The sequence below is a fragment of the Bacteroidetes bacterium endosymbiont of Geopemphigus sp. genome (genome assembly GCF_002904345.1).
Taxonomy (GTDB): Bacteria; Bacteroidota; Bacteroidia; order Flavobacteriales; family Blattabacteriaceae; genus GSPS2-BC2016.
In genome coordinates, this window is sequence record NZ_PEIH01000005.1 from 708,894 (window position 1) to 824,236 (window position 115,343).

General features: G+C 37.1%; 104 protein-coding genes, 3 tRNA genes and 6 pseudogenes (2 of these 113 cut by a window edge). 54 read left to right on the top strand and 59 right to left on the bottom strand.

What is annotated here, in order from left to right:
• From CS842_RS04730 to dnaG, 8 genes are all read left to right on the top strand, one after another.
• Positions 1-555: the final stretch of a formimidoylglutamase gene (locus CS842_RS04730; protein ID WP_103327708.1), read on the top strand. It extends 603 nt beyond the left edge of the window; 555 of the gene's 1,158 nt are visible here — the last part of the coding sequence; its start codon lies off the left edge, out of view; its stop codon occupies positions 553-555.
• 117 nt (positions 556-672) lie between these two features.
• Positions 673-906: a hypothetical protein gene (locus tag CS842_RS04735; RefSeq protein WP_146037456.1), complete on the top strand. Its 234-nt coding sequence runs from the start codon at positions 673-675 to the stop codon at positions 904-906.
• Positions 899-1,177 (top strand): hypothetical protein, encoded by a 279-nt coding sequence (locus CS842_RS04740; RefSeq protein WP_103327710.1) that lies wholly within the window; start codon positions 899-901, stop codon positions 1,175-1,177. The genes CS842_RS04735 and CS842_RS04740 overlap by 8 nt, the downstream gene beginning before the upstream one ends.
• Positions 1,178-1,191: 14 nt before the next feature.
• Positions 1,192-1,359 (top strand): hypothetical protein, encoded by a 168-nt coding sequence (locus CS842_RS06910; protein ID WP_195909882.1) that lies wholly within the window; start codon positions 1,192-1,194, stop codon positions 1,357-1,359.
• A gap of 1,537 nt (positions 1,360-2,896) precedes the next feature.
• A complete protein-coding gene (locus CS842_RS04745) occupies positions 2,897-3,232 on the top strand; it encodes a hypothetical protein (protein ID WP_103327711.1) in 336 nt (111 codons plus the stop codon).
• A 24-nt stretch (positions 3,233-3,256) separates the two neighbouring features.
• Positions 3,257-3,421 carry a hypothetical protein gene (locus tag CS842_RS06915; protein WP_195909883.1) on the top strand — a complete coding sequence of 55 codons (165 nt, stop codon included), beginning with the start codon at positions 3,257-3,259 and terminating at the stop codon, positions 3,419-3,421.
• Between the two features lie 806 nt (positions 3,422-4,227).
• Positions 4,228-4,320, top strand: a complete 93-nt coding sequence (locus tag CS842_RS07980; RefSeq protein ID WP_410468500.1) for a hypothetical protein — start codon at positions 4,228-4,230, stop codon at positions 4,318-4,320.
• 133 nt (positions 4,321-4,453) lie between these two features.
• A complete protein-coding gene (gene dnaG / locus CS842_RS04750) occupies positions 4,454-6,361 on the top strand; it encodes a DNA primase (RefSeq protein ID WP_103327712.1) in 1,908 nt (635 codons plus the stop codon).
• Positions 6,362-7,336: 975 nt separating this feature from the next.
• Here the strand turns inward: dnaG and CS842_RS04755 are convergent.
• Complete coding sequence (locus tag CS842_RS04755; RefSeq protein ID WP_241518454.1) at positions 7,337-10,396, bottom strand: cytochrome c biogenesis protein CcsA; 3,060 nt, start codon at positions 10,394-10,396, stop codon at positions 7,337-7,339.
• A 212-nt stretch (positions 10,397-10,608) separates the two neighbouring features.
• Here CS842_RS04755 and CS842_RS04760 point away from each other — a divergent pair, with 212 nt between their 5' ends.
• The gene (locus tag CS842_RS04760; RefSeq protein ID WP_103327714.1) at positions 10,609-11,580 is read left to right on the top strand and encodes a polyprenyl synthetase family protein; all 972 of its coding nucleotides are present in this window, start codon (positions 10,609-10,611) and stop codon (positions 11,578-11,580) included.
• A 17-nt stretch (positions 11,581-11,597) separates the two neighbouring features.
• Here CS842_RS04760 and CS842_RS04765 read toward each other — a convergent pair whose 3' ends face one another.
• From CS842_RS04765 to bcp, 3 genes are read right to left on the bottom strand one after another with little or no spacing between them, the layout of a single operon-like run.
• A complete protein-coding gene (locus tag CS842_RS04765) occupies positions 11,598-12,371 on the bottom strand; it encodes an MBL fold metallo-hydrolase (protein WP_103327715.1) in 774 nt (257 codons plus the stop codon).
• Between the two features lie 11 nt (positions 12,372-12,382).
• A complete protein-coding gene (gene recA, locus CS842_RS04770; protein WP_103327716.1) occupies positions 12,383-13,384 on the bottom strand; it encodes a recombinase RecA in 1,002 nt (333 codons plus the stop codon).
• Positions 13,385-13,400: 16 nt separating this feature from the next.
• Positions 13,401-13,853: a thioredoxin-dependent thiol peroxidase gene (bcp, locus tag CS842_RS04775; RefSeq protein WP_103327717.1), complete on the bottom strand. Its 453-nt coding sequence runs from the start codon at positions 13,851-13,853 to the stop codon at positions 13,401-13,403.
• 292 nt (positions 13,854-14,145) lie between these two features.
• Between bcp and nth the strand changes: the two genes are divergently transcribed.
• Positions 14,146-14,862: an endonuclease III gene (gene nth / locus CS842_RS04780; protein WP_103327718.1), complete on the top strand. Its 717-nt coding sequence runs from the start codon at positions 14,146-14,148 to the stop codon at positions 14,860-14,862.
• On the opposite strand, the gene CS842_RS04785 is transcribed toward nth, so the two are convergent.
• From CS842_RS04785 to CS842_RS04805, 5 genes are all read right to left on the bottom strand, one after another.
• Positions 14,772-15,146 (bottom strand): DUF3127 domain-containing protein, encoded by a 375-nt coding sequence (locus CS842_RS04785; protein WP_103327719.1) that lies wholly within the window; start codon positions 15,144-15,146, stop codon positions 14,772-14,774. The genes nth and CS842_RS04785 overlap by 91 nt on opposite strands.
• A 21-nt stretch (positions 15,147-15,167) precedes the next feature.
• Positions 15,168-16,091: an SPFH domain-containing protein gene (locus tag CS842_RS04790; RefSeq protein WP_103327720.1), complete on the bottom strand. Its 924-nt coding sequence runs from the start codon at positions 16,089-16,091 to the stop codon at positions 15,168-15,170.
• A 30-nt stretch (positions 16,092-16,121) separates the two neighbouring features.
• Positions 16,122-16,448, bottom strand: a complete 327-nt coding sequence (locus CS842_RS04795) for an iron-sulfur cluster assembly protein (RefSeq protein WP_103327721.1) — start codon at positions 16,446-16,448, stop codon at positions 16,122-16,124.
• A gap of 64 nt (positions 16,449-16,512) precedes the next feature.
• Entirely contained in the window at positions 16,513-17,916 is a 1,404-nt protein-coding gene (locus tag CS842_RS04800; protein ID WP_103327722.1) for a M16 family metallopeptidase, read from the bottom strand.
• 12 nt (positions 17,917-17,928) lie between these two features.
• Positions 17,929-19,242 (bottom strand): M16 family metallopeptidase, encoded by a 1,314-nt coding sequence (locus tag CS842_RS04805; protein ID WP_103327723.1) that lies wholly within the window; start codon positions 19,240-19,242, stop codon positions 17,929-17,931.
• A gap of 852 nt (positions 19,243-20,094) precedes the next feature.
• On the opposite strand from CS842_RS04805, the gene CS842_RS04810 reads away from it, so the two are divergent.
• From CS842_RS04810 to uvrA, 7 genes and pseudogenes are all read left to right on the top strand, one after another.
• The gene (locus CS842_RS04810) at positions 20,095-21,435 is read left to right on the top strand and encodes a c-type cytochrome (protein ID WP_103327724.1); all 1,341 of its coding nucleotides are present in this window, start codon (positions 20,095-20,097) and stop codon (positions 21,433-21,435) included.
• A gap of 23 nt (positions 21,436-21,458) precedes the next feature.
• On the top strand, positions 21,459-24,572 hold the full coding sequence (locus tag CS842_RS04815) for a TAT-variant-translocated molybdopterin oxidoreductase (protein WP_103327725.1): 3,114 nt from the start codon (positions 21,459-21,461) through the stop codon (positions 24,570-24,572).
• A gap of 24 nt (positions 24,573-24,596) precedes the next feature.
• Positions 24,597-25,997 (top strand): NrfD/PsrC family molybdoenzyme membrane anchor subunit, encoded by a 1,401-nt coding sequence (nrfD, locus tag CS842_RS04820; protein ID WP_103327726.1) that lies wholly within the window; start codon positions 24,597-24,599, stop codon positions 25,995-25,997.
• A complete protein-coding gene (locus CS842_RS04825; protein ID WP_103327727.1) occupies positions 25,978-26,517 on the top strand; it encodes a DUF3341 domain-containing protein in 540 nt (179 codons plus the stop codon). Before nrfD ends, CS842_RS04825 begins: the two co-directional genes overlap by 20 nt.
• Positions 26,514-27,116, top strand: a complete 603-nt coding sequence (locus CS842_RS04830; RefSeq protein WP_103327728.1) for a c-type cytochrome — start codon at positions 26,514-26,516, stop codon at positions 27,114-27,116. Before CS842_RS04825 ends, CS842_RS04830 begins: the two co-directional genes overlap by 4 nt.
• 64 nt (positions 27,117-27,180) lie before the next feature.
• Positions 27,181-28,461, top strand: coding sequence for a hypothetical protein (locus tag CS842_RS04835; protein WP_241518456.1), 1,281 nt, complete (start codon positions 27,181-27,183; stop codon positions 28,459-28,461).
• A gap of 51 nt (positions 28,462-28,512) precedes the next feature.
• Positions 28,513-31,319, top strand: a pseudogene (uvrA, locus tag CS842_RS04840) (excinuclease ABC subunit UvrA).
• Between the two features lie 559 nt (positions 31,320-31,878).
• Here the strand turns inward: uvrA and CS842_RS07985 are convergent.
• Positions 31,879-32,175, bottom strand: coding sequence for a transposase (locus tag CS842_RS07985; RefSeq protein ID WP_103327731.1), 297 nt, complete (start codon positions 32,173-32,175; stop codon positions 31,879-31,881).
• A gap of 3,072 nt (positions 32,176-35,247) precedes the next feature.
• Positions 35,248-35,582: pseudogene (locus CS842_RS07990) on the bottom strand (porphobilinogen synthase); the annotation flags it as partial.
• A 312-nt stretch (positions 35,583-35,894) separates the two neighbouring features.
• Here CS842_RS07990 and CS842_RS04860 point away from each other — a divergent pair.
• Entirely contained in the window at positions 35,895-36,269 is a 375-nt protein-coding gene (locus CS842_RS04860) for a T9SS type A sorting domain-containing protein (protein WP_103327733.1), read from the top strand.
• A gap of 12 nt (positions 36,270-36,281) precedes the next feature.
• Here the strand turns inward: CS842_RS04860 and hemE are convergent, their stop codons facing one another.
• From hemE to CS842_RS04890, 8 genes are all read right to left on the bottom strand, one after another.
• Positions 36,282-37,301 (bottom strand): uroporphyrinogen decarboxylase, encoded by a 1,020-nt coding sequence (gene hemE, locus CS842_RS04865; protein ID WP_103327734.1) that lies wholly within the window; start codon positions 37,299-37,301, stop codon positions 36,282-36,284.
• The gene (locus tag CS842_RS04870) at positions 37,288-37,959 is read right to left on the bottom strand and encodes a uroporphyrinogen-III synthase (protein WP_103327735.1); all 672 of its coding nucleotides are present in this window, start codon (positions 37,957-37,959) and stop codon (positions 37,288-37,290) included. Before CS842_RS04870 ends, hemE begins: the two co-directional genes overlap by 14 nt.
• A 21-nt stretch (positions 37,960-37,980) precedes the next feature.
• Positions 37,981-38,370 (bottom strand): potassium channel family protein, encoded by a 390-nt coding sequence (locus CS842_RS07225; RefSeq protein ID WP_241518458.1) that lies wholly within the window; start codon positions 38,368-38,370, stop codon positions 37,981-37,983.
• A 44-nt stretch (positions 38,371-38,414) separates the two neighbouring features.
• Entirely contained in the window at positions 38,415-38,654 is a 240-nt protein-coding gene (locus CS842_RS07230) for an NAD-binding protein (protein WP_346962752.1), read from the bottom strand.
• Between the two features lie 218 nt (positions 38,655-38,872).
• Positions 38,873-39,085, bottom strand: a complete 213-nt coding sequence (locus CS842_RS07235; RefSeq protein ID WP_241518460.1) for a hypothetical protein — start codon at positions 39,083-39,085, stop codon at positions 38,873-38,875.
• A gap of 338 nt (positions 39,086-39,423) precedes the next feature.
• Positions 39,424-39,780, bottom strand: a complete 357-nt coding sequence (locus CS842_RS07240; protein ID WP_241518463.1) for a TrkH family potassium uptake protein — start codon at positions 39,778-39,780, stop codon at positions 39,424-39,426.
• 374 nt (positions 39,781-40,154) lie between these two features.
• Complete coding sequence (gene hemC, locus CS842_RS04885; RefSeq protein WP_103327736.1) at positions 40,155-41,105, bottom strand: hydroxymethylbilane synthase; 951 nt, start codon at positions 41,103-41,105, stop codon at positions 40,155-40,157.
• Between the two features lie 248 nt (positions 41,106-41,353).
• On the bottom strand, positions 41,354-41,926 hold the full coding sequence (locus CS842_RS04890; RefSeq protein WP_195909886.1) for a glutamyl-tRNA reductase: 573 nt from the start codon (positions 41,924-41,926) through the stop codon (positions 41,354-41,356).
• 355 nt (positions 41,927-42,281) lie between these two features.
• Here CS842_RS04890 and CS842_RS04895 point away from each other — a divergent pair, with 355 nt between their 5' ends.
• Positions 42,282-43,178, top strand: coding sequence for a helix-turn-helix transcriptional regulator (locus tag CS842_RS04895; protein WP_103327738.1), 897 nt, complete (start codon positions 42,282-42,284; stop codon positions 43,176-43,178).
• Positions 43,179-43,192: 14 nt separating this feature from the next.
• On the opposite strand, the gene CS842_RS06925 is transcribed toward CS842_RS04895, so the two are convergent.
• Together CS842_RS06925 and CS842_RS04900 are read right to left on the bottom strand one after the other, a co-directional pair.
• Positions 43,193-43,336, bottom strand: a complete 144-nt coding sequence (locus CS842_RS06925) for a hypothetical protein (protein WP_195909887.1) — start codon at positions 43,334-43,336, stop codon at positions 43,193-43,195.
• Positions 43,337-43,465: 129 nt separating this feature from the next.
• Positions 43,466-43,909, bottom strand: coding sequence for a SufE family protein (locus CS842_RS04900; protein WP_241518465.1), 444 nt, complete (start codon positions 43,907-43,909; stop codon positions 43,466-43,468).
• An 86-nt stretch (positions 43,910-43,995) separates the two neighbouring features.
• On the opposite strand from CS842_RS04900, the gene CS842_RS04905 reads away from it, so the two are divergent.
• The 5 genes from CS842_RS04905 to CS842_RS04920 all read left to right on the top strand — a co-directional run bounded on the left by CS842_RS04905 (position 43,996) and on the right by CS842_RS04920 (position 49,317).
• Positions 43,996-44,952 (top strand): NAD(P)-dependent oxidoreductase, encoded by a 957-nt coding sequence (locus tag CS842_RS04905; RefSeq protein WP_103327739.1) that lies wholly within the window; start codon positions 43,996-43,998, stop codon positions 44,950-44,952.
• 19 nt (positions 44,953-44,971) lie between these two features.
• Positions 44,972-45,045 (top strand) — tRNA-Ala (locus tag CS842_RS04910).
• A gap of 872 nt (positions 45,046-45,917) precedes the next feature.
• Complete coding sequence (locus CS842_RS04915) at positions 45,918-46,265, top strand: hypothetical protein (protein ID WP_103327740.1); 348 nt, start codon at positions 45,918-45,920, stop codon at positions 46,263-46,265.
• Positions 46,266-47,374: 1,109 nt separating this feature from the next.
• Positions 47,375-47,497: a rhodanese-like domain-containing protein gene (locus tag CS842_RS07635; protein WP_346962753.1), complete on the top strand. Its 123-nt coding sequence runs from the start codon at positions 47,375-47,377 to the stop codon at positions 47,495-47,497.
• A gap of 131 nt (positions 47,498-47,628) precedes the next feature.
• Positions 47,629-49,317, top strand: a complete 1,689-nt coding sequence (locus CS842_RS04920) for a glutamine--tRNA ligase/YqeY domain fusion protein (protein ID WP_103327741.1) — start codon at positions 47,629-47,631, stop codon at positions 49,315-49,317.
• Positions 49,318-49,734: 417 nt separating this feature from the next.
• Here CS842_RS04920 and CS842_RS04925 read toward each other — a convergent pair whose 3' ends face one another.
• The 3 genes and pseudogenes from CS842_RS04925 to CS842_RS04935 form a co-directional block, all read right to left on the bottom strand.
• Positions 49,735-50,052 carry a hypothetical protein gene (locus CS842_RS04925; protein WP_103327742.1) on the bottom strand — a complete coding sequence of 106 codons (318 nt, stop codon included), beginning with the start codon at positions 50,050-50,052 and terminating at the stop codon, positions 49,735-49,737.
• A gap of 189 nt (positions 50,053-50,241) precedes the next feature.
• Positions 50,242-50,510 (bottom strand): annotated as a pseudogene (locus CS842_RS04930) (IS481 family transposase); the annotation flags it as partial.
• 735 nt (positions 50,511-51,245) lie between these two features.
• On the bottom strand, positions 51,246-51,872 hold the full coding sequence (locus CS842_RS04935) for a riboflavin synthase (protein ID WP_103327743.1): 627 nt from the start codon (positions 51,870-51,872) through the stop codon (positions 51,246-51,248).
• Positions 51,873-51,931: 59 nt separating this feature from the next.
• Here CS842_RS04935 and pdxA point away from each other — a divergent pair, with 59 nt between their 5' ends.
• Positions 51,932-53,011: a 4-hydroxythreonine-4-phosphate dehydrogenase PdxA gene (gene pdxA, locus CS842_RS04940; RefSeq protein WP_195909888.1), complete on the top strand. Its 1,080-nt coding sequence runs from the start codon at positions 51,932-51,934 to the stop codon at positions 53,009-53,011.
• A 12-nt stretch (positions 53,012-53,023) separates the two neighbouring features.
• Here the strand turns inward: pdxA and CS842_RS04945 are convergent, their stop codons facing one another.
• Both CS842_RS04945 and atpD read right to left on the bottom strand, forming a co-directional pair.
• Positions 53,024-53,269 carry a F0F1 ATP synthase subunit delta/epsilon gene (locus CS842_RS04945; RefSeq protein WP_103327744.1) on the bottom strand — a complete coding sequence of 82 codons (246 nt, stop codon included), beginning with the start codon at positions 53,267-53,269 and terminating at the stop codon, positions 53,024-53,026.
• Between the two features lie 4 nt (positions 53,270-53,273).
• Entirely contained in the window at positions 53,274-54,791 is a 1,518-nt protein-coding gene (gene atpD / locus CS842_RS04950; protein ID WP_103327745.1) for a F0F1 ATP synthase subunit beta, read from the bottom strand.
• Positions 54,792-54,910: 119 nt separating this feature from the next.
• Between atpD and CS842_RS04955 the strand changes: the two genes are divergently transcribed.
• Complete coding sequence (locus tag CS842_RS04955) at positions 54,911-55,861, top strand: bifunctional riboflavin kinase/FAD synthetase (RefSeq protein WP_103327746.1); 951 nt, start codon at positions 54,911-54,913, stop codon at positions 55,859-55,861.
• Complete coding sequence (locus CS842_RS04960; RefSeq protein ID WP_103327747.1) at positions 55,858-58,572, top strand: PD-(D/E)XK nuclease family protein; 2,715 nt, start codon at positions 55,858-55,860, stop codon at positions 58,570-58,572. Before CS842_RS04955 ends, CS842_RS04960 begins: the two co-directional genes overlap by 4 nt.
• Positions 58,573-59,429: 857 nt before the next feature.
• Here CS842_RS04960 and CS842_RS06930 read toward each other — a convergent pair.
• From CS842_RS06930 to CS842_RS04995, 9 genes are all read right to left on the bottom strand, one after another.
• Positions 59,430-59,579, bottom strand: coding sequence for a hypothetical protein (locus CS842_RS06930; protein ID WP_195909889.1), 150 nt, complete (start codon positions 59,577-59,579; stop codon positions 59,430-59,432).
• Positions 59,580-59,693: 114 nt separating this feature from the next.
• Positions 59,694-59,849, bottom strand: coding sequence for a hypothetical protein (locus CS842_RS06935; RefSeq protein ID WP_195909890.1), 156 nt, complete (start codon positions 59,847-59,849; stop codon positions 59,694-59,696).
• Positions 59,850-60,719: 870 nt separating this feature from the next.
• Positions 60,720-60,869 carry a hypothetical protein gene (locus tag CS842_RS06940; RefSeq protein WP_195909891.1) on the bottom strand — a complete coding sequence of 50 codons (150 nt, stop codon included), beginning with the start codon at positions 60,867-60,869 and terminating at the stop codon, positions 60,720-60,722.
• A gap of 61 nt (positions 60,870-60,930) precedes the next feature.
• On the bottom strand, positions 60,931-61,152 hold the full coding sequence (locus CS842_RS04975) for a hypothetical protein (RefSeq protein ID WP_103327750.1): 222 nt from the start codon (positions 61,150-61,152) through the stop codon (positions 60,931-60,933).
• Positions 61,130-61,276 (bottom strand): hypothetical protein, encoded by a 147-nt coding sequence (locus CS842_RS06945; protein WP_195909892.1) that lies wholly within the window; start codon positions 61,274-61,276, stop codon positions 61,130-61,132. Before CS842_RS06945 ends, CS842_RS04975 begins: the two co-directional genes overlap by 23 nt.
• Before the next feature lie 505 nt (positions 61,277-61,781).
• Positions 61,782-62,837 carry a 3-isopropylmalate dehydrogenase gene (gene leuB / locus CS842_RS04980; RefSeq protein WP_103327751.1) on the bottom strand — a complete coding sequence of 352 codons (1,056 nt, stop codon included), beginning with the start codon at positions 62,835-62,837 and terminating at the stop codon, positions 61,782-61,784.
• Positions 62,838-62,852: 15 nt separating this feature from the next.
• Complete coding sequence (gene leuD, locus CS842_RS04985; protein WP_103327752.1) at positions 62,853-63,455, bottom strand: 3-isopropylmalate dehydratase small subunit; 603 nt, start codon at positions 63,453-63,455, stop codon at positions 62,853-62,855.
• A gap of 7 nt (positions 63,456-63,462) precedes the next feature.
• The gene (leuC, locus tag CS842_RS04990; protein WP_103327753.1) at positions 63,463-64,866 is read right to left on the bottom strand and encodes a 3-isopropylmalate dehydratase large subunit; all 1,404 of its coding nucleotides are present in this window, start codon (positions 64,864-64,866) and stop codon (positions 63,463-63,465) included.
• Positions 64,847-66,040 carry a 2-isopropylmalate synthase gene (locus CS842_RS04995; protein ID WP_103327754.1) on the bottom strand — a complete coding sequence of 398 codons (1,194 nt, stop codon included), beginning with the start codon at positions 66,038-66,040 and terminating at the stop codon, positions 64,847-64,849. Before CS842_RS04995 ends, leuC begins: the two co-directional genes overlap by 20 nt.
• A gap of 274 nt (positions 66,041-66,314) precedes the next feature.
• Between CS842_RS04995 and CS842_RS05000 the strand changes: the two genes are divergently transcribed.
• A complete protein-coding gene (locus tag CS842_RS05000) occupies positions 66,315-67,760 on the top strand; it encodes a hypothetical protein (protein ID WP_241518467.1) in 1,446 nt (481 codons plus the stop codon).
• On the opposite strand, the gene CS842_RS05005 is transcribed toward CS842_RS05000, so the two are convergent.
• The 6 genes from CS842_RS05005 to CS842_RS05030 all read right to left on the bottom strand — a co-directional run bounded on the left by CS842_RS05005 (position 67,705) and on the right by CS842_RS05030 (position 70,274).
• Positions 67,705-68,109, bottom strand: a complete 405-nt coding sequence (locus CS842_RS05005; RefSeq protein WP_103327756.1) for a hypothetical protein — start codon at positions 68,107-68,109, stop codon at positions 67,705-67,707. The two genes, CS842_RS05000 and CS842_RS05005, sit on opposite strands and share 56 nt — an antisense overlap.
• Positions 68,110-68,420: 311 nt before the next feature.
• Entirely contained in the window at positions 68,421-68,756 is a 336-nt protein-coding gene (locus CS842_RS06595; RefSeq protein ID WP_146037460.1) for a hypothetical protein, read from the bottom strand.
• Between the two features lie 132 nt (positions 68,757-68,888).
• Entirely contained in the window at positions 68,889-69,053 is a 165-nt protein-coding gene (locus CS842_RS06950) for a hypothetical protein (RefSeq protein WP_195909893.1), read from the bottom strand.
• A 349-nt stretch (positions 69,054-69,402) separates the two neighbouring features.
• A complete protein-coding gene (locus CS842_RS06955; protein WP_195909894.1) occupies positions 69,403-69,573 on the bottom strand; it encodes a hypothetical protein in 171 nt (56 codons plus the stop codon).
• A 149-nt stretch (positions 69,574-69,722) separates the two neighbouring features.
• A complete protein-coding gene (locus CS842_RS05025) occupies positions 69,723-69,950 on the bottom strand; it encodes a hypothetical protein (RefSeq protein ID WP_146037461.1) in 228 nt (75 codons plus the stop codon).
• Positions 69,951-70,073: 123 nt separating this feature from the next.
• Positions 70,074-70,274, bottom strand: coding sequence for a hypothetical protein (locus tag CS842_RS05030; RefSeq protein ID WP_103327761.1), 201 nt, complete (start codon positions 70,272-70,274; stop codon positions 70,074-70,076).
• Between the two features lie 467 nt (positions 70,275-70,741).
• On the opposite strand from CS842_RS05030, the gene tyrS reads away from it, so the two are divergent.
• On the top strand, positions 70,742-72,034 hold the full coding sequence (gene tyrS, locus CS842_RS05035) for a tyrosine--tRNA ligase (RefSeq protein WP_103327762.1): 1,293 nt from the start codon (positions 70,742-70,744) through the stop codon (positions 72,032-72,034).
• Here the strand turns inward: tyrS and era are convergent.
• Positions 72,031-72,912 carry a GTPase Era gene (gene era, locus CS842_RS05040; protein WP_103327763.1) on the bottom strand — a complete coding sequence of 294 codons (882 nt, stop codon included), beginning with the start codon at positions 72,910-72,912 and terminating at the stop codon, positions 72,031-72,033. The two genes, tyrS and era, sit on opposite strands and share 4 nt — an antisense overlap.
• A gap of 820 nt (positions 72,913-73,732) precedes the next feature.
• Between era and CS842_RS07995 the strand changes: the two genes are divergently transcribed.
• The 3 genes from CS842_RS07995 (at position 73,733) to yihA (ending at position 76,875) form a co-directional block, all read left to right on the top strand.
• Positions 73,733-73,933 (top strand): transposase, encoded by a 201-nt coding sequence (locus tag CS842_RS07995; protein ID WP_103327764.1) that lies wholly within the window; start codon positions 73,733-73,735, stop codon positions 73,931-73,933.
• A 1,561-nt stretch (positions 73,934-75,494) separates the two neighbouring features.
• The gene (locus CS842_RS05050) at positions 75,495-76,280 is read left to right on the top strand and encodes an alpha/beta fold hydrolase (RefSeq protein ID WP_195909895.1); all 786 of its coding nucleotides are present in this window, start codon (positions 75,495-75,497) and stop codon (positions 76,278-76,280) included.
• Positions 76,261-76,875 carry a ribosome biogenesis GTP-binding protein YihA/YsxC gene (gene yihA / locus CS842_RS05055; protein ID WP_103327765.1) on the top strand — a complete coding sequence of 205 codons (615 nt, stop codon included), beginning with the start codon at positions 76,261-76,263 and terminating at the stop codon, positions 76,873-76,875. The genes CS842_RS05050 and yihA overlap by 20 nt, the downstream gene beginning before the upstream one ends.
• Here the strand turns inward: yihA and aroQ are convergent.
• Complete coding sequence (gene aroQ, locus CS842_RS05060) at positions 76,841-77,287, bottom strand: type II 3-dehydroquinate dehydratase (protein ID WP_103327766.1); 447 nt, start codon at positions 77,285-77,287, stop codon at positions 76,841-76,843. The two genes, yihA and aroQ, sit on opposite strands and share 35 nt — an antisense overlap.
• Before the next feature lie 959 nt (positions 77,288-78,246).
• Between aroQ and CS842_RS06960 the strand changes: the two genes are divergently transcribed.
• Entirely contained in the window at positions 78,247-78,396 is a 150-nt protein-coding gene (locus CS842_RS06960) for a hypothetical protein (RefSeq protein ID WP_195909896.1), read from the top strand.
• Between the two features lie 317 nt (positions 78,397-78,713).
• On the opposite strand, the gene CS842_RS05065 is transcribed toward CS842_RS06960, so the two are convergent.
• Genes CS842_RS05065 through CS842_RS05075 form a run of 3 tightly spaced genes read right to left on the bottom strand, consistent with a single transcriptional unit; the run spans position 78,714 to position 81,372 of the window.
• A complete protein-coding gene (locus CS842_RS05065; protein WP_103327767.1) occupies positions 78,714-79,520 on the bottom strand; it encodes a pseudouridine synthase in 807 nt (268 codons plus the stop codon).
• Positions 79,517-80,377, bottom strand: a complete 861-nt coding sequence (locus CS842_RS05070) for a UbiA family prenyltransferase (RefSeq protein ID WP_195909897.1) — start codon at positions 80,375-80,377, stop codon at positions 79,517-79,519. The genes CS842_RS05065 and CS842_RS05070 overlap by 4 nt, the downstream gene beginning before the upstream one ends.
• Before the next feature lie 59 nt (positions 80,378-80,436).
• A complete protein-coding gene (locus CS842_RS05075; RefSeq protein WP_103328038.1) occupies positions 80,437-81,372 on the bottom strand; it encodes a mevalonate kinase family protein in 936 nt (311 codons plus the stop codon).
• A gap of 694 nt (positions 81,373-82,066) precedes the next feature.
• Here CS842_RS05075 and CS842_RS05080 point away from each other — a divergent pair.
• The 10 genes from CS842_RS05080 (at position 82,067) to CS842_RS08005 (ending at position 91,757) form a co-directional block, all read left to right on the top strand.
• Positions 82,067-82,957, top strand: a complete 891-nt coding sequence (locus CS842_RS05080) for an NAD kinase (protein WP_103327769.1) — start codon at positions 82,067-82,069, stop codon at positions 82,955-82,957.
• A gap of 163 nt (positions 82,958-83,120) precedes the next feature.
• Positions 83,121-83,900: a type IX secretion system protein PorG gene (gene porG / locus CS842_RS05085; protein WP_146037462.1), complete on the top strand. Its 780-nt coding sequence runs from the start codon at positions 83,121-83,123 to the stop codon at positions 83,898-83,900.
• Positions 83,901-83,906: 6 nt separating this feature from the next.
• Complete coding sequence (uppS, locus tag CS842_RS05090) at positions 83,907-84,671, top strand: undecaprenyl pyrophosphate synthase (protein ID WP_103327771.1); 765 nt, start codon at positions 83,907-83,909, stop codon at positions 84,669-84,671.
• Positions 84,668-87,133: an outer membrane protein assembly factor BamA gene (gene bamA / locus CS842_RS05095; RefSeq protein WP_103327772.1), complete on the top strand. Its 2,466-nt coding sequence runs from the start codon at positions 84,668-84,670 to the stop codon at positions 87,131-87,133. Before uppS ends, bamA begins: the two co-directional genes overlap by 4 nt.
• A 519-nt stretch (positions 87,134-87,652) precedes the next feature.
• Positions 87,653-88,144 (top strand): OmpH/Skp family outer membrane protein, encoded by a 492-nt coding sequence (locus tag CS842_RS05100; RefSeq protein ID WP_103327773.1) that lies wholly within the window; start codon positions 87,653-87,655, stop codon positions 88,142-88,144.
• 96 nt (positions 88,145-88,240) lie between these two features.
• On the top strand, positions 88,241-89,467 hold the full coding sequence (locus tag CS842_RS05105) for an O-antigen ligase family protein (protein ID WP_195909898.1): 1,227 nt from the start codon (positions 88,241-88,243) through the stop codon (positions 89,465-89,467).
• Positions 89,468-89,656: 189 nt separating this feature from the next.
• Positions 89,657-89,767 carry a type IX secretion system membrane protein PorP/SprF gene (locus CS842_RS08000; RefSeq protein ID WP_195909899.1) on the top strand — a complete coding sequence of 37 codons (111 nt, stop codon included), beginning with the start codon at positions 89,657-89,659 and terminating at the stop codon, positions 89,765-89,767.
• Between the two features lie 228 nt (positions 89,768-89,995).
• The gene (locus CS842_RS07485) at positions 89,996-90,130 is read left to right on the top strand and encodes a hypothetical protein (RefSeq protein ID WP_265614138.1); all 135 of its coding nucleotides are present in this window, start codon (positions 89,996-89,998) and stop codon (positions 90,128-90,130) included.
• A gap of 891 nt (positions 90,131-91,021) precedes the next feature.
• Positions 91,022-91,333, top strand: a complete 312-nt coding sequence (locus CS842_RS05115; RefSeq protein WP_103327776.1) for a hypothetical protein — start codon at positions 91,022-91,024, stop codon at positions 91,331-91,333.
• A gap of 232 nt (positions 91,334-91,565) precedes the next feature.
• The gene (locus tag CS842_RS08005; RefSeq protein WP_103327777.1) at positions 91,566-91,757 is read left to right on the top strand and encodes a T9SS type B sorting domain-containing protein; all 192 of its coding nucleotides are present in this window, start codon (positions 91,566-91,568) and stop codon (positions 91,755-91,757) included.
• Between the two features lie 242 nt (positions 91,758-91,999).
• Here CS842_RS08005 and CS842_RS05125 read toward each other — a convergent pair.
• Positions 92,000-92,072: transfer RNA gene (locus CS842_RS05125), tRNA-Phe, on the bottom strand.
• A 92-nt stretch (positions 92,073-92,164) separates the two neighbouring features.
• Between CS842_RS05125 and bamG the strand changes: the two genes are divergently transcribed.
• From bamG to CS842_RS05145, 4 genes are all read left to right on the top strand, one after another.
• The gene (gene bamG, locus CS842_RS05130; protein ID WP_103327778.1) at positions 92,165-93,565 is read left to right on the top strand and encodes a BamG family beta-barrel-assembly machinery protein; all 1,401 of its coding nucleotides are present in this window, start codon (positions 92,165-92,167) and stop codon (positions 93,563-93,565) included.
• A 32-nt stretch (positions 93,566-93,597) separates the two neighbouring features.
• Positions 93,598-94,161, top strand: coding sequence for an LPS export ABC transporter periplasmic protein LptC (gene lptC / locus CS842_RS05135; RefSeq protein ID WP_146037463.1), 564 nt, complete (start codon positions 93,598-93,600; stop codon positions 94,159-94,161).
• On the top strand, positions 94,158-95,426 hold the full coding sequence (locus CS842_RS05140) for a hemolysin family protein (RefSeq protein ID WP_103327780.1): 1,269 nt from the start codon (positions 94,158-94,160) through the stop codon (positions 95,424-95,426). Before lptC ends, CS842_RS05140 begins: the two co-directional genes overlap by 4 nt.
• A gap of 64 nt (positions 95,427-95,490) precedes the next feature.
• Entirely contained in the window at positions 95,491-97,587 is a 2,097-nt protein-coding gene (locus CS842_RS05145; protein WP_103327781.1) for a peptidylprolyl isomerase, read from the top strand.
• 20 nt (positions 97,588-97,607) lie between these two features.
• Here the strand turns inward: CS842_RS05145 and CS842_RS05150 are convergent, their stop codons facing one another.
• The 6 genes and pseudogenes from CS842_RS05150 to CS842_RS05175 all read right to left on the bottom strand — a co-directional run bounded on the left by CS842_RS05150 (position 97,608) and on the right by CS842_RS05175 (position 102,626).
• The gene (locus CS842_RS05150; protein WP_103327782.1) at positions 97,608-98,237 is read right to left on the bottom strand and encodes a deoxynucleoside kinase; all 630 of its coding nucleotides are present in this window, start codon (positions 98,235-98,237) and stop codon (positions 97,608-97,610) included.
• Positions 98,238-99,103: 866 nt separating this feature from the next.
• Positions 99,104-99,179, bottom strand: a tRNA-Arg gene (locus CS842_RS05155).
• A gap of 45 nt (positions 99,180-99,224) precedes the next feature.
• On the bottom strand, positions 99,225-99,809 hold the full coding sequence (pth, locus tag CS842_RS05160; RefSeq protein WP_103327783.1) for an aminoacyl-tRNA hydrolase: 585 nt from the start codon (positions 99,807-99,809) through the stop codon (positions 99,225-99,227).
• A 272-nt stretch (positions 99,810-100,081) separates the two neighbouring features.
• Positions 100,082-100,417, bottom strand: a pseudogene (locus CS842_RS08010) (glutamine amidotransferase-related protein).
• Between the two features lie 272 nt (positions 100,418-100,689).
• Positions 100,690-101,730, bottom strand: coding sequence for an RluA family pseudouridine synthase (locus CS842_RS05170; protein WP_103327785.1), 1,041 nt, complete (start codon positions 101,728-101,730; stop codon positions 100,690-100,692).
• A gap of 11 nt (positions 101,731-101,741) precedes the next feature.
• Entirely contained in the window at positions 101,742-102,626 is an 885-nt protein-coding gene (locus tag CS842_RS05175) for a PASTA domain-containing protein (protein WP_195909900.1), read from the bottom strand.
• Between the two features lie 72 nt (positions 102,627-102,698).
• Between CS842_RS05175 and CS842_RS05180 the strand changes: the two genes are divergently transcribed.
• A complete protein-coding gene (locus CS842_RS05180; RefSeq protein ID WP_410468498.1) occupies positions 102,699-103,751 on the top strand; it encodes a D-alanine--D-alanine ligase in 1,053 nt (350 codons plus the stop codon).
• The gene (locus CS842_RS05185; protein WP_103327787.1) at positions 103,748-105,244 is read left to right on the top strand and encodes a GH3 family acyl-acid amido synthetase; all 1,497 of its coding nucleotides are present in this window, start codon (positions 103,748-103,750) and stop codon (positions 105,242-105,244) included. Before CS842_RS05180 ends, CS842_RS05185 begins: the two co-directional genes overlap by 4 nt.
• Positions 105,245-105,410: 166 nt before the next feature.
• Here the strand turns inward: CS842_RS05185 and feoB are convergent, their stop codons facing one another.
• Both feoB and CS842_RS05200 read right to left on the bottom strand, forming a co-directional pair.
• On the bottom strand, positions 105,411-107,462 hold the full coding sequence (feoB, locus tag CS842_RS05195) for a ferrous iron transport protein B (protein WP_103327789.1): 2,052 nt from the start codon (positions 107,460-107,462) through the stop codon (positions 105,411-105,413).
• A complete protein-coding gene (locus CS842_RS05200) occupies positions 107,425-107,715 on the bottom strand; it encodes a FeoA family protein (RefSeq protein ID WP_103327790.1) in 291 nt (96 codons plus the stop codon). Before CS842_RS05200 ends, feoB begins: the two co-directional genes overlap by 38 nt.
• 145 nt (positions 107,716-107,860) lie before the next feature.
• Here CS842_RS05200 and rseP point away from each other — a divergent pair, with 145 nt between their 5' ends.
• Positions 107,861-109,192 (top strand): RIP metalloprotease RseP, encoded by a 1,332-nt coding sequence (rseP, locus tag CS842_RS05205; RefSeq protein WP_103327791.1) that lies wholly within the window; start codon positions 107,861-107,863, stop codon positions 109,190-109,192.
• Positions 109,193-109,295: 103 nt separating this feature from the next.
• Here rseP and CS842_RS05210 read toward each other — a convergent pair whose 3' ends face one another.
• The 3 genes and pseudogenes from CS842_RS05210 to CS842_RS05220 all read right to left on the bottom strand — a co-directional run bounded on the left by CS842_RS05210 (position 109,296) and on the right by CS842_RS05220 (position 111,196).
• Entirely contained in the window at positions 109,296-109,511 is a 216-nt protein-coding gene (locus CS842_RS05210) for a 5-formyltetrahydrofolate cyclo-ligase (protein ID WP_103327792.1), read from the bottom strand.
• Between the two features lie 259 nt (positions 109,512-109,770).
• Positions 109,771-109,967 (bottom strand): annotated as a pseudogene (locus CS842_RS05215) (4Fe-4S ferredoxin).
• Positions 109,968-109,994: 27 nt separating this feature from the next.
• A pseudogene (locus CS842_RS05220) lies at positions 109,995-111,196 on the bottom strand (peptidase U32 family protein).
• A gap of 185 nt (positions 111,197-111,381) precedes the next feature.
• Between CS842_RS05220 and CS842_RS05225 the strand changes: the two are divergent.
• Positions 111,382-112,524 (top strand): DNA polymerase III subunit, encoded by a 1,143-nt coding sequence (locus CS842_RS05225; protein WP_103327793.1) that lies wholly within the window; start codon positions 111,382-111,384, stop codon positions 112,522-112,524.
• Here the strand turns inward: CS842_RS05225 and CS842_RS05230 are convergent.
• On the bottom strand, positions 112,481-113,284 hold the full coding sequence (locus CS842_RS05230) for an alpha/beta fold hydrolase (RefSeq protein ID WP_103327794.1): 804 nt from the start codon (positions 113,282-113,284) through the stop codon (positions 112,481-112,483). The two genes, CS842_RS05225 and CS842_RS05230, sit on opposite strands and share 44 nt — an antisense overlap.
• Before the next feature lie 114 nt (positions 113,285-113,398).
• Here CS842_RS05230 and rfbC point away from each other — a divergent pair, with 114 nt between their 5' ends.
• The 3 genes from rfbC to CS842_RS05245 all read left to right on the top strand — a co-directional run.
• Positions 113,399-113,953, top strand: a complete 555-nt coding sequence (gene rfbC / locus CS842_RS05235; RefSeq protein ID WP_103327795.1) for a dTDP-4-dehydrorhamnose 3,5-epimerase — start codon at positions 113,399-113,401, stop codon at positions 113,951-113,953.
• Positions 113,950-114,828: a dTDP-4-dehydrorhamnose reductase gene (rfbD, locus tag CS842_RS05240; RefSeq protein ID WP_103327796.1), complete on the top strand. Its 879-nt coding sequence runs from the start codon at positions 113,950-113,952 to the stop codon at positions 114,826-114,828. The genes rfbC and rfbD overlap by 4 nt, the downstream gene beginning before the upstream one ends.
• A 372-nt stretch (positions 114,829-115,200) precedes the next feature.
• Positions 115,201-115,343, top strand: the beginning of a protein-coding gene (locus tag CS842_RS05245; protein ID WP_103327797.1) for a hypothetical protein. Its footprint extends 340 nt past the window's final position; 143 of the gene's 483 nt are visible here — the first part of the coding sequence; the start codon lies at positions 115,201-115,203; its stop codon lies beyond the right edge, outside the window.

The following is a 115,343-nucleotide window of genomic DNA, read 5'->3' on the forward strand; positions in this document are numbered from 1 at the left end:
TATTTTGAATGTCACCGACTGGGTTCATTGATTGAAGATATTAGCGAGGCTGAGCCGGTGTTTCGTTCCTCCGATATGGCAAGCTTTGACATAAGCTCCATCCGCCTTGCAGACGCTCCTGGACAATTTTTCGGATCCCCTAATGGTCTCAACGCAAGAGAAGCATGTATCTTGGCAAGATATGCCGGGCTAAGCAATCGCATAAAATCTATTGGAATTTTTGGCTATCAATCGTCACGAGATATCTACGGCCAAAGCGCAAAACTTATCGCGCAGATGATATGGCACTTTATAGAAGGTTATTTCGCAAGGTGCCCAGATAAAGCTTTTGATAATGAAAAAGATTATAAACGCTATCTAATAGCTCACGAAGATGAGCCACTAGTTTTCCTCGAAAGCATAAGTACCGATCGCTGGTGGATGGAATTGCCCTGTCTGGATAAACGGTCAAAAAAGCACTATGTAGCCTGCTCGAAAAATGATTACCTCAAGGCGCTCAATGGTGAAATTTTAGATCGCTGGTGGAATAGTTATAAAAGATATAATTTAAAATAGAATAGAATAAAAAAATAAAATATAAATGTTTTCTGGAGAATAAAAAATGTCTAGTGTCTAGTTTTAATTAGGTGCTTTCTGTAAACAAGTGAAATGAAAAAAATATTCTCCTAGATCGTGCTTTTCACTTTAATGCTTTCTTGCAATTTTCTGAAACGAAAGAATAAAAACCGTGGCCAACTTATCGTTACGGAACGAATCAAACCCTGGAATATCGAGCGCCTCTATGGAATAGTTAAAATTCCTGGAGGCACATTTATTATAGGACAATCCGACTTACGATATGAGTGGAAACAATCGCCTGGCAGCTCCTTCAAGAACCGTGACCTTGTCAAGTTTTTTCATGGATGATAAGGAAATTACAAATGCCGAATACAGAAAATTTGTCTATGAGGTTCGAGATTCTTTAACCAGAGAACTCCTTGCTAAAATGGCTGAAGAATTAGCTGGATATGAACAAGATGAAGGCATAGGACAATACATCTATCTCAAAAAGAAGAGGAATAAGATCTTAGTCTTTATGAAGAGTATATTCGTTAAAACAGTACCGAGAGAGAGGGTGATTTCACAGAGAAGAAAGACCCTAAAATCAACTGGGACGTACCGCTGGAATGGGATCTGAAAAAATATCCTAATGTGAGTTATACCGAAGTGATAGAATCTTTTTACTATCCACCTGATCAGAGAATAGACGGAGAAAAATCCATCGATCCGAAAAAAAAACTTAAATACGCCTACAAATGGATAGACACCGAATCCGCACTTAAGAGCGGAAAACCACTTGAAAGAGCATATCATTCGTGAGGAAATTGAAGTACATCCCGATACTACACACCTTGGGCCTAGGAATACACCGCCTGGATGGGGCCTTAGCAATGGCACTTATCCATAGGGAGAAACCTATTTAACAGATGATAGGGGATGTTTTCTGGCTAACTTCAAGCCTCGCGACGAGGGAATTAATCTGGAAGGAAAAAAAGACCATATGTATACCAACCAAAGTGAGATCTTTCTCGCCTAACGGTTACGGTTTGTATGATATGGACGCTTTCCTATTTTAATAATGATGCTTATAAGAGCACCGCTACTTTAAACCCTTACATTTATATAGAGATAAAAATCAAAAAAAAAGTTATAAAAGGAGGCTCCTGGAAGGATATCAGATATTATCTACAAGTAGGCGTACGTGATTTGTAATACGCTGATTCATAGCGTATTTACATAGGATTTTAAACCATACAGCCCATACCTGAAAACGCTATTACAGAGTAAAGCAGGAAAAAAATAAAATAAACAATCATGGCATTAAAAGCTAACAAATAGGACAAGATATTCAATGTCGTTTATAGAATTGGAGTTTTTATCGTCATTTTAGGAGTAGTAGGAAAGCTATCACATGCTTCCTGGGGTGATTATGCTATTCTAAGATGATCGTTGAGGTGATTTTCGACCCCCTTTGCCGGAAAGTACGCCTGGGAGCGTGTCTACCCTGAACTCTCATATGAAAACGTTCTCTCAAGTGAATCTTTCAAGCAATTACATGAAAGTATAGAATTGCTCAGAATAGCACCGATCTAACTGCTCTGGATAAATGAAAAAGACACGCCTTCCTCCGAAGGCTGTACAGGACATGCTTAAAGCATGGAAACAAAGCCTTAGAGAGACCAGATTTTTAATACACTGAAAGCTCTTAGCAATAAATTATCGACCATGAATAAGATCTATGAAAGCATGCTCGCCACTATAAGTCGAACTCAAAATCTATCTTAAGCGCTAAAAATGTCTCAACATAAAATCTCACCTCGTCAAAAATGATCAACTTGATGTATCTGATATTCATCGCTATGATGATGATGAATATAGACCGTGAGGTGTTGAGATCTTTTGATTACACCAATCAAAGCTTGAAGAGGATAGCTGAAAAATGGGCGAGGACAACGAGTTGTTTTATGAAAATATTAAGAAAAAGTCTGCAAAAAATCTTAAAAAATACATTAAGATATACAAAAAAGCATTCGATATAAAAAAACTATCTGAAGGTTTTTACCAGTAGATTGAATCCTTAAAAGATACTTTAAAAGAAAGCGCCAGCCTTGATGAAAAAGTGCAGAGTTTTGATTATCGGCGAATGGAATCCAGTCATTATGTGGATAATTTTTTTGATGCAGGTAAGCCCAATGCACGAGTACAAAGATTTAAAAACGAAATAGAGAATTTTCGCGCGCATGTCTCCTCATTTTACTCTAACTCAAATGAGACTGATAAAAAAGACTCCTAGCTGGAAAACAGATTTTTCAGATAACCTTTCATTGCCTCGCTTACCAATTTTTCAAAAATCCAAATGGATATCCGAAATGAAGAATTTCGGACTTTCCTTTCAATGCTCAGGGGAAAATTAGAGGAGGATATAGCTGTGAATCAATTCGAAGCAATGGTGTTTGGGCCGAAAATGCTTATGCGTGGAGAAAAAGCGCAAGAAAAAATAGCTCTGGCCATTCGTGACACTTCCTTAGGGATACAAGTTTTGGAAAATGAACAAACGATACCTATTTCCTATAATTATCAGGTTATAGCAGATAAAGATAAACGATACGTAGAAAATAAGATTTATGAAAAAACCTCAGAGAGCGTCATATCAGCGGATAAAATGAATGTGGTTTACCCGTGGAGTAGATAACCTATTCTAGCTCTATTCCAGGGTTTGCCCTCGGCAAACCTCTCGATGAGCGCCTCTACAGGAAAACTATCTAAAATAGGAATTGTCCGCTTGGTATATAGCCCCGGAAAAGACAATACTGTGGATTTCACATTAAGCGCAAAAACCACTACGGGAAAGATTATTTCGCAAAAAGAATTTCCGAATTAAGAATTACCTTCCAATCAAGGAAGGATAGACGGAGAAGCCGAACAGTAAATTCCGGAAATCTCACTGGAAAAAGTGAGCATAGGTGCGCAGATTCCCGGCTTTGAGTTTTCGGTAAAACTTATCGTAAGCGATTTTACCGTAAATCCTGGACATACGTATCATGAATACAAAAAAGCTTTTTCTGATTTCCGTTATACTCATAAATATAAAAATATGATCTCAAAGCCTTTTAAAGGCTAACTCACCGGAAGAATTTAGAAAAACACTTCAAGAGAAAGAAGAAGAAGATGAATCTACGCCTTATCCTGAGGTAGAGGAAAAAGACATAGCTTGGTCCAAAGTGGTATAGGAAATCGTTGACCTGAATGAAAAAGTCAATCAAATCTATTACTATGATAATGATAAGCTGATCAATCCCCGAAAATCTCTTTTTACAGGGATTAATTGAAGATATAAAAAAAAGGAAAAATAAAGTAAATATATGAAAATGAGACGTTTAAAAACAGGGTCAACGAAGCTGATTTACTTAAAAAAACCAACGTATTGACACCACAGACGCAGGCTGGGAAATTCTCAATCGGGGAGGAATACTCACTGATGAGTATACAGACCGTCACGATGTTAAGAGCAGTGACATAAACATGTTCAAGATCAAGGGAATACGGTATATGGATCGTCGCATGGGCGAATTATGCTATTGCCTTCTGGCGACTCGTTTCCATGGCTCCTGATCTTTATCAACTCATAAAAGATATAAGAGGAAGAATATAATATATTAAGCTCTTAATGACGATGGACCTACACAGGTGTCTTTTGATGATTTGCTAAATGCCCGAAAATTCTCTTCAGTAATTTATAAGGAGAGCAATCTCTACGGCAATCATCCTATCAAGGATTAACCTCCCCACAGGACGCTCATGAGCAAATTCAGGAGAGCCAACGAATCAAAGGGAATATACGGAAAAAAGAAGAAGAGATGTAGAATCCATAAAAAGATTGTAATTTTCAACTCTCTCAATATAAGATCGGCATATGATTTCTCAAGATACCATAGATCAAATCTTTTCCAGAGCTCTGGTAGAAGAAGTCATTGGAGATTTTGTACAGCTGAAAAAAAGTGGCAGCGCTTATAAGGGCCTAAGCCCTTTCGCGAATGAGCGCACCCCATCTTTTGTAGTCTCCCCGGCCAAACAAATCTGGAAAGATTTTAGCTCGGGAAAAGGAGGTAATGTAGTGAGCTTTCTCATGGAACATGAGCATTTTACCTATCTTGAGGCGCTCGGCTACCTGGCCAGGAAGTACAATATTGAATTCAAGGAAGAAAAAATGCGCTCAGCCGGAGAAGAACAAACGGCCAATGAAAAAGAAAGCCTTTACATCATTCAGGAATATGCACAACGCTTTTTCAGAGAGCAATTAAAAGAAAGCCAGGAAGAATGCAATATAGGGTTGAGCTATTTAAAAGAGCGAGGTTTTAGCGAGGAGACGATCGAAAAATTTCAACTCGGTTACGCCACGGAAGATCGCAAACGTTTTACCGAAAGAGCCCTTAAAGAAGGTTTTCAAATGGAATATCTGGAAAAGTCTGGGCTCAGTATCATAAAGAGTGAAGAGGTATTTGATCGGTTTCGCGGACGCATTATCTTCCCTATTCATAGTTTTTCAGGCAGAGTCCTGGGCTTTGGCGGCAGAATTCTCAGGTCAAACGCCCACGCGGCGAAATACCTCAACTCACCTGAAAGTAATATCTATCATAAAAGCCAGATTCTCTATGGCATTCATCAGGCCAAGCAAGCCATTTTAAAGGAAGGTAACTGCCATCTAGTAGAAGGTTATACTGATATGATTTCTCTCTATCAAGCCGGCGTGCAAAATGTGGTGGCTTCTTCCGGAACGGCTCTTACGGTGGATCAAATCTGTCTGATCAAAAGACTCACAACCAATATAGTTTTACTCTATGATGGAGACTCAGCAGGTATTAAGGCAGCCCTTCGGGGAATAGATCTGATTTTAGAGCAGGAAATGAACGTACGCGTACTTTTATTTCCTGACGGAGAAGATCCCGATTCTTTCGCGCGCAGCCATACCTCCTCGGATCTTATCGCTTTTCTTAAGGAAGAAAGTCAAGACTTTATACATTTCAAAACCCAGCTTCTCCTTAAAAAAGGTAAAAATGACCCCATAAAGCATGCTACGCTGATTCGAGATGTAGTGGAGAGCATTTCGAAGACGTCTAATTTGATTCGCCGTGAAGTATACATAAAAGAAACAGCGAAAATGTTGGAAATAAGCGAGCGAGTGCTTTTTCAGGAGCTCGCCCAGATCGATCGAAAAAGCCTGAGGGAAGAAGAAAAAAAGTTTCGACAGGAAAGTATCCGTGCAAAAATTCAAATCAACCTAGAAAGTACCGATGAGATAGATCCGCTTGAAATTCTTGAGGAAGAACTTATCAGTTTGATGCTGCTGCACGGCGAGCATCCGCTTCCGGCTGTTGAAGGCCTCTCAAAAGAGCGGAATATTATTCAGGAAGTAATTGAGCATTTCGATGCAGATCACATGGGATTTTCTAATCCCTTTTATCAAAAAATTTTTAGGGAAATTCAGGAAGGCCTTGCAAAAAATGAATATAGAACAGTCAATTATTTCCTTGAGCTAAACGATGAGACATTAGCGCGTTTTATCTCTTCAAAATTAGTGGAGCCTGACCAGCTGGCGCGTTTTGATAAGAAAGGAATTCATATAATACCCAGGGAGAAAAAATTAACCCATTATTTTCAACAGGCGCTCTTACGCTATAAAGCCCACTATATCTCAAAACTTATCGAAAAGCGGAAAGATGCCTTAAAACAAGCAAACGATGCAGATCTATCTCTGAAAGAGATTTGCAGATTAATCGATTTGAAAAATAAGATCAACAAAGAATTAGGACGTGAAGTATAGAAAATATTTTTTCAAGTTAAACGCTTTTCTGTAGAGAAGATCATAAGTGCTATAGTTTTTAAGATAAATTTTTAAGCTGCTTCGCAGGCTATATCTTCATTATGCAAGAGATGACGCTCAAAAAAAAAACAGAGGACCAGCTATCAAGAACCACTCTTTTCCAACTATCAGAAAAGAGCAGCCAAACTTGTCCCCTTCTTGTCAAATTTAGAAATCTTAAAAATGATACTGCAAAGCTAAGGAATAGTTTCTCGGATCGATAGGGTTGATATAGAAGCTTCTGTAAGTATATTGGTCCAATAGAGATCATGACTGTAAAAGCTCAATCGTTTTCTTATACTGATACCCCAGAGAAACTTTTATGATAGTATAATTTGGCAGTTTTATGGATACCTCATCCGAGGATCCAATACCTCTTTACTTTATCTTAAAGGTATCATTAATAATCGCTTTTAGTAAAGATAGATTTCCCCAACTCAGGAAACGTCAGATTATTATTTATAAAACCTGAAACAACATCGATTTGATCTATGTATTCAGGATTATGTTGATTTTTTTGTCATTCTGCCACGGTTCACGATTTTGCTGATTGATGTATAACCCATATGCTCAATTTTAGCATGTAACAGCCACTTTCGATCTTCTCATAGCGATAAGTTCCGATGGAACTTATAAAAAAGTTTTCTCGGCTGCTATGTGTTTTCCTGTCCTTGTTTTAACAAGAACAAACAGATTCTGGACAAAACTTGTCCCTTGGGATCATACACCTTTCAATAATAGAATGTTTTGAGTCCCTGTGCACTCGAGATAAAACAGCCCGAAAGGAATAAAAATTGATATACTGTCTTTCATCGATTTATGATATTAATAAGAATTTAACGAGGACAAATGTGATTTTTTATTATTAAATCTAAATTAAAATTAGAAACTCAAAACATAGAAAAGTGATGAATTTCAAGATGTGATTCTCAAAAATTATTTATAGCTCCTTAAAGACTTGCGAATCTGGTATTGCGCCATAACTGCGATAAGAAAAATGGAAAAAATTACATAATAAATCCAGAAGGGAATAGGGATGGGGTCTCCTTTGGCATAGGAGTGCAAACCTGATAAGTAATAGTTGACCCCAAAATAAGTCATGACAATAGAAGCAAGCGAGAGAATACTTGCAAAATTAAAAGCAAAAATCCCCCTCAAACCGGGAACCAGTCGCATGTGTAAGACAAAGGTGTAGACCATTACACTTATAAAAGCCCAGGTTTCTTTGGGATCCCAGCTCCAATAGCGCCCCCAACTTTCATTGGCCCAAACTCCTCCCAAAAAAGTTCCGATAGTTAATAGAAATAAGCCCACCATAAGGGTCATTTCATTGATCAGGGTCAATTCTTTAATAATATTTTCAGAAATAGAACGTTTTGTAAAAGGTTGCAAAACATATAATATTAATACGGTTAAGCCTAAAAATCCGCCTACGGCAAAAAAACCGTAGCTTGAGGTAATGATCGCCACATGAACCATCAACCAGTAAGATTTAAGCACTGGTACCAAATGGGTCACTTCCGGACTCATAAGATTGCCATGGGCTACACCCAATAAAGCAGTAGCAGAAAGGGCTGCGATAGATGGGATAAAAAGATTGCCTTTACGATAAAAAATCCAGCTTGATAGAATCATACACCAGCTGATAAAAACCGCTGATTCATAGCCATTGCTCCAAGGAGCATGTCCGGAAATATACCAACGTAGCCCTAAGCCAAAAGCATGGATTAAAAAAGTCAGGCATATAAGAACAATAAGGACGCGAGCTGATAATCGCATCATAGATGAAAAGAAAAAAAGTCTAGCAAAGGCCAGTAGTAGTAAAAGCGCCCCTAGTAGAGCGTAGGCTAGCATAGATCTATAAAAAATATTTGCGTTATTGTAAAATACCTCAGCCTCAACCCTGGAGGATGAAGGCAAGATTTCACGGCCATAGCGCTGCTGATAATCGCTGATTTTTTTAAGCAAATGATCCGCTTCTTGCCAGAGACCCGACTTTTGTGCCTCGGTGAGCGCGACGAAATACTCATTTAACATCTCTAAGGCGATAGTGTCGATTTTCATATCTGCTCGCATCCAGCCGGTCCAGGTATGGTCAGGGTCTTTCGGAATAGGGAAAACACGCAAATATTGCCCCTGCAAAATTCCCGATATAATACCTATGCGCTCGTTCAAATCTATAAGCGCTTTATCATACTCATTACGCTGGGCAGGACTTTTTGAAAAAGCCTGCTTATAATCTCTTTGCAATATAAAATCTACCTGCCCGGTGCGCGGCTCAAAATAATAAAGATTTATCAGTGAGGTACAATCATGCTTATCAGCCTTAGTAATCTTTAATAATTTATTTCCACCTTTATTGCCTACTTTAATAAAGGGAGCCTGTGTCCAAAGGGTAGGGTCCTGATGAATTGCGAGCATCCACTGCACAGCGCTCCAGCCCCTTATTTGATCTCGCTTGTAGATTTTTCGGAGCAATTCCAGGGCCATAGTATGTACGGGCTTAATACGCCCTCCCTGGTCCTGAACAAGCCAACGACTGAATTTGTCCAAATGCGCTTTTGGCACTTCCGGATAAGAGCCAATAAGTTTTTCCAGCTCTATCATTTTAACAGAAGAAGGACGATGCTGAGCCTGGATACTTGTAAAAAATGGAAGTAAAAGAATGAGAAACAGTATTTTTTCACCGGAGGTTTTAAGTAAAGTGCGCCTTAATTTCCAGAAACGCGTGCCTCGCCAAAAAAGACTTAAAAACATACCTAAGGCCAATAGCGCATAACCCATGTAAGAAATGAGGGTCCCCCAATAGTCATGATTAACAGAAAGATGTGTGCCCTTGGCGTCTGGATCATAGCCCGATTGAAAAAAACGATAACCTTTATAATCTATCACATTATTCATGAAAATCCGCATGTTTTGTTCGCGATCCCCGTCAATAAGGGTCAACTCGCTTGCAAAAGAAGAAGGACTGGAAGAACCGGGGTAGCGCTCGAGCTCAAAGCGGTTTAAACGAATTGCAAAAGGGGTATGCATCAAAATAGATCCATAGCCGATAGAGATTTGTTTATCGCCTAAAAGAATCTGCCCATTCATATCAAGTTGGCCTTTTTTCCCGAAAAATGTAAGGGTCTTTGACAGATCACCGCTTGAAATTTCTGCAGTAATAGCATCAGGAAAATTTTCCTGCTGGGATTTGGGCGCCGAAGTATACTTTAAAATACCATAACGCACCGGATCTGGAATCACCCATTGCACAGAGCCCACCTGATAAAGCGCTCTGAGATGCAGCTCAGAAGGTACTCCCTTTTGTATATGCCCTCTGGCACCTGTGGCCATAATAGTATAACTACCCTCAAAGGGGGAAAGAAGATATAACTTTCCGTTTTTCTCATAGACTTGTAAGGTATTGGGTCCCAAGTATCCTGAAAAACTGATAGAAAGCATGCCAAAGTTCTTTGAATGACCTTTGCCAAGATAAGTTTCTACACGACCCTGGTTAGCTGTAGTCACAACTTTAAGTAAGGGTTTACCACTGGAACTTTCGATAAACATCTCACGGGCGGCTGGAACATAATCTATAACTCTTAATCTAAGAATATCTTCTTCAAACTGAAATTTCCCCTGAAATCCGCTGTGCAAGGGCACTAATAAATAAAGCATTTCATAACCCCGAATGCGATTATCTTTAGATACCTGGAGTTTAATAAAAGTTTTATCAGAAATGATTTGCTCAGAAGTAGCTCCTTCGCGAATAGACATCATTCCCTCAAAACCGATATACCGAGAAATGGCCCCCCCTATAAAAATCCATACAAAAGCCAAGTGAAAAATAAGCAACGGCCATTTTTCTTTCTTCCAGAGACGATATTTTCCAATATTTCCGATAAAGCATACTATGAGAAGTATCATAAGAGTTTCAAACCAACTGGCTTCATAGATCAAAGCTTTGGCGGTAGCTGTAGTATAAATCTGCTCGAAAAAGGTACCCACTGCCATTGAAATTGCAAAAACAAGAAGAAGAACAGCCATTATACGGGTAGAAAACAGTAGATTAAAAGCTTGGCGCATGGAGTTAACTTTATCAGAGTAAAGGTAGAAAAATTAACTACGCTAAAGGAAGATTGATAAGGGTTTAGACCCTATAAACCTTATTTGATTTGTATATCACAGAATACAGATATAAACTTATATTTAAAAAAATTATCTCTATGAAGTCACTGTCAAAATATCAACTGCTCATCGAAGAATATATTAAAAAAAATTTCTTTGATAAAATGTCTGAAAATATCTATGAACCTATTAATTACGTTTTATCAATGACTGCAAAACGTGTTCGTCCCTCGCTTTGCTTGTTGGCTACGGAGATATTCGAAGGAGATATATATAAAGCTTTAAAACCCGCTGTGGCTCTTGAATTTTTCCACAATTTCACGCTCATTCACGATGATATTATGGATAAAGCTCCGCTGCGTAGAGGAAACCTCAGCGTGCATAAAAAATGGAACGAAACTACAGCCATTCTCTCTGGTGATCTTTTGCTGATCAAAGCTTATCAGCTACTAGAAGGACTTGAACCAGAACTATTTTACAAAATAGTCCGAGAGCTTTCGAATACGGGCGTAAAAGTTTGTGAAGGGCAGCAAATGGATATGAGTCTAGAAGAAAATTCTGAAGCTATATTTCAGCAATATATTGAAATGATCCAGCATAAAACGGCAGCACTTATCGGATCAGCACTAAAAACAGGTGCCCTTTTGGCTGAAGCTTGTGAAGAAGATGCAAACCATTTATATGAAACAGGGAAAAACATCGGTATAGCCTTTCAAATACAAGATGATCTGCTGGATGTATTTGGACAGACCGAACGTATAGGTAAAAAACATGCAGGCGATATTTATGGAAATAAAAAAACCATTCTTTATTTTAAAACCCTTGCGAAGGCCAAAGAAAGAGAAAGAGAAGAATTGTTCTACTGGTATAGTATCAGAACTGACAATATAGATAAGATATATGCCGTAGAGCAAATCTTTAAAAAATTGCACATTGGAGAAGAGGTAAAAAAAGAACTAATTCGATATCGACAAAAAAGTCTGGATTGTCTTTCAAAAGTTACGGGAAATAAAGAAAAAAAACAGGCACTTATCGAGTTTCTTGATGAATCGCTTATACGTCTTTACTGACAGCATAGCTCTTAAGTTCAATACAAACATTCTATTGATAAGCCATCATAAGCGGGCAAAACACCAGAAGGTAAATCTTTGATCAAATCTTTATGAAATCCGATTTCATAACTCATATGGGTAAGATAGGTCTTTTCAGGAGAAAGTTTTTTAATGATATTTAAGGCCTGAGGTAATGAAAAATGAGAAGGATGCTCTGGCTTAATTCTTAAAGTATTCAACACCAAAAACTCAATATTTTTTAAGGACTCTATAGTGGTCTCTGGAAGAAAGCTAGCATCGGTAATATAAGCAAACCGGCCTATACGGTACCCCAAGATAAATAAATCATTGTGCTGTACCTCTAATGACAGAATCCTGAACCCTTCTACATCAAAAATTTCCTGACTCTTTATAGAAAGAAGCGAAAGTTCAGGTTTTCCTGCAAATTTTTTCTCTGAAAAAATATAAGAAAAACGATACTTAACCTCCTCAAGAACCCGTTCCAGGGCATATACAGGAATAGGTTTCTTAGCTTTAAAATAAATTGGGCGCAAATCATCAAGACCTGCTAGATGATCATTATGTTCGTGAGTAAGCAAGAGAGCATCTATACAATCTTTACGATTTTTCAGCATCTGCATACGAAAATCGGGACCGCAGTCTATAAGCAGATTTTTATTGCCTTTTTCTATAAGAATGGAGCTTCGCGTGCGTCTATCTCTGGGATCTTGTGAAAGACATACAGGGTGGGTACATCCAATAACAGGGACGCCTTGTGAGGTGCCCGTGCCCAGGAAAGTGATTCTCATATATAAATTTTCTATACCTTAATCGTTAAGTTTTCCTGAATGACTTGTTCTATTTCTTCACGCAACTCATCTTTATCCTTAAGTAGTTCTTTGACCGTATCACGCCCCTGACCCAAACGCACCTCTCCATAACTAAACCAGGAACCGCTCTTTTTGATAATACCCATTTCAACACCCAAGTCAAGCACCTCTCCGGTACGTGAGATACCCTCACCATACATGATATCAAACTCAGCAGTTCTAAAAGGTGGAGCCACCTTATTTTTTACTACTCTTACGCGGGTACGATTTCCTATGGTTTCTTCACCATTTTTAATCTGTACCCCTCGACGGACATCCAGACGGATTGATGAGTAAAATTTCAGAGCGTTTCCTCCGGTAGTGGTTTCCGGATTTCCAAACATAACGCCAATTTTTTCTCTTAATTGATTGATAAAAAAAGCTGTACATTTTGTTTTACTGATGCTACCCGTTAATTTTCTAAGTGCCTGAGACATTAAACGCGCTTGCAGGCCCACTTTAGAATCACCCATTTCTCCTTCAATTTCGCTACGTGGGGTAAGAGCAGCTACTGAATCGATAACAATGATATCAATAGCGCCTGAACGAATAAGATTATCTGCTATTTCAAGGGCTTGTTCACCATGGTCAGGTTGAGAGATGATGAGATCATCAACATTCACGCCTAATTTCTGCGCGTACACACGATCAAAGGCATGCTCGGCATCTATAAAAGCAGCCAGTCCACCATTTTTCTGAGCTTGCGCGATGGCATGCAGTGCAAGGGTGGTTTTTCCCGAAGATTCCGGACCATAAATTTCTACAACACGACCCCGGGGATAACCTGCCACGCCCAGCGCTCTGTCGAGATTTAAAGAACCGGATGGAATAACTTCCACTTCTTCTATAGCGGAATCTCCCATACGCATGACAGTTCCTTTGCCATAGGTTTTATCCATTTTATCGAGAACAAGCTGAAGCGCTTTTTTCTTCTGCTCTAAATCTTCACCCATATTTTTTTGTGTATTATTATTGTTGTTTCATAATTTGTAAAGCATGATCTTTGGTCTTTACATTATCGATAATACGCGAGATATATCCCTTCTCATCGATGATAAAAGTTTTTCTAAGAATGCCCTCGTAAGATTTACCTAAAAATTTCTTGGACCCCCAGGCTTCAAAAGCCCTAATGACCTCTTTACCTTCATCAGCGAGCAAGAGAAAAGGCAAGCGATAATTTTCACGAAATTTTTTCTGTCGCTCAGGCGAATCTGCGCTTACTCCGAGTAATTCGTAGTTTTGATCCTGTAAGCTTTGGTAATAATCTCTCAAACTGCAGGCTTCCGCGGTACAGCCAGGTGTGCTGGCTCTTGGATAAAAAAATATTATCAATTTTTTTCCTCTGTAATCCGTTACATTTATCTTTTTACCGTCTTGATCTACCCCATCGAAATGAGGAATTTTATCGCCTGCTTTTAACATGTATGTATCTTTATTTTAATGCATAAAAATACAGATTTTCAGGCTATTTTTAAACTGTTTTAAACCCTAAAATCTCCCTCTAAGCAAGCTTATTTAATCGACGATATTTTAAAGATTTCAAATTAAGTGTGCCCTTTTATAAGCTATATCTAAAACAATTAAAAACCAACAAAATAATAGTTTTGTAAACTTCTACCCTGATCAATATAAAGATATCTTTAAAAAATTCCGGAGCATGGAAAACAGCAAAAAACACTATTATAATGTTTATATAACTCTCGAGATATTTTAAATCCAGATGAAAGATAGAATTAACCTAATTATCAACATTTTAGAATCACTTTATCCAAATCCTTCGATTCCATTGCAGCATAAAGATCCCTTTACTCTGCTTATTTCAGTACTCCTCTCAGCGCAAAGCACAGATAAAAAAGTAAATGAGATCAGTTCTGATCTTTTCACCAAGGCCGATACGCCTGAAAAAATGGCCGCGCTAGAGGTTAAAAAAATCAGCGAGTTAATCAAAAAAATAGGATTATATAATAGTAAAGCAAAAAATATCCAAGCGCTTTCCAAAATATTGATAGAAAAACACCATGGACAAGTGCCGGACAGTTTTGAAGAGCTGGAAAAACTACCCGGTGTAGGACATAAGACCGCATCAGTGGTGATGTCCCAAGCCTTTAGTAAGACAGCCTTTCCTGTAGACACACATATACACCGACTTATGTATCGCTGGGGTCTGAGCAGTGGAAAGAGCGTTGAACAGACAGAAAAGGACGCTAAAAATTTATTTCCCAGAGAATTATGGAATAAACTTCATCTGCAAATCATTTACTATGGAAGGGAATATTCGCCTGCACGCGGATGGTACCTAGAGAAAGATCTTATTGCGCAATCACTTCTAAAAGAAGATTCTCAAAAAGGCAAATCATCAAATTCGTTTTCCGAAGAGGCAACGGCACTATCTGATACAGGAGGTACAGAAGGCGCGCTTACTGAAGAATGAAGTGTTTGATTATGAACTTTTTCTATGCGCCAACCCTGTATGGAATTAAAATATTTTGTCACCCCTTCAGGATTGACCCACTCTCTGCCACGCAAATTGATTGAGATTTTCACCTGATCATCGGGCATCAATGCATCGAGCAGTTCGGTCTTGTCCTGAACAAATTCTACGAGTATATGTTGAGGATACTGCTCTTCGGTAATAAGCACCAATTCACGCTTTCTAAAGCCGCTAGCAAAAGTTTGAGTGTCTGAAATTTTTTTTACTCTTCCTGATATTTCCATAATTAATCGCTATGTTTTAAATCACACCTTATCTGTAGGCTTTTTCCCGGAGTTTTTCATGGCATCGCCAATCTGACTAGAAGCGCTGAAAGAAGCCACCATGGTATTGAGCATTTCACTGGCGGCTCCAGGTGAATTGGGCAGCAAAATCAAATTGGTATTAGTACCCTCACCCATTGACTGCAAGGTATCATAATGTTGAGTTACAACGATCAGAGCCGACGCTTCTTGCGAATTGATACCTACATTGTTAAGCACTTCTACCGATTCAAGCAGCCCTTTGGCAATTTCTCGTCTTTGATCGGCGATACCTTTTCCTTGCAGTTGTTTGCTCTGAGCCTCGGCCTTGGCTTTGGCGACGATTTTGATGCGCTCGGCTTCCGCTTCATACTCTGCGGCTACTTTTTCACGCTCAGCTGTATTAATACGATTCATCGCTTGCTTGACTTGTTCATCGGGATTGATATCAGTTACCAGTGCTTTAATGATCGAATAACCATAATTATGCATAGCCTCATCAAGCTCCCTCTTAACGGCCAGGGCAATATCATCTTTTCGTTCAAAAACATCGTCAAGACGCATTTTAGGCACCTCAGCACGAACCACGTCAAATACATAAGCGGTAATCTGTTCATGAGGATTTTCAAGTTTATAAAAAGCCTCATAAGCTTTATCTTTGATAACCTTAAATTGCACCGACACCTTAAGGTGAACAAATACATTATCTTTAGTCTTGGTCTCTATAGTCACATCGAGTTGTTGTATTCTCAAAGAAATAAGACCTACTACCTGATCAAATAAAGGAAGTTTCAATTGCAAGCCCGCCTGACGAATGCCTACGAAACGCCCAAAACGCTCTACAATAGCGGCGCTCTGTTGTTTAACGACAAAAATCATACCTAGGCTTCCAATCAGAAACAGTGAAAACAATATAATAAAAGTCATAAAATATTTTATTAAAAATGAGAAAAGTTCTTATAACATGCCCAGCTCCAAGCGTGCTTCCTCGCTAAGCATTTCAGAGCTCCAGGGAGGATCGAAGGTTAAAGTCAGATCTACCTCCCGCACTTCATCAATAGCTTGAACTTTTTGCTTTACCTCCTCAGGAAGAGTTTCAGCCACAGGACAATTGGGAGTGGTTAGTGTCATAATAATCTTTATATCTGCCTCATCACTTATCTGAACATCATAAATTAGCCCTAATTCATAGACATCTACAGGAATTTCGGGATCATAAATGGATCTCAAGACCGAAATGATTCGCTCTCCAAGAATATGGGTTTTCTCTTCTGTAAGGGACATAGCTTTTTAAGCTTACTCGGAAAGTAAATTCCGAAAAGAAATAATATTATATAAAGAAAGAGCATTAAAGAGGCTGGCCAAACTTATCAAATAGGTGAACAGGATAACCCATTTTTTTTATCGATGGCATGATCTTTTGCAGATCTCCTACCACAAGCACGCGAAGATGATCAGAGATATATTTTTTCGCCGCCTGAGTAACCTCAGATGCAGTTACCGATTGTAAACTTTTGAGATAATTCTGATAAAAATTTTCAGAAAGCGACTCGGTAAATTCTTCCACGATAAAGCGAGCTGCGCTCTGTGGATCCTCCAAAGCAAGAACAAAATTTCCTGACATTTCGTTCTTGAAGGATGTAAGCTCTTTTTCTTCTATAGGTTCTTTTATTCTTCTTATTTCCTTTAAAAACTCCTCAACGGCAAGAGCTACCACTTCAGTGCGCACTTGCGCGCCCGCTCGGAACGATCCGATATCTTTATTGGGTATCAAACTTGAATAGGCGCCGTAAGTATAGCCTTTATCCTCTCGTAAGTTTAAAAATAGACGGCCTTGCGATCCTCCGCCTAAGATTCTGTTAGCAAGGCTGGCGGAAAAATAATCGGGAGAAGATTTTTTAAAATTAACGGGAGCACCTACATTTATTACAGCTTGTGTTGAAGAAGGTAAATCCACCATATCGATCTCTATCGCAGAAAGCGGCAAGGGTAATTGATATTTTTTCGAGGATATTGGGTGGGTTTTCCAGTTAGAAAAATATTCTTCAGCTAATTTATAAGCCTCTTCTTTGGTAATATCTCCTACAAAAGTCAGATAGGCTTCTTCAGGCCCGAAGAATTTCTCATAAAACACGCGAAAATCTTTCAACTGGATATTCTTAAGGCTCTCATCGCTAGCATATTCTGCATAAGGATGATTCCCGTAATAAAGTTTATTTCGAACGCGCGCTGAAACAGCCTCAGGGTCTTTTTCGCTCATCTCGAGTTTAGTAAGGCTCCGTTTGATAAGCTTTTTAAACTCTTGAGTGTTATCAAATCGAGGTTCAAGAACCATTTCGTTCATCAAAGCCAAGGAAGGCACAAAATAACGCTTAAGTGATGAGAGGTAAATTCGAGAAAATGAAGAATATAACGAAGTGCCCATCTGATCTATTTCTTCATCAAATTGCTCCTTAGTATGTTTTTTCGTTCCTGACCTGAGCATTTCGCCGAATATATCTTTTATACCAGCTTTATCCCCCTGAGATAAGGGATCGCGGTCAAAAGCAAGGGAGAGACGTACAACAGGGTATTTATGGTCTTCCACGCATAGGACGGTTAGCCCATTTTTCAAACGAAAGACCTGAGGTTTAGAAATTCTGATCACAGAAGGAGGATCCCCTTTGGGCGGATTTTTACGATCGATTTGAGCAAAACTTCCTATGAAGGAACTAAACATAAGTACAAAAATTATTGAATAATGAAATTTCATCGTATAGAAATTTTATTGAGACTTCGGAAGATTATACAAACGAACCCGCTGGAAATTATTTAAGTATCGATTAGTCACGCGTTTTATATCCTCAACAGAGATCGACTGATATTTATTTATCACCGTATTGATCATATTGGTATTCTTAAAATACACATGATAATTAGAGAGATTATGCGCCACGTCTTCCATAAAGTTATTTCCATCAATAAAAGATTTTTCTAAAGCATTAATCTGCTTTTCCAGTTCTTTTTGTCCTATGCCGTCTTTTTTCAATCGATCGATTTCTTCATCGAGCGCATTCACTACCTCATCTAAGGGTACACCGGAGTTAGTGATGGCATATATGAGAAAGATACCATAATCTTCCATATCAGATAAAAAAGCGCCTGCCTCGGAAGCCAACTGTCTTTTATTTACTACATTCTTCGCAATCCGTGAGCTCTCTCCACTCGAGAGAATCCTATCTATAATCTTTAATACGTAAGCGTCTTTATCTGTTTTTTTAGGAGCTCTGTAAGCTAAGATCACCGCAGGTACCTGAGCGTTTTTATCTTGATAGATCGAAACAACTTCGGAAGTAAGAGGCGCTTCCAGTACATGAGGCCTTGGAATAACAATCTTACCCTTCGGTATGGTGCCGAAGTAGGCCTCTATCCATTTTTTGGCTTCCTCTAGATTTATATTTCCGGCAATGGTTAGCGTAGCATTATTGGGCACATAAAAAATTTCGTAAAATTTTTTATAATCCTCTTCCTTGGCCGCATTCAGGTCTTCCATAGAACCGATAACAGAAAATCGGTAAGGATGTTTTTTAAAAAGCAAAGCTGGAATTTCTTCCCAGAAGGCGATATTGTAAGGTTGGTTATCATAACGCATGCGCTTTTCTTCTTTTACTACTTCTCTTTGAGTGTCTATTCCTTTTTGATCCACACGAGCATGGAGCATACGTTCGGATTCGAGCCAGAGCGCCAGCTTCAATTGGTTGGAAGGAAGTGTTTCGTAATAATAGGTATGATCTTGTTGAGTATAGGCATTTCCGGTGCCTCCATTTGATTGAATGTGTTTAAAAAACTCGCCGCGACCAATATTCTCGGAGCCTTCGAACATCAAATGTTCAAAAAAATGAGCGAATCCCGTACGTTTTGGCGATTCATTTTTAGAGCCCACGTGATAAAGTACAGAAACAGTTACTATAGGATTTGTACGGTTCTGATGCAGAATTACATGTAATCCATTATCTAAAGTATATTCCGTAAAACTAATCTGTACGTTTGAGGTAGAAAGTGCCAGCATTGCAAATAGAAATGTAGAAAGAATTTTCATGCAAAACTAATTTCCTTTAAAGTCAAAAAATATGTTGGGCGAATATAAGAAATTTTAATTGTAAGCTGATATAAAATAAGCTTAATCTATCCTCACTAAGTAAATTTAAGTACTCCTTTTAATAAATAGTGTTATCAAATATATATCCTGGATAAAAAGCATAAGTAGCACGACTTCTTATCATTAGCAGATCTTTGCCTGCAATTTGCTTATGTTTATAACTACTTAGTCATATTTTATAATCAGGTCGTTGAAAAACAATTTGAGAGTGTAAATCCTGGTACGATTGACTCCATTCCCTTAGTAAGGGATAAGCCTGATCGCGATCTTTAGTGCAAAACACCCGAAGTTTGTAATCTTTTTGCCTAGAATAAAAGTCCGGGCACTCATATCTTTTTTAACAGGTAAATTTTTATCCGCATGCTTTCTTTTTTCCTGAAAATCTCTTTTTTCAAAAGGGATTTTTTCTGTAAAATGGGCTATTCTTAGGAAACGATTTTCTTTTATGGTTAATATTCATCTTGTAATGAAAAGCCAAAACATTCGTATCGGTGTCAAGCCCCCATTGACCTATTGGTGCTTAGTCGGGAGCATCTTGTGATTTTAGCGAAAAAGTCAAAATAAAAAATATTAAATACACTATATTAATTATTAATTATTAATATTTTTGAATATATCACATGTATATCGTATATATATATTTATTATATAAATATTATTTAGAACGATTATAAATTTAACTCAGAAACTGAGAACACCTCAAAAAGCACTCGTATACTTTTTTGCTTTATTCTACTTTTGCTCCGTTAAAGCAAGGTAGGTTATTAACCACTACAATCATTTTCCCTTTAAATGAAAGATTCACGAAAGGAAATACATTTATTAATCGCTCTAGGTGTCTTTTTTTCTATTGCTTTTCAAACGCTCAGGGCACAGAATAAAATTAAAGGGAATGCCGAGAACGGCGCTTCTCTTTATAAGACCAATTGTACAGCATGCCATGCCACTGACCTTACAAAAAAACTTATAGGCCCCGCTCTTTCTCGCGTCACCGAAAAAAGAAGCCGCGATTGGCTTCACAAATGGATTAAGAACAATAAAGCTTTAAGAGAAAGCGGAGATAAAGACGCCCTTGCCATTTATGAAGAGTATGGTAAGGTAGAAATGAATCTGTTTCCTCAGCTCTCCGAAACTGATATTGACGACATTCTTTCTTTTATTAAGAATCCTCCAGGACCTAAAGAGGAAAAAACTCCTTCTGAAACAAACGGTAAAAATTTACAAGATCCTTCAAGCGGAACTTATACAAAACTAATCCTAATAGGATTTGCAGTACTATCGGTTATATTGCTGTTAATTCTGATTAGAATTTACACGCTAATCCGCGTTCTCAACGCCAAAACTTTTGATGAATACAAAGCAAGTAAGAAGAAAATATCAATAAATATCCCCGAGATTCTTGAAAAATACCGCACTCTTGGCTATTCCTTGATAGGGGCGCTATTTCTTTTATCACTTTTCGGGCTATGGGATTTTCTGATGAATATCGATGTCAATAAAGGTTACCAGCCTAATCAGCCTATTTATTTTTCTCACAAAATCCATGCGGGAATTAACAAAATTGATTGTCAATATTGTCATTCGAGCGCCAAATACGGAAAGGTCTCTGGAATTCCCTCAGCTAATGTTTGTATGAACTGTCACTTGATTATCAACGAGTATAAAGGGGATTATATAGAAGAGGGGAAAGACAAAGCTTTCTATACCTCTGAAATTCAGAAGATCTACAAATCTATTGGATGGGATCCAAATACGCGTACCTACTCAGGTAAAAATGAGCCCATACGATGGACGCGTATTCATAATATGCCGGATTTCGTCTACTTTAACCATTCGCAGCATGTAATATTAGGAGAGGACGCCATTAAAAAGTCGAAAAATGTAGATGTAGTCTGCAAAGCTTGCCATGGCGAGGTACAGGAGATGGACAAAATAAAAATAGCGAATGATTTTACTATGGGCTGGTGCGTCAGTTGTCATCGTACCATAGAGGTAGATATGAATAATAAATATTACACGGAATATTTCAACGAATTACATGAAAAACTGAAAAAACAGCATGGCAGTAAAGCTAATCCAAAGATTACCGTAGATGCTGTGGGCGGTATAGAATGTGCTAAATGTCATTATTAATTTAAAAAATTACAGCTGAAAGCATGGATTCAAAGAGAAAATACTGGAGAGGATTGCCTGAGCTGCAGAACGAGAATCTCAGAGAAGAGCTAGCGGGAAAAGAATTCCCTCAGGAGATTCCCGTGGAAGTTTTTCTCTCTAATCAGAAAAAACTTGAAGCAGAAAAAACCACACGTCGCGACTTTCTCAAATGGATGGGATTCGGGACAGCCGCGGTAGCTTTGGCTGCCTGTAAAGGACCTGTTATTCGTTCGATTCCGTATGTGGTAAAACCCGATTCAATTACACCGGGCATACCAAATTACTACGCCTCCACGATGTTCGACGGCTTCGACCTAGCGAGTGTTTTGGTTAAGACTCGCGAGGGAAGACCTATCAAAATTGAGTCTAACACCATCGCTCCATATTTTCAGAGCATCTCAGCGCGTATACAAGCTTCACTGCTTTCTCTATATGACGATGAACGCTTAAAAGGGCCTGCGATCAAGGGAAAATCGGTATCATGGGATACATTGGATGAATATGTTACAGAACGGCTGAAAAAAGTACACGAAAGCGGTAGACAAATCGTTTTGCTTTGCTCTTCTTTTCCAAGTCCCTCAACTAAAAAATTGTTCTGGAATTTCTCACAGATCTACCCTACGGCACGCCTGGTTACTTATGATGCCTATTCTTATTCCTATGCTCTGGAAGCTACCGAGGAAATATTAGGCACAAGGGCCTTGCCTTATTATGAGCTTTCAAAAACTGAACTGATCGTCTCTTTCGATGCGGATTTCCTGGGACACTGGAGTCCTGAGAGTCTCGAGAAAGTTTACGCTAAGCGTAAGAAACCGGCTTCCGATATGCTCACACACATTCAGATAGAAAGCAATATGAGCCTTACGGGTGCCAATGCCGATACGCGTATTCCGCTGAAACCATCACAAGTGCGTAAAATGCTAGCCGAAGTATACAAGGCACTTAACGGAGGTTCGACAAACACGAGAGCGCAAAAAATAGCCCAGGCTATTAAAGACAAGGGCTCTAAAGCGGTAGTTTTCGCCGATGGAAGTAAAGAAGCGTATGCATTGGCCTTATTGATCAATAAGCAGATCCAAAGTGGGTCACTTAAAAAAGATCGTTTTTTGCTTGCCAAAGAAAGCGATGACAAGGCTTTTGAGAGATTCATTAAAGATCTTAAGGAAGATCATATAGGAGCGGTTTTAGTGAATGATACCAATCCTTTATATAGCTTTTCCGCGGCGGAGGAACTAAGAGAAGCATTAAAAAAAATTAAACTCACCGTCTCATTTGCCATCAAAGAGGATGAGACCTCAGAAGTGATGAAAGTATGGGCGCCTAAACACCATTGGCTAGAGAGCTGGGGAGATGCTTATCCTATTACGGGTATGTACACGCTGACGCAACCGGTCATCCAACCTATATTTAATACCCGTCAACTGCAGGATTCTCTACTTACATGGAGCAAACCTGGAGAAGGAAATTTAAGTTTTGACAGGGAAAGCTTACTGAGTTGTTATGATAATTGTAACGGAAAAATCCCTACCTATTATGATTTTCTAAGAAGCTTCTGGGAGAGAAATATATTACCTAAAGCTAACGTTTCTTCTTTTAACAAATCTCTTTTTGATGGGTTCGTAGAAATACCGGAAAATCCGGAACTTAATACTCTCGCCATCGATGAGTCCCCCTATCTCAGGGGACTCATAAATACATCTGAAAAAAAAGATCTTGAATTAAGGCTTTATACAAAAACAGCTATAGGAGACGGGGTACAAGCCAACAATCCCTGGTTGCAGGAATTACCGGATCCTATCACAAGAACTACCTGGGAAAACTATGTTACTCTCTCATCAGCTGATGCTAAAAATTTGGGCATTCGAAACTGGCATATCGGAGATGGAGCAATGAACGGAAATTGTGTCAACCTTAAGATGGGTAACATAAATCTTGAAAAGATTCCTGTATATATTCAACCAGGACAAGCGTTAGGCTCAATAGGTTTGGCCTTAGGATACGGCCGCGAAAAAGGAAAAGCGGCACTTCAAGCAAGTGGCGTCAACGCTTATAAGCTTTATAAAAATTTCAATATATTCCAGGAGGGAATTCAACTTGAAAAATCTGAAGAAATTCATAAATTTTCCTGCATTCAGCTGCAACACACCTTAGTAGGAAGAACTTCCATTGCACGAGAAACCGATCTGGAAACTTTTCTGACTCAACCCAAGAAAGTTTGGAATGAAGAAGAAAAAATAGGAACTTATAAGGGGAAAATTCCCTCTAATAAGGTCACTCTTTGGAAAGAGAAAGACCGCACTCAGGGTCATCACTTCAATCTTTCGGTGGATTTGAACGCTTGCACCGGATGCGGTTCTTGCATTATTGCCTGTCACGCGGAAAATAACGTTCCGGTAGTGGGCAAGGATGAAATTCGCAAATCAAGAGATATGCACTGGCTGCGTATCGATCGTTATTATTCTACCGAAGAGAGTTTTGAGAGTCTGGAAGAAAAAGGTCTTTCGCAAAAGAATATGTTTTCCGAGCCGGAGATGTACACGCATTTACTCGAACCTGAAACCAATCCACAAGTGATTTTTCAGCCGGTGATGTGTCAGCATTGCAATAATGCACCCTGTGAAACGGTTTGTCCAGTAGCGGCTACATCACATGGCGGACAAGGTCAGAATATGATGGCTTATAATCGCTGCGTGGGAACACGTTACTGCGCCAATAACTGTCCTTATAAGGTACGTCGCTTCAATTGGTTCAATTATGCAGAAAACGACAAATTTGATTTCTACATGAATAATGATCTGGGGCGAATGGTATTAAATCCTGATGTAGTGATCCGAAGTCGTGGCGTAATGGAAAAATGCTCTCTATGTATTCAGATGACGCAAGCCACCGTATTAAAAGCAAAAAAAGAAAGACGAAAAGTAAAAGATGAGGAATTTCAAACCGCTTGTACCAAAGCTTGTCCTACGGAAGCTTTGAGCTTTGGAGATATTAACGATCAAGAAAGTCAGATAACTCAAAAACTCAAAGAAGACAGAAGTTACAAACTACTAGATTTTATCGGAACTCGACCCAATGTGTTTTATCAGGTGAAAGTAAGACATTCGAAAAAGATTTAATTCAAGCCACTATAACTAAGAACTATGTCAGGTCATTACGAATCCCCCATAAGAGAGCCTCTGATTTTAGGAAACAAAACCTATCATGACATCACACAAGACGTTGCGCGTCCTATAGAGAGCAAGGCCGGAAAACTCTGGTGGATCACTTTTGGGACGGCGCTTATGGCGCTCGTCTGGGGTATGGGTTGCATTCTTTATACCATAGGAACAGGTATCGGCGTGTGGGGATTGAATCGCACCGTCAACTGGGCATGGGATATTACCAATTTTGTCTGGTGGGTAGGTATCGGGCACGCCGGAACTTTGATCTCGGCTGTACTTTTGCTATTTCGTCAAAAATGGCGCCTTTCCATCAACCGCTCAGCAGAGGCTATGACGATCTTTGCCGTGGTGCAAGCCGGTCTGTTTCCAATCATTCATATGGGACGTCCCTGGGATGCTTATTGGGTATTACCTATTCCTAACCAATTTGGAACGCTCTGGCCTAACTTTAATTCCCCTTTGCTTTGGGATGTTTTCGCTATCAGCACTTATTTTTCGGTGTCAACTGTATTTTGGTTTATGGGACTGATTCCGGACTTCGCGATGATTCGCGACCGCGTCACCAAGCCCATTCAAAAAAAGATTTACAGTATACTGAGTTTTGGTTGGGGTGGTAAGGCCAAACACTGGCAGCGCTTTGAAGAATTGTCCCTAGTACTTGCAGGCCTGTGTACTCCTCTGGTATTTTCAGTACATACCATCGTTTCTTTTGACTTCGCCACCTCTGTTATCAAAGGTTGGCACAGCACGGTTTTTCCTCCTTATTTCGTAGCGGGAGCGATTTTCTCAGGCTTCGCGATGGTGCAAACCCTTTTAGGTGTAGCGCGTAAAGTATTGCACTTAGAAGATTATATCACCCAAAAGCATATAGAGTACATGAACATCGTGATCGTTGTTACCGGTGGAATGGTAGCGGTAGCCTATATCACAGAGTTTATTCTGGCCTGGTATTCGGGAAGTCCTTTTGAGGATTTTACCTATTTTTCTCCCGGCGCGGCCACAGGACCATTCTGGTGGGCTTTCTGGGCATTGATCATCTGCAATGTTTTGCTGCCCCAAGCATTATGGTTCAAATGCGTGCGCCGGAGTTTTTTTTGGTCATATGTAATTTCGATTTTCATCAATATAGGCATGTGGTTTGAGCGTTTTGACATCATTGTTTTGAATCTTAGTCATGATTATCTTCCATCTACTTGGACGGGATTTTTACCGTCTTTTGTGGATATCGGAATTTTTATCGGTACCAACGGTTTTTTCTTTGTGTTGTATCTTCTTTATGCAAGGACTTTCCCAGTGATCGCACAAGCAGAATTAAAAACCATCATGAAATCATCGAGCGAGAAATATAAAAAAATGAGAGATGAGCAAGGGAACCACTAAAATTGTCTACGGACTCTACGATGATGATGATCTTACGATACAGAGCATCAAGTCTTTGCGAAAAAAAGGTGTACAAATTCATGAGGTATATACTCCCTTTCCCGTACATGGAATAGATAAGGAACTTGGCCTGAAAAAAACTCGAATATCTGATTTATCTTTTGTGTATGGACTTTTTGGAACTACTCTTGCCTGCGTGCTTACTTGGTATACCATGATTCATGACTGGCCTCAAGATATTGGGGGAAAACCCGCATATGCCTGGTATATGAATTTGCCAGCTTTCATTCCCATTATATTTGAGCTGACGGTATTCTGCGCAGCGCATTTCATGTGCATCACATATTTAATACGCTGCAGACTTTTCCCCGGCGCTCCACCACAGAATCCAGATCCAAGAACTACTGATGATAAATTTTTAATAGAACTTCACACTTCCGTAACAGAGGTAGATGAATTGGTAAGTGAGTTTAAAGAAAGCGGAGCGATAGAGATCACCGTAAAAGAGTTAGCCTCATGAAAAAAACACCAAGTCTATACAAAGGTTTTTTAATTCTTCTCTCGTCGGGATATATCCTACAGAATTGCTCAAGCAAATCCGATCCTAAGAGAGTCTATATGCCTGATATATATTACTCAAAGGCTTATGAACCTTATGCCGATCCTGTAAGTCCTTACAGAGAAGAAGACAATAGAGTGCTTTTATTTAAAAATGGCACTACATCTTTACTTCCGGTAATCGGAACGGTAGCTCGAACCGAAGATGACAGTCTTCCCTATACCCTTCCCGACTCTAATGAAGGTTATGAAGCTTCGTTAAAAATTTTGACTTCACCTCTGGATTTAAATCAAAAAACGGAAAATCTTGAAAGAGGTAAGGCTATATATCAGATGAATTGCGCTATATGTCATGGTGATATAGGCGATGGACAAGGAGAATTGGTAAAAAATGAAAAGATTTTAGGAGTGCCTAATTATAAGGATCGCGACATCACTATAGGAAGTATTTATTATGTAATTATGTACGGAAGAAATAATATGGGCTCTTACGCCTCGCAGCTTACGCCGGCAGATCGCTGGAAAATAGCTGAATATGTCATGCAATTAAAAAAACAATAATTTCAGAAAGATCGCTACCATGTACCAACACAGCCACCCATTAAAAAAAAATTCCTTTACTCTAATGATTATTGGCATTATCATTATGGCTTTCGGATTTTACCAAGGTTTTTCAATGAATAAAGAAAAAATTCTTGACTTTGTGCAAACGCATCCCGAGAGATTTGATAATGAATCGATTGAAAATTTCAATAAGAAAGAATTAAAAACACTTGAAGCTGAACATATACACCATCTGCTAGAGCAGACACATAATCGTCCCTGGTCGGCGCTTTACATGGCAGCCTTTTATTTTACGGGTATCTCCTTGGGCGCGCTATTTTTTTTAGGTATTCAACATGCGGCGCAATCAGGTTGGTCCATAGTAGTAAGTCGTATCATGGAGGGTATAGCTTCCTTTATCCCCTATGGAGGAGCGCTTATACTATTAATATTAATATTCAACGGTATGGGCGTAGTACATATGTTTCATTGGATGGATCCTTCTCTGTCTGATCCAGAGTCATCAAATTATGATGAATTAATCGCTAACAAACGACCTTTCTTAAATATTCCCTTCTATATTCTGCGAAGTATTATTTATATAGCAGGCTGGACTTTTTTTATGTGCTGGCTGAAACGACTTTCAAAGAAGTTAGATAAGACGCTTAGTTTGAAAGATCATAATAAATTACACGATGTAAGCGTTGTCTTCATATCTTTTTTCGGTGTGAGCTCCATGATAATGGGTTGGGACTGGATCATGTCTTTGGATCCTCATTGGCTTAGTACTTTATTTGGCTGGTATGTTTTGGGGTCTTATTGGGTATCAGGAATCACTGTAATTACCTTAGTAGCTCTCTATCTTAAAAGTCGCGGATACCTCCCCTTCTTTAATGACAATCATCTACACGATCTCGCCAAATATATGTTTGCTACCAGTCTTTTATGGACTTATTTATGGTTTGCGCAATTTTTGCTTTACTGGTATGGAAATATTCCTGAGGAAGTGGCTTATTTCATGCACCGTGCAGGTCAATACAATTATATTCACTTTTTAATGCTCATTCCTAATTTTCTGCTTCCGCTATTGGGACTTATTAGTAGCAGTGCAAAAAGAAAACCTAAGATCATCATTACCTTCGGTTGCATCATTCTTATTGGGCATATTATCGATATGTATAATATGATTATGCCAGGTAGTGTAGGAGGTTTTTACGGTTTTGGCGCGGCGGAGATCGGTAGTCTATTTTTTGTGAGCGGAGGTTTTTTATTCATCGTATTCCGAGCGCTTAGCCAAATGGAGTTGGCTCCAAGAGGAAATCAACTTTTCCACGAGAGCGAAGTCTATGAATACCCCTTCTGATCTGAAAATTTTTAACAGACAATCTTTACATTTACTACACAGGTTTATTGTATGGAACACAGCCAAAAAGCCATAAAAAGTCATTTCCTTAAAATAAGGGGCGCGCAGCTACATAATCTGAAAAATATCGATATCGATATCTCGAGCGGTAGCTTTGTGGTAATTACCAGATTAAACGGAAGTGGAAAATCTACTTTAGCTTTTGATACTTTGTATGCTGAAGGCCAGCGAAGATATGTTGAGAATCTTTCCTCCTATGCACGTCAATTTCTCAGAAAGCTTGACAAACCAAAAGTAGATTCAATAAAAGGAATTAGCCCGAGTATAGCTATTGAGCAAAAGGCTACACTTACCAATCCGTGATCTACGGTGGAGGCACCAGTACTGAAATTTATGATTACCTCAAACTTCTTTATGCACGTATCGGAAGAACCTATTCGCCTATTTCCGGAGAGGAAGTAAAAAAAAGATAACGTAGGGACATTATAAATTATCTCCGCTTATTACTTGAAAATAAACCATTTTTATTGATAAGTCCCGTAAAGATACCGGGCAACAGGACTTTTCTTGAACAAATAGCTGTTTTTCGGCAACAGGGATATATGCGTATTCAGGTAGATGGTCATTTACTGAGCATTGAAGAGGCGATCGATTACGACTACGAGCCTAAAGATCCTGAGCGTTCTTTTCTAGTTATCGAACGTATTCTAACACAAGATGATGAGGAATCTTATCAAAAACTAGCAGACTCCATAGAGATCGCCTTTCAAGAAGGCCAGGGAAGGTGTCTGTTGGAAAATATCCAGACAAAAGAGCAAATACACTTTTCAGAACGTTTTGAAAAAGACGGTATAGTTTTTCATCTACCCGATCTTTATTTTTTTACTTTTAACAATCCTTACGGAGCATGTCCTCTTTGCGAGGGTTACGGGAAAATCATGGAAATAGATGAAAACTTAGTAATCCCTGACAAAAACCTATCAGTTTATGAAGACGCCGTGGCTTGCTGAAATGGAGTTTCCTCACAAGTCTGGAAAGAAAAGCTGACTTCAAATGCTCAAAAGAGCAACTTCCCTATACACAAGCCCTACATAGAGTTTTCGGAAGTACAAAAAAAACGCTTTGGGAAGGCACCGATCCATTTTAAAGGCATCCATGCTTTTTTTCAAAGTTTAGAAGATAAAAATTATAAAGTACAAAATCAAGTTCTGCTCGCGCACTATCGCAAGGAAGACCCTCTGTAGAAAATGTAATGGCAGTCGACTTCGAAAAGAGGCTCAATGGGTAAAAATCAATGGACGATCTATTACTGAGCTTATAGAATAATTTTTAGATGAATTGCTGGATTTTTTTCAAAAAAAAGAACTTTCCGATAACGAACGACATATCACTCATCGCATACTTATCTAGCTTATCAATCGTCTGCGTTTTTTAAAAAAAAAGGTTAAGGTAACCTAAACCTCAACAGATCTTCTAACACCCTTTCTGGAGGAGAATCTCAACGTATTCATCTGGCTACCTCACTTGGCAGCAGTCTGGTAGGCGCTACTTATGTTCTTGATGAGCCCACAGCGTGGGATTGCATCCAAAAGATGCACTTAAACTCATTGAACTTCTCAAGCAATTAGCTTCTCTGGGAAATACGGTCGTCGTCGTGGAACATGACGAGGAAATCATACGCGCCAGCTGACTATCTTTGTAGATATAAGACCGAAAGCCGGTTCTAAAGGAGGTGAGGTAGTTTTTTCAGGTTTTCCCGACGAGTTTAGAAAAGCAAAAAATTCACTCACAGTTGATTACTTATTGGGGAGAAAACAGATAAATATCCCCAAACAAAGGCGCGCGTTTATCGATTGCATCACGTTTAAAAATGTATGTGAAAACAATTTGAAAAACCTTACCGTAATGTTCCCTTTACATACGCTTACCTTCATTACGGGAGTAAGCGGCTCCAGGCAAAAGCACCCTTGTCAAAGGAGTTCTATATCCCTCACTGACTAAAAAGCTAAACCACCTCGGTGATAAATCTAGTCAAGAGACAAAGCTCGAAGTAGACATTCACCGTATCGCACAAATAGAGCTGGTGGATCAAAATCCGGTAGGCAAATCTTCCCGATCCAATCCAGCTAGCTATACAAAAGCTTTTGATGAAATACGCAATGTTTTTATGATGCAAAGGAAAAGCAAGCGGATGGGATACAAAAAACGCCAGTTCTCTTTCAACACCGAAGGCGGACGTTGCGAAAATTGCAAGGGTGAAGAGGTACGGTTACCGTAGAAATGCAATTTCTAGCCGAAATAACCCTGTTGTGCGAAGAATGCAATAGCAAACGCTTTAAAAAAGAAACCCTCGAAGTACAGGTGCACGGCAAGAACATCGCTGATGTACTTGAAATGACCATCGATGAGGCTATCGATTTTTTTAGTGAGAACTCTGAAGATAAGAAAAAAATTACAAACCCTCCATCAAGTCGGGTTAGGATATCTTAAGTTAGGACAATCCTCAAGCACGCTTTCCGGAGGCGAAGCGCAACGCATGAAACTCGCCTCATTTCTTTCAAAAAGTCATTCGGAGAAATCAACGCTTTTTATTCTGGATGAACCCATCCAGGGGACTTCATTTTCACGACGTAAAAACGCTTTTAAAGATTCTTAACGCATTGGCAGATAAAGGGAACAGCCTATTGATTATCGAGCTCACTATCGATATGATCGCCAATGCGGACTGGATTATAGATCTGGGACTGGGAGGTGGAAAAAAAGGAGGATATATCATTGCGGAAGGACCCCCTGAAACACTCGCTCACACAGAAGGTTCTGAAATCGGCAAATTTTTAAAAGAAAAATTAGACTCCTGAAAAAAAATAGCTGATTTCTCTTTTTCACTTTGAAATGAACTCATTTTACTGACAGAGGGTTTAAGTAAGCTTCTTTTAGACAAATACAAGCGCCCAATCTGTGAGGGTATGCTATAAAAAGCTAAGAAATATACATATTTCTGTATATTTTTAGTCTCTGAAGAATCCAAAAACATCCATTTTAACTCTTCTTTACCCAAAGAAGAGCGTATTTCATAGAATGTGCAGTATTTTCTCTTATATCTCTTCCTCCAAAAAGGCTTAAATAACGTAAGTTTTGGGTCTTAATCAAAAGGAGACAGAAGGTAATCTGCCAAATGTTCAAGAAAGTATTCAGAGGGCTATTATTTTGAGAATGTTCTATATCATATACACCTTTAAGCATTGCGATAATAGATTATATCTAACCACGTTTGGAAATAAGAAGCTTCTGTTTCCTAGTCAGAAAAGACCCATCTTTTCAATCGATCTAATAGATTTGATATCAAACCAGCGCTGTTGTCAGCCTTTTTTTTCCCGGCAAGTCTTACATAGATAAACTATACGATAGGGTTTACTACTATAAAAAGCTTCCATTCATAGAACCACAACCCACAGAAGTTTTTCCTCTAATGGCTATTCCTGAAAATACCTTATTACTATGGATGCACTTATTATAACATACAGCTATTTTTGTTGAGTTAAGAATAGTATATAACATTGCGCTCTCTCCAGTCTGCAGTATAATAGAAATATAGGCATGATTAAAGCGATTCTTGGCTTGAGTTGTTATAAAACAGCTATAAGAATATGCACTTTGCAGTATCCTTTTAATGAACCGGTTTCTATCACATTCTGACAGTAATATTGAAAACATTTATAGTCGCTTAGTTGATAGACAATCTCTATGCACATCAATTTCTTAGTAGCTAATGCGGGGTTTGTGAACAGACTTGGCAGGGCCAGATTGGATAAGTTTTTCTCCTGCCATATGTTTTTCAAATACTTTCATAAAAGTGTACGATTTACAAAATATTTCAATAGCTTTAAGCTTATTTATTATTACAAGAATAGTTAATAGGTTAAATGGCGATATTTTTCCTAATTTAACTGTGCTTATTCTTTTTTTTTACTTTTGAGTCTCCTTTATAAGTTTGAATTACTCCTCTTATAATCTTATTTATCCTTATAAAGACCTAAAAATCAGGTTAAAATATCTCAACGCATCTTCATTTAGAATGATCTTGAAGTATTCTTAAAAAGTATTTTCATGCTTTATTTCTTGTAACTGGTTAAAATTAAAATTATTTAGCTAAAAGTGTTAAACGAATAAAATTATCCTCTTATCGCCTCTTTATAAATATTTAAAAAACCTCTCCCCCTTTAGCGAAACATAGCCGATACCTATCCATAAAAAGGACAGACATTGAAAGTGTCCCTTATCATCTTTATTCTATCTTATAAAGAATTTTCCCCCGGTATAGAGCGGATTCAACTCACTTATTGAAATGATAAACATATATTATTTTTTATATACATTTATGTAAATGCAATAACATAAAAAGATATTTATTATAAATAAATCTATTTTGTTGCTTAAAAAGTATATAATTATCAGTTTAATTCAATCTATGAAAAATAGATGTCTCTTATTCTTCACGTTGTGCTTGTTCTTTAACACTTGTAGTAACGAAGATGATCTTATGAGTTCTGATTTAAAAAGAGTCAAAAGAGAAGTTAGATAAGGAATATCATTAAGAAAGGTTGATGATTATCTTTTATCTCTGGGGAATATCTTTTATAAGAGTAGTATTCTCTTTGATAAGCGTGAAGATGCAAAAAAATGGAAAAATCTTATGGAATTCAAAACCGGATATACAGTAACTGATAAAATACAAAGAATCAACCTTCCGGAGTCTTCCGAATGGGATATATATCTTATGAAGCATACCTATATGGAAGGATTGTAAATATGGACTATTTTCCCATAACCATAGAGCGCATGCCCACCGTAAACGGCAAAGAGCTAAGTTCTTTGGAGTTTCTTGACGTGTGATAAAGAATAAATTAATGATTTTATAGACCGAAGGAATACGGGAGTTGGATTCAATCCTATTGACGAGGTATGTGATCTCGAGCTTAAGGCTATTCTTGAAGGAGAAACCAAGATTTGGAAATTGGAATAATCCTTTTTTTCACTTTTAAGTATTACAATACCTTGGTAATGAAGGTTCGGTGATTTGTTCGGATTATAATAACCTTAAGGTCGTTACAGAATCAAACAGGAAGTTCAGCACTAATAAAAAGCCCTCTAGATGATGATCATTCGGTAAGCGGCAACAGAGAATTCGGCTATGTTAAAAACAACAACGGATCTTATACTTTTTATACAAGAAGAGTAGATAGAATACAATTCAGTGACATTTTCAAAACAATAACTGTTGATGTTTTTACTCACGGTCCTTTTGGATATATATGGCATATAAGAAGGAATAGCTCAAATGCAAGCTTCCAAAAACATACAATATGATTGGGATAAAGTAAAAGCCATGTTTGACAGAACAAAAGGCATTTAAGCAAATGCTATCATAAGTAAGTAGTTACTAAATATAAAAAGCTTATGTACACGCTAAAAACTATGACCAAGATCTTGTTTCTTTACTGTTGATTATAGGAGCTTTTAAAGGTGATTGGGGTTACGCATATGTCGTTTTTCTTATGCTTTCGAGCTGTATTTCTTCTTAGTCTGATGATTCTTATTTTTTATCTTTTCTATGCCGGGCTTCGTTATAAACGATGGGAAGCATTTCTGATCCCAGTTTTATCAAGCTTTATTATCATTTTGACTTTAAAAAAAACACTTTTTATCTGATAAATATAATTTTAGTTTTTTAACATATGTATTAGAATATATATATTCTAATGATGGAGTCGGTTTTCGAATGATCACTGGACTTATCACTGCCATCACTATTTACTTTTTAAACGGTTTCCTTCTAAAAGAGCGACCCTTTCAAAAAGAGACTTCTCGCTTTATAAAGATCTTTTTTTTCTACCCTGCTCTGGATGGTCGTATTTGACATTTATACTTTGCTGGTAGTTTATGATTTTCCATTTAAAGAAGGTGAAGGTGTTAAAACCCGGGGAGACGCGATAAAACTCTTTATGTTTGATGGGATCCGTCGGAATTTATTTTCCTGTGATTATTTTTTTATATAGAAGTTTTGACTATTGGTATGGGGGTATTATTATCTGATTTTAAAAAAGATCAAAAATCTCCAAGATTATTAATTTAACAATTATACTTTATATCCTATCAACAGGGGATTTATAAATGATAATCATACTTTATATTTTCGATAAAAACAATTTAGAGTTTTGGAAAAAATATACCCTACAACCTCACCTCTTAATTTATGTATTGACAGCTTTTCTTTTGGCTTTTCTTCAGAGACGGAAGTTTAAAAATTCATATAAAAATTCATAAAAGTAAAGAGTTGTTCTCTATGAGATGGTTGGGGGTATCTTTTCCTCGCCAAAGGAGGAAAAACAATCCCAGGTTAAATAATAAAAGGGTTTATTTTGTGATGCGGATCAACTAAGGAATCTTCTTAAAGATAAGTACAATCACCCAGCCCCGCTTACGAATTAAGCTTACCATAAGAATCTTTTTTACAGGCAAAAGAAGCTAAAAAAAGAAATTTTATTTGTTTTCAAACTCTTATTATGAGAGTTCATATTCAATCTTTTGGTACAATTCTCAGGTAAGAATAATCCCAAGAAATGATAAAGAAACTTAACATTTTAAAGTAAAAATATTAAGATTATCACAGACTTGGTGAACATACCGGCGCCCGGAACAAAATTCTAATTATTTATTTAAACATAAAGCAGCTTCCTCGGAAAAATAAGTAGTGATAAAATAAGCCCCCGCGCGCTTAAAGCAAAGGAGACTCAAGCATCGCTTCTTTACCTTCAATCCAGACTTGTCGATTAGCTGCCTTAATTTCATCGCATACTCTCCACTTCCTTGATAGGGAAGCTACGGGAACATCGAAATGATCCATGACGCTACGGACGATGTCCAAATAAGGAAAAACCGGTTTAATCATATACATCAGCTCCTTCTTCAACATCGGAAGATACTTCTCGAAGCGCTTCCCGCAAGTTATGATAGTCTATCTGATAAGTCTTTTTATCTCCAAAACCCGGTACGGAATCAAAAACCTCGCGAAAAGGACCATAAAAATGACTGGCGTATTTGCCGCTATCGCTATAAATCATAATACCTTTATGAACAAATCATTCCCATCTAAACAACTACAAATAGCTCCTATACGCCCATCCATCATATCAGACGCTAAACATCGGACATGCTTGAAATTTCTTCTTTTTTATTTTTTCCTTCGAAAATAAATAGCGACGCCTTCAGATCATCAACGCTCAATTTGGTTCTTGTATCATCTTACGAAGATCCTCTTGCATACACAATCTTATATATCTATTAAGAAGTAATAAAGGAAATTTTTTCATAATTTATTTGTAATAAAATACAATTCTATTATATAAATTTGTGTCTGATAAAAAAATAAGACTATGATCAAATGGAAAATTCAACTACTTCTCGGAATGACATTAATAGGCCAGTTATCAGCCCAAGAAAGTTCAAAAAAAAAAGAAATAAAAATTTCGAAAAATTCTCCGTCGAATCATTTGAAAGAAAATTCGAGCATTTCCCACTACGTAGTTGAATGCCATCTCGTATATCAGCCTGAGGATAAAACAAAAAAGGTTTCAAAAATGTGTCTTTATGACATGTTGGGAAATTCATTAATTGAGCAGAAATTTTCTGTTGAGAAATCTATGAATAACTATACCATAAATTTGCAAGAAATTCCGGCAGGAACATATCACCTTAAGATTTCATTTTCTGATCATACGCATATTCTAAAAGAGGTTAAAAAAAAATGATTTTACTCTTCTTTACCGGTATTCTTTAATCACTTCCACAAAGGCCTGAGCATTCTCCACCGGAGTTTCAGGTAGTATTCCGTGGCCGAGATTCGCTATATAAGATTGAGAGTCAAACTCACGAAGCATCCTCAGTGTTTTCTCTTTAACCTGAGAAATAGGCGCTAACAATTGTACAGGATCAAGATTGCCCTGAAGCGTAAGCGCTCCAACAAAATTCCTTGCCTTATCGGCAGGGACTGTCCAATCCAGACCCAAAGCCGATACTCCTGATTCACTCATACGCGAGAGCGCATGCCAGCAACCTTTAGCAAAAACAATAACCGGCGCATAGGGACATAGGCTTTCAACGATTTTTTGTGTGTACCTCCACGAAAAGAGTTCGTAATCTTGCGGAGATAGTACACCCCCCCAGCTATCAAAAATCTGTATGACATCAGCGCCGCTTTCGACTTTCTTAAGCAGATAGGCAATGGTAGTTTGCGTGATCTTTTCTAAAAGTCTATGTGCAGCTGCAGGCTGGGAGAATCCAAAAGCCTTTACACTATTAAAAGTCTTAGAACCTCTACCCTCTACAGCGTAGCAAAAAATTGTCCAGGGTGCTCCAGCAAATCCTATTAAAGGAACGCGATTTTTCAGAGCTTGTTTGCTTAGGCGAATGCCCTCAAACACATAAGAAAGCTCTTCTTGTACTTGCGGACATTTCACCCGATCTGCCTGCTCTATTGAACGAATAGGATACTCCAAAAAAGGACCTTCATTTTCTTTCATTTGAAAGTCTAATCCCATGGCTTGCGGAACCACGAGTATATCTGAAAACAAAATCGCCGCATCTACGCCAATCTGATGTACAGGCATGCAAGTTATCTCAGCTACGAGTTCAGGAGTACGACAGCGCGTAAAAAAGTCATATTTTTCCTTCAGCTTTCTAAAACTCGGAAGGTAACGCCCGGCCTGACGCATCATCCATACAGGAGGACGAGAGAGTTTTTCGCCCTTAAGCGCACGTAATAACAAATCATTTTGTAGCATGAAAATATTTTTTTATGAGCTGAATTAAAGAAATAGCCGATGGTTTTTCCGGAGAGAAAACCTCATAAACCCCTGCAGATGAAAGGGCCTCCGAAGTGGTTTTACCGATGGCAAAATAACACGTGTTTTGCGAAATACTATTTTTCCTGAAAAAAGAAATCACGGCCGAAGGGCTGAAAAAAATTATTGCCTGATAAGACCCGGGAAGCGCGTAAGGACATAATGATGTATGATATACTTCATAACGATTTAAAGAACATCCTTTTAAAGAATCAGCGATATGATCCAAGCTGCGCGTCCCGCAAAACCAATCGTAAGGCCCTTTCGGAAGCTCATCCTTGTTCAATAGCGAAAAATCCCGAGCATAATCTTTTTGAATCGTAACTTTCACACCCAATTTTTCAAGTAAAAAAGCAGTCTGATCACCCACCACGAAGATCTTTTTCCCTCGAAGGATTTCTGCGGAAAAATTTTGGCAAAATCCCTTAACGGCATTTCTACTGGTAAAAATCAGCACATTATTTAAAGCAGGTTTTTTCGGAAGAGAAATATACTTTATAGCAATAAAATCACGCATATTTATCGAAAAAAGTTCGCAGGAAAAAGAGCCGAGAAGTTCTCCAGGAAGCATTTTCGTAAAGAAGATCTCAATTATCATCTGAAGTATTCTTTACAAACTTCATGATAGCTTTATTAGCTCCAAAAAGCACACCAGTATATCGCTGTTTTGTAAAATGGTCTCTCCGGTGACCAAACCCTTTACTTCTTTCTTTTCGTCCTTTGTAATAGAGATTTTTTCCAGCTCACAAATAATAGTAACGAGCGAAACTGCGTATTTTTTAGTCAAATCGAGCTCTTTTATAGGTCTTCCATTAAATATCATCAGCGAAACTACTTCAGCGATAGAATGTTTATTATCCATGTGACAGTAATCTAAGGCATAATTAAAAGAAATTATTTTGGTCAGTCGAAAAGCCGCGTCTTGTTCAGGGTGTACCACATCAGGGATCCCAATAGTCTCGAGAATGGCTTCGTGAATATTAGAATGAGAGCGACTGATAATTCGCAATTATTCGTATTTTTAAAATAGCCGTAGAAACTATAGAAGCGCCTTCATCCTCGCCTGTGGATAACAATGGCTAAATGAGCTTGCTGCATAGGCAACGGCTTATAAACCGCCTCGTTTGTAGCGTCCATGCATACCATATACTGGATATGATCTTTCAGAAGATCAACTTTTTCCATATTATTATCTACGACGAATACTCCATGGCTATTCTTCGTAAGGTTTAATGCAAGAGATCTTCTAAAATTCCCAAGACCTATTAAATAATGACTCTCATCGCTCTTAATTGATTAAAATATTCTCTTTAAAATAGAGGTAATACTGTTCGTACGTCGGAGCAATCCTATCAAAAGTTTAAAAGTTCCTATTCTTCCTACAAACATAAATACGATCAAAACACATTTGCTTCCCGTTGATAAATAAGGAGTAATTCACAGTGAAAGCCTCGTAGTGGAAAAATCGAAAAGAACTCGAAATATAGCCAGAATATTTAACTAGGATTAAATCAAGTATGAAAAATTCCTATGCCTATGATCAATGAAAAAAGCATAATAATGGCAAAAACACGTTTGACCGAATCGTAGGGAATTTCCTTTCCGAATATTTCGAGTCGACCTCTTAACCTTGTATCAAAGAGAAAATATTCATTATAAGTTAATGTAAAAGTACTTGTTTTTATACCATCTCCCGTGGAGGCTGGCGAGGCGCCGATCCACATTAAAAACATATGATTTAAAGCCCTATATAATTATAAAATTAAATACAATATTAAATCCTATTCCTCCAAGAATTAACAAAACAGCCATAGTAATCTATAAGAAATAGTTAAAGCGGAACATATAGGAATATAAACCCTAGGAAAGGGTAGAAAAACCTGTATTACAAAAGCCAGAAACAGCATGAAAAATCGAAAAAAATAAAGGACGGTCAATCTCTAAAATCTCTCTATTTGCTATAGAAAAATAAATTAACACGGCGCAGATTCCCTCTAGGCGAAGATTCCCTCTATAATTAAGAGTAAAGCCTACAATTTTTACGGCCAACCCAAGAACATTGTTACAGAGCATCGGAATTCAAAAAATTACTTACGTGCAAGCATTCCTTAAAAGAAGCGCCTCGTCGAAAAAAATAACCGAAAAACGAAATAATGATCAAAATACCCAACCCTCTTAATTGTATAAGTATCAAAATAATTAGCTTTCCAAAAAATGTAAAGTCTTTAGCCGTATCAATCGCTGTTAATCCTGTAACACAAACAGCGCTTATAGAAGTTAAAAATGCATCCGCAAAAGATATATCATGCACCGTAGTTCCAGGAAACAGCAAGAGACCTGCTCCGCTAAACGTCAGCAATAAGAAGCTCGTTGCGATATTAAAAGAGGGGTTATTTATCCGTGTATACAATTTTTGCATAGCGCGAGCCATTCTGATAAGAAGATAAAACAGAAGTCCGATAGTTAAAATCGTTTCGGTATATCGGTATATTTTAAATTTTCATAAGCAGACTCATTTTTATCCCAATACATACATATGAGTTCAGATAGTAAAGAAATAAACAACACCGTGAGAGAAAAAACGATCATCGATCGATAGTTTTTCTATGAAAACCCCTCTCAAAGAGAATAAAAATGTGAACAAACACAGGAAAAGCGGTCATTCCTAAAAAATCCTCGCATATAGCGACGGTTCTACTCCATCAGGATGCGAGCCTATGCTGATGATTATATGAAGGAGAATTACCGGGGTGGTAAAAGGCAATATTTTACTTAAACGTATAGACATATTTATTATACATTACCAGATGCCTGAGTAATGGACTTCATAAGCGCCCTTCCACCTTTATTAAAAACTTCATAAGCACATTCCTCGCCTAAGATCTCTGACATAGGGCCCCATCGATCTACTTGTATAAGCTCTTTTCCGTCTGTGCTTATAAGCGCGCCTTGAAAATGTATTTTTTGATTGATTAATAAAGCGCGGGCGCCTATGGGCATTGAGCAGCCACCCTCAAGCGTGCGCAAAAAACGACGCTCTGCCTCCGAGGTTAGTTTTGTCTCAAAATGACTTAATCGATCACAAAGCGTAAGAAGTTCTGAATTCTCTTTCATAAGTGTTGCGGCAATTGTTCCTTGTGCTGGAGCAGACAGCATCCAATTTAATTCTTTATAGTGAAAGCCTCGAGCAGATAATTCCTCTAAAAGGCCTATACGCTTTAGACCTGCAACTGCAAAAATTGCCCCATCCCAACGACTTTGAACAAGCTTCCGCAAACGTGTATCGATATTACCCCTTAAATCCACAATCTCATGCTGTGGATAGCGATAATGCCAAAAAGCGCTTCTGCGCAAACTTCCGGTGGCTATAGTAGCCTTGCTCGAAAAATCATCCAAAAAATGATGGGATCCTCTGTATATCAATAGATCTCTGAAATCAGAACGTGGTAAATAGGCTGAAAGTACAACGTTATTAGGAAGTTGTGTAGGTAAGTCTTTTAAAGAATGTACCGCTGTATCAATCTTTCCAGAGCGCATGGCGTCGATAAGAGTATGCGTAAATAAACCCACATTTAAACTCGAAAGCTCTCTAAAAGACACCTCAGAAAGGACATCACCTTGAGATTTGATAAGCACCAACTCAGAAGACTGCCCTAGTTCTTGCAATTGCCTTTGAAAACATTTTGCCTGCCACAAAGCCAGACGACTCTCTCGAGTTCCGATGCGTATCTTTTTATTTTTCAATAGCTTCGGACTTCAGATCAAATATTCCTCCGATAAGCGCAATACTCTTGTCAGCTTTCTTTTTATGTATAAAGATGTGGTGCGCAAAATGATAGGTAATTTTTTGTATGAATCGATGATTCACAGGTTCCTGTTGAGTTTTCCAGCCGGAATTCTTTTTTTATGACGACTTATTTTCTCATTGTATATCTCTGTAAGATAATTTTTAAATTACTGGATTACAGGCGCATTCCTTTGCATATGTTCAGTCATTGGAAAAATTCCTTTTTAACCTCATCCAAAATGATTTCAACATTAGGAATTTCTTTCTTCCGCTGATCCATGATTTCATCGGAATGTTGACTTAATGCATCGACATTTAGTAAATGTATACCAGGTATTTCGCTTACCAGAGGATCTACATTTTCAGGAATAGATAGATCCAAAATCAAAAGCGAACGCCTGCGATTAGAGAACATATCAGAGAGTATTACCGCTGAAGGCGCTGAGGTAGCCACGATAAGAATATCAATCTCGCGAATATCAATCTCGCAGAAAACTACCTGAAGTTGCTCGTAAGGTTTAATAAGCAGACGCCCCGAAGTCCATGAACGTGCCGTTTGATGAGTGCGATTGATCAGAGTGATATGTTTATGATCGGTATACTTGAGAAGATTTTCACAAACGTTGTGGCCAATTTTTCCCAAATCATATAAAAATATATTCTTTCTGGAAACCTCGGGAATCTCTTTTAAAATGTAGTGAACAACGATATACGCTACCGAGGAAACACCTGTACTTAAATGAGTTTCCGATTTGATGCGTTTGCTTGCCTGAATCACCGCATTAAGTAAGCGCTCTAAAAAACAATCGATAAAACCGAATTTTATTAAAAAATGAAACCACTTTTTTATTTGAAAGCTGTATCATCTTTATTATAATTAATACTTAATAAGGTAAAAATGTCTAAGCTCCTTTGCAGAACCTCTAGCATACGCCATAGGGTATTTTCATAAAATATCACAACAAATTTAAATCTTGTAAAAAGGAAAAAATGCGCCCACGCAAAAAAAAATAACTCTAAAAGTTAATAATCTCTTTTTAGAATTTATCTAAATTAGCTTTTATAAAAAAGTTTTCTTCTTAAGAAGAAATATAAAATCAAGCAACCTGGCTACTTTAAGATAACTTTATCTGATGGAACTATTTGTGAAATATACCCATAAAAGTAAAATAAGAGAAGTCAAGATCTCTTCGGATATTTACCTTTCATTTATAGAGAATACGCTCAATCAGACAGATACAATAAAAAAGCGGATTGATAAACGATTTATTCAGCTTTACTTTTGCACTCGTGGCAATGCTGCGCTTATTCTTAAGCCAGATAATCAAGGAATGCCTTTGAAGGCAGGCAAATCCTTTTTGATCTATACTCCAAATAATGATTTATCACTGAATCTTAATATCGGACAAGAATCCGAAGTCGCCGTAGCTGCCATTTCAATAAAAAAGCTTCACAAACTTTTTTTAGAAAATGTTGAACAAATTCCCTTTCTTAACAGTAGGTGTATAACCAAAAAATTTTATATCGAAAAAGAAATCTTACCAGCTATTCTTATGGTATTAAGTCAAATGAAACATTATTCTTCGAATACTGTGCTAGAAAAATTATATTTCAACGCAAAGATTTGTGAACTCTTCGCTCTCTATTTTCATACCGAGCAAAGTAAGATGGATAAATGTCCCTTCTTTGCCAACGAAAATGATCTCCAGAGGATCAAATATGCCAGAGACTTGCTTATCAAAAACGTATCTCATCCTCCTTCTTTAAATAATTTGAGTATTCAATCTGGTCTAAGCAGATATAAACTTAAAGAAGGATTTAAAAACATTTTTGGCCATACTATTTATGGATATCTTCTGGATCATAAACTAAATATAGCTCGTGAAAGAATTGAAGAAAGGAAAATGCAAGTCCAGGAAGTGGCCTATTTGTTGGGCTATGAAAATCCAAGTCATTTTATCAAAGCTTTTAAGAAAAAATACGGGGTTACACCAAAGAAATATCTTGCTTCATTGCAAAAAAAATTTTGACCATATGCCTAAAGCTAAAAATGGAAGTTTTCTATAAACTGAGTTTTCACTTTCTCAAAAGGCAAACGCACATCTGAGTGCGCCATTTCATTGATAAAAACCATTCTGATATCTACATGTGCAGCGAGATTTTCTTCTTGCAGTAGATCACAGCTCATATTTATAAGGGGTATTGTTTATCAACAAAAGCATTTGCTCTTGATTAGAAAAAGTACTGATCAAAACAATTGGTTAAAAAAATTATTTATACAAACCAGTATTTTCAAAAATGCAGGTGAAAAAAGTTCTCATTTTTTGATCGATTCGTGAAAAAATTTTAAAGCTAGGGCATACTGTTTGATCTTCCTGAACATAGCTTCTATACCATTAGCGCGAGCGGAAGAAAGAAAAGAGTTAAATCCTATTTCAGATAAGAATACCGGATCTGAATGAATGATCTGATCAGGAAAACGACCAGAATAAATACGCAACATTAAAGCTACAATCCCCCGAGGGATAATTGCATCGCTATCGGCCTGAAAGAAAATTTTACCTTCCTTTTTGTAAGCATATAGCCACACTTGCGACTGGCATCCTCGAATAAGTTTATCTTCAGTACGCAATTCATCAGGAATTTTAGGGAGTTTCTTGCCGAATTCTATAAGATACTCATAACGTCCTTCCCAATCTTCAAAGAGCGCGAACTCCTTAATAATCTCCTGAGTAGCTTCTTGCATGCCTTCCTTCCTCATCGGTTTTTTAACAAATTTAAAAAAGTTTATTCGGATTATATTTGTTGGATAGAAGTTGCCCTTCTAAAAATAATAGTATAAATCTTATGAAGCCAAGGCTATTACATCTCGATGAAAACCATCCATTACTCATAGAAAATCTTCGGCAAGAGGGTTTTGAATGTGAAGAGGATTATTATAGCTCTAAGACGGAAATAGAAAAGCGAATAGCTAACTATGAAGGGATTATCTTAAGAAGTCATTTTCGTATAGATAAAGAGTTCCTTCAGGCTGGAAAAAAACTCAAGTTTATAGCCCGTGTAGGATCAGGTCTGGAAAATATTGATACAGCATTTGCCTATAAAAAAGGAATTGTTCTTTTGCATGCTCCTGAAGGGAATTGTGATGCAGTAGGAGAACACGCTCTGGGAATGTTGCTCTGCTTAATGCATCGCATAATTCAGTCCGACCGACAAATACATCAAGGAAAATGGATGCGTGAAGCAAACAGAGGAGTAGAACTTTCGAGAAAAACTATCGCGATTATCGGATATGGACATACAGGAAAAGCCTTTGCACGTCGCTTATCGTCCCTTAAAACAAAAACGCTATGTTATGATATTTTAGAAGGTATAGGAGATACTTATGCAAGACAAACTTCATGGGAAGAAATTTTTCAATTGGCAGATGTGCTTAGTTTACATGTTCCATTAACTGAGCTGACGAAAAATATTATAAATCACGAAACAATTCAGAAGTTCAAGAAGTCTTTCTATTTGATCAATACAGCGCGTGGGGATTGTCTTAGTATAGAGGCACTTACAGATTCCCTAAAATCAGGAAAAATACTTGGAGCTGGCCTAGATGTGCTCCCTTATGAGAAATCATCATTTGAGTCCTTGTTCGAAGAACAGTTATCAGATGATTTTCATTATTTATGCCACTCGGAGAAGGTTGTGCTTACTCCTCATATTGCGGGCTGGAGCCAGGAATCAAAATATAAACTAGCCCGATGTATTTTTGATAAAATAATTTGCCTTTATAAGGCAGGTAAAAAAATATAGTACATTTGCCTCCCGAAAGGGGGACGTAGCTCAGTTGGTTAGAGCGCTACAATGGCATTGTAGAGGTCGTGGGTTCGACTCCCATCGTCTCCACTTATATTCTCAAGATATAACCCAAAAACAAATCTTTAAAATAATATCAAAAAAAGATATACTTTTTTGATATTATAACGAAAAAGAATTCCTTTTGGGAATCATATGTTAATTTTAACAAACTCGAGAGAGTTACTTACTACAAATTTCTATGCTGAGATACTTAATTTCTTCCTCGCAGCTGCGCGAGTACATAAACTAAGGGACGATTCTTTTATATATTTAATAAACTTATAATCCGATTGTATATAAAAATATGTAACAATATCAAATAAACTAATAAATGTATTTTTTTATCAAATATTTGATTTATTTAGTTAAATAAAAAGTGTGTTTATTAGTTTTTCTTCCTTTTAGTAGATTGCTGATAGTATAAAAAATTGATAGATATTTTTTAATAAAAAACTCATTTTTCAAATTATTAATGAATATAATTTTTTATTAATATAAAAAAATACATGTACCATACAAGTATTTTTTTATAAACTAATATATTCATGAAAAACATTATTTATAATATCATCAGTTTCATCGCGTTATATTTTGTAAATTAAATTGTAGAAGATTGTACCTCTTTTATAACATCCATAATATCTTAAACATTAAAACAAACCCAATTCCTTATGCTAAATGTGTGGCTGTATTATTAAATGTCTCTTATAGAGATAAAGCGATTCAAACAAAAATTATTAAAACAGTACCTATCTGTCAATGACAAGATTTTAGTATATCGTATGTTTATTTAAAAAATCATTATAAAACATCATTTAACTTTTTCATACGTCCTTACAATAAGATAAATTCGCAAAAATCTCCTATGGAGGAATCTGCAATAAAAGTGTTGATTTTTATCTGATTAACTTAAGATCAATATGTTAGAAAACATAAAAATATGCTCTCATTATATAAATAAGAGACATAAAGCTCCTCTTGTTTTAGATGAAGAACCTCAGATTACCTTTTTAGAGACACCTACTAAAGAAAAGGCAGGAAATTTAGTTTTTCAGATATTAAAACCAAAAATTCTTTCGAAGAATCAATCAAATCTGGGTGAGAGGCTTATTGATCAAATAAAAGCTGAGTTAGGATGCCTGGAATATGTCAACAATGTTATAAAGAAAAATATAACGTTTTTTTTGTTAAAAGAATTTGAAGCGAACTCATTGCCAGGAATAAAAGAATGTCCTAGTATAATAATATTTGAATCGATTTGGCAGTGAAAATAAAGCTATAATTCTATCTGTATTCGAAGTTATTAAAGAAATAAATTATCATTTACCACAGAAATGAAAAAATATACTGAAAAGGTATTTTATGAATTCGAAGAACTTTACAACAGCTGCTTAAGCGAACGCACCTGTGCTTTTAACTGCCAACCTTATAATCTTAGCCATGGAAGTTGAAAAGAAAATAAATGAGACCTGCATTTTGAGCTTCGTTCAGCTAAAAAGCTATTGCAAGAATTTCAAAGATGGGAAAATAATATTAAGTTAATTACTAAAAATATAGATACTTTGGAAGCCTGCATACAAAAGAAAAAAACCAAATAAAGAAAATGATTTCCATTTAAAGAAATATATCGAATAGAATAAAGAAAGTTATAATGAAGTAAAAATTCTTAAATGCTAAACAAGAAGTCCTGAAAAATCAATCAAAAAGTATTCATGGTCATTAAAAACTACTTTTGAATTTATCGATAAAAAAAAGAGAAGATATAAATACTACAAGATCTCATGGAGAAAATAAGTTAAATCATTAATTCTCTTTCCGGTATTAAAAAACAAATTTTAAACCTTAGCGATAAATTTACTGCAATCATTCATAATTTTTAATTATGCTAACTATAAGGATGATGAAAAGATCAAATTATTTGAAAAAGTATACTGAGTAGATCTTCATAAAAAATCTAAATAAATACATGAATACATTTGTTTCTTTATTTTTACTGTGGATATCCACCGTAAATTATTATTTAGTGACCAGTCTGATTTTTTTAAAGAGTTAAATCCAGCTTTTAGCCCTTTTCCCATCCTAAGGACAAAATATAATCAGGATAAAACTTATTAAAACCTGCTTTTAGTATCAAACTACCCTAAAAATAAATTGTCCAAATCAAAGAAGAATCTCTGATAATTAATCCATTAAAAGTCCGCTACTTTGCAAAAATTTCTATCTTTCCTACATAAACGGTTGCTTATGCACCATTCCATTGAAAATCTCAATATCGAAGAACTACAGTTTGGAGCCCCCTGCTCAACTCATCGATGTGCGTGAAATTGATAAGCATCTGCCTTTTAATATTAGAGGAGAAAACATTTCATTGTCATGAATCGAGAAAAATTTTCATAAACTTAAACGCAAATTTCCAATTATCGTTTATTGTCAAAAAGGGATGAGAAGCAGTAAAGTGGCAGAGGTCTTATTGAAAAATGGTTATGAAAAAATAATGTAGCTTAAAGGAGGCTTGAGTGCCTAGAGAAAATCTAGGTAAAAAATTTACTATTTTCTCTAAAATCTATTGCTTGAAAACCTTAAAGATAAGATAGATTATTTTTCGATAGATTTGCAAAAATCTTGTAAAATATGAGTGATCATACTTTTTCAAATTTTATTGAAGAAATCATTGAAAATGATCTGAAAGGGGATTTTATAAGAGAACATCTTCGCTTTCGCTTTCCTCCAGAACCTAACGGACATTTACACATTGGACATGCTAAAGCTATTTGTTTAAATTTTGGTCTTAGTGAATACTATAGAACTCCTGTGAATCTTAGATTTGACGATACAAACCCAGCCAAAGAAGAACAAACTTATGTTGAATCTATAAAAAAAGATATTCAGTGGTTGGGCTTTCGCTGGAACAAAGAATGTTATACCTCGGATTATTTTGAACAGCTTTATCATTGGGCTCAGGAACTTATTCAAGAGGGAAAAGCTTATATAGACGAACAAACCCAGGAAGAGATCATCGCGCAGCGAAAAACTCCTTTCGAATCAGGAATAGAAAGCCTTTATAGAGAGCGCCCTACTCAAGAGAGCCTAGAGCTATTTGAAAATATGAGATCGGGGAAATTTGAAGAAGGATATTGTGTACTTCGGGCAAAAATCGATATGAAAGCGCCCAACATGAATCTGCGTGATCCTGTGATGTATCGAATACTCAAAAAAGCTCATCAACGCACTGGAAAACAGTGGTGTATATATCCTACTTACGATTGGGCGCATGGTCAGTCGGACTATATAGAGCAAATTTCACATTCATTATGCTCGCTTGAATTTGACAATCACCGGCCTTTATATGATTGGTATCTGGATCAGATCTGCAAGCAAGGAAGAATAAGACCTAAACAACGTGAATTCGCACGTCTTAACCTCAGTCATACCATTATGAGCAAGCGAAAACTCCAGCGTCTCATACAAGAAAAAACGGTTACGGCCTGGGATGATCCCCGCATGCCTACCCTTAGTGGCTTGCGCCGTCGCGGATATACAGCTGAGGCTATACGCAATTTTTGCCAACGAATAGGGATTGCCAAGCGTGAGAATGTAATTGAAGTTTCACTACTTGAGTTTAGCATTCGTGAGCAACTTAATAAAATAACCCCACGGGTTATGGCCGTTCTGGATCCGGTAAAGCTTATCATAGAAAATTATCCCGAAAGTCAAACCGAATGGCTAGAGGCAGAAAATAATCCTGAAGATCCGAAAGCGGGAGCACGTAAAATTCCTTTTTCAAAAATCCTTTATATCGAACGAGAAGATTTTATGGAGATAGCGCCTAAAAAGTTCTTTCGCTTAAGCATCGGTAGCGAGATACGTTTAAAAAACGCTTATATTATCAAAGGAAGTGGTGTGCTAAAAGACGATGATGGAAAAATCATAGAAATATATGCCCAATATGATCCTGAAAGCCGATCGGGCAGCGGTACAGAAGAGAGCTTACGCAAAGTAAAAGGCACCTTGCACTGGGTATCAGCTGCTCATTCCATTGACATTGAGGCAAGATTGTACGATCAATTGTTTTTAGTTCCGGCTCCGGAGGCATGTAAAGAAGAGGATTTTATGAATTTTATGAATCCTGATTCTCTGAAAATTGTTAAAGGATATGGAGAACTCTCTCTTAAAAAAGCTCGGGAAGGCGAACGTTTTCAATTCCAGCGTACGGGCTACTTTTGCGTAGACAGGGAAAGTTCCGGCGAAAGGATCGTCTTCAACAGGACTGTAACGCTTAAGGACAGCTGGGCGAAGGAAAATAAAAATGGCCCTAAATAAAGGGGGCGCTTTCTATTAATCTTAATTATTACTTATATGGTTCTGTGGATTTGTTCTAGAAGATTTTCTCTTCTATAAGATAAATTTTCGAAGCACCAGAATTAATTCACTCAAGAATAGTAGACTGACGCTTCCCCAAACCACTATTTCCCAAATCCCTTGAAAAACTACGACTAAAGTTTGAATTTCTTTTCTGAGTAGGTATAGATAGGCCATTGAGTTGATTGTCTAGTTGATCTTGGTATTGTTCCCTTTCAATTCCATATTCTTGGTCAATTTTTTTTAGATTTACTATCTAAAACGTCCCAATTTTCAAACTCCACCATATCAGTAGAATTGCCACTATTGGAAAGTAAATTATATTTATCGGCAAGAATCTGCAGGGGACTGGAAGAATATACTGCACTAGGGTATTGATCAATTTGATTGAACGATGTATTTCTCGGATCTGGAGAACATTTTTAAACCTAAAAATTTCATCGATGAGCTGCTTTGACGACCATTTTTAAAATGTCGCGCCACACTTAAATTAAATCTGGAAACACCCAAACCAAGATCTAATATTGCACTAGCAACAAAAGGATTGATGAAAAAAAGAGCAATACCAGCTACTATACTCCCTACCAAAATTGCTGTGGCAAGTAATAACTGCTTTGTTTTTTTGAAAAAATTCCCTACCTCCCCAAAGAAGGAGCTTTTCTCCTTTCTAAACTCTAGGATATAATATTTTACCATAATACTGTAATTAATGATTTTTAATCAAATATACAATCAATTATTATTAACATTAACAATATATTATCATAACTTTTATGATATATTATAGTATTTTACTAACATTTAAAAAACGTAACGAGAGATTATAAGCAGTGAATCGTTTCAAAAGTCATTTTAAGTAAGAGTGAGAGAGTAATTAGTCTTGAATAGCCAATTATTTAAATCTATCTGAAGTTCTTCGATGCTTCGATAAACTTTTTTTCTAAATTTGTATAGTTCTATGAAAACGCTCACATATACCGTTGGCTTGTGGAGATTTGGCTTTGGTCTTGCTGTGATCTATATCTTCTATGGCCAGATAGAGTTGATATTCGTGTTCTTTTCTTGAACCGCAATATTCCGTTCCTCTATCGGTGAGCACTCTTTAAGAGATTAAGCTCATGTTGTTCAAAGAAACATATCTCAAGATCATTAAGAAAGATCTTTTGCTTATAAGGATGGAGAGGTTCCTGAAGTTAGAATCAATTTTAGTTTGAAAAGCCTTAGTACCTCCGCGTTATAGTCTCCACAAAGTCTTTCCTTGCTGGACAAATGATTAAGGAAGCTACCAGTGGTATATGATGTATATACCCCCAGACTGGATATTTTTCCATATAAATGGAAAAATACTGAGCAAATTTTCTCTTGTTGAACTTTCTCTCCATGCGCCATGAGTTTTAATATCGGCCGCCGATAAGAAAATATTATCTTTTGAACTTATCGAACCATTTCTCATCAAGAATCATCGCTAAAATGCCTTTAATGAAGAATATAAATCTTTGTGGTTCTTCTCTCGAAAAGCTGTATTATAAGATAAAAGCGCTTTTCCTGAAATAATCAGATCCTTTCATGAAGAAGTATTGTCTTTTTCAATAGCAAGGAGATTGGGCTGATCATAAGGGGAATGCCCTATGATAAGTAAGAGAGAACCTGCTCTCCTGTATAAAATTTATTGTCAAATGAAGGAAAGGTCATAAGGTTTTTCCTTCATAATACCGCCAGAACGCACAGAACCATAAGCTTCAACGGTGATCTCTGCGACTTATTTCCTGCAAGCCCTTCAATAAAGATCTCCCGGGATATTTTTGCGTAATGCCAAAAGGCCTGTGAGGGTAGGTAGCTCCGGGAAACAGGAACTTGTTTTTTTCTCTTTATTCTTTATCTAAGTTATTTTAATAGGTGAAAGAATGTTTCATTAATTTTGGCTTACCAAAGTCGTACTTTCCCAGACGTGCAACATATTTCCCGATGATATCGAATTCAATATTAATACGTTTACCTACTTTTAGGAATTGTAAATTTGTATGCATATAGGTATAAGGAATGACACTTACGCTAAAGCGACTTTCCTGGGAATTCACTACCGTAAGACTGATACCGTTCACCGTTATAGATCCTTTTTCAACTGTAATATTCAATAAACTTTTTTCATGAGAGAAATAAAAAATCCAACTACCATTACGATCTTCGACTGAATCAACATAGCCTGTTGTGTCAACATGCCCTTGCACGATATGACCATCTAAGCGATCACTCACACGCAGACAACGCTCAAGATTGATTTTATCCCCTATCTGCAATTCACATAATTGACTTCGACGAAGTGTTTCTTCTGTAGCAATAACTGAGTAATATTGCTCATCAGATTCCACCACTGTCAAACAAAGCCCATTGTGACTAATGCTCTGATCTGGCTTTAAAGCTTTATCAAAAGGATTTTCTATTAGTAGTTCTAGATTACTTCCTGAAGTTTTTAAACGACTCAATCTGGCCATTTTCTCTATAATCCCTGTATACATACTTCGTAATGTTTTTTGGTACCTTTGTCAAAGGTAGATATCATTTGAGCAGAGAGATCATGGTTCGGGGAAAAAAGATAAGAGTAGGTATTTCCGTAGGTGATCCTAATGGAATAGGACCTGAAATTACTTTAAAGCTTCTTCAAAAGAAACGCCTACTTAATTTTTTTACACCAGTGGCCTTTAGTTCCATGAAACTTTTATCATATTACAAGAATTTATTATCTATAGATGTAGAGCTACGCGGCGTTCATTCTTTGGAAAAAGTTGCGTCTCACAAATTAAACGTTATAAATGTTCAGCACGATGACTTTACCATTAAACCTGGTGAAGCTTGTGCCGAAGCAGGACAGTATACAAGACTTTCTTTGGAATCCGCTACACGAGCCCTGAGAGATAATCACGTAGATGTTCTTGTCACAGCGCCGCTGAACAAAGATCTTATTCATTCAAAAGATTTTCCTTTCGTGGGGCATACCGATTATTTACAAAGTACCCTTTCTGGAGAAGCTCTTATGCTAATGATTCATCATGAGTTAAAAGTAGCTCTGCTTACGCATCATATTCCGTTAAAAGAAGTAAGTAAACAGATAAATATTTCCAGAATCATCCAAAAAATCAAAACGCTCCAGCACTCACTTCATCGAGACTTTGGCATAGCCAAACCTAAAATCGCTGTCTTAGGGCTCAATCCTCATGCCAGCGATAATGGCTTACTCGGCGATGAAGAAGAGCAAAAAATCTCACCAGCTATTGAAAAGTTGTTTGGCGAAGGTATCCTGGTTTTCGGCCCTTATCCGGCAGATAGTTTCTTTGGAAGTGGTAAATACAAAAACTTTGATGCTATTCTGGCCATGTATCATGACCAGGGTTTGATTCCTTTTAAAACATTGACCTTCGGCGAGGGCGTCAATTTTACAGCAGGTCTTTCGTATGTACGTACCTCACCAGATCATGGCGTTGCCTATGATATAGCCGGAAAAGGTATTGCAAATGCAAATTCTCTTGAGGAAGCCATATTCAGTGCTGTTAAAATATTTGAAAACCGAAAAGCATATGATGAACTAGAGTCACGGGCACTTTCACTCTCTTCTAAAAGATCGCACTTAAAAAATAATAAGGAAGAAACTAGAAGATAGGTTTCTGGAAACCTAATCAATCATAATGGTGACATGATTATCTTTTACTTCTAATAAACCGCTTTTTATTGAAAAATGCAGATGATCTGTTTTTTGAATTTTAGACACACATAAGGTGATCTGTCCTTCTTTCAATACTGATACCATAGACACATGGTGATCAAGCAGTTGAAAAGAGCCATCTAGTCCGGGGACATGTAAACTTGAAGCCTCTCCTTGATAAATTGTTTTTTCAGGCGTCAGTATCCATACATTCATATTTCTAAGATTTTTTCTTCACCTCCGAAAACATTCTCTCTCCGGCTTCAATAGCCTGTTCTATGGTGCCCTTTAGATTAAAAGCGGCCTCTGGGAGATGGTCCAACTCGCCATCCAGGATCATGTTGAATCCGCGAATGGTTTCTTTAATATCCACCAGTTCTCCGGATATACCTGTAAATTGTTCAGCGACATGAAAAGGCTGCGAGAGAAAACGCTGTACACGTCTAGCGCGTTGTACACTTTTCTTATCTTCCTCACTGAGTTCATCCATACCTAAAATTGCAATGATGTCCTGAAGTTCTTTATAGCGTTGCAATATTTCTTTTACACGTTGAGTACAGGCATAATGATCTGCTCCAACCACCTCAGGTGATAGTATACGAGAGGTAGAATCTAGAGGATCTACGGCAGGATAGATTCCTAAAGCAGCGATTTTTCTCGAAAGTACTGTAGTAGCGTCCAGATGAGAAAAGGTAGTGGCCGGAGCCGGATCGGTTAAATCATCAGCTGGCACGTACACAGCTTGTACTGAAGTAATAGAACCATTTTTAGTAGAGGTAATACGCTCTTGCATCGAGCCCATCTCAGAGGCGAGAGTAGGCTGATAGCCGACCGCTGAAGGCATACGTCCAAGCAGGGCTGAAACCTCCGAACCCGCCTGGGTGAAACGAAAGATATTGTCTATAAAAAAAAGCACGTCACGTCCTTTACCTTCTTGAGCGCCATCACGATAGTACTCAGCCAAGGTCAGCCCTGAAAGGGCCACACGCGCCCTAGCTCCGGGCGGTTCGTTCATTTGTCCGAATACAAAGGTGGCCTTAGATGTTTTAAGGACTTTTCTATCTACCTTAGAAAGGTTCCAATATCCTTCTTTCATCGCCTGCATAAATTCATCGCCATAAGAAATAATGCCCGATTCTAACATTTCACGCAACAAATCATTACCCTCACGAGTGCGTTCACCAACGCCTGCAAAGACTGATAATCCTCCATGCCCTTTTGCAATATTGTTGATGAGTTCCTGAATCAATACGGTTTTTCCTACGCCCGCACCTCCAAAAAGTCCAATTTTCCCACCCTTAGCGTAGGGCTCTATAAGGTCGATGACTTTAATTCCGGTGTATAGAACTTCTGTAGTTGTGGAGAGATCTTCAAATCTTGGAGCAGACCTGTGAATGGGAAGACGTTCACATTTTTCTAAATCTTCCAAACCATCAATGACTCTGCCCACTACATTTAATAAACGTCCATTAACAGCCTTTCCTATAGGAACAGTTATGGGCGTCCCCTCATAAACAACCTCTTGTGAGCGATGTAGACCCTCTGTAGTATCCATGGCAATACAGCGTACGGTATTTTCCCCTATATTTTGTTGTACTTCCAGAATCAAAAACTCCCCATCAAAACGAGTAATTTTTAAAGCGTCATATATTTTAGGAAGTGAAGTGGAATTTTCAAAAATAACATCCACTACAGGACCTATGATTTGCAGGATTTTACCCTTTATATGTTCAGACATTTAGCGCAAAAATTATAGTTTGGTAAATATAATCGATTTTAGGTGATTTCGCTTGATTTCCTCTTAAAAGAGTTATCATAGTTAATAAGTAATTACATTTGTTTTAAAACTTTCAATACTTGAAAATTATTTCATCAACTGACGCTTGGGATTTCTCTGATCCTGTAGTATTTAGCCTTGGCATGTTTGATGGAGTGCATCTTGGGCACAGAGAGATTATTAATAAACTTTTGCTCTTTGCCCGTCGAGAACATCGACCCTCGGTCTTACTCACTTTTAATCCACATCCCAGACAGTTTCTATCAGGAGCTTGTCATTGGAAATATTTAACAAGTCTTTCTGAAAAAGCAGATCATCTCTCTAATTTAGGTGTGGATTATATGATCGTTCAAAGCTTTGATGAGGCTTTCGCTTCTCTCTCTCCGGAGCATTTTGTTGGTGATATACTTATCAAAAAACTCAATATATGTAGTCTTATTATCGGATATGATCATCATCTGGGGAGAGATAAAAAAGGATCCTATACACATTTGAAAACTCTTTCGCTAGATTATGGATTTATTCTAGAACAACAACCTGCTTATAGATTGTGCCATCGCGCGGTCAGTTCTACAAATATTAAAAAAGCCCTTTCAGAGAGGCAACTCACCTGGGCCAACGCAGCTCTGGGAAGACCTTATAGTTTTTATGGAATAGTTATTCATGGAAATCAGCTCGGTCGGCAACTGAATTTTCCTACAGCAAATCTTGCGATATCATCTGAGAAATTTTTACCTGCTAAAGGAGTCTATGCCGTGAAAGTTTTTTTAGAGGAAAAAGAATTCATTGGAATGCTTAATATCGGAAACCGACCTACGATTAACTCAAAAGAAACTCGAATTGAAGTGCACATTTTTGATTTTGCAAAGGAGATTTATGGCCACACATTGCAGCTGCAACTTATAGCACCTCTTCGTAAGGAAAAAAAGTTTTCTTCCCTGGCTGATTTGAAAAATCAGTTGCAAAAAGATAAGGAAATCACACGGAAGATTCTTCATGACCTTATGATCTCCCAAAAAGCTATAAAATGATTTCTTTTATTGATCAACTTGCTCAAGAGATCATTAATAAATACACCCGATCAGATGCACTCACGCTTGTATTGCCCGGAAATCGATCGATTGTTCAACTCAAGAAAGCTTTGCAGAAACTCAGGGATGAAAAACATGGACTTCCTGAATTTTTCAGTATGCAAACCTTCATGCAAAGGGTTTCTAATCTCTCTTTGATAACAACTACTTCTTTGCTTTTTGAGAGCTATAAATTAGCCAAAAAGTATACCCATAGCCCCACTGAATCTTTTGAAAAGTTTTTGACATGGGCTCCCAGGATTTTGGAAGATTTCAATAACCTTGACTTATATATGGTGAAAATCGATCAATTTTTTTTCCATATGCATTCCGTTGAGCAAATGTTTGAATGGTCAACACAGTCAACAAGCTGCCGCGAAGGAGAAAAAACACCTTTCTGGAAACCCTTAGGTGAATTGTACAGAGCGCTCAAAACTCATCTTTTATCTAAAGGACAAGCCTATCAAGGGCTTATGTATAGACAAGCCACAGAAAAAACACAGACTTTCCTTTCAGATCTCCCTGCTGAAAAACACTTTATTTTTGCAGGAATGAACGCCTTAAGTAAGTCTGAAGAAAATGTGATCGAGTATTTACTCGATCAAAAAAGAGCAGAGGTATATTGGGACATTGATGAGTACTTTCTAGATCCTGTACAAGAAGCGGGTGCCTTCATACAGAAATACACGAAAATGTGGCCGTCTTTACAAGGAAAAAAGCTTCAGTGGGCAGGCAATGATTTTAAAAAACCAAAATATATAGAAGTTACAGGCGTCCCCTCACAAATTGGACAAGCTAAAAAAGCAGGAATTATCCTTGGGCAACTGGCAGATAAAGGGCATAATTTTTCAAGAACCGCTGTAGTTTTTCCAGAGTCTTCTTTAGTATCTCCGTTTCTTCACTCTATACCAAAGGGGATTAATAAGGTAACTATAGGTATAAACGAATCTTTAGAAGATACTTGCTGGCATCAGCTATTTGAACTGATCTTTCGGCTTTTCTCAAATCGGGAAAACTCAGAGAAAGAAGCTTTTTATTATAAAGACCTGCTTGAGATCTTTTCTGAGAGACACCTGCGGCACTTTTTCCATTGGGAATCAAGAGAATTGACAGAAAGAATTTACCGAGGTAATTTGATTTTCGTTCCTGACGCTCTTTTGAAAATCTACTTAAAAGAAAGCTTTTTTTTAGATATTCTATCTCCACAAAATTTAAACCCTAAAAGGTGTGTGGAGATGTTATTAAGGTTCATCAAGGAATTTAATAAAAAACTTTCTTTCCCTAAAGAAACCCACGATGAATCCTCTTATTTAAAGACTTTTGAAGAATTCTTTCAGTATTTACTCTCTAATGCCTCACACCTCTCAAGCCTTCATGAACTTAGGTCCCTTTACAAACAATGGATAACCTCTAAGCCCTGCAGTTCCTCAGATGAGCATGCTGAAGGCTTGCAGTTATTGGAAATACATGAAACTTGTTTGCTTGATTTTGATACAGTTATCATCACTTCGGTGAATGAGGGTGTTTTTCCGCCGGAGAAAGCTGATGATTCATGGATTCCTTTTGATACGCGTTTGCAAATGGGATTGCCTGTTTATCGCGAACGCGATGCGCAATATGCTTACTATTTTTACCATTTACTACAAAGAGCCCAGCATGTTTTTTTGATTTATAATACTCAAGAAAGTACATCGGGATCAGGAGAGAAAAGCCGATTTATTTATCAATTGGACATTGAATCACCACATAAGCTGGTGCATAAAATTGCCGCGCCCTTGCCGGATTTTCCCAAAGCATCTGCTTTTTCTATTCCAAAGACCCCCCATATGTTAGAGCGTCTTAGAAAAATGGCGGCTCATGGGTTTTCCCCTTTTTCTCTTAGCTTGTACATCAGAGACCATGTGATGTTTTACAAGAAAAAAGTACTGAATCTATCAGAGAAAGAAGAAGTAGAAGAAAGCATTGAAAAAATTTCCCATGGTACCCTCATCCATAAATCGCTTGAAAAGCTTTACCGTCCCCTGCTGAATAGGCATTTAAGCTTAAGACATTGTGCGGAATTACGAACAAAAATTACACCTGTAGTAACGGCTTTTTTCCGGGAACTTTATGGAGAAAGCTACCAAAAGGGGAGAAATTTACTGATCTATCAAGTGATTAAAAAGCAGCTCGAAGGCTTTATTAATTGGGAAGAAAATAATCTACGTAATAAGCAAAGCGTATGTGTTTATTCCCTTGAGGAAGCTTTTTCAATGCGCCTTGACTTACCCGAAGAAGTACGTCTTTTTGGAAAGATAGATCGTATTGACGAGTGTAACGGAAACATTCGAATCATCGATTACAAAAGCGGATACGTAGATCCTCTATCGCTAAGATTGACCTCTGATGATCTGGGAAAAACAGTACAAGACATTCGCTTTGATAAGGCGCTGCAGCTCCTGCTGTATGCTTGTCTTTACCATAGCTCAGATAAAGCTTTAACTTACGCGGTTTCTCCCTGTATTTTTTCCTTTCGAAAAATTCATAACGGACTGCTGCCTTTATTGATCGACTCACAAGCGCACGTAAATAAAGACTTCATAGAGCTATTTTTACCCTATTTATTGGAAAAAGTATTGGAAATACTTGATGCTGAAATACCATTCACAGAGAAAAATATTATGATAGATTAAAAAACATCTCCCAAGATAAGGACTGATAAGGATGGATATTCTTTTCTCCAAAAGCAATTATTCATCAATTTATTGATAATACATATAAAGCAAACTCCATATTAAGTCTCTACTACAGAATTGACAAAGAAATTGCTCCAATTTTAAGATCCGGGTCTTCTGCAGATATTGTTATTTATAACATCTTTGAATATCCCGTTTTTTCCATAAATAAGATCAGTAAAAATACAGATGTACATAAAAATCTGCGACAGAGTTATTAATTTTTTAAAAGATATGGGGATTGTAGAGATTATTAAGAAGAGCAAAGGAAACAATCCGATAAGGCTAATGCCCTCTAAAAACTCAAAAGCCCACTTGGAATTTCCACCCCGTAAACGCCATATTCAATCTTGCGAATCTCTAATCCATTAAAGCTTATTATACCCGGTATAAAAAATATATGTTAAAAAAACATTATTATTTATTTTATAATTACATTTTCCTTGCAAGCATAGGTGGGCATAGAAACCAAAACCACCAAGAGAAAGCTCGGAAAAACCGACACGCAGGGCAAAAAAGGGATGATACGATGAATCGAGGCTAATACTTGCTTCGAGGGGCACAATAGAACAAAATAGAAATGTTTGGATTATAAATCCACTTTTGATCTTGAAAAGTTTTTATTAACTTTTGAAGGAGGGAAAGATTTAAGGTTTAATAACAGGCAAGGTTGGCAAAGTATTGATTACTCAAATACCGAAAAAAGATCTCGTACAGGTGAAATAGAAGGGCGTTCATCCATAGTCTGTTGGTTTTTCCCCTTAAGGAAATGAACTCATAGATAAAACCTCTAAGGTGTAGTTTATATCATCTCTTCATAATCGGGGTAATTCTATAAGACTATCTATCTCAAACCACCCCACATCGGGCACTACGATCTCATCGAGAGCTTTCCGCGTTTTATCGCCATAGCGCCACTCAAGATTCTTGACAAGGGGTATTTTACCACTTGTGCTTTTTAACAAAGTCCAAGATCCGCTCCCTCGCTATTGATGATAGATCTGTCCACATAGATTCGCATATCGATCTTTAGTTTACCAGACGATTTATTGACGATCTCAAGTCGGTTACCCGCGCCTTTAATTTGGCTCATATATTTCGCGAAGCGCGCCAAAACCTTGCTTTCTATCGGGGCGGCCGCCCCGGCTAATATTGATGATGATTTGCGAGAGAGTCCTCTCAAGAGCCTCACAGCGTTTGACGAGTGCTCTTTTAATTAGCTCTTTATCATCCATTGCCATTAATATCATAACTAAAAAAACCTCCTCATTCTATGAAAGAGGAAGACCGTCGATATACTTTAAGACCTGATCTCTATACCACAATAGGGTGTGTGGGCTCTGGAGTTTCACGCGTTGCCTTCCGCTATACACTCATGCAGCCATAGGGCGTAGTGATATATACCTCCATAACCTCTAGATCGCGGTTTTGATCTTTGATGTGAGTTTTTCAGAGAGCTCGGGAGTCCGATCTATCTGTTCTTCTATCTCAAAATGCGATCCCATCACTTACCATCTATTATTTTCATGTTTCTTAGAGCTTAAGGGAAAGTTAAACAAGCCCTCGCCCTTTTCATCTTTGGCTAAAGGTAGATTCGCCGAGATCTTCCCTTGAGAGATCTGCTAGCCAGTTCAGTACGGAACTTTCTTTAAAACGCCAAATCAACTTAAAATAGCCATGATCGATAAATTGGGTAGCTTATCTTCGGCAGGTGTGAGAGTTTACCAGGAAATATTTGGCAAATACCTTTCTTTCCTTGCATCTTGTCTTGGAGTTCATCAAAGACGCCTTAAGTGGGTTTCGTGATGCCTGAAAGTTGACAGACCTCCCTGAAATAAGGGTTAAATTTTTATCCGCTACCTTTCTAGGTAATCCTTCTCTTCTCTCCAACACAGCCTTAAGCTGCGGGTGTAGGGGTATAATCACGTTATGACCTGTCTTTTAGATATAGCATTCCCTGATGTTTTTGATTTTGATCTCGAACTTTAGAAAGTCGCTTACCCTCAGGTCTATTCGCAAACTCACCATGGCGAAGTCTCTCGCGTTATCGATCCTGCCGCTACAAGAGAGATTCAGAGCATAAATTCTTTCTATCTGCTCATCGCTTAGCCAAACGCTCTTTCCGCTCTTGAATAAGAAGCTCTGGAGAAAAACTCGGGATGCTCAAACTCTTCATGAGCGTTCTGACCTTCAAGTTCGGCTACCCTGCCTAAGGCTTTAAGGTTCTTTATCATCACTCCCTGTACTTGAGACACCCAGTTTCTCTGTTTTGCTTAAATATTCTATAAACTCTTTATGAAAGTCGGTGAACTTTAACTATGTGTTCTTATACTCATGAAAAGCATTAAGCTTACCTAAGCTAGTTTTGTATATTTTTATGGTGTTTTCAGAAGGGGGGGCTTTGTCTTTTTTGATCAGAGCGAAGACTTTCTCTATACAATCCCCAATCCACTCTGTCACAGAGATATCTTTGTCTTTTTCATAAGATTCGCCGAAGAACTCAGAAACTGTTTTTTTAATCCACGATATGATCTTCATTCATGCGTTCAAAGAGATAAGCAGAAAGCTTTTCAAGAGTAGCGTTGACCAAATCCTTTTGATGAGCCGAGGCTATGTTTATTACACGTTGCTTTTTTCTTATCCCAGTGCTTGGAGTTGACAAGAATGTGGGGTTCGTATCCTGACATCGAGGCTTCGCTCCCTTATTAATCTAAGGTATATTTGAGAGGGATTGCCGTTGGTGAGAATCATGAAATTGATGGAGGTCATTTGTCGTTATATTTGCCTGCAAATATGCCTGTAATTGCAATAATATGCAATCTTACTTGATTTATAGTTATATAGTCGCATGAGCATACATGGATATACATTAGATCCATTCCTTCCCTGTATAGTTCTTTATTGTATTTACATAAAGATTTTAGCTAAAAAAAGATTCTTGTATATAGGGATAAACCATCTTGTCGAGATACCTTAAACTACAAAAAAATTGTTAAAGGCAAAAGATAAAAAACCCTTCCACTTCTATAAGATTATTCACAAGAGGATCTATCCATATTTTGGATAATTCTTAGAATAGGTATAATTACCTCATCTTTTATTCTAAAATTATCATCAGCATGATAAATAATTTCATAAAAATGAGTAAGTACAAATAGATTTTATTCTCAATTCCTAAAAAGCTCCTTAACTAAAAAATCCCCTACTTCTTCAGTTCCCATAGCTTGCTTAGAACAAATATCTATAGTAGATTTCCCGTGATTTATAGAGTAATCTACAGCTTTTCTCACTGCCCGGGCTTCAGCGGACAATCCCAAATAATCCAGCATCATAGCAGCTGAAAGTATGCAAGCCAAAGGATTGGCGATATTCTTTCCGGCGGCCTGTGGATAAGAACCATGTACAGGTTCAAAGAGCGCGTTTTTCTCACCGACGGAAGCTGAAGGTGATAAGCCTATGGAACCGGTAATGACACCGGCTTCATCAGATAAAATATCGCCAAACATGTTTTCGGTCAAAAGCACATCAAAATCAAAAGGCTTAAGTATAATCTGCATGGCGGCATTGTCAACAAATAAAAAATCTACCCCCACCTCGGGATAATCCTCAGCTATTTTTTTAACCAGCTCGCGCCATAGTCGCGAGGTCTCCAACACATTTGCCTTATCTACCAACGTAAGTTTTTTACGACGCGCAAGAGTTGCTTTAAAAGCAGCATGCGCGATACGCTCTATTTCATTAGCAGAATAACTGCATTGATCATAAGCCCAATGGGACGAACGAGCTTTTTCTCCAAAATAAATTCCCCCTGTAAGCTCGCGATAGATTACAAAATCAACTCCTTTTATATTTTCTTTTTTTAATGGAGATCGATCTAACAAAGCCTCGTAAGCCGTGATAGGACGTATATTACAATAAAGACCCAGAGATTTGCGAATCTTTAATAAACCTTGTTCAGGCCTGACCTTGGTGTTGGGATCGTCATCGTACTTAGGATCTCCGATAGCACCGAATAAAACAGCATCGCTATCCAAGCAAATATCAAGAGTTTCTTCAGGCATAGGGCTGCCTGTATGCGCAATGGCCGCGGCGCCGGCTAAAGCCCGGCGGTATATAAAATCATGCTTAAACTTCTGAGCTATCGCATCTAAAACTTTCACTGCCTGGCGAGTGATTTCAGGCCCTATGCCGTCACCGGCGAGCAGCGCTATTTTTTTATTCATAATAATAAAATTTTTTTAAAGAGATAAAAATGAAGGATGTTTCTCTTCAAAGCTCTCTATCTTATTCTTAAGACTGATTAAGAAATCGATATCGTCATATCCTTTAAGCAGGCACATTTTTTTATAAGGATCTATACTAAAACTCTCGCGGCGATCGGTACCTGCAATTTGCAATGTTTCTTTTTCAAGATCTACGCATAGCAAAGTAGATTTATCGGATTCAACCGCATGAAAGAGCTCTCTTAAAAACCCTTGAGATATTTCCACTGGCAACAAGCCATTGTTAAGAGCATTTCCCTTAAAAATATCTGCAAAAAAGCTCGATATTACCACACGAAATCCATAGTCGAAAAGCGCCCAGGCCGCATGTTCGCGACTGGATCCACAACCGAAATTCCTTCCTGCAAGCAATATCTCTCCGGTATGGTTAAGATTATTGAGAACAAAATCTTCTCTGGACTGTTCATCAGCTCTATAGCGCCAATCTCTGAAGAGATTTTCTCCAAAATTTTCTCGGGTGGTGGCTTTCAAAAAACGTGCCGGTATGATTTGATCCGTATCTATATTCTCTAAGGGCAAAGGCACCGCCCTTGAGATAAGTCGCTGGAATTTTTTCATATCAAATTCAGTTAAAAAGGTCCATTTTTTCTATGTAACGACTAACGTCAACGATTTTTCCTTCTATGGCTGTTATAGCTGCGACCATCGGACTGGCGAGCAAAGTACGTGCTCCCGGACCTTGACGTCCTTCGAAGTTTCGATTAGAAGTAGAAACGCAGTAAGCCTCTGAAGGGATCTTATCTTCATTCATCCCTAAGCAAGCCGAGCATCCGGCTTGTCTAAATTCAAAACCGGCAGCCTGAAATATATGATCAAGACCTTCCTCACACGCCTGGCGTGCCACTTGTTGTGATCCGGGAACAATCATCGCTTGCAGATTTTCGGCTTTTTTCTTATCCTTTACTATCCGTGCCACAAGCCGAAGATCTTCTATACGCGCATTGGTACAACTTCCGATAAAAACATAATCGATGGATTTACCTATAAGGGATTCTCCCTGTTGAAAACCCATATAATTCAGGGATTTTTTATAATTTTCGTCCTCTGTATTTACGGGAATATTTTCACTGATCTTAATGCCCATTCCGGGATGGGTTCCGTATGTGATCATGGGCTCTATATCAAGAGCATCAAAACAATTTTCTTTATGGAAACGCGCATTTACATCGGTATAGATACTTTTCCAATAACTCAATGCTCTTTCCCATTCCATACCCTTGGGCGCGAATTTTCTTCCCCTTATATAAGAAAAAGTAGTATCGTCAGGAGCGATCATACCGCCTTTAGCGCCCATTTCTATACTCATATTGCAAACGGTCATTCGACCCTCCATGCTCATTTGTTGAAAAACGTTCCCTGAATACTCTACAAAATGACCTGTGGCTCCATCCGTACCCATCTTAGAAATAAGATATAATATAACATCTTTAGGAGTTACGCCTTTTTTAAGCTTACCCTCTATTCGAATGCGCATTTGTTTAGGCTTGGATTGTAAAATGCACTGACTGGCCATTGCCATGGCTACCTGGCTGGTGCCAATGCCAAAAGCAATAGCTCCAAAGGCGCCGTGAGTGGAAGTATGACTGTCTCCGCAAACAATAGTCATACCTGGAAGGGTAAGTCCGAGCTCCGGACCGATAACATGAACGATTCCCTGATATTCATGGCCAAGGGCAAAGAGCTCGATCTGATGTTTTTTGCAATTCTCAGATAAAGTTTCCACCTGCTTTCTTGAAAGAGGCTCCTGAATAATAAGGTGTTGATTTTCAGTAGGTACATTGTGATCTGCCGTGGCGATAATCTTCTGTTTTCTAAAAACCGGAAGACCTCTTTTTTCTAAGTCCGCAAAAGCTTGCGGACTAGTTACCTCATGAATAAAATGTCGATCAATATAAAGCACTTCAGGTCCTTTAGGTATACGCTCTACAAGGTGAGCTTGCCAGACTTTATCAAATAGACTGCTTGCCATGGGTTTGAAGATTTGTTAAAGAAGCGAAATTAGTAGTTTTTAAAATAGTTATCAGATCTTTATCGAGAATTTCCTTCTTTTGATCTGCATATTCAAGAAAAATGGGATAGAGCGTATCTAAATGCTTTTTGGAAAGGCTATAGCCGATCTTTTGACAGCGATAAGCCAGGGCAGAACGACCACTTCGAGCGGTCAATATAATGGAAGATCCTTTCATACCTACTTCTTCCGGCGAAATGATCTCATAAGTTTCTCGTTTTTTAATCAGACCGTCCTGATGGATACCTGAAGAATGCGCAAAAGCATTCGCTCCCACTATAGCCTTATTGGCCTGAACAGGCATCTTTGTGCACTCAGAGATCAGCCAACTGGTAGGACAGAGCAATTCAGGTTTTATGGCCGTATAAAAGCCCAGTGACCTATGTTGCCTAAAAATCATCACGATTTCTTCCAGCGCAGTGTTTCCGGCACGCTCTCCTAGGCCATTTATAGTGCATTCCACTTGCTGAGCGCCATTAATCACACCCGCCAGAGAATTAGCTGAGGCCATACCCAGATCATTATGACAATGCGTAGAAATAACAGCTTTATGAATGCCATCTACATTTTCTTTTAAATAACGGATCTTTTCACCATATTCCTCTGGAAGGCAATAGCCTGTGGTATCGGGAATATTTAGAACGCTGGCACCAGATTTTATCACTTCTTGACATATATGTGCAAGAAATTCATTATCTGTACGTCCGGCGTCTTCAGCATAGAACTCAACTTCTTCCACAAAGCTTTTGGCATACTTAACCGCCTGTACGGCGCGTTCCATAATTTTTTCGGGAGTACTGTTAAATTTATAACGAATATGCACATCAGAAGTTCCGATGCCTGTGTGTATACGAGGACGGCGGGCGGTCTTAAGGGCCTGAGCGGCTATTTCGATGTCTTTTTTTACGGCCCTTGAAAGTGCACAAACCACAGGTGTTGAGAGCGCTTTGCCAATTTCCATAACCGATTGAAAGTCGCCCGGACTTGAAACAGGAAATCCCGCTTCAATAATATCCACTCCCAGCAATTCAAGCTGAAGGGCAATTTCAATTTTTTCCGAAGTATTTAATTTACAGCCGGGAACCTGCTCTCCATCTCGCAAAGTAGTATCGAAGATTTCTATCTTTTTGTCCATGATAAATTTTTGGATTGCTAAACTTATCTTTTTACAAGGGATAAGTAAAAAATAGAAATGATAGATTTACAATAGCCTATCAGAGCATACTTGTCTATAAAATATTTACAATCAAGGCTTAATCTACTATTATTTTACGATGTCCAATAGAAAAACTGATCCGCTATTTCAATTGATAAGCACACTCTCGAGAGCTGAAAAACGCTATTTCAAATTATACGCGCGGCGTCTCCGAGTTAATGAAAGCGCTAAGTTTTTAAAACTTTTTGATATTATGTCCCGAATAAAGACATACGATGAGGATTTTATTCTGATGCACACCCCTGTAAGTAAACAACAGCTGGCAAATATGAAAGCACATTTGTATCGACAAATCCTTACAAGTTTGCGCATGCAAAGCACAGAACACGATTGCGAACTCCAGCTTGGAGAACAATGTGATTTTGCTAAATTACTATATAAAAGAGGCCTTTATCGGCAAAGTTTGAAATCTCTGGAGCGTGCTAAAGCCTTAGCACGTAATTATCACGCAGATAACCTACTTGCAAGTATGATTTCTTTCGAAAGAATGATCGAATCTCAACATATTACCCGAAGTTATTATCCGCGTGCTGAAGAATTAATTCAAGAAGCTGAAGAAGTTTTAGAAAAAGTTCACCGCTGTGAAGTATTTTCTAATCTTTCACTCCGATTTTACGGCATGCATATTCGTACAGGATCTATCCGGAATGAGTATGCCAAGCCTTTTGTAGAAGAATATCTTCATGCCAATTGCCCGGACTTAGATGCAAATGCCGGCTTTCTAGAAAAATTAATGTTTTACCAGATGCAATTGTGGCGCTACTTTATTCTTCAAAATTTGACAATGTGCTATCGCTATTCCCTCTCTTGGATAAGACTTTTTAAAATACATCCTCAAATGAAACAATCTCTTTCAATGCTATATTTAAAAGGATTTCATTATCTTCTCGAAGCACTTTTTTATTTTAATGACTATCATCGATTTATCCGGGGATTGAAGTCTTTTGAGTATGCAGTTGAAACGATAAAAAGACCTGATAAAAATACACGTATACAATCTTTTGTTTATCTCTATAGCCATCGCCTGAATCAACATTTTATGGAAGGTTCATTTTCCGAAGGCATAGAACAACTCTTACCTGAATTGACTCTCGCATTAAATAAATACAGTAACTATTTAGATGCTCATCAACTCATGGTATTTGATTACAAAATAGCTTGCCTTTACTTTGGAAACGGACATTTTATATCGGCAATAAATCATCTGGAAAGAATTATCAACCGATACGAAGAGGGCTTACGAGAGGATTTACAGGCTTTTTCCAGGCTTTTGCATCTGCTTGCCTGCTATGAGGCAGAGTGCTTTGATAAGCTGGAAAAACAAATTAAAATCGTTTATAAATTTTTCTTGCAGTTAAATCAACGTGGTAAAGTACAACATGCTATATTGAAATTTTTAAAAGAATTGGGTGATATCTATCCTGATCAACTCAAATCACGGTTTATAAAACTAAAAAACGAACTTAGCGAGTATTTTGAAGACCGCTATGAAAAAAAATCACTTCTTTACCTCGATATCATATCATGGCTGGAGAGTAAAATCGAAAATAAACCTGTGAAAGATATTATTCGTATAAAATTCCTTAAAAAAACGAATCAGACTCCTCTTGCGAAACATTTTCATTCGTCAAGGCCTTGACCAACAATAAAGCCTCCACAAATAATATACCGAAATAGGCTACCATATATTGAATCAGAAGATATTTTCTGGGATGCTCAGGGTTTATGATTATAAAATATAAAAACAATACACTAGCGGCCATCTTAATCAAACCAGAAAACATATAAGCATAACCCACATATTGTGGACGCTTATGATAAACCCATATATAAAATAAAAAAAATAAAATGCTCAGAGGAAGTAAAAAACTGTAAATACGCCATAAATCAGGCTCGCGCTCTAAAATGACCTGTGAGAGGAAATTGTGCATACCCGCAATAATCAGGCCTCCTGTAATGAAATAAACGAACTTTTTTACCAATATCATTTCGGTGATTTTTTGTGAAAACTACATAAATTTATATTAAGTATTGTATAACGCAAAATACGAGCACCCGAAAGAATAAATAAACTTTGTAAGTTACATAAAACATTTTCTTGATACCAACTTTATCTTTAATATATTCATTCGTTTAACACAAAGTATAACACTCATAAAGAATATATTTTATCATTAAAATAAATGATTTACTTAGTGGTAGCTTAAAAAGCTTATTTCTTAGTTACCATCAGAAGCTTTTTCTAGAGTATTTAAAATTTCTCTTACCTTTTCACCTTCAATAGTTTTAGGGTAAAGATCTATGAGATCTTTAAGTTCCTTGATATAGAATTCTCTGCATAGATTTTACCGGCTATCATAGCCTTAAGCAAGTCTACTTTAGGAAGTATTTTATCTTTTGGGAATTTTTCAGCAATCTCCTTTAAAAGACGCTCTGTAGTATTCTGATCTTCTTTTTTATAAGCTTCATAGTTGTATATACATATTAATGGATAATGGACTGATTTCCTGAGCAAAAGTCTCAGACTATAAGATATATTGGTTATAATACGAATCAGGAAATCTTGACACAAGCTGATCTTTATAAGCTTGCGCGCGCGCTGACTTTTGTTCTTTATAGATTTTGTAAAGCACATAACAAGCCAGAAAGAAATCTTCAAGGTTCGTTATTAAGAGTCTTTCGAGCAAAGCAGAGACTGCGATAAGGTCTTTGAGTCTTTCAAAATAAGCCATCCATAAATATAATTCCGCTTGATCACTCTCTTTTTTTAAAGCTGTAATCCCGAGAGGGTCCTGTGGAATTTGCTCAAGATAATAGCTTGGTTCATAGCGCCTATCATTTTTTTCTTAGTTTCTATGGATTTATCGGTTACTGCTGACTCCTGAGTCAGCATAGAATTTGCCGCTTTTGAAGAGAGTCGCCAGTTTTCCAATAGATCTCTCGAGTCCCATTAAGTAGTAAACTTGTTTTTTCCGGACCTTCTCAACTCATTGTTGTAAAAGTAGAATTTATCTTTGATTTTTTTCATTAAAATTCGTTTCAAAACCAACATATCCATCTCACTGAACTTTGAACGATCGATTGTTTTTTTCTTTCAATCGCTCTTTTTCTTGATCTTCCTTTTTAAGCTCCGAAATATAGTTTATAAAGAAATTTTTCTTTTCTCAGGTCCCATAACTACCAGATTAAGCAGACTATCTTTTTTTTGAACGATATCATAATTATCGACAACAGGATCCATATTTTCACGCTTTTGGGTCAGGGCCTCACAGGTGGTATTTTTAGGAAAATCCTCTAGCGCGTATATTATAATATTGATCAGCTTTCGCATACTGCAAATCAGAAAAGGATATATCGCCTAAACTCTTATAAATATTCCCCTTAGCATCTGAGCTACCTGCGTTTTCTTGCTCAAAGACTTTTTGATAGTAGCTTTCAGTCTCTTTTTTCACCAGATCTTTCAGCTTTTTATCCACGGTATAATACAGATGATCACGTAAATCATAATACTTATCCTCATAAACTTATTCTCCTAAAGGGATTTCTCGAGTTAGCTGATTTCTAGCGATTTGCTCTGGATCTTTGGATCAAAATATTAAGCTCATGACATTTTTTCCCGAAAAACTATTTCAAAATCCAGACTCTTTTGAGCGATAATCTCAAACCTTTCAAAGGCTTTTTTCATATTTCCTTCCAAAGTGGGAAACTGTGCCTGAACATATTGATAACGTATCTTTTTTAAAGAAGACTCACTTAATTTTTGTTCCTGATCAAGCAATTTAATAGTCTCCGAGTAATTTTTGCGCTTAATAAAAAGCTCAGATTGCAAAAACAAGACTTCCCAAAATAAATGCTTTCTAAGCGATTTTTTTGAAGATATTTTCGGATATATTCAAAACCTGCGTGAGCATTTCCTGACTGAACTTGCGCTTTGGTAATCCAAAGACGCACTTCATATCATATTTTTGTAATTTTTAAGCCCATTTCGGGTGTAATAAAGCGCCTCGAGGACCAGCTCTTTCCCTGCATACCTGGTCTTGCCGAGCTGATAGGAAAATAAGCCTGAGCTCTTATCTAGGAATTTCTTTCTTATTCCCTTAATAAGCATCGAATGATTTTCTATTGCCTTAAGGGCTTTTTTCAGCTTCTTCAACCCTTTCCTTTCTTCTGATGAAATTTCTTTTTCGTTTGAAGAATTTTCATCTTCCCACTCAACACTTAAGAAATCGTCAAATAACGTTAGGGACAGTTTTTTTTAATAGAGGGCTTTGAGGAGGTAACAAGAATGTTTAGCTCCGTAGTATCTTGTATTATATTGGGCAGGCCACTTAACGAAAGAATTTGAGAATAATCGTCTTTATAAGATTTCTTTAACCCTTCCATAGTTTTACCCATAGACCATTTGAACATTAAATAAAATATTGCAACGTGCCGCTATCTGGTGATAGTGCCTATTAAAAAACCTTCTCTTCGGGTAGAGCAAGCCCATGTAAAGGAAAAATATCGATAAAAATAAAAAGATGATTCATTTTATGAACATAAGATAGGATGATCAAATAAATCTATATAAAAAAACCAGCCTATTTTTGCAAGGCTTTGAATCTAACAAATAATCTATCGATGGAGGACCTTATAAAAGAATTCTCCTGGCGCGGACTCTTGCAAGAGCACACACCCGGACTTCAGGATCAACTTAAAAGAGATAAAATCACTTTATATGTAGGTTTTGACCCTACAGCTGATTCATTACACATAGGAAGTTTACTTCCTATTATCATGCTCGCCCATTTCGAGCGAACCGGCCACAAGCCCATGGCTATTATAGGTGGAGCTACTGGGATGATTGGCGATCCTTCAGGGAAGTCAACAGAGCGTCAGCTTTTGGATGAATTTACATTAGCGCATAATATAAGTTGTATTAAATCACAGCTGGCACGGTTTCTGAATTTTGAAATGGGAAACACACGATTGCTTAACAACCATGACTGGATGCGCGAAATATCCTTTCTTGAATTTGCGCAAGACATCGGCAAACACCTCACGGTCAATTATATGATGTCAAAAGATTCTGTAAAAAAACGCCTTGGAGATTCCTCCTCCAAGGGAATGTCATTTACGGAATTCACTTATCAACTCTTACAAGCCTATGATTTTTTACATCTTTTTCAAAATGAGAACTGTTTGCTGCAAATCGGAGGTTCAGATCAATGGGGAAATATCACTACCGGTATAGAGCTTATTCGAAGAAAAATGGGTGCAACAGCACACGGTTTAACCTTTCCGTTGATCACTAAAGCTGATGGAGCAAAATTCGGAAAGAGCGAGAGCGGAGAAAATATATGGCTGGAGGCCAGGCGCACGTCACCTTATAAATTTTTCCAGTTCTGGATAAACACCTCTGATGAGGAAGCTGGGCGTTTTATAAAAATGTATACTTTTTTACCCAAAGATACCATAAATCAACTTATCGAAGATCACCGAAAAAAGCCACATAAGTGTATTTTACAACAACGCCTTGCTACTGAACTTACCCGATGGGTACATGGAGAAGAAGCTTGCAAAAGCGCTTTAAGCGCCTCAAGGTTGTTATTTGGAAATAACCCTATGACTTCAATGGAAGTACTCGATGATGAGACATTTTTATCTGTTTTTGAAGGCGTTCCGCGTGCTCAAATCTCTATCGAAGATTTGCAAAAGGGAATATCTATCATAGATGCTCTTGTAGAGAAAAGCGGATTTTTAAGTTCAAAAGCAGAGGCAAGACGTGCCCTAAAAGAAAGGTCCATTCTAGTAAATCGTCAGAGAATCGATGAGGACCTCATATTGGGCAAAACCAATATACGTGAAAAACGTTATATACTATTACAAAGAGGCAAGAAAAGTTATTTTATACTCGAGGTGGTAAAAACTTAATGGAGGTAGCCCAGTTTCTTAAGCTTCTCTTTATCTGAGCGCCAATTTTTATTTACTTTAACATGAAATTTCAGGAAGACCTTTTTTTTAAAAAATTCCTCAAGGCTTTTTCTTGCAGCGATACCTAGATTCTTTAAAGCCTTTCCCTGATGGCCAATAAGTATGCCTTTTTGTGAATCTCGCTCGAGATAGATGACACATTGAATTTTCAAGAGCGTTTGCCCGTCTTCAAAACTCTCGGTAACCACTTCAGTTGAATAAGGAATTTCTTTTTTATAAAGGAATAAAATTTTTTCCCGGACAATCTCATTGACGAAAAAACGCTCCGGTCGATCGGTAATATCTTCCTTAGGATAATAGGCATGGCCTTCGGGCAAAAGACTGATAATTTTCCCAAGAAGCAGATCTGTGTTAAATTTTTTCAAGGCTGATATCGGTAAGACCTCGGATTCCGGAAAAATACGGTGCCAATACTCAACAGCGCCCTCAAGATTTTTTTGGTCGATACAATCAATCTTATTGATCAACAAAAGAATAGGGACAGAGAGCTTTTGAATATTTTCAAGAATTTTTTGACTCTTTAAAGATATCTCTTTTGCTTGCGCCATGTAAAGAAGCACATCTGCATCCTTAAGTGCATCTTCTACAAATTTCATCATAGCTTTTTGCAGTGGATAAGCCGCTTCAAGTAAACCAGGAGTATCAGAGAAAATAATCTGATAATCAATAGAATTGAGAATTCCGAAGATGCGATGTCTTGTAGTTTGGGCTTTAGGGGTAATTGTGGATAGACGCTCGCCCACCAGCGCGTTCATTAAAGTAGATTTTCCTACATTCGCCTCTCCAATGATGCTAACAAATCCCGTTTTATGATTCATACTCCAAAAATAAATATTTTTGGCACGGATTTCTTAAAAGCAGCCTGAAAAACCGCAGCGGGATATTACTTATCTTTGGTTGCTTGATAACATACATAACGCGTCCTTAGAAAATAACCGTCAGGATTTTAATGCGGCCAAACACAATAGGAAAGTTTTCTGACTGAGAATCCTGATAAGCTCGTTGGAAATATTTTACTTGATGTAGATTTCTCTTTTTCATCTGCAGATTTTCATCGTTTTAAAATTTTTAATAGTTTTTTATCAACTATTTACTAGGGACGTATGATGTTACTTTGCTTATTTCAAAAGGCGTTCATATTATTTTCCGTTTTTTTAGACTTATCTTAAATTCTTTCCAATTGACTTTATATAAACGTAAAGAGCCTTTATTGATCTGTTCAGATCATAAAAAAAAGCCTTAGATAGAGTGATATCTATCAACATTTTATAAGTAATAATCTGATTTTTAGGTATTTATAAGGATAAATAAGATCAATTGAAATATTCGGTAAATCATACACTTTTATGAAAGCATTTGAAAAACATATGGCAGGAGAAAAACTTATCCAATCTTGGCCCTGCCAAGTCTGTTCACAAACCCCGCATTAGCTACTAAGAAATTGATGTGCATAGAGATTGTCTATCAACTAAGCGACTATAAATGTTTTCAATATTACTGTCAGAATGTGATAGAAACCGGTTCATTAAAAGGATACTGCAAAATACATATTCTTATAGCCGTTTTATACAACTCAAGCCAAGAATCGCTTTACTCATGCCAATATTTCTATTGTACTGCAAACTGTGAGAGAGCGCAATGTCATATACTATTCTTAACTCAACAAAAATAGCTGTATGTCATAATAAGCGCATCCATAATAATAAGGTATTTTCAGGAATAGCCATTAGTAGAGGAAAAACTTCTGTGGGTTGGTTCTATGAGTGGAAGCTTTTTATAGTAGTAAACCCTATCCGTATAGTTTATCTATGTAAGACTTGCCGGGGAAAAAAAGGCTGACAACAGCGTCGGTTTGATATCAAATCTATTAGATCGATTGAAAAGATGGGTCTTTTCTGACAAAGACTTTATTAATCAAAGCGCTATGAAATACCTTTTTGAAAGGGGTTTTAATTTGTTACGAAAACTCGTAAAAACATGAAAAATAAGCTAATGACTAAGAAACAGAAGCTTCTTATTTCCAAACGTGGTATAGATATAATCTATTATCGCAATGCTTAAAGGTGTATATGATATAGAGCATTCTCGATATAGTAGCCCTCTGAATGCTTTCTTGAATATTTTTTTGGGTTAGCTGCCGACTCTTTTGGTAGAGTACCTTCTGTCTCCTTTTGATTAAGACCCAAAACTTACGTGTAATAAGTATAAAGAACACGCTTATGAGACTTTGGTACAGCGCATAAATGATTTCAGTATTTATTAGGATTTGCATCAGAGGATCGGTTATGATATAAAGAATTACTTCCAAAAAATGTGTTGGCATAATAGACAGAAACGATATCCTGTGTGGAAGTAAACACTGCATAAAAACAGCGATCCTGACATACAGATTCTACAAGAAAGGGTACTATATTTCTTCCAGAGGTGGTTCATGGACTATGGAGATAGGCAATTTGGGCACTTATTTTAGAGAACATCAAGAAAAAGAATTGCTTGAATCTATAAGCATAGGAACCAGAGATTTTCTATTAAGATGTATCGAGACTTTGTTGAGGAAATTCTTAAAGGTTTTCCCAATGATACCGAAAATCTTCCAGTGCCCACTTGGTTTTACGGACATCAGCCAAGCAGTACATATGCTTAGCATATCATCAAATATTTCTCCAATAGCATCCGAAAAATAACCTATTGGCTATCAATCTATAACGACACAGGAGATTTTCCAGCATGCTACGAAGAATCAATGTAGAAATTTTGCTTATCACACATCCATGATTTTCATGAGTATAATATGAAAAAATGCTTTTTATATTGGACAACACAGAAAAAATCATAGATTTTCTGTATGAGTATCCTCCTATTAAGAAGTCAGAATAAAAAAGAAAAATATTTTGAGGAAATATCATTTGTTCATTTAAACAAGATGGTAATTGTATGAGTACAAAGATTTTTTCGATTTTTACAATCGTTTTTACTTTAAAGAGTTTTTTTAGCTTTACCTAAATATCTGTTCGTAGCTTTAACTCCTATAATCGATATTAGCAAACAGACTTTTATTATCTCCATAACTTATCAAGCCCTAATTATTGTGATATTTGATCTATTTATATACCTTTTTGTAGTTTTTAAATTACACTTGTAAAACTTTAAGCCGTCACAGCAGGGCAATATTGAGGTTTTTCAGTTCTCATAAATGAACATATTGTGATTCATTCTATGAAATAGTCATATTTTAAAATAATAGGAAAAAAATATTCGTTGATATAACTACATTCTGATATTTGAAGTAAGAAATATTGTATGTAAGGTATTTAAAATAAGGAGAAAAATAAAAAACTTCCTATGTCGTTTTTAACTATTTTTGCCCGTAACCATACTATAGAAAGGGTTAGGAATTACGATGATTTTCAGTTTAAAGAAAGAAAAGACATATACTTACGTAGAAGAAGGAGAAGGTCATACTTTTGTGTTGCTGCACGGCTTAATGGGTAATCTGAGTAACTTTAATGCGCCGTTAAAATTTTTTTCCACAAAGGGTTATAAGGTTATCATTCCAAGTCTTCCGCTTTACAGTATGCCCTTGCTTAGGACTAATATTTCTAACCTAGCGAAACATATTATGCGATTTCTTCGCGATAGAAATTTTTCTAAAGTTACTTTAGTGGGTAATTCTCTGGGAGGGCATATTGCGCTTATCGTTGCCAGGGAAATACCCAATATGGTTCATTCCATTACCCTTACAGGGAGTTCAGGTTTGTTTGAAAAAGCTTTTGGAGATTCTTTTCCCAAAAGAGGGAGCTATCAGTATATTGAACAAAAGACCCAAGAAGTTTTTTATGATCCCAAAGTGGCCACAAAAGAGCTTGTGGATGAGGTGTATGAAATCGTTAGTGATCGAAATAAAGCCCTTAAAACATTGCACATAGCACGAAGTGCACTGAAAAATAATATGGCCGATGAGCTTCTCTATATTAAACAACCCGTTTGTCTTATATGGGGAAAGCAGGATAATGTCACTCCACCTGAGGTAGCTGAAGAGTTTCACAGGCTTTTGCCCTGCTCGGATCTTTTCTGGATAGACAAATGCGGGCACGCTCCTATGATGGAGCGACCTGAAAGTTTTGTAAAAATCCTCGATGAGTGGATTTCAAAATTTAATTTGAATCATGAATATTCAAAGCACTAATTTCATAGGAAGCAGCGCTAAAAAATCCCAATTTCCCATCTCTGACCTACCTGAATATGCCTTTATAGGTCGATCTAATGTTGGTAAATCCACTCTGATCAACATACTCACCAATCGAAAGCAAATCGCTAAAACCTCCTCAGTTCCTGGAAAAACACGTTTGATCAATCATTTTTTAATCAATGAACAGTGGTATCTAGTAGATTTACCCGGCTATGGATATGCAAAAGTTTCTAAAAAAGAGCGTGAAAATTTTCAAAAACTCATTAGTGATTATATAGATTACCGTGAAAATCTTGTGTGCTTGTTTGTGCTTATCGACAGTCGCCTGAGCGCTCAGAGAATCGATCTGGACTTTTTAAAAGAGTTAGGTAAAAAACGAATCCCTTTTTGTATGGTTTTTACTAAGACAGATAAGCTCACTACACAAAATTGTAAGGAAAAAATAAAGATCTACAATGCCACTTTATTAAAAGACTGGCAAGAACTGCCTCAGCATTTTAAAAGCTCGGCAAGCTCAAAAGAGAGCAGAATAGAAATTCTTACCTACATAAAGCAGCTCAATCGAGAGTGGAAATCTGGCTTAACAAACTGATCGCAGCGAGCTTGTAAGAAGTCATGCCAAAACCGCAAATGGAGCCCTTGCAAGCAGCAGAGATTAAAGAACGATGGCGAATCTTTTCGCGAGTAAAAATATTGCTGAGGTGAACCTCCACCACAGGGATGGAAATGGACCGGATAGCATCGGCTAAAGCCAGTGATGTGTGAGTATAAGCACCGGCATTCAGCACAATACCTATTACTGAAGAGCTTTTTTCATGTAGAAGATCAATAAGTGCTCCTTCATGATTGGTCTGTGCATAAGAGAGCTTAATTTTAGATAGAAAAGACTTTTGCGAAAGGCGCTGAATATACTGCTCCATGGACTCATTACCATAAATATCCGGCTCACGTTTGCCCAATAAATTCAAATTAGGTCCATTAATTATGGATATTTCTTTCAGCATGCATCAAATATTTTCAAGTCAAAGAAACAAATATTTTTCTATCTTTAAAAACAAATCCCCCGAATATGCAAGAAAGAATAATCGCGACAAAACAGAAGACTCTTTAAATCAACACTAATCCTTGTATATACGGAATTTTTTCCGAAATAGGTGCCGGCCAGGAAACTGTACGGGCTTTTTTTTTCGCGCTGGTGGCGATTCAAAGCTGTGGCTAAGACCATGTCTACCTACGACAAGGATTTTAGCGATGCTATTTTATGGAAGAGAAGTTGATGACCGATACGTATGTGAGGACCGTATTAAAAAGAAGACCGAATTAAAAAAAATTTTGTATCATACGATTCGGTTAATTAAAAGCCGTATGCAGAGACTGAATTACCCTGAGATTTTTTTTGTACATGCTAATAGCGTAACAACCATTGACTATAAAAAAATCAAGTAAAGGACATGAATGGGTAGGTATCCACCACTTTTTTCATCTACTTCCCCAAGAGGCGTATAGTGAGATCGTATTGCACTTAAATTTTCCCAAACCGAAGCGCATCATCAGCAAGAAACTCTCGGAGAATTGGGAACTAACTTGATTTATGGAGATTTTTATCATAGGGATAATCCGCGCAAGCTTTTATTATCACTTTATGATAACATAGGTAAATACAAAATTGTTTTTGACACGATTAATTTTTCTGGAAATCGTTTCCATTGTATGTAGATAATCGCTTAATCTGCTTGCAATTGGTGAAAAAATGGAATGACTGACACAGTTATTTTTGGTCCCAACGGGAAAAATATTTTGGCCGCTGAGTTCCTTTTTAAAATGAGTTCCTTTTTAAAAAAAGTATTTTTTTGATCCGGGGTAATTTTAAGACGGTAACCAAAGTACATGAAGATATACTTAAGTATGGTTATGAAATTTTCATAAAAGAAAGTCAAAGAAATCCGAAAGATTTCGTAGTGCTTTGCGAGATCACTTTAAGCAAGTTAAAATCAGCGCGGGAGAACTCGATGAAAGAGATTTTCTTGATCGCGTAGATATTCTACGCAATCTGATGGCGGAGGGATACTCGAAAGAAATATTAAAAAAAATTCAGGAAGGCAAAAGTAAATGAGAAGATGATTTACCCGATGAGATAGCCCAAACCATTAAAGAAAAAAGCTTATTCGGTCAGGCTGGTGTTATGTACTAAAAATCTGAATTTTTTTCCGATTTTTTATCTCAGATAAATTATCTGAAATAGATTATGTAACTCAAAACATAACACATTTTTTATAAAAAGAAATTGTAAACAACCATTCCTTAGTGATGGTGATAAATATCTTATAGATGCATATTTTACCAAGTCTCTATTTTTAAAAATTCTGACTAAAAAATATAGTATATCAGTAAAAATCAATCTGCTTTTTAAGCAGGTGTATTTTTTTAAGTTCAAAGTATTTTAAGAAAACTGACTTCCTTTTCGGTTAAAATACGCCACTGCCCTCTCTTAAGCGCTTTTTTCGTAAGACCTCCAAAAGATACCCTGTCAAGCTTAGTTACTTCATAGCCCAAAACTTCAAAAATACGACGCACCACCCTGTTCCAGCCGATATGAAGTTCGAGGCCTATTTCATTTTTTGTAGCGCCCTGAACGTAAGAAATCACATTTATTTTAGCCTTTCCTTCAGGCAGACGCACTCCTTCACGGATCTTTTCAAAATCGCTCCCCTGAAGTTTTCTGTCGAGCACAACATGATAAATTTTTTTGATTTGATGTGCTGGATGTGTCATTTTTTTAGCTAAATCTCCATCATTTGTGAGCAACAATACACCAGTGGTCTGACGATCAAGTCGCCCAACGGGATACAGTCTATAAGGCGAAGCATTTGCTATAAGATCCATAACAGTTTTTCGATTTTTTTCATCGCGAGTGGTAGTTAAAAATCCTTTAGGTTTATTTAGCAAGACATATACTTTTCTTTCCGGGTAAAGAAATCGGCCGTCAAATTTCACACGGTCCCCAGAAAGCACCCTATACCCAAGCTTGGTAACTATTTTACCGTTAATTTCTACTATACCTGTTTTAATAAGCTCATCAGCCTCTCTTCTGGAGGCTACGCCCGCATGTGCAAGGTATTGATTTAATCGTATTCCTTTAGCAGAGTTCTCAGGATTTTTTTCTCGAGTAGAAAAGTTTTTTTTTCCAGAGGAATTTCTTTTAGAAGAGAAGGAGGAAGAGAAATTCTTTTTTTTCATTTAAAAAATTTCTGCAAATGTAGGCGTTCCCATCCGATCAGACTTATAGAAAATATGCCCAGTATGACAAGAATGTCATAAATATGTGAAACTATGCGGTACTTCTTTTCAGATTGGGCCCGCCAGAGTAGAATCGAGGAAAAGCAGACGATCACAATAGAGGCAGTAAAATAGCACTTCATCATGCTCTCTTGAACATATTTTATCAATATAAAGGCAAGAATCACAAGAAAAAATAATAGAGCGCTTAACAAACACTTGGTGAGACGTTCACCATATATTAAAGGCAACGTACGATAATTAAAAATAAGATCTCCACGCTGAGTAGCTAAGTCCTTTGTAATATCTTCTACTAATAGTAAAAGGAAAAGAAAACAAGCATAGACAAAAACGCTCAGGTGAAAATTTTCATACTTTATAAAAAGAACGAAAAAAGGACAAATAGTAAGAAAAGTAGCTGCCAGATTATTCAAAAACACCCATCGGCTGATCTTGTGAGAATATACCCATATGCACAATTGGTAACCGAAGAAAAAAAATACTGCCTTTAAGGAAACCCATAGGGCAAAAAAAAGAGCCAGCACATTTAAAAAAATGTACATACGAAAAACCAACGGATGCCCAATTAAAAAATAAATTTTCACACGAAAAGGTTCCTCTAAAGAATCTTTTTCAGTATCATAAAAATTATTGATAAGATAACCTGCCGCTACGCTAGCTGCAGAGGCCAAAACCAAAAAATGAAGATTATTATCGTAAAATAATTTTTTAAAAGAATAAGACCTATCAAATATGTAATAAACTGTTAAATATTGGGCAATCACAAGTAAAAAAAGATTCCCCGCTCTAGCAACCAATAGAAGGTTGAAAAACTTTTTCAGAAAAGCATACATAACATCTCGCTTACCTCTGTTATTTAAAACCGAAAAATCACCTCCGGCTGATAATTCTTCAACTTTTCTTTAGCCATCTCATAATCAGGAGTAAAACCCAAAATAAATCCTCCCCCTCCAGAGCCGCATAGCTTAAGATAGTAAGTGTTTGTGTGAATACCTTCACTCCAAATCTCCCAAAGAGATGAAGGAATCATTGGGCGTAAATTTTGCAACACCCATGCTGACAGCGACTTCATGTTTTTAAGCAAGGGCTGAAAACTGCCATTAAGAAAGGCCTCTACACAAGCATCATTATATTCTATGAATTCTTCGCGGAGTGTTTTTCTAAAGCCACGACTTTTGAATTTTTGAAAAAACACCTCAATCATAGAAGAGGTGCTGCTGGAAACGCCTGAATTGATTAAAAAAATTGCACCTGCCCCTTTTTTATATTTGGGAATACCCACGGTGGAAATATCATTAGCTGAATGAATGAGCAAAGGCAAATTGAGATAACAAATCAATGGATCTATTCCGGAGCTTTTTCCGTGAAAATAGAATTCCATCATGCTAAATATTTTTTTTAATACGAGGATATGCTCTCTGTTAATGGCTTTGTCCGGTAAAATACAATTGCGCGCATAACTTTCATAAAGAGCAGCTACTAATGCCCCTGAGCTTCCTACACCATAACCCTGAGGAATATTTGAGTCAAAATACATGCCTCTTTCGAGATCTGTACGGATGGTAGAAAGATCCAGGTCTGCCGGAAAATCATCTGATTGTTGTAATTTTTCAAGAAAATCAGCGTATCTTTTTAAAGTTCCATTAGAGAGATTTAAAGATGTTTCAAACCGGCTGTCAAACTTAAGTACACCTTTATAAAGATCATGAGGTATCGAAAGTCCTTTAGCATTTTCCATAATGGCATATTCCCCAAAAAGAAGTAACTTGGCGTGGAATAAGGTTTTTTTGATTTTCATCATCAAAGATAAATTCCCTACGAATTTACTAAAAATCAAGGAATTAACTGTAATTTACAGTGTAAACGTTTCTATATTATTCTGTATTCATAGAATCAGCTATCTTTTTAAAAATTAATTATATACCTAAGTCTGTATTAAAGAAGGAGCTCTATGGCAGCGTTCAAAATACCTACTGTTGCTTTGATAAAATTGAATAATACCCGGGAAGTTTTTCAAAAGGGTGATCTCTAGAAATACTAACTGACAGTATAATAAAAAAGTAAGAAACTTAAAAATGCTATAGGCACATAAAAAAAATTACACGTTGAAAATATTTGAATTATATATTAAGAAACCATTGATACATTTCGTATACTCGAAAAATCAAAGCTTACTGAATATACATATATTTAAGAATTTTTATAAAATTGATTGATAATAAGTATTTTATAAAATATTTTATAGGCATTGTAAGAAGCTTCAAAAGAGCGCTTTCTCCGAAAAGTATATTAATTATATAGCATAAAACCGCTAAATTATCTTTACCAGTTTGCTTGGGAGATAAAAATCTATCGGGTACGAAAAACCTATTTATAACCTCTCGCTTGTTGGTTTAAAAGATTAAACTTTGGTGCTCTTCTTAAACATGAAAGCACTCAAGTACACCTATAAATTTGAAGAGTAGACACTGATAAAATATCTAAATATGAAAAAGATCGGCTTATACGGACAAAATATAAGGGTTGAGAATCTTTCTTACCTGATCAGATTTCTGGAATACATGGATAAGCGTAGTATCGAGGTACATATAGAGCAATTGTTTTTAAAAACTTTAAAAGGTTTTAAAGTGCTCAAAGCACTTGATACACCCAGCTTTTCTGAGGAAAAAACTCTTGATAAAGACTTTCAACTTGTCTTTACCTTTGGAGGAGATGGCACCATATTGTCAGCGCTTACTTTTGTCAGAGATTCCGGCATACCAATTGTAGGCGTCAATACTGGGAATCTGGGTTTTTTAGCTACTTTCAACAAAAACGCTTTTATCGAAAAACTTGATCGCATCCTTGAGCAAAAGCTTCAACCCATAGCCAGAAGCTTACTTTGGGTTGAAAGCAATGAAGAAATATTTAAAAAAAAATTTATGCCTTTTGCACTTAATGAGTGTGCAGTGCTTCGAAAAGAAACCACAGCTATGATTACGGTAGAGGCCTACATCAACGAAGAGTTTTTAACTTCTTATTGGGCAGATGGCCTTATATTATCTACCCCGACAGGCTCTACAGGTTATTCATTAAGTTGCGGAGGTCCTATTATTATCCCAGAAAATAAAAATTTCGTGCTGACTCCCGTAGCGCCACACAATTTATTTGCACGTCCATTAATCATTCCGGATGACCAACGCATTCGGCTCAAAGTCCACAGCCGAACGCAGGATTATTCACTTTCATTGGATGCGCGTATTCAATCTCTAAAAACCCAAACGGAGCTCACCATAAAAAAAGCCCCTTTTAATATATACATCATTCAGGATGAAGGACAGACTTATTACAAAACGCTTCGGGAAAAACTTCTCTGGGGGGCTGATCAAAGAAACTGATCAGTAAATATTCAAAAGATCCCTTAATGAAAAAATCTAATAAAATCTTTCCAAGTCGCTATAAGAATTAAGTATATTTGTCTCATTTATCTTCTTCCTCGCCATGAGGAATTCGTCTTTCAAGCGCCGGTGAGATAAGAGAAATAAAATGAAAAAGTTTTTTTTGTTATCTATCCTCTTTACAATGACTCTGTTTAACAAAATGCATGGACAAAGACATGAAGCAGGGGTATTTATTAGAGGAAGCAATCTCATATGGAACGTAGGTAGAAACCATTATGTGCTACCTAACTATCTTTCAGGTGGTTTAATTTATCGCTATATTCTCGCTGAGAGATATGCGCTTCGCTCTAATTTTTTAGGTGCAAAGCTTTTAGCTAAAGATCAGCAAGCTGATGAAACTTACTGCAAAGGCCATGGAAAAAAGACGGATAATTATATCGGAGAAGCTTCGGTAGTTTTTGAATTCAATTTTTTCGACTTCAACGGCCAGCACAAAAATAAACATACTCCTTTTATGTTTGTGGGTCTTGGACTGCTTGGTCATCAACGTAAGAGATATTCACTTTATTATAAAAAAAATTCTCCCGATACGACTTTTGAACCTGAATTTCGCGTTAATAATCATATTAAAATGAACTATAACATTCCCTTTGGAATAGGTTATAAATATAAGTTCTCTTGTAAATGGATAGCAGGGTTTGAGTTAGGAATTCGCTTTACAGGGACAAATCAATTAGATAATAATATAGTGAGTAAAGAGAATGTTCTTGAATTTACTAGCGAAGAACTATCTGAAGCTGACAGAGAAAACATAAGAAGGCAAACCGAAAGCTTTAGAGAGGCTCATACATTCGGAGTATTGCGATCTAATGATCGGTATGTTTTCAGCGGGCTCTCACTTAGTTATACTTTTGGACATCCATCTTGTTATTGCGATTAATCATCTATGCAAACATTACTACAAAACATACATCCTGACAAGGTACCAAAGCATGTAGCTATTATCATGGACGGGAATGGTCGATGGGCACAAAAAAAAGGATTGATACGGACTTTTGGTCACAGAAATTCCATGAATTCCATAAAATCAACCCTCGAAGCTTGTCAAGAATTAAATATTCCTTACATTACACTGTATGCTTTTTCTTCGGAAAACTGGAAGCGTCCAGAGCAGGAGATTAGTTTTTTGATGGATTTGCTTCATAAAAGCCTTAAACAGAATTTAGATAAGATCCATGAAAATGGAATCCGCTTGATGGCTATAGGAAAAACTCATAATCTTCCTGAAAAGCTATCAAGCCAACTTGAATACTCTATAGAAAAAACAAAAAAAAATCAAGCAGCAACGCTTATTCTTGCTCTAAATTATAGCGCACGTCATGAGATTATTCGAGCTACAAGAAGTATCGCACAAAAGGTAACAGAGGGATCGATTAATTTAAATGATATCAATACAAAAGTATTTAAAGATCACCTTTATACGGCAGAAATTCCCGATGTAGATCTCATTATACGTACCAGCGGAGAGCAACGCATCAGTAATTTTCTGCTTTGGCAAGCAGCCTATGCTGAGCTTTATTTCACAGAGGTTCTCTGGCCTGATTTTAGAAAAAAAGACTTTTTTGAGGCCATTTACAACTACCAAAAAAGAGAGCGTCGTTTTGGGAAAATCGAAGAACAAATTCAGGATCAATATTCTAACCTTTCATGATGAAAAAACCTTTTTTTACTAGCTTATTTACAATCCTTTTTTTAAGTATACTTTCAGCCCAGAGCGATGTACAAATGCCAAATAGTGAAGAAATTCCTTACAAAGAAGCAAAAATCTACATTTTGGCAGATGTACAGATTAAAGGAGCGGAAGAATTTACCAAAAATCAGATTCTAGATTTTACTCATCTAAGTATAGGCGATAAAATTCAAATTCCCGGCAATAAAATTAATTATGCAGTAAAAAGACTCTGGGACACTCATTTATTTAATGATGTAGCGATTCATATTTTAAAAATAGAAAACCATCAACTCTATATTGAGATTTATCTCGAGGGACTCCCTGAACTCTCTGAAGTCGAGATTACAGAAATGAAAAAATCACAATTCGAAGAGATCTTTAAAGACAAGTCTTTGAAATCAGGAACAAAAATCACCGAAGATCTGTTAAATAGTATTCGAAATAGCCTGCGAAAATATTACGTGGATAAGGGTTATCCGGAAGCTCAAATCCATATTAAGACTTCTAAGGATAAGCAAAACAAAACAAAACTGACAATCCATATTGAAAAAGGCACCCGCATAAAAGTGGCACAAATCCTTTTCGAGGGAAATAAAGAATTGCCCAATGCACGCCTGCAGAGCACTATAAAAAACACCAGGAAAAAATATTTTTTAACCAATATATTCCATCCATCAAAATATATTCCTGAGAAGTTTGAAGAAGACTTAAAAAGCATCATGAAGAAATATCAGTCTCTGGGTTTTCGCGATGCTCATATAATGTCGGATTCTCTATGGAAGATCAATAAAAGAAATTATGGCATTAAAATAAAACTGGATGAAGGTCAACGTTATCATCTTGGAAATGTATCCTTTGTTGGAAATAAAGTATTTGATGATGATAAACTCAAACGGATTTTTACCTATAAAAAAGGAGATCCTTATGATTTTGTCGGAATAGAAAAAAAAACCTCTGATAGTCAAAATGATGCAAGCATTTCTTCTGCCTATCTCGATGAAGGATATCTTTTTTCAAGGGTAATTCCCGTGGAAACGATTGTGAAAGATCACACTGTAGATGTAGAAGTTTATATTCAAGAAAATAAAGCAGCTGTTTTTAACAAAGTAAAATTTTCAGGAAATACGATAACAAAAGATCATGTGATCGCACGCGAGCTGCTTACACATCCAGGAGATCTATTTTCTAAATCTGATATTAAGCGCACCTTGTTTGGCTTAGCGCAATTGGGATTTTTTGAACCAGAAAAAATTATTCCTGATATAAAGCCTAATCCATCTAATCATACTGTGGACCTTGAGTGGAAGCTCACCGAAAAAAGCTCTAGTCAAATCCAACTTCAGGGCGGCTACGGCGGACGACGATTTATTGGAACCATGGCTTTAAGTTTTGGTAATTTTTCCCTAGGAAATTTTTTTAAGGGAAAAGAATGGAATCCTATTCCTCAAGGCGATGGGCAACAGCTCTCTTTATCAGCCCAGGGTGGCCCTCGTTTTCAATCTTATAGCATTTCCTTTACAGAGCCGTGGATCAGCGGTAAAACCCCTACCTCTCTGAGCTCTTCCCTAAATTATTCTAAGCAGAGAATAAGCAGCAGAGAGAATTCAGATGGTAAGCTCAATACACTTGGAGCTTCACTAGGTCTTATTAAGCGACTAAACTGGCCTGATGATTACTTCAGTCTTTCCATGTCTCTGAATTATGATCGTTATTTTCGCTATAATACAGATATGGATATAAAAAAAATCTCTAAATATGGAGTATCGAATGATTTGAACTATTCAGTATCGCTTCGCCGTATTTCAGCAGGGCCAGACCCGATATTTCCCATTAGTGGATCGGAATTCGACTTAACGGGTATGTTTACTTTTCCTTGTTCTTTTTTTGATAAAAACAGCATCAAAGCAGATACTAAATGGGTGGATTACTATAAAATCAAAATCAGAAGTTATTGGTATACAGAAATTGTCAGGAAACTTGTGGCTAAGGTTGGGGGAGAATTCGGTTTTCTCGGAACTTATGGACCCGGTAAAGACATTTCTCCTTTTCAAAGATTTTTTATAGGGGGAACCGGCCTATTGGGGTTTCGCTTAGGTGGACGCGATTACATTCCTTTAAGGGGTTATACCGATGCAGAGCAAGCCAATAGCATTTCACCTGCGGGAGGAGGTGTGGTTTATAACAGGTTTCTTCTGGAACTTCGTTATCCTGTTGTGATGGCTGGAATGGCCAAAATATGGGTGCTGGGCTTTGCCGAGTCGGGAAATAGCGTGGAGGAATATAAAAAATACAAACCTTTTGAGCTGAAAAGAGCCACCGGTCTTGGCATGCGTATATTTATGCCCACTTTTGGTTTTCTCGGGATTGATTTCGGGTATGGATTTGATAGTGGACTGCGCTCAAAATGGCAGACCCATTTTGTAATAGGACGAGACTTATAAAAAACTAAAACGATGCTATCGCTCTGTAAAAAGTGTTTTTCTCTGTAGTTTTTATCATCACCTGTGCAAATACATATAAATAACGTTTTTGATATGTATATAGCGAGTATGTCATTAGAATAATGGGAAAAAGAGCTGCAGACAAAACAAGAGTCGCTCGATAAAATGATTAAGGGTCTTTCTAATAAAAAACCTTTATTTACAGAAGCTTCAGATCAAAAAACGAGAAAAAGAAATCGCCGAAAGTAAAATACAACTCAAGGAATTGCAAAAAAAATATTTTGGCCCTGAATCCGAAGTTATACGCATTCGGCAACAGCTAGCTCGGCCTGTACGGGATCAAAATATACAATGCCATACAAAGAGTAGCCAAGCGAAAACACTATTCATTTGCATTCGATAAGGCAAACAATTTGAATATGATGTATACAGATCCTAAATTTGGCATTACCATCGACGTGCTTAAAGAGCTCGACGTGAATAAAAATAGTAAATCAATTATAATTAAATCCAGAACACATGAAAAAAAGTATTGCATTTGCCTTTCTGTTTCTCCTGTTTACCTCGTTAGGTTTTTCACAATCTTCTAAAATAGCACATGTAAACACAGCCGATATTTTAGCAAATTTGCCTGAAATAAAAGCTGCGCAGGAAAAAATTAATGTACTAGAACAAAAACATCAAGGCGAGTTGCAAAAACTCATTCAGCAATTTCAGGAAAAAGCACAAGAATGCGAAAAAACCTCTCCTGTGAAGAAAAATTCTTGTAGCAAAGAAATGAATGATTTACAACAAAGGGCACAGAATTATCAACGTACAGCAGCTGAATCTTTAGAAAAAGAACAAGGCAATATCTTATCACCTATCTATGATAAAGTAGAAAAAACCATAAGCGAAGCAGCTCAAAATAAAAATTTGGAATACGTATTGGACAGCAGCCCCGGAAAAGGCGTACTTATGGCTAAAGGAATAGACCTTACACAAGAAATAAAGAGTAAATTGACAAAATAAATTAAAGTTCGTTATACTCATGATAAACGGACTTTATCAGGAAAAGAGTCGCTTTACGCGGCTTTTTTTAAGGTATTTCTTATGAAGAAAAAGTGCATGACGTGTAAAAACTCTTCCTTGTGGATTGGCAAAATTTCAGACGTGCTTTTTGCTATGATTCCTGTTTCATTACTTTATGATATACATGCAAACTCTTGCAATATCGCAGCTTTTTTAATTTTTTATCTACTTATCGAAAGAAAAGTAGCACACTTCAAATGTGTTCTTCCATACAAATGGCTGCTGATTTTTTGTAGTTTATATCTGCTGGAGATTTTTGGAATTTTCTATACAAAAGATTTTCTTTTTGGATTCAACTTGTTGGGAACCAGCTTAACGCTAATATTATTTCCATTATTTTTTCCTGTTTATTTAAAAGAACGAGGAAAAGAACATCTCTGGAAGATCCTATCTTTGTTTGTAGCGAATATTTTTCTTATAAGCCTTTGGACTTTTGTAAAGTGCCTGACCGGAAATACCCTTTTAAGCCCTGATCATAAATATTGTTTTGGCTATGAAATTCCTTATAAATATGTTTATTTCGGAATATATCTAAATTTTAGCTTCTGGACGGTGACTTATTATCTGTATATCCAGGGCAAGAAATTACACTTTGTAAGAAAAGTGACCCTTGCTATTCTTTCCTTTTTACTGCTATTTTTTCTCTACTACAGTGGTGGCAAAGCCGCTCTGCTTACTTGGATATTGACCCTAATCCTCTCTCTAATATTTATCGTTTCAGATTTTAGAAAGCAGAAAATTTTTAAAGTAATTTCTATAGGAGCATTATTTATCCTAACTATAGGAATTTTAGCTTTTCAAAACCCAAAGCTCAAAAATTATTTCACTGAACAATGGGAGAAAGTATATCAAAATTATTCCGTAGTTGAACGTATTCCTCTATGGAGGTGTGCAGTTGAAATTTTCAAAGAGCATCCTTTATTGGGCACAGGCTTGAGTAATGAAGTTGAAATTTTACATAACTGTTATAAAAAAGACCCTATACTTAAGGTAGTTACTAATTATAATTCCCATAATAGTTATCTGAGCGTCTCTGTACGTTTTGGACTTTTGGGAATAAGTTCCCTTTTACTCATGCTTCTTTATCCGATTCTCTGGAGCTTAAAGCATAAATATGGACTTTACACATTATTTTTAGGCTTATTTACCTTTTCAAATTTTTCAGAAAGCATGCTTGAGCGCCAGATCGGTCTGGTATTTTATTCCTACTTCAATATAGTTTTATTCAGCAGCTATTTCTTTTCAAGAAAAGTCGACGATTAGATGTTCATCGCAATCATCTAAAAAATTCTAGAAAAATATTTATATAAATCTTTTATGATTTCTTAGCTTGCTTTTTCCAAGTAAATATTCTTAAATATACACTAATTTAAAATTCTATTATTTATTATAATCTAATTTATAAAATAATAATTATATTAGTATTCATTTTTACGGAAAAATTTTTTTATCGTGAAATTCAGTAGGTTTAAATTAGGTTACTCCTACAGTCTCTCTATGAGCCGAGTGCGTAATTACAATTCGGGTACGCATCAAATCGGACTCGGTTGGATTTTATTATAGGTAAATCTAAATTTAGAATTTACGGCATTCACATGGTATCTCATATATAATAGTTATAGAAAAACTTCTAATAAGTAATGAAATTATTGCTATTAAAAGAAAATTAAGATAAATCTAACGGTCTTATCTTAACATCATTCTGTTGTATGAAAAATCTTGTCATAAAAAATATTTCAAATCTATATAGCATTGTATACAATTGCTTCAGCAATTTATGCCCAACAACCCATGATTACAAAACCGGCTTTTACCAAAGACTTCGAAGGAGCTAAACATGCCGATCAAAAACTTCCTCTCACAAAAGGAGAGGTTTTACTTGAGCATGTCAGTCGCGCCCTGATAGACCAAATCAGTATAATGTAATGACAGAATTTAGGGAATATAAATACCCTGATCGGATTGTAAAAGATCATACTGGTCAAAAAGGGAATCATGGCAATCTACTGGTTATGAATGGCAGGAACGAAAGAAAGGTAACGGAAATGTACAAATTTCGTATTAACGATATTTGCTCAAACAGTCATTATAAATTTTCCTATTAGGCAAAGCTTTTGGAGCCTTATAACCACCCACTAGCAGAGGCAATATAATAGGTGAAGTATTTGATAATCAAACCAGAGAGTCACTTGCTAAAAAAGAAAGCGGCTATTTAAAGTATGATTCTAACCCTGATCAGTGGATGGAACAAAATTTTATCATTAAAACTATAAATAATAAAGAGCTTGAATTTAAGCTTACCGATATAGGTTCCTTGCCTGATGGTCCGCATGGGAGTTGTCACTATTATAGAACTGGATGACATACAGGCTAAATCCGAAGCCGGATCAATCAAACTTATAGTATTGATAATCAAATACACAATACAAGAACTTATAATGCATACAAGGGAAACCATCAGAAAATAGAAGTAAAACTCATAAGAGAATTTCCTTATAAAAAACAGCAACAAAGAAAACCCGGAAAGGTCAACTGGAATGACATTCCTCAGAACAATGCAGAATTTATCGATATTAAAACAATTGATAATTGTATAGAATATAGTAATTGTGGCCTCTACAGACAGTCAATCCTGTAGGTTGTTTATCTGAGAGATAGAAAATCGAAATGCTCGAAGATAACAAGCCTTTACTATCCAATAAATGACAGTAAACATATAGAATATTTGCGATAGCGGAGATTTTCCTAAAATCAACTTAGCAACCGATAAAAATAATCAAGCACTTAATGAACAGACTGTAGAAACCGCAACTTATTATGCAGAAGCTCTTTACTACAAAAGGATATGCATCTAACCTAATACAGGTAGGAATCGTCAAAAAAACAGACCCATGTGTTCTCAGTAACATCCAAAATCGATTATTACTTCTATGGGGAGATAAGCCGGAGCTTTCTTTCACTCTTGATCCTTCAACAAACTCTAGAGAAATTACAGAAGCTAAGCTCAAAACTCCTTCGGACGCAAACATAACGCTTAACACTCACGAGATAGAAAATCTTAGCTCGGGGAATCTTCCTAAAGGATTATCCGGATTTTTAGTAAGAAAGATCGTGGGAAGTATACTGTAGAACTGACAAGCAATGGTTGCCGATCCGGAGGATCCGGTGAAAAGCTGTGTAGAAGATTTGCTTTTTCCTGAGCCTAAGGGAGAAAAACCTAACTATTGAATACTCCATAGACGGGGTGAATTTCCAGTCTTCTCCTTTATTTTCAGGAATAAAAGAAGGAATCTATGAGTTTTTATGCACGATAAGGATCAGTGCGTGGTAAAAGCGCTCTTTAAAACAAAATATTTAAAAATTGAAGAGGCTATCTCCTAATGCAGATGGTATTAATGATCTGCGGGATATCTCTGGGCTATCAGGTTGTCAAAATATTAGGGTAACGATCTTTGACAGATACGAAAGGGTGCTTACTGAGCTTAACTCATCCCAGATCTTATGGGATGGGTATTATCTAAATAAAGATGCGACTTCCGACATCTATTGGTAACTTATTCATTCCAGATACGGAAAAAGACCCGATAAAAGAGGGTCCGATTGCCATTAAAAGAAAATAAAGAAATATACCCTACAGATCATAATGATCTGTAGGGTATATTAGAAATATCAAGACACGTTTGTTTCTTTTTGGATAAATTTTTCTGAAAAAAAACTAGAAAAGGATATAGCGGAATCTACTGGATATATTTCTTGCATTATCTTTGAGGCATATATGCTTAGGAAAGATAATAGTGGTACCTCCCAGAATCGAACTGGGGACACACGGATTTTCAGTCCGTTGCTCTACCAACTGAGCTAAGGTACCTTCGCACAAGGTAGTACGCAAATCTAAGAGAAAATATAATACCTTCCAAGATCGGAAGCATTCAAAAAAATCTTGAAAAATCTTGTTTTCTTATGAAAATAAAAAATTACATCTTTGTATGTACTTGTAAAACTTATTTTGTGCGTCTACAGCGACATTTCAAGAGTATATTCTTTTTAGTTCTATTCCCTTTGTTTATAGGAATCCAGGCCCAAACTTTATCCACTTCCTCTTATGGTCACTATGGACTCGGAGAGAAATTCGTTGACAATGATGTTTTAATAAAAAGCATGGGAGGAATTTCAACTACTTACGAAATGCCCATGGGCAGCGGAATTAACTTTTTCAATCCAGCTGCGAACGGTAAAATCGGTAGCAGCGTTTTTTCACTCGAAGGAGCCTCTTTTTGGACGAGATATTCCGGAAAAAATGCCCCTGAGCTTAAAAATACCTTTTTTTTTTCAAAAATTTCACTAGGGTTTCCTCTAGATGAAAAATGGCGCGCAGCGCTGGCCTATCAACCCTACAGCGGTTATTTTCATCCTTTCTCAAAAGATACTATTCCCGATAGAATCTCTCAGTTAGATCAGCCGGTAGACGATATCAAAGGATCAGGAGGTTTAAATGCGTTACAAGGCCTGATCAATTATAGCATTAATAAAAATTTTCAGTTAGGATTTAGCGGAAGTTATGTTTTCGGAAACATAGAGAGACGTTATCAAAAAAAACTATCAGAAGATAGCACGAAATTATGGGAATTTGATGATAAACTTAATGCACTGGAAATTAAATTAGGCGCTCTTTACAGCGATTTTTACCAGAGAGGGAAAAGATGGATAATAGGAGCCACTTACGGCATCGGAACTAAATCCGATTTGACAAGAAACCTTAGCTCATACAAGCTCGAAATGGTGGGAAAAGATAATCCCAATCCGGAAAAAGGAAAAGAGCAAAAAAAGATTAAAGAGTTAGATGTTAAGGATCGCTACTCAGAATCAAATAAAATTTCATTTCGCCTGCCCGGTTCTTTTAGTTTAGGCTTTGCCTATGGGGAAGATTTCCATTGGATGATCAGTGGGCAATTTGATTGGAATAAAAACAGCGAATTAGATTCTTTAAAACTTCCCAGAGTTCAAGGTCGAGAAGATCAGAAAAATAGTCAGAGATTTTCTTTAGGAGGATATTGGATTCCAAAATCCAATTCCTATAAGAGTTATTTCTCAAGGGTGATCTATCGGGCAGGTCTTTACTATGAAAACAGCGGTTTGGTCGTTTCTCGTGAATTGATCAATGATTACGGTCTAAGTCTTGGCGCAAGTTTTTCGTTAAAAATCAAAAAAGAGTTTGATGAAGACTCTTCTTACCTGAACGTGGGATTTGGACTAGGACAAAGGGGGACTACCCAAAAAGCGCTTCTTAAAGAAACCTATGCAAATTTAAGAGTGGGTTTTACCTTCGGCGCCAAATGGTTTAAAAAAAGACTCTACCGTTGATCCTTTTTGCTACAAGCAAATCACCACTTAAAATGAAACAGAGATCTTATTTAAGAAGATATTTTCTTTTAATCTCTCTTGTATTTTATGCATCTTGTAAGGGTGATATATCTCATAAAGCCGATAAAAACGAAACACCCGATCGGGTGTTTACTCAGGCACATATTATTCATAAAGATTCAGGAGAATTAAAAATGGACCTCAAAGCGCCTGTTATCGAACAATATCAATTTGAACAAGGAAAAAACCAAAAGTTATTTCCCAGTGGAATACACGTAATTTTTTATGAAAAAAATAAGATCACGCCAGGTCACTTAAAAGCTCACTGGGCAGAAGAACTTGAATCAGAAGGTCTTTATAAAGCAAAAGGCCAAGTAGAAATTATTAATGCACAGGGAGATACTCTGCGAACTGATGAAATTTTTTGGAATCGAGGAGAAAAAAAAATCTATACCAATGCTTTAACGCAAATTCACCGCGCCGATGGCACGGAACTTACAGCAAAAAACGGCCTGGAAAGCTCTGAAGATCTCAACGATCTCATATTAAAAAACACCGAAGGAACCATTCCTCTTAAGGAAAATGATTCGCTATGATTTCCGGCATATTTTTCATACTGATCACTTTAGTCTTGTCGGCTTTTTTTTCGGGTATGGAAATGGCGCTTATATCCTGTAATCGTTTTCAGATAGAGCTACAAAAAAAGAAAGAAAACCTCTCTTCTAAACTTTTATCCAGGATTAGCGCACAATCCAGACGCTTTATCGCCACTATGCTCATAGGTAATAATATTGTCCTTGTGATTTACGGATTGTATATGGGTGATTTGATGACAGAACTATTACTGAGCAATCTACCCTCAGGCATCGAACCAGGACTTTCTACTCTTCTTTTACAAAGCATTTTATCCACTATCATCATTTTAGTGACAGCGGAATTTTTACCCAAAGTATTCTTTGGTCTTTATGCAGTTGAGGTGCTCAATTTTTTTGCTATACCCGCCTATATTGCTTTTCAAGTACTTTCCCCTATAACAACTCTGCTCATGTGGCTTTCTGATAAATTTTTAAGAATATCGGGGGAAAAAGAGCAAAACGAAACACGAATCTTTGACAGAGAAGATCTTACTTTCTTCGTTTCGGAAAAAATAGAAAATCTTCGTAAAGAAGATATCGAGTCCGAAGTGGAAATCTTTCACAGAGCTTTGGATTTTTCTCAAATCAAAGCCAGAGAATGCATGGTTCCTCGAAATGAAGTAGTTGCGGTAAATATAGACGACTCCATAGAAGAGATTACCAAAAAATTTATCAAAAACGGACTCTCGAAGATCCTCGTATGTGAAGAAGGAGATCTTGACAAGCTTAAAGGATATCTACACTATTTTGAACTTTTCAAAAAACCCAAGGATCTTGGTTCAATTTTATTGCCTGTAGAGTTCGTGCATGCCACTATGCGGGCCCAGGAGGTAATGAATCTCCTAATTAGAAAACACAAAAGCATCGCTATAGTACTCGATGAATATGGAGGAACAGCTGGTTTGATCACTATTGAAGATCTGCTGGAAGAATTTCTGGGGAATATAGAAGATGAGCACGATAAGAATCACCTGCTAGAAAAAAAGCTCAGAAAAGCCGAATTTCTTTTCTCCGCGCGTCTTGAAATTAATTATTTAAATGATAAATACAGATTTGATCTACCCAGCTCGGAGCAATATGAAACCATCGGAGGCTTAGTGGTTGCCCAGAGAGAAGACATTCCAAAAGTGGGTGAAAGTGTACAACTTAAAAATATATACATCGAAGTGAGGAAAGTTTCTAAAAACAAGATAGAAGAGGTTTTCGTAAGACGAAATAAAGCCTAACAATAATTCTTTCAAGTTTTACTTTTAAATCGTACTTTCGTGCGCGTTACAAGTTGTATTTCAGATGGCTTTATTGGGAAATATCAGAAAACATTCCTGGTTATTGATCATAGTTATTGGGCTGGCAATGCTTGCCTTTCTTATAGATCCTAAAACACTTTCAATTCTAAGAAAAGACCCAAATATCATCGGGAAAATTAATGGTGAGGAGATTACACGTCAAGAATATCTTCAACAAATAGAATTTTATAAGCAATTCTCTCAGAGCGCGCCTGAAAACTATTTAACTTTCCAAACCTGGAATGCTATGCTGAGTGAAAAACTTTTAAATCAGCAAGCGCAAAAAATTGGCTTGCAAGTAAATGATAAAGATTTCTGGGAAGCCATTAAAAGACAATCGATATACAGCGGACTTCAGCAATTTCAAGATGAAAGGGGTGCTTTCAGTCGAAAAAAATTTAAGGATTATCTCTCTAAGATAGAAGAGAATGTAAAAACAGATCCGCAAGCAGAAAAAGAGTATAAATTATGGCTTTATCAGAAAGAAAATATTCCACGTCAATTAATGGCTACTCAATATATGGAGATGGTTTTTACAGCCTTAAACACTACCAAATCACAAACGAAAGCACTACATGAGGCCAAAAATTTATCTACCAAAATCAATTATCTTTTTATTCCTTATCAAAAATACGAAGCAAAATATCCCGTCTCTGTAAAAGACGAAGAAATTCAAAAATATATCCAGTTACATAAAGTACTTTACAAAAAACCTACTTCCAGAGATCTGAGCTTGGTGGTTTTTCCCGGGAATCCTTCAAAAGAAGATATTGAAAAAACACAAAAACAGATACAAGACTTAGTTAAAGAACTAAAAAGCACGAATGACAACGAGGGATTTATTTCAGCTAATTCTGAAGTACCTTATAATTCAGAGTATTATTCGGAAGAATACGTGCCTGATTTTTTAAAAAACTTCGTTAAGAGCACTCAGACCGGAGAAATTTATGGGCCGATAAAAGAGTCAAACTCTTATATTATAATTAAACTTGTGGATAAAAAAATGCTTTCCGCATCTACTAAAGCTAGTCACATTCTCATCACTTATAAAGGAGCTTCACGTTCAAAAGCTATCCGTAGTAAAGAAGAAGCTCAAAAACTGGCTGAAAATCTCCTGGCAGCTATTAAGTCAGATCCAAAAAAATTTGAAACGTTCTTAGAAAAATCAGATGATCCTTCAGCAAATAAGAATAAAGGGGACCTAGGCTGGAGCAAACGAAATGAACGCAACTTCGTTCCCGATTTTCAGAATTACATAGTAGAACAGCCCAAAGGAAACATTGGAATAGTAGAAACACCTTTTGGTTATCACATTGTAAAAATCGATGACAAAAGCCCTCCGGAGCCCGCTTATCAACTAGCTATATTGGCAAAAAGCCTGCGGCCGTCAAAGGAGACTGAAAACGCTTTATATGCTCAAGCCAGTAAATTTATTCAAGATATTTCAAAAGTTGATACTAATACTTTTGTTAATAAGGCTCGTAAATCAGGTTATCAGACAGTAGTTTCGAAAGGAGTTTTAGCTTCGCAGCCTTCTATCGAAGAACTTAAAACGGACTCTGATCCAGAGGTCATTCGTTGGGCTTTTGAAAAAGGACGTAAAAAAGGGGATACCAAAATGTTTACCACCTCCTCTGGAGATTACATCATAGCAAGTATTTCAGGTATTCAGCAAGAGGGCCTGGCTGCTTTAGAGAATGTAAAAGAAGAGATCATTCCTATTCTGAAAAAAAAGAAACTAGCTGCGATTTTATCTGAAAAAATAAAAAAGATAAACGCTACTACTCTTCAGGGGCTCTCCAATACCTTAGAAGAAAAGATAACAGAAAATATCCATGTACAACTCTCTAATCCTCAACTCGAGGGAATAGGACCAGAACCTAAAGTAGTGGGCACAGCTATGGGTATTGCGCTACATAAAATCTCTTTACCTATCGTAGGTAATAAAGGCGTATTCGTACTCTACGCCTTACAACGCATCTCCCAAACTCTCAAAACCGATAACTATTCTAAAAAAACATATGGTAGAGAAAATGCTGATCTTGCACTAATTTTCCAGACATTAAAAAACAAATCTAAGATTAAAGACTACAGACATTAGGAACTAACAAGAAAAGAAAATTAAGAAGTTTTTTTTAATTTTTTAGAGAATATTTCTCTATCTATCCTGCGTAAAATGATGTGAAAATGATCAGGGTTTTCAACAAAATTAATCGCATCTACATCGATAATAAGTAAAGGTCCTGCATTATAATTTTTAATCCAAGCTTCATAACGCTCATTAAGATGTATTAAGTAATCTTCATTAATGCTTTTTTCATAAACTCGTCCTCTTTTATGAATCTGCTCAAGCAGAGTGACGATTGAAGCTCGAAGATAGATCAGCAAACGAGGAGCCTCAATAAAAGACTGCATAGTCTCGAAAAGAGATTTATAAGTTGCATAATCTCTTGAATCCAACAAACCCATTCCATAAAGATTCGCTGCAAATATGTATGCATCTTCATATATGGTTCTGTCCTGAATGATGTTTTCCTTGCTATTCTGCAGAAGTTTAAGCTTTTTTAAGCGGTGACCCAGGAAATAGACTTGAAGATGAAATGCCCATCGACTCATATCATTGTAGAAGTTATCTAAGTAAGGATTGTCATCTACATCTCCATAATGAGGCTTCCATTGATAATGACTGGCCAACATGCCTGTAAGAGTAGTTTTACCAGCGCCAATATTTCCCGCTATAGAAATGTGCATTCTTTGTAAAACGTTTTATCAAAGAAACTCCGTAGAGCAAAAATTTAAGTTTCGTCATCTTTTGAAATAGAGCTCTCATCTTTTGCATTGCAGTACAAACATCGAATATTCCCTAATTCTTCCTTGCAATATAGTGCAATTATCAAAATCAACAGCCTAGTTTGGTTTACTCTTTAAATTGAATATTCTCTGGAAATATTTTGTATGAAGTTGCATATACCTATTTCCCCCGAACATAGATGATGTTAAGAATCCCATAATATCATTTTGCATTCAAAGCAAACTCTCTTTAAAACTACCTGAAAGATATGTTCCTCATAACATCTTCTTATTATTTTATTCTCTTACTGAGAATACAACAGTGGCTGCCGAAAAAGTAAGTTATTTTATGATCATTTTTAAAATAGGGAAACATAAGGCCTTTGAGTCATATCCCTCGAAATTCTATTTAAATGGAACGTTCATATCCTAAAATAACAAAGTATACTCTACCCAATAACTTAACGTCTGATATTACAGAAGTGCTCATGGGGCTAAAGAAACAAGTCATATTTGAGGATGTGAATTATCTTTTTCTTTAAATAAGCAATATTAATTAACATTACCGGATCCAGAAAAAAAAATTGCTTTATAATAAAACATGTACTACATTTTATATGTATCTCTAAATCATGTAACATGCTTGTATTAAATGATTTGTTAAAAGTATCTTTATATAAAGTACTTCGAAATATTCTTCAACGCCACGAAAATTTATGTATGTTTTTTACCCTCAATGTATCGAGCTGAAATACTCAATAATAACAAATAAATGAAAAAATTCCAATACTGAAAATGTGCTTAAATCTATGCATAAAATATTATACTGGTGACCTCGGAGGGAGTCGAACCCCCACCATGGGAACCGGAATCCCACGTTCTATCCGGTTAAACTACGGGGCCTTTGGAGGGCGAAAATTAATCAATGTAGATGAGAAAAACGTATTATCAAAGGATTCTATTAAAAACATTCATCGTTATATGCAGACCTTTCATACCGAAAGAAATGATTCCATCTAGAGCGTTTTCCATAGGTTCGATAAGTGCAGAAAGTTCCTTTTGAGTCCATGTACCCAATACATAATCCACTTGCTTTCCTTTTTTAAATCCCTTTCCCACACCTATGCGCAGACGCGGATAATTAGAAGTAGACAATATCTCCTGAATATTTTTCAGACCATTATGACCACCATCGCTTCCTTTGGGTCGAAGACGCAGTGTGCCTAATTCCAAATGAATATCATCGGCAACCACCAGTAGTTGATCTGTAGAGAGGTTTTCTTTGTCCATCCAATATTTTACAGCCTTTCCACTTAGGTTAATAAAGGTATCGGGCTTAAGCAATAGAAAAAGCTTTCCTCTATGATGTAAACGCAAAACATCGCCGAAGTAATCTGAAGAGAAATTTGTAGCATGCTTTTGAGCTAGATGATCCAGGACCTTGAAACCAATATTATGACGGGTATTTTCATAGAAAACACCTTTGTTACCCAGACCTGTAATAAGAAATTTTTGCACCTGAGGATTTGCCATTTATTGGATAAAAGTAATAAAAATAGCTTCTAAAAAGAAGGTTATTTGCAGGGATAACTCTGATAAACTTACGAACAATAAAGCGTGTTTTATTTCTCATTTGGACACTGAACTAAGTAATAACAGCTATATTCCTGAATTTTGATCTTCTTATAGTAAGAATGCTCTAATGGATTTGTTAAAGTTAATCCTCCGATATCTTCTCCCATTATACTTATCAAAGTATTATTACTACAAATCATAAAATTTTATTTTTTATTATGAAAATACTTTTATGTATTTAATCGGTTTTGGATTATTTTTCTTCCCATAGAAGTAAGAAAACTTTCCGGATGGTATTGTAAACCTACAAGGTAAGATGTTTTAAGCCGTAAAGACATAATGTTTACTTCATTATCTCTTGAAATAATTATCGAGCTCTTGGGTAAGTTGATATTTTTTACTACCTAACTATGATATCTTGCAAGGTCTATATTATTGGGAATTTTTGAATAAATTTTTTTCTCGGGATCCAATTCATTATTTGTATTAATACCATGATATACTTGTTGGGTATTGGCAAGCTTGGCTCTAAAAGCTACATCTATTGCCTGATGACCTAGACAAATTCCTCAAAAGCTACCTTTTTTATATCCAGGTGTTTGAAGTTAACGTAAAGTTCTTGTATTTACAGAAACACCCATACTCTCTGTCTTTGCAAAACCTTAAGTAGACGATAGAAGTGAATTGCTATTGCTCAGAGTCATGAAATTAATAGATGTCATTTATAATGATCTTTCCGAAAGATACGCATGCAATTACAATAATATGAAAAGGATAAGTTTCTTAACCCATTGATTTCATTGACCTATGGTTAGATATAGATGCGTGGAAAATTCAACTACATTTTTTCATTTTGAGTATGAGTGGAATAGCTATACCATTTCTTCAGAACTTCAGCCATTTCTTGCGGCAAAGGCGCTTCGAAGCACATGAACTTGCCACTCATTGGATGAATAAAGCCTAAAGATTGGGCATGCAAAAATTGTCCTTGTAAGAGGGAAAAACAATTTTTAACGAATTGCTGATATTTAGCAAATGTCGTTCCCTTAAGAATTTTATCCCCTCCATAGCGGGTATCGTTAAATAAAGGATGTCCCATATGTTTTAAATGCGCACGTATCTGATGAGTACGCCCCGTTTCCAGACGACAGCTAATTAAAGTAACATAACCAAGTTTCTTAATTATCTCATAATGAGTAATAGCTAATTTACCATAAGAATCCTCGGGAAAGACTTCCATGCGCTGACGATTATGTAAGCTCCGGCCTATATTTCCTCTGATAGTTCCTGAAGTTTCAAGATTTCCCCAAACAAGGGCAAGGTAGTGGCGTTGGATACTACGCCTGAAAAATTGTCGAGCTAAATGTTGTAAACTATAATCATCTTTTGCCACAACTAATAACCCACTGGTATCCTTGTCAATACGATGTACGAGTCCCATACGATCTAAAAAATTTACCTTATTTTTAGTAGCAAAGTGGTATTTAAGGGCGTTTAAGAGCGTACCATTATAATTACCATGCCCTGGATGAACTACCATCCCTGCCGATTTATTAACTACTGCTAAGGCGTCATCTTCGTATATAATATCCAAAGAAATATTTTCCGATAGAATTTTCAAAGACCGTGGCGGATGGGCCATCATCACTCTGACTACATCCAGGGGCTTTACTCGATAATTTTGCTTAACAGGCTGATTATTAGCTAGTATATTACCTACCCTAGCTGCATTTTGAATTTTATTGCGTGTAGCACGCTCTATAAAATTCACTAAGAATTTATCAATTCTAAGGGGCTCTTGACCTTTATCCGCTATAAAGCGAAAATGCTCATAATGTGAGGCTTCTTCAGAGGATTCATCATGGATTTCTTCAGGCACTTAAAAGAACTTTATTCAAAAATAATGCCTTCATCTAAAGGCACCTCCAGTTCGGGATCCACCGGTTCCTTAGTCACAGATGCAGAGGATTTTTCCTCTTTAGACACTGAAGGAGAAACTGTAACTGGAATCTCTTTTTTTGGTTTGTATCGCAATACAAGACTATCGAATTGAGATTGCGGAACGTCCGCTAGCCAAAGATTCAAAGGTTTTCCTTCATCATAGATCTGACCTGGCGCAGGATCTTGACGGTATATACGAGGATTTTGAGTATTTTCAGAACTATCATACATCACCTCTCCCAGTAAAAAATTTTTTGCTTGCAATAACTCCTTGGCAGAGGTCAAATCCATTTCAGTAAGATCAGGGACAGGAATATCTTTTGTATAACCTCGTCCAATAAGCAAATCCACCTTAGCCTGATAAGGAAGCATAGTGCCCGATTGAATTTCATGGCCTGCATGCAAAACTTTCAACACAATGCCTTTAACTATATCCGGAACGTAGGTTACCTGCCCTATTAAAATGTTACTTTCAGAGAGTCTCGTTCGCGCAATACGTTCATTGGTTTGTACTACTTCAGGTAAGGGTATAGGCTTAAATCCGCCAGCATTTGCCCGAATGAAGATATGCCGTCCAGGCTTTACATGATCACCTACCTCAGGAGCATAGACAAATATTTTATAAGGTTCAAAGACAGGGTCATATCGAGTGGTATCCACATTATATTCCAAGCCTTCTCTCTCAAGCAGTAGAAGCGCTTGCTTGAGGTCTAATGAAGAAAGATCCGGAATCTTTATATAAACATCATGACGGGTATAAGAAGCCAACCATCTAAAGGTCATCCAGGCTAATGCATATACAAGACCTATAGCTAACAAGAGGTTTACTGACAAAAAGTATATACGAGTGTCACGAAAATTCATCTATAGATAGATAATAAGTATTACAAATTACAAAGATAGTAAATGGCGCCCTTTGGCAAAGGGACAGACAAAAAAGATATCTTTGCTTTTATACAAAAAGCAGTCATGAAGAAGATCGGTGTATTAATGGGAGGATATAGTGCCGAATCAGTCATTTCTCTACAAAGCGGACAAACGGTTTTTGAGCATCTCTCGCGTAAAGAATTTGAACCCTATAGAATTCATATCTTTAAAGATCGATGGGTATTGGTGGATGACAAGAATCGAGAATATTCTGTAAATCGGCACGATTTCAGCATACCATTGGAAGAGCAGACAATCAGATTCGACGCGGTTTTTAACACCATTCATGGCAGTCCCGGAGAAGATGGTCGATTGCAAGCTTATTTCGATCTTATTGGCTTACCTTGTACGGGTTGTGATTTTTATGCCTCAGCCTTAACTTTCAATAAGAAACATTGCTTACAATGGGCAAGTGCTGTAGGTATACCTACAGCACTTGCTTATTTTTTACATCGCTCGCAAGTACTTAACGTTCAAGAGATTCTAAAAAAAGTGGGCTTGCCCTGTTTTCTCAAACCGAATTGCTCGGGATCTAGTTTAGGCGGCTCTAAGGTATCTAAGGAAACTCAACTAAAGTCAGCCCTTGAAAAAGCTTTTAAACAAGATGATGAGGTTATTATAGAAGGCTTTCTCGAGGGTACAGAAGTCACTGCGGGTATTATCCCTTATGGTAAATCGCTCAAAGCCTTGCCCATTACTGAATTGGTCAGCGAAAATGATTTTTTTGACTACGATGCCAAATATTCCGGGCAGTCAAAAGAGATCACCCCAGCGCGTTTGTCTAAAAAAATGACTTTAAAAATACAAGAGATGGCTAAGCGAATTCATTATTTGCTTAAACTTCGCGGACTTTCCAGATCTGAATTCATCATCGTTGGAGAAACGCCTTATTTTTTAGAAATCAACACTACCCCCGGATTGGCGCCCGCTAGTATGATGCCACAGCAAGTAAAAGCCGGTGGCATTTCCCTTAGCGAGCTTTTTCGAGAGCTTCTGAATGAAGCTGTCGAAAGAAAATACTCTACCCTATGAGTATTAAAACTTTTGCCGCCAAGACCTTAGCCGGTTTGCTTCAGCAAAAAATGAAGCACTGGCAAACAGATCCGGTAATCATACAGAAAAAAGTTTTTTTCAGGTTAATTCAAATGGCTAAGAATACACAATTTGCAAAAGATCATCATTTTAATGATATTCACGGCCATCAGAACTTTACAGAGGCTACTCCTATAAGAGATTATGAAGGATTCAGACCTTATATCGATTGTATTTTAGAAGGCCAAGCTGATGTGTTGTGGCCTGGAAAACCTCATTATCTGGCAAAAACATCCGGAACTACCTCAGGTACTAAATATATCCCTTTAACACGACAGGGTTTGAATGCTCAGCTTAGCGCCGCCAGAAATGCATTGCTTCAGTATGTTCATGAGACAGGACGTCATAATTTTTTGGGAGGAAAGATGATTTTCCTGCAAGGCAATCCAAAACTCTCTGAAAAAGCGGGCATTAAATATGGTCGTTTATCAGGTATCGTAGCACATCATATCCCTAAGTACCTCTATCAGCATCGCCTACCTGGCTGGGAAACAAACTGCATAGAGGATTGGGAAGAAAAGATAGAAGCCATAGTAAAAGAAACCTCGAAGGAAGATATGAGGCTCGTCAGCGGCATACCTCCTTGGGTACAAATGTATTTTGAACGGCTGAAAAAGCGCAGTGGTAAACCCATAGGCGAGCTCTTCCCAAATTTTTCACTTATGGTCACCGGAGGTGTCAATTATGAACCTTATAGAAAGAGTATTCAAAACCTTATCGGAAGGTCTGTTGATATTTTACAGACCTATCCAGCCTCAGAAGGGTTTATTGCCTATCAGGATAGGCAAAAAGAAAAGGGCTTACTCTTATTGCTCGATCAGGGTATTTTTTACGAATTCGTACCACAAGAAGAGCTCAAAAGTAAACGACCCAGGCGGCTTTCTATAGGAGAAGTGGAATTAGGTATAGATTATGTGTTAATTCTTAATACCAATTCAGGACTTTGGGGTTATAATTTAGGAGATTTGGTACGCTTCGTTTCCAAAGACCCTCCGCGCATCATCATTACCGGTCGTGTGAAAAATTTTACTTCCGCCTTTGGGGAACACGTCATTGCTCACGACGTAGAAGAAGCCCTCAGGTATGGACAAAAAAAACATCCTTGCCGCATCACCGAATTTACCGTAGCACCTCAGGTAAAGCCTTTAGAGGGACTACCTCATCATGAATGGTACATAGAGTTTGAAAATCCTCCGGAAGATGAAAAAGGATTCGCACTAGCTATTGACCAGGCCCTTTGCAAAAAGAACTCTTATTATAATGATCTGATTTGCGGAAATATTTTGCAACGATTGATTATAAGAAAAGTACGTAAAGATGGTATAAGAGATTATATGAAATCCATAGGGAAACTTGGGGGACAGTTTAAATTATCGCGCCTCTCGAACGATAGAAAAATCGCTGAAGAGCTAAAGAGCTACCTCAAAAAATAGCGCTATGAGTTAGACGGAATGGTTTTTTTTAAAAGGCTTTTTCATAGGGTTACATCCGCAACCTTTATTACATGGGCTCTTTTGGAAAAAAGATTTTACAAAAAGGCAGACTAGATATCCTAACGCTGCTAAAAAAAAAAGTCCTAAAATCAAATACTGCCACATATCAACTAAAAATTTTGTAAAAAGCAAAAGCGCCTAAATAAGCCATCCCAGTCATAAAAAAAAATTGCACTATAGGCCATTTCCAGGACTTGGTTTCGCGCCTGACCACAGTCAATGTACTCATACACTGCATAGCAAAGGCGTAAAAAATCATCAAAGAACCCCCTGTAGCCAGGTCATACACCGGTTGGCCATTGGCACGAGTGGCTGTTTTCATTTTTTCCTCTAAATGCGAATTGCTCGAGGTACTTCCTATGCTATATACCGAAGCCATAGTGCTGACAAAAACTTCTCTCGCTGCCAGGGAAGAGAGCAAACCTATGCCTATCTTCCAATCATAACCCAAAGGTTTAAGAACAGGTTCGATTCCTTTTCCAATAATTCCCAAATAAGATCGCTCCAGGGGATCAGAGAAATCTTTTATGGGATGTGAATCTGTAACGGTTTCTTGGCGATGATAAAAAAAAACCTCATCAGGTCCAAAAGAACTCAATACCCATAAAATAATACTCACAGCCATTATTATTTTACCCGAATGCCACAAAAAGGAATGAAGACGTATCCATAGGCTAAGAAGAATATGCTTAAATATCGGCCATTTATAAGAGGGCATTTCCATGATCAAATAACTTTTATAAGGACGCCTAAGCAGCTTGTTAAAAACCATAGCTGTGCAAAGAGCCGCTAAGACCCCCAGGAAATACATGATCATCAGCACTAGTCCTTTGAGTTGAAAACCCATCCAGTATTTATCAGGGATGACCAATGCAATCATCAAGGTATATACAGGCAAACGCGCAGAACAAGTCATTAAAGGAGTCACCAAGATAGTGATCAAACGATCACGTGGATTCTCGATATTGCGAGCCGACATAACAGCCGGTATAGCGCAAGCAACACCTGAGATAAGAGGCATAACGCTCTTCCCATTGAGCCCAAAAGGACGCATCCAGCGATCCATCAAAAAAACCACCCTGCCGATGTAACCGCTTTCTTCCATAAGCAAAAGAAAAAAAAACAATATGACGATTTGCGGAATAAAAAGTACAATAGCGCTTAGACCTGGAATAAGGCCTTGTGATAAAAAAATATTTATGGGACCCTCGGGAAAATGGTGATGCATCCACTCTTGAAAAATAGAAAAGCTATCCTCAATAAAGCTTTTAGGAATTTCAGCCCAGGTATATACCCCTTGAAAAATGAAAAATAAGATCGAAAAAAAGATCAGATACCCCCAGAAGGGGTGAGTCACCCAGCGATCGATGCGCTCTGAGCGAGAAGAATACCCTCCTTGCTCATGCAATATATCTGAAAGATCTTTTTCAATACAGGCATAGCGCATCAATATTTCTTTTGTTTGCAAGCGCTTTGGAATTAAGAAATGCTTTCGAAGGAACCCTCTTAATTGTGCGTCGTTCTGCATCAGAGGACTCTGTTTATTCACCAAGTGTGCCCAGGCCAGATAATGGTTTTTTATTCCATATAAAACCCTAAAATCATCAAGAGCTTTCCCATAGGAATGATCTGGATTAAAGGAACGCCTTGCTAAGGAAGTGTTGATGTGAATAAGTTTTTCTTTAATTTGAGAAAGTCCAATCCCCTTTCGAACATTTGCCGCAACTACCTCTACAGAAAGCTTTAACATCAAACGATCAAGTTCAATGTGAATGCCTTTTTTTTTTGCCTCATCCATCATATTCAGCACAAGTAAAACAGGGAATCCAAGATCTTGCACTTGGTGAAACAACAATAAACCGCGTCGCAGTTGCGAAGCGTCCAAAATAACGATAACCTTATCTGGATGATCAGGATGTTGAGAATCGGTGAGGATATTGAATACAACCTCCTCATCCTGCGAAGATGGATACAAGCTATAAGTACCGGGAAGATCTGTGAGTTGATACTGGGCCTCATGATTGAAAAAACCCACTTTTTTATCAACAGTAACCCCAGGATAGTTACCTATTTTCTGATGGAGACCGGTGAGTTTATTAAAGAGAGTGGTTTTGCCCACATTAGGATTCCCTATAAGGGCAACTTTTATCACATTCATTTTTTGGTACAGGCACTATTAAAACTCTCTGAGCTTCGGCTTTACGAAGAGCTAAACAGCATCTTGCTTTACCATAACTAATACATAAAGGATCACAAAAAGCAGCCTTAAAAAGCATTTCAAGTTCTACACCGGGCAATATACCCATCTCAAAAAATCTTGCCGGCATTTCAGCATTAGAAAATCCGCTGATAATGGCCTTCTGTCCTTTTTTTAATTCAGAAAGAATAGCTGGAAAATCATGCTGTTCCATGAAAAATAGGATTTGGAGTAAATGTAATATTATTTGAATCAAATCTAAATTAAAATTTGTTTACCTAAACAACCTGAACTTTGCTTTTTTTAAAGAGAAAATAAAACACCTACATTTGCAAATCATTTGCTATGAATAAAAATATATGGAAATTTTGATTAAAGTGGTTCAGTTAATCCTGAGCCTTTCCATACTTATTATCTTACATGAGCTTGGGCATTTTATACCCGCTAAACTTTTTAAAACCCGTGTAGAGCGCTTTTTTCTATTCTTTGATCCTTGGTTCGCGCTCTTTAAGAAAAGAATAGGTTCTACTGTTTACGGTATTGGATGGCTACCACTAGGTGGTTATGTTAAGATTTCGGGGATGATTGATGAAAGTTTGGATACAAAGCAGATAAAACGGCCGCCTCAACCCTGGAAATTTCGCTCTAAACCCGCCTGGCAGCGTTTAATCATTATGCTCGGAGGAGTGGTGGTGAATGCCCTTTTAGCCATTGTCATCTTCTCATGGCTTCTGTTTCAATACGGTGAGACGTATCTTCCAGTGAAAAACATGAAATACGGCATAGCTGTCAATGCTATAGGAAGTGCATTAGGTCTTGAAAATGGAGATATCATACGCTCTGTAGATGGCAAAGAAATCGAGCGTTTTGAAGAATTGCCTAAGGCCATTGTGCTGGGTCAATCCATTAATTTAGAGCGCAATGAAAAAAACCTTGAAATTTCTTTAAGACCTGAGCAAAAAAAATCGCTCTTTGATCAAAAAACCCCGGGTTTTTTTCTATCTGCGAGGGCACCAGCCATAGTAGAGGAAGTAATTAAGCAATCAGGCGCTGAAAAAGCAGGTCTAAAAAAAGGAGACAAAATAATAGGTATAGACTCTCAACCTACGCTTTTCACTGATCAGATTTTCGAGACGATACCTGAGCATAAAAATGGTAATGTAATGCTCTCTATTAATCGCGATGGAGATCTCTATCAAAAAAAGGTAGAAGTAGATGAAAATGGTCATATTGGTATGCGATTTAGAGATATCACAAAAATGCCTGAGATTTTCCAGCTAAAGAATAAAAAATATTCTCTATTGAGAAGTATTCCCGCCGGAGCAAAAGAAGCCTGGGAGAGCCTGAATACTCAGCTAAGCCTTTTTAAGCAAATCTTCAATCCTAAGACCAACGCTTATAAGCAAGTAGGAAGCTTTTTCTCCATAACCAAAGCCTTTTCACCCTATTGGAATTGGAAGCTCTTCTGGACGATTACCGCTACTTTATCTATTTGGCTGGCTTTTTTAAATCTTTTACCTATACCCGCCCTTGACGGAGGCTATGTACTTTTTACATTGACAGAGATGATTACAGGAAAAAAGCCGGGGGAAAAGTTCATGGAACGGGCCATTACCGCAGGTTTCATCTTTCTTGCCATCTTGATGATTATCATATTGAGCTGGGATACGTTTAAAACGTTCTTTAGCTAAAAACTTAGAAAATAGATTTTATCAGGAGTAACTACACCATCCAAAGGAATGTCTCCTGAATGCAAAGCTAAGTGCCTTGCCAAGGGTCCGAACAAACTAAGCCCTATTTTATAAATATTCTGGGAGCAGGAGGCGAAAAACGATCATAAAAGCCTTTCCCATATCCTAATCGATATCCCCTGGCATCAAAAGCCAAAAGAAGCACGAAAGCTACCTGAATCGACAAAGAAGGATCCACTGGTATTCCTTCCACGGGCTCAAAAATTCTATAAGCGCTCTCGTAAAGATCCATTCTGGGATTCCATAGAACAAAATTCATTGTACCGGTAGAAAAATCAGTTTTGGACTGAGAGGTTTTTTAGACCACTCTCCTAAATACTCCAGAATAGAATAAGTATTGATTTCGTTCTGACGAAGAATCGGTAAAAAAAGATGGTATAAGTCTTTTTCACATAAGGGCAATTCCTTTAATCGCTCTGTAATACACAACAAAGACTAAGACAAATCTTGTAAGGAAAGCTCTTTTCTTTGCGTAAGGCATTTTTTGCGAAAGAATTTTTATCATCATACATTTTAGTTTAAGTTTTCTTTACACTGATGATCTTCACCGGACAAGTTGGAGGTCATCAAACTATTTTTATACTCTTGATCATCGGAAGTTTTAAGGGTGAAAAAACCTTTTTTTTTCTGACGAATGTAATAAAACTGATTTGCCATCTTTTTTGGAAATGCAAAAATGAACCTACTCTAAATCAGCATAATAATTATAAACGATATATTTATTCCTTTATAAGGTGACGGATCAACATTCGTTTTGTACCAATTTATAAAGCTTATCCGAGGGTCTTATTCTAAAATTTAAAGACATCGTACAAATCTAGCCTTTAATGGCCGATTGCCTATGCTCATTCTCTACCATCAAAGAATCTACTTGCCTCTTTAGCGCCTGTACTGGCACACGGTAATCAAAATCTTATCGACTACCTATCTAGATCGTAATACTCGATTAAGAATTCCACGATGGCTCCCTGAGGATAATAACGACTCTTGCTAAGAGTACACTTTCTTTTGTTTCTACAGAGAGTCCCTTACCAAAGTCCATTCCCAGGACTTCTGACCAAGAAAATAACCTTTCCAAAAACCTCGATTGTATACCTTGTTAAGTTTCTCTATCCAAAGAGCTATTTTTTTTCTGATCAAAAGTTCTCTGTGCAATAGCGTCAATAGCCTCACGATAGCAAATGGTAGTTGTCGCTACATATTCCGGCGCAGAACCGCAATACCTCTATTTTGAGTACTTTAACACCTTCGGAAATGATTTGAATCGAGAAAACCTACGTGCAGAAATCCTTAGACGATATCATATACTCATTATCGAGTTCTATTTCAAATCCGCTTTCCTGATCGATAACGGTATATTTCTTACGAAATGCTTCCTGCATGCCCCCCTGTTGGTTGATGAATTGTACGAATGAAGACTGAGATAATACTTACCTGAGACGGTCATATATCAAAGCACCGTGACCGAATATCTCAATTTCAACTAACCGCCCTGAGGGATCTTTGATACTTTCTTTTTTAATTTGACAAGTGATTTTTTCAACCTGACTCAAACTCAGCTCGCGGCTTAAGACCATGGTTTCGGCAAAAAGAGAGTAGAATTTTACCGTTTCTATATTCGTTACATTTAAATGAGTAATGAGTAGAGATGTGTACCTCCATTCCAATTTGACGTACATAGTAAATCACCGTCTAATCCATAGCGATCAAGGCATCCACACCGACCTGTTTCGCTTTATTGGCTAAGGTTTTAATGGCGGAAAGATCGTGATCATAAATAAATAGATATTCATCGTAAAATAAGTTTAAACATCCTTTTGTCGAGAGCGATTTACAATCTCCGGAAGATCCTTCAAGGTAAAATTAAGCGTAGATACGTGCGCGTATGTTTACTCTACGCCAGAGTACAACTGAATCGGCACTATGGTCCAAAGCCGCTTACAAAGAGTCCTAATTGCCGGCTGGAGTCATAAATTCTATTTTACCTTTACACATGATGATCCAGAGAAAACTTAAATAAAGTTACTTATTTTCCCATTGAAAGAACATGCTGAAAAAAGTGCGATGAACTGAGAATATTTAAATTTGGCCGTGGAGGGTTTTGATTAAGACCTGTTATTACAATATAAATGTATTTTAAAGACATTATTGCTCCGGAAGATACCAAAGTACTTTTACATCAGATGTACCAAAGCAATCGCATTGCACATGCCTTATTTTTTGCAGGACCTTCTGGATATGGAGGTTTGCCTTTAGCCATAGCCTATGCACGAATGCTTTTAAGCGATAAAAAGGATCTAAGCGCGGATTTAAAAATCGATAAATTACAGCATCCGGATCTGCATTTTAGCTTTCCTAGCGCTCCTACTGAAAAAATAAAGCGTGCAACTACGAGCATAGATTTCCTATCTCAATGGCGAGAATTTCTGCATCAATATCCTTACGGGAATCTTTTTAACTGGCTAGAGTATATAGAAATTGAGAACAAACAAGTACAAATAGGAGTAGAAGAAGCGCAGCATATTATCAAGAGCTTACAAATAAAAAGCTATGAAGGCGGCTATAAAGTACTGATCATGTGGATGCCTGAGCGTCTTCATCTAGCGGCAGCTAATAAACTCTTAAAAATTTTAGAAGAACCCCCAGAAAAAACCGTTTTTTTACTCGTTGGAGAACAAGAAGAAAGTCTATTGCCTACTTTAGGATCACGAATGCAGATCATTCGACTCAAGCCATTGTTTTTAAGTCAAATGCAAACTCTTTTGCAGCAAAGGCACGGGCTTTCCGAAAAACAAGCCTTGCTCATTTCGAAACGCTCCGAAGGCCAATGGGGGAAGGCCTTAGATTTACTAAAGCAAACGGAAGAAAGCGAATTCGAAGTTTTTTTTATCCAATGGATGCGAAATGCTTTTATGGCCAGAAAAAAGCCTATGGCTTTGAAAGCTCTTATCGAATGGTCTGAGGCAGTACATCATTGGGGCAGAGAGCATCAAAAACAATTTTTGGATTATGCTCTCTATATCTTCCGGCAAGCTTTGCTTTCAAATTATGAAATGGAGCCGATAAATTTTAACCCGCTTAATTCGGAAAAATTCAACTGGAAAGCCTTTTCAAAGCATGTACAGGGCGAAAATATACAAGATATCTTTAGAGATATCCATCGGGCAAGCAAGGATATTGAGCGCAATGCCTATGCCAAGATAGTTTTTCTGGATCTATCGATCCATATTATAGGATATCTGCACCAGAAAAATGGATCGCCTCCGAGATGAATTTTTTCAATACTTTCAATACCTTATCAGGCGCTTCGAGATGCCCCATATGGCCTGTTGGAATTTCCACAGCATAAATATTTTTCCCTTTTTTAACCTGCTCATAAAGATTTTTATGATCGAGAAAATTATCATAGGCGCCTATAATCATGCATTTTGGGAAGGAAGTCTCGTTAAGCACAAAACAACGATCCTTACGCTCGTACATTCCTCTTAAAGCAGCCAGAATTCCAGCGACAGGATTGGTCAGAGCGATTTTTTTGGTGAATTCGATAATATCCTTCAACTCCTTCAGATGATCGGCATGAAAAAGACCTTCAATAATGGAATTAATAAAAAGCACAGGGTGCTCCTGGGCAAATTGTATCGAGCGAAGTCTATTGATCTTTTTCTCCGGAGAATCTACAGCAGCAGAGGAATGAAGCAGACAAAGTCCCAGAAAAAGATCCTGGTTTGTCTCAGCCAAGGCCAAACCTACATATCCACCCATGGAATGCCCTATAAAAAGAGCTTTCTCTATCTGCTCATTTTCCAATACTTGCCGAACCCCTTCGGCCATTTGCTCCATGCTATGGGTAGTTCCGAAAACAGGAGTTTTTCCATGCCCAGGTAAGTCTATAGCGATAATCTTTTTAGAGAGAGAAAGACTCTCAATAAGATCACGCCAGATCTCAAAGCTCTCCATAAAGCCATGAAGAAGTACTATTGGAAAAGATCCTTCACCGAAGGACTTATAATGGAGCAAAGAAGGTTTTTTCATAAAAATACCTTAAAATTTACAAAACCAATATATAGATTTTTATTTAAGCGGAGCTGGTCTTATCAAAGGGAGTTGCTTATCTTTGTAAGCGTGTGAAAAACAGTACCATTGTGTATGGAAATCCTTTCTAACCCTTTAGAGGGCTTCTGGATCCTCAAAAGCAAAATAATAGAAGACTCTCGGGGGCATTTCCAGGAAAGCTTCCATCAGGAAAAATTTGAAAGAATCAGCGATCAAAAAATTGTTTTTGTACAAACAAATCGCGTATTTTCTTTGAAAGGAGCGCTTCGGGGCTTACATTTACAAAGACCTCCACATACGCAGTCTAAGCTTATTAGCGTGCTCAGCGGAGAAATATTGGATGTGGCGTTAGATGTTCGTTTGCACTCTTGCACTTATGGAAAATATATAATAGAACGGCTCTCTTATAAAAATCAAAAGCAGCTATTCCTGGCTAAAGGTTTTGCCCATGGATTTATTACTTTAAGCGATCAAGCGGAAGTATTGTATCAATGCGATGCGCACTACCATTGCGAGAGTGAAGACGGTATTTGCTATGATGACCCACAATTGGCCATCAACTGGGAGTATCCGATAAAGAAAATCATCCTCTCTGAAAAGGACCGACAAAAAAAAGCTTTTAAAGATTTTACACCCGTTTCTTTGTGATAAAGATTCTTGTCACCGGCGCATCCGGACAACTCGCACGTAACCTTCAGGACAAGGTACACGCTAAAAATTATACAGACAAGGAATTTCTGTTTATGAGCAGAAAAGAACTCTCCATCAATGATGAAAAAATGCTAAAAGACTTTTTCAGCTCTCAAAAAATAGACATCTGCATTAATTGTGCAGCTTGTACTAACGTAGACCAGGCCGAAAGTAATACCGAGTTGGCTTACGTCATCAATACACTTGGCTCAAGAATTTTAGCTTCTTTGTGCAATCTTCATGGAAGTTTGCTCATCCATATTTCTACCGACTATGTTTTTGATGGACAAGCCCAACAACCGTATAAAGAGTCAGATATCACAAGAGCGATCAACGTTTACGGGGATTCTAAACGAGCTGGAGAATTGGCTATTATAGAACAAATCAAATGTTATTTTATCGTACGAACTTCCTGGCTGTTCTCAAAATTTGGAAGCAATTTTATTAAAACAGTTTACGAGCATGCTAAGACTAAAAAATCCTTAAAAGTTGTAAAAGATCAGTATGGTTCGCCTACCTTTGCAGATGATCTGGCAGAGTTCCTATTATTTTTGGTGGAAAATCAGCACTCTTCTTATGGAATTTACCATTTCAGCAATCAAGGGGTTTGCAGCCGCTATGAACTGGCAGAAGCTCTTCTTTCAATAACAAGTCAGACAACTACTTTTCTGAAGCCGATTTTAAGGGATGTCTACCATACCGGGGCTCTGAGACCCCCTTATAGCGCTCTTGACACAACGAAAGTACGCGAAACTTTCAAGTATAATATACCTTATTGGAATAAAAGTCTGAGGCATTTTGTAGAATCATTAAACTTTTCAGAAATTTTTTAATGAAACTAAGATAATGTTTTCGTAACTGCTCTTGAATTTTTTTTGCCAGTAGATACTGGTAATCTCCCTTCATACGTTAGTTTATATTTTGATGCGTTTTCAACCTACTCAATTAGAACTAAAGCTCTTTATGTTTTTTCATATTTTTATATATGATGGCTAAGGATAAACCGATTGAAAAAGCAACTACTCCGCCCCATTAGAATCGTTAAAACGCAAAGGCTTGTAAGGTCTGGCTAGAATTCTTTTCTTATCGAGATTTCCTTTTCAAAAAAAACTATAGCTATTTTGAATAAATCAACACAGGTAAAGCGTTGAATAGACATTATGTTCTACATTTGTAAGTATATATGATTTTTTGTATACTTCATTATGAATCGAATTCAAATCTTTCATCCCGAAGAGGTGTTAACTTATAACATCAAAAGGGGCATACTGAAAGTGATCTTACTGGAAAAAAAATATGTGTTAATGCTTGATATTGTCTCTACCGATGAAATTGATGACGACTTACC

Bases quoted from the DNA above. Each gene is read 5' to 3' on its own strand.
- CS842_RS04765 (WP_103327715.1), bottom strand. From the start codon at position 12,371: ATGAGAATCACTTTCCTGGGCACGGGCACCTCACAAGGCGTCCCTGTT.
- CS842_RS04995 (WP_103327754.1), bottom strand. From the start codon at position 66,040: ATGGACAAAAAGATAGAAATCTTCGATACTACTTTGCGAGATGGAGAG.
- CS842_RS05105 (WP_195909898.1), top strand. From the start codon at position 88,241: ATGACGTGTAAAAACTCTTCCTTGTGGATTGGCAAAATTTCAGACGTG.
- feoB (WP_103327789.1), bottom strand. From the start codon at position 107,462: ATGAATGTGATAAAAGTTGCCCTTATAGGGAATCCTAATGTGGGCAAA.
- CS842_RS05180 (WP_410468498.1), top strand. From the start codon at position 102,699: ATGGCGCCCTTTGGCAAAGGGACAGACAAAAAAGATATCTTTGCTTTT.
- CS842_RS04760 (WP_103327714.1), top strand. From the start codon at position 10,609: ATGAAGTCACTGTCAAAATATCAACTGCTCATCGAAGAATATATTAAA.
- CS842_RS07240 (WP_241518463.1), bottom strand. From the start codon at position 39,780: ATGCAAAAATTGTATACACGGATAAATAACCCCTCTTTTAATATCGCA.
- CS842_RS04975 (WP_103327750.1), bottom strand. From the start codon at position 61,152: ATGAAGATCATATCGTGGATTAAAAAAACAGTTTCTGAGTTCTTCGGC.
- CS842_RS04895 (WP_103327738.1), top strand. From the start codon at position 42,282: ATGGAACTATTTGTGAAATATACCCATAAAAGTAAAATAAGAGAAGTC.
- CS842_RS04800 (WP_103327722.1), bottom strand. From the start codon at position 17,916: ATGAAATTTCATTATTCAATAATTTTTGTACTTATGTTTAGTTCCTTC.
- CS842_RS06935 (WP_195909890.1), bottom strand. From the start codon at position 59,849: ATGGATGATAAAGAGCTAATTAAAAGAGCACTCGTCAAACGCTGTGAG.
- bamG (WP_103327778.1), top strand. From the start codon at position 92,165: ATGAAAATAAAAAATTACATCTTTGTATGTACTTGTAAAACTTATTTT.
- aroQ (WP_103327766.1), bottom strand. From the start codon at position 77,287: ATGCTGAAAGAAATATCCATAATTAATGGACCTAATTTGAATTTATTG.
- CS842_RS05145 (WP_103327781.1), top strand. From the start codon at position 95,491: ATGGCTTTATTGGGAAATATCAGAAAACATTCCTGGTTATTGATCATA.
- CS842_RS04755 (WP_241518454.1), bottom strand. From the start codon at position 10,396: ATGGCAGTGGGTACCTTTTTCGAGCAGATTTATACTACAGCTACCGCC.
- CS842_RS04920 (WP_103327741.1), top strand. From the start codon at position 47,629: ATGAGTGATCATACTTTTTCAAATTTTATTGAAGAAATCATTGAAAAT.
- era (WP_103327763.1), bottom strand. From the start codon at position 72,912: ATGAATCATAAAACGGGATTTGTTAGCATCATTGGAGAGGCGAATGTA.
- lptC (WP_146037463.1), top strand. From the start codon at position 93,598: ATGAAACAGAGATCTTATTTAAGAAGATATTTTCTTTTAATCTCTCTT.
- CS842_RS04810 (WP_103327724.1), top strand. From the start codon at position 20,095: ATGAAAGATTCACGAAAGGAAATACATTTATTAATCGCTCTAGGTGTC.
- pth (WP_103327783.1), bottom strand. From the start codon at position 99,809: ATGGCAAATCCTCAGGTGCAAAAATTTCTTATTACAGGTCTGGGTAAC.
- CS842_RS04915 (WP_103327740.1), top strand. From the start codon at position 45,918: ATGTTAGAAAACATAAAAATATGCTCTCATTATATAAATAAGAGACAT.
- CS842_RS07485 (WP_265614138.1), top strand. From the start codon at position 89,996: ATGATTACAAAACCGGCTTTTACCAAAGACTTCGAAGGAGCTAAACAT.
- bamA (WP_103327772.1), top strand. From the start codon at position 84,668: ATGATGAAAAAACCTTTTTTTACTAGCTTATTTACAATCCTTTTTTTA.
- recA (WP_103327716.1), bottom strand. From the start codon at position 13,384: ATGGGTGAAGATTTAGAGCAGAAGAAAAAAGCGCTTCAGCTTGTTCTC.
- CS842_RS05000 (WP_241518467.1), top strand. From the start codon at position 66,315: ATGTCCCGAATAAAGACATACGATGAGGATTTTATTCTGATGCACACC.
- CS842_RS04785 (WP_103327719.1), bottom strand. From the start codon at position 15,146: ATGGAAATATCAGGAAGAGTAAAAAAAATTTCAGACACTCAAACTTTT.
- CS842_RS04860 (WP_103327733.1), top strand. From the start codon at position 35,895: ATGATCAAATGGAAAATTCAACTACTTCTCGGAATGACATTAATAGGC.
- CS842_RS04825 (WP_103327727.1), top strand. From the start codon at position 25,978: ATGAGCAAGGGAACCACTAAAATTGTCTACGGACTCTACGATGATGAT.
- CS842_RS06925 (WP_195909887.1), bottom strand. From the start codon at position 43,336: ATGAGCTGTGATCTACTGCAAGAAGAAAATCTCGCTGCACATGTAGAT.
- CS842_RS06595 (WP_146037460.1), bottom strand. From the start codon at position 68,756: ATGTGCTTTACAAAATCTATAAAGAACAAAAGTCAGCGCGCGCGCAAG.
- rseP (WP_103327791.1), top strand. From the start codon at position 107,861: ATGGAAATTTTGATTAAAGTGGTTCAGTTAATCCTGAGCCTTTCCATA.
- uppS (WP_103327771.1), top strand. From the start codon at position 83,907: ATGCAAACATTACTACAAAACATACATCCTGACAAGGTACCAAAGCAT.
- CS842_RS05200 (WP_103327790.1), bottom strand. From the start codon at position 107,715: ATGGAACAGCATGATTTTCCAGCTATTCTTTCTGAATTAAAAAAAGGA.
- CS842_RS07985 (WP_103327731.1), bottom strand. From the start codon at position 32,175: ATGTTTTCAATATTACTGTCAGAATGTGATAGAAACCGGTTCATTAAA.
- tyrS (WP_103327762.1), top strand. From the start codon at position 70,742: ATGGAGGACCTTATAAAAGAATTCTCCTGGCGCGGACTCTTGCAAGAG.
- CS842_RS05150 (WP_103327782.1), bottom strand. From the start codon at position 98,237: ATGCACATTTCTATAGCGGGAAATATTGGCGCTGGTAAAACTACTCTT.
- CS842_RS04900 (WP_241518465.1), bottom strand. From the start codon at position 43,909: ATGAGGAAGGAAGGCATGCAAGAAGCTACTCAGGAGATTATTAAGGAG.
- CS842_RS04935 (WP_103327743.1), bottom strand. From the start codon at position 51,872: ATGTATACAGGGATTATAGAGAAAATGGCCAGATTGAGTCGTTTAAAA.
- CS842_RS05080 (WP_103327769.1), top strand. From the start codon at position 82,067: ATGAAAAAGATCGGCTTATACGGACAAAATATAAGGGTTGAGAATCTT.
- yihA (WP_103327765.1), top strand. From the start codon at position 76,261: ATGAATATTCAAAGCACTAATTTCATAGGAAGCAGCGCTAAAAAATCC.
- CS842_RS04790 (WP_103327720.1), bottom strand. From the start codon at position 16,091: ATGACTTTTATTATATTGTTTTCACTGTTTCTGATTGGAAGCCTAGGT.
- CS842_RS05005 (WP_103327756.1), bottom strand. From the start codon at position 68,109: ATGATATTGGTAAAAAAGTTCGTTTATTTCATTACAGGAGGCCTGATT.
- CS842_RS04905 (WP_103327739.1), top strand. From the start codon at position 43,996: ATGAAGCCAAGGCTATTACATCTCGATGAAAACCATCCATTACTCATA.
- hemE (WP_103327734.1), bottom strand. From the start codon at position 37,301: ATGCTACAAAATGATTTGTTATTACGTGCGCTTAAGGGCGAAAAACTC.
- CS842_RS05050 (WP_195909895.1), top strand. From the start codon at position 75,495: ATGATTTTCAGTTTAAAGAAAGAAAAGACATATACTTACGTAGAAGAA.
- CS842_RS04945 (WP_103327744.1), bottom strand. From the start codon at position 53,269: ATGAATGTATGGATACTGACGCCTGAAAAAACAATTTATCAAGGAGAG.
- nrfD (WP_103327726.1), top strand. From the start codon at position 24,597: ATGTCAGGTCATTACGAATCCCCCATAAGAGAGCCTCTGATTTTAGGA.
- CS842_RS04815 (WP_103327725.1), top strand. From the start codon at position 21,459: ATGGATTCAAAGAGAAAATACTGGAGAGGATTGCCTGAGCTGCAGAAC.
- CS842_RS05185 (WP_103327787.1), top strand. From the start codon at position 103,748: ATGAGTATTAAAACTTTTGCCGCCAAGACCTTAGCCGGTTTGCTTCAG.
- CS842_RS05100 (WP_103327773.1), top strand. From the start codon at position 87,653: ATGAAAAAAAGTATTGCATTTGCCTTTCTGTTTCTCCTGTTTACCTCG.
- CS842_RS04925 (WP_103327742.1), bottom strand. From the start codon at position 50,052: ATGGTAAAATATTATATCCTAGAGTTTAGAAAGGAGAAAAGCTCCTTC.
- CS842_RS04870 (WP_103327735.1), bottom strand. From the start codon at position 37,959: ATGATAATTGAGATCTTCTTTACGAAAATGCTTCCTGGAGAACTTCTC.
- leuB (WP_103327751.1), bottom strand. From the start codon at position 62,837: ATGAATAAAAAAATAGCGCTGCTCGCCGGTGACGGCATAGGGCCTGAA.
- CS842_RS05230 (WP_103327794.1), bottom strand. From the start codon at position 113,284: ATGAAAAAACCTTCTTTGCTCCATTATAAGTCCTTCGGTGAAGGATCT.
- CS842_RS07995 (WP_103327764.1), top strand. From the start codon at position 73,733: ATGTCATATACTATTCTTAACTCAACAAAAATAGCTGTATGTCATAAT.
- CS842_RS04805 (WP_103327723.1), bottom strand. From the start codon at position 19,242: ATGAAAATTCTTTCTACATTTCTATTTGCAATGCTGGCACTTTCTACC.
- pdxA (WP_195909888.1), top strand. From the start codon at position 51,932: ATGGTTCGGGGAAAAAAGATAAGAGTAGGTATTTCCGTAGGTGATCCT.
- CS842_RS05210 (WP_103327792.1), bottom strand. From the start codon at position 109,511: ATGAATTTTGTTCTATGGAATCCCAGAATGGATCTTTACGAGAGCGCT.
- CS842_RS04835 (WP_241518456.1), top strand. From the start codon at position 27,181: ATGATTATTGGCATTATCATTATGGCTTTCGGATTTTACCAAGGTTTT.
- dnaG (WP_103327712.1), top strand. From the start codon at position 4,454: ATGATTTCTCAAGATACCATAGATCAAATCTTTTCCAGAGCTCTGGTA.
- CS842_RS05065 (WP_103327767.1), bottom strand. From the start codon at position 79,520: ATGAAAAAAAAGAATTTCTCTTCCTCCTTCTCTTCTAAAAGAAATTCC.
- CS842_RS05140 (WP_103327780.1), top strand. From the start codon at position 94,158: ATGATTTCCGGCATATTTTTCATACTGATCACTTTAGTCTTGTCGGCT.
- rfbC (WP_103327795.1), top strand. From the start codon at position 113,399: ATGGAAATCCTTTCTAACCCTTTAGAGGGCTTCTGGATCCTCAAAAGC.
- atpD (WP_103327745.1), bottom strand. From the start codon at position 54,791: ATGTCTGAACATATAAAGGGTAAAATCCTGCAAATCATAGGTCCTGTA.
- CS842_RS04960 (WP_103327747.1), top strand. From the start codon at position 55,858: ATGATTTCTTTTATTGATCAACTTGCTCAAGAGATCATTAATAAATAC.
- CS842_RS04740 (WP_103327710.1), top strand. From the start codon at position 899: ATGGATGATAAGGAAATTACAAATGCCGAATACAGAAAATTTGTCTAT.
- bcp (WP_103327717.1), bottom strand. From the start codon at position 13,853: ATGTTAAAAGCAGGCGATAAAATTCCTCATTTCGATGGGGTAGATCAA.
- leuD (WP_103327752.1), bottom strand. From the start codon at position 63,455: ATGAAAAAATTCCAGCGACTTATCTCAAGGGCGGTGCCTTTGCCCTTA.
- CS842_RS05225 (WP_103327793.1), top strand. From the start codon at position 111,382: ATGTATTTTAAAGACATTATTGCTCCGGAAGATACCAAAGTACTTTTA.
- leuC (WP_103327753.1), bottom strand. From the start codon at position 64,866: ATGGCAAGCAGTCTATTTGATAAAGTCTGGCAAGCTCACCTTGTAGAG.
- CS842_RS05115 (WP_103327776.1), top strand. From the start codon at position 91,022: ATGCAGAAGCTCTTTACTACAAAAGGATATGCATCTAACCTAATACAG.
- CS842_RS04745 (WP_103327711.1), top strand. From the start codon at position 2,897: ATGGATATCCGAAATGAAGAATTTCGGACTTTCCTTTCAATGCTCAGG.
- CS842_RS07235 (WP_241518460.1), bottom strand. From the start codon at position 39,085: ATGTGGATCGGCGCCTCGCCAGCCTCCACGGGAGATGGTATAAAAACA.
- CS842_RS04795 (WP_103327721.1), bottom strand. From the start codon at position 16,448: ATGTCCCTTACAGAAGAGAAAACCCATATTCTTGGAGAGCGAATCATT.
- CS842_RS04830 (WP_103327728.1), top strand. From the start codon at position 26,514: ATGAAAAAAACACCAAGTCTATACAAAGGTTTTTTAATTCTTCTCTCG.